Source organism: Streptomyces sp. NPDC028910 (assembly GCF_055564955.1).
Map to the genome: position 1 here is coordinate 130,538 of NZ_JBVHVF010000002.1, position 112,347 is coordinate 242,884.

101 protein-coding genes, 1 tRNA gene, 1 pseudogene and 1 riboswitch (2 of these 104 only partly in view) are annotated in these 112,347 nt (G+C 72.2%); of the genes and pseudogenes, 37 read left to right on the forward strand and 66 right to left on the reverse strand.

Features of this window, described 5'->3' with window-relative positions; all coding sequences use genetic code 11:
- Together ACZ4TV_RS03275 and ACZ4TV_RS03280 are read left to right on the forward strand one after the other, a co-directional pair.
- Nucleotides 1-1,424: the 3' portion of a terpene synthase family protein gene (locus ACZ4TV_RS03275; protein WP_468130141.1), read on the forward strand. It extends 838 nt beyond the left edge of the window; only the last 1,424 of its 2,262 coding nucleotides appear in the window; its start codon lies off the left edge, out of view; its stop codon occupies nt 1,422-1,424.
- Between the two features lie 145 nt (nt 1,425-1,569).
- Nucleotides 1,570-2,037, forward strand: coding sequence for a hypothetical protein (locus ACZ4TV_RS03280; protein ID WP_468130143.1), 468 nt, complete (start codon nt 1,570-1,572; stop codon nt 2,035-2,037).
- A gap of 87 nt (nt 2,038-2,124) precedes the next feature.
- Here ACZ4TV_RS03280 and ACZ4TV_RS03285 read toward each other — a convergent pair whose 3' ends face one another.
- The 6 genes from ACZ4TV_RS03285 to ACZ4TV_RS03310 all read right to left on the reverse strand — a co-directional run bounded on the left by ACZ4TV_RS03285 (nt 2,125) and on the right by ACZ4TV_RS03310 (nt 8,725).
- A complete protein-coding gene (locus ACZ4TV_RS03285) occupies nt 2,125-4,344 on the reverse strand; it encodes an NADP-dependent isocitrate dehydrogenase (protein WP_468130145.1) in 2,220 nt (739 codons plus the stop codon).
- Nucleotides 4,345-4,546: 202 nt separating this feature from the next.
- On the reverse strand, nt 4,547-4,900 hold the full coding sequence (locus ACZ4TV_RS03290) for a DUF805 domain-containing protein (protein WP_468130147.1): 354 nt from the start codon (nt 4,898-4,900) through the stop codon (nt 4,547-4,549).
- A 322-nt stretch (nt 4,901-5,222) separates the two neighbouring features.
- Nucleotides 5,223-6,044: a chitosanase gene (locus ACZ4TV_RS03295; protein WP_468130700.1), complete on the reverse strand. Its 822-nt coding sequence runs from the start codon at nt 6,042-6,044 to the stop codon at nt 5,223-5,225.
- A 133-nt stretch (nt 6,045-6,177) separates the two neighbouring features.
- Nucleotides 6,178-7,260: a magnesium/cobalt transporter CorA gene (corA, locus tag ACZ4TV_RS03300; protein WP_468130149.1), complete on the reverse strand. Its 1,083-nt coding sequence runs from the start codon at nt 7,258-7,260 to the stop codon at nt 6,178-6,180.
- Nucleotides 7,261-7,370: 110 nt separating this feature from the next.
- The gene (locus tag ACZ4TV_RS03305; protein ID WP_468130151.1) at nt 7,371-7,763 is read right to left on the reverse strand and encodes a TOBE domain-containing protein; all 393 of its coding nucleotides are present in this window, start codon (nt 7,761-7,763) and stop codon (nt 7,371-7,373) included.
- Between the two features lie 53 nt (nt 7,764-7,816).
- A complete protein-coding gene (locus ACZ4TV_RS03310; RefSeq protein WP_468130153.1) occupies nt 7,817-8,725 on the reverse strand; it encodes a LysR family transcriptional regulator ArgP in 909 nt (302 codons plus the stop codon).
- Nucleotides 8,726-8,794: 69 nt separating this feature from the next.
- Between ACZ4TV_RS03310 and ACZ4TV_RS03315 the strand changes: the two genes are divergently transcribed.
- The 3 genes from ACZ4TV_RS03315 to ACZ4TV_RS03325 all read left to right on the forward strand — a co-directional run bounded on the left by ACZ4TV_RS03315 (nt 8,795) and on the right by ACZ4TV_RS03325 (nt 11,755).
- Nucleotides 8,795-9,430 carry a LysE/ArgO family amino acid transporter gene (locus ACZ4TV_RS03315; protein WP_468130155.1) on the forward strand — a complete coding sequence of 212 codons (636 nt, stop codon included), beginning with the start codon at nt 8,795-8,797 and terminating at the stop codon, nt 9,428-9,430.
- The gene (locus ACZ4TV_RS03320; protein ID WP_468130157.1) at nt 9,423-10,499 is read left to right on the forward strand and encodes an NUDIX domain-containing protein; all 1,077 of its coding nucleotides are present in this window, start codon (nt 9,423-9,425) and stop codon (nt 10,497-10,499) included. Before ACZ4TV_RS03315 ends, ACZ4TV_RS03320 begins: the two co-directional genes overlap by 8 nt.
- A 65-nt stretch (nt 10,500-10,564) precedes the next feature.
- Nucleotides 10,565-11,755: an MFS transporter gene (locus ACZ4TV_RS03325; protein ID WP_468130159.1), complete on the forward strand. Its 1,191-nt coding sequence runs from the start codon at nt 10,565-10,567 to the stop codon at nt 11,753-11,755.
- A 428-nt stretch (nt 11,756-12,183) separates the two neighbouring features.
- Here the strand turns inward: ACZ4TV_RS03325 and ACZ4TV_RS03330 are convergent, their stop codons facing one another.
- The 4 genes and pseudogenes from ACZ4TV_RS03330 to ACZ4TV_RS03345 form a co-directional block, all read right to left on the reverse strand.
- Entirely contained in the window at nt 12,184-13,629 is a 1,446-nt protein-coding gene (locus tag ACZ4TV_RS03330; RefSeq protein ID WP_468130161.1) for a glyceraldehyde-3-phosphate dehydrogenase, read from the reverse strand.
- A gap of 141 nt (nt 13,630-13,770) precedes the next feature.
- Nucleotides 13,771-15,387: a phospholipase D family protein gene (locus ACZ4TV_RS03335; RefSeq protein WP_468130163.1), complete on the reverse strand. Its 1,617-nt coding sequence runs from the start codon at nt 15,385-15,387 to the stop codon at nt 13,771-13,773.
- A 54-nt stretch (nt 15,388-15,441) separates the two neighbouring features.
- Entirely contained in the window at nt 15,442-15,597 is a 156-nt protein-coding gene (locus tag ACZ4TV_RS03340) for a DUF6131 family protein (protein ID WP_468130165.1), read from the reverse strand.
- A 160-nt stretch (nt 15,598-15,757) separates the two neighbouring features.
- Nucleotides 15,758-15,919 (reverse strand): annotated as a pseudogene (locus ACZ4TV_RS03345) (four-helix bundle copper-binding protein); the annotation flags it as partial.
- Between the two features lie 1,616 nt (nt 15,920-17,535).
- Here ACZ4TV_RS03345 and ACZ4TV_RS03350 point away from each other — a divergent pair.
- Nucleotides 17,536-18,669: a PLP-dependent cysteine synthase family protein gene (locus ACZ4TV_RS03350; RefSeq protein ID WP_468130167.1), complete on the forward strand. Its 1,134-nt coding sequence runs from the start codon at nt 17,536-17,538 to the stop codon at nt 18,667-18,669.
- Entirely contained in the window at nt 18,666-19,967 is a 1,302-nt protein-coding gene (locus tag ACZ4TV_RS03355) for an MFS transporter (protein ID WP_468130169.1), read from the forward strand. The genes ACZ4TV_RS03350 and ACZ4TV_RS03355 overlap by 4 nt, the downstream gene beginning before the upstream one ends.
- Nucleotides 19,968-20,037: 70 nt before the next feature.
- Here ACZ4TV_RS03355 and ACZ4TV_RS03360 read toward each other — a convergent pair whose 3' ends face one another.
- Nucleotides 20,038-20,646, reverse strand: coding sequence for a TetR family transcriptional regulator (locus ACZ4TV_RS03360; protein WP_468130171.1), 609 nt, complete (start codon nt 20,644-20,646; stop codon nt 20,038-20,040).
- 116 nt (nt 20,647-20,762) lie between these two features.
- Here ACZ4TV_RS03360 and ACZ4TV_RS03365 point away from each other — a divergent pair, with 116 nt between their 5' ends.
- Together ACZ4TV_RS03365 and ACZ4TV_RS03370 are read left to right on the forward strand one after the other, a co-directional pair.
- Nucleotides 20,763-21,620 carry a class I SAM-dependent methyltransferase gene (locus ACZ4TV_RS03365; protein WP_468130173.1) on the forward strand — a complete coding sequence of 286 codons (858 nt, stop codon included), beginning with the start codon at nt 20,763-20,765 and terminating at the stop codon, nt 21,618-21,620.
- Nucleotides 21,621-22,034: 414 nt separating this feature from the next.
- A complete protein-coding gene (locus ACZ4TV_RS03370; protein ID WP_468130702.1) occupies nt 22,035-23,033 on the forward strand; it encodes a zinc-dependent alcohol dehydrogenase family protein in 999 nt (332 codons plus the stop codon).
- Between the two features lie 47 nt (nt 23,034-23,080).
- Here ACZ4TV_RS03370 and ACZ4TV_RS03375 read toward each other — a convergent pair whose 3' ends face one another.
- Both ACZ4TV_RS03375 and ACZ4TV_RS03380 read right to left on the reverse strand, forming a co-directional pair.
- Nucleotides 23,081-23,902, reverse strand: a complete 822-nt coding sequence (locus ACZ4TV_RS03375) for a Crp/Fnr family transcriptional regulator (protein WP_468130175.1) — start codon at nt 23,900-23,902, stop codon at nt 23,081-23,083.
- An 86-nt stretch (nt 23,903-23,988) separates the two neighbouring features.
- Nucleotides 23,989-24,495: a hypothetical protein gene (locus tag ACZ4TV_RS03380; RefSeq protein WP_468130177.1), complete on the reverse strand. Its 507-nt coding sequence runs from the start codon at nt 24,493-24,495 to the stop codon at nt 23,989-23,991.
- Between the two features lie 555 nt (nt 24,496-25,050).
- Here ACZ4TV_RS03380 and ACZ4TV_RS03385 point away from each other — a divergent pair.
- Nucleotides 25,051-26,604: a fused MFS/spermidine synthase gene (locus tag ACZ4TV_RS03385; RefSeq protein ID WP_468130179.1), complete on the forward strand. Its 1,554-nt coding sequence runs from the start codon at nt 25,051-25,053 to the stop codon at nt 26,602-26,604.
- A 171-nt stretch (nt 26,605-26,775) separates the two neighbouring features.
- On the opposite strand, the gene ACZ4TV_RS03390 is transcribed toward ACZ4TV_RS03385, so the two are convergent.
- From ACZ4TV_RS03390 to ACZ4TV_RS03420, 7 genes are all read right to left on the reverse strand, one after another.
- Nucleotides 26,776-26,849: transfer RNA gene (locus ACZ4TV_RS03390), tRNA-Pro, on the reverse strand.
- A gap of 132 nt (nt 26,850-26,981) precedes the next feature.
- Nucleotides 26,982-27,344, reverse strand: coding sequence for an MmcQ/YjbR family DNA-binding protein (locus ACZ4TV_RS03395; RefSeq protein ID WP_468130181.1), 363 nt, complete (start codon nt 27,342-27,344; stop codon nt 26,982-26,984).
- Between the two features lie 89 nt (nt 27,345-27,433).
- Nucleotides 27,434-27,991, reverse strand: a complete 558-nt coding sequence (locus ACZ4TV_RS03400) for a GAF domain-containing protein (RefSeq protein WP_468130183.1) — start codon at nt 27,989-27,991, stop codon at nt 27,434-27,436.
- Entirely contained in the window at nt 27,988-28,608 is a 621-nt protein-coding gene (locus ACZ4TV_RS03405) for a GTP-binding protein (RefSeq protein ID WP_468130186.1), read from the reverse strand. The genes ACZ4TV_RS03400 and ACZ4TV_RS03405 overlap by 4 nt, the downstream gene beginning before the upstream one ends.
- Complete coding sequence (locus tag ACZ4TV_RS03410; protein ID WP_468130704.1) at nt 28,586-28,948, reverse strand: DUF742 domain-containing protein; 363 nt, start codon at nt 28,946-28,948, stop codon at nt 28,586-28,588. The genes ACZ4TV_RS03405 and ACZ4TV_RS03410 overlap by 23 nt, the downstream gene beginning before the upstream one ends.
- Before the next feature lie 101 nt (nt 28,949-29,049).
- Nucleotides 29,050-29,484 carry a roadblock/LC7 domain-containing protein gene (locus ACZ4TV_RS03415; RefSeq protein WP_374778475.1) on the reverse strand — a complete coding sequence of 145 codons (435 nt, stop codon included), beginning with the start codon at nt 29,482-29,484 and terminating at the stop codon, nt 29,050-29,052.
- A gap of 35 nt (nt 29,485-29,519) precedes the next feature.
- Nucleotides 29,520-32,498 carry an ATP-binding protein gene (locus ACZ4TV_RS03420; RefSeq protein ID WP_468130188.1) on the reverse strand — a complete coding sequence of 993 codons (2,979 nt, stop codon included), beginning with the start codon at nt 32,496-32,498 and terminating at the stop codon, nt 29,520-29,522.
- A gap of 620 nt (nt 32,499-33,118) precedes the next feature.
- Between ACZ4TV_RS03420 and ACZ4TV_RS03425 the strand changes: the two genes are divergently transcribed.
- Together ACZ4TV_RS03425 and ACZ4TV_RS03430 are read left to right on the forward strand one after the other, a co-directional pair.
- On the forward strand, nt 33,119-34,000 hold the full coding sequence (locus tag ACZ4TV_RS03425) for a trypsin-like serine protease (protein ID WP_468130190.1): 882 nt from the start codon (nt 33,119-33,121) through the stop codon (nt 33,998-34,000).
- Nucleotides 34,001-34,301: 301 nt separating this feature from the next.
- Complete coding sequence (locus ACZ4TV_RS03430; protein WP_468130192.1) at nt 34,302-35,180, forward strand: SGNH/GDSL hydrolase family protein; 879 nt, start codon at nt 34,302-34,304, stop codon at nt 35,178-35,180.
- A gap of 72 nt (nt 35,181-35,252) precedes the next feature.
- On the opposite strand, the gene ACZ4TV_RS03435 is transcribed toward ACZ4TV_RS03430, so the two are convergent.
- The 4 genes from ACZ4TV_RS03435 to ACZ4TV_RS03450 all read right to left on the reverse strand — a co-directional run bounded on the left by ACZ4TV_RS03435 (nt 35,253) and on the right by ACZ4TV_RS03450 (nt 40,052).
- Nucleotides 35,253-36,401, reverse strand: coding sequence for an oxygenase MpaB family protein (locus ACZ4TV_RS03435; protein ID WP_468130194.1), 1,149 nt, complete (start codon nt 36,399-36,401; stop codon nt 35,253-35,255).
- A 298-nt stretch (nt 36,402-36,699) separates the two neighbouring features.
- Nucleotides 36,700-37,917 carry an MBL fold metallo-hydrolase gene (locus tag ACZ4TV_RS03440; protein WP_468130196.1) on the reverse strand — a complete coding sequence of 406 codons (1,218 nt, stop codon included), beginning with the start codon at nt 37,915-37,917 and terminating at the stop codon, nt 36,700-36,702.
- A 181-nt stretch (nt 37,918-38,098) separates the two neighbouring features.
- A complete protein-coding gene (locus ACZ4TV_RS03445; RefSeq protein ID WP_468130198.1) occupies nt 38,099-38,884 on the reverse strand; it encodes an SGNH/GDSL hydrolase family protein in 786 nt (261 codons plus the stop codon).
- A gap of 163 nt (nt 38,885-39,047) precedes the next feature.
- Nucleotides 39,048-40,052: a M23 family metallopeptidase gene (locus ACZ4TV_RS03450; RefSeq protein WP_468130200.1), complete on the reverse strand. Its 1,005-nt coding sequence runs from the start codon at nt 40,050-40,052 to the stop codon at nt 39,048-39,050.
- A 2-nt stretch (nt 40,053-40,054) separates the two neighbouring features.
- Nucleotides 40,055-40,230, reverse strand: a riboswitch (cyclic di-AMP (ydaO/yuaA leader).
- Nucleotides 40,231-40,545: 315 nt separating this feature from the next.
- Here ACZ4TV_RS03450 and ACZ4TV_RS03455 point away from each other — a divergent pair.
- Complete coding sequence (locus ACZ4TV_RS03455; RefSeq protein ID WP_468130202.1) at nt 40,546-41,337, forward strand: tyrosine-protein phosphatase; 792 nt, start codon at nt 40,546-40,548, stop codon at nt 41,335-41,337.
- Nucleotides 41,338-41,359: 22 nt separating this feature from the next.
- Here the strand turns inward: ACZ4TV_RS03455 and ACZ4TV_RS03460 are convergent, their stop codons facing one another.
- The 16 genes from ACZ4TV_RS03460 to ACZ4TV_RS03535 form a co-directional block, all read right to left on the reverse strand.
- Nucleotides 41,360-42,820 (reverse strand): aspartate aminotransferase family protein, encoded by a 1,461-nt coding sequence (locus tag ACZ4TV_RS03460; protein WP_468130204.1) that lies wholly within the window; start codon nt 42,818-42,820, stop codon nt 41,360-41,362.
- Nucleotides 42,817-43,848, reverse strand: a complete 1,032-nt coding sequence (gene hpnH, locus ACZ4TV_RS03465) for an adenosyl-hopene transferase HpnH (RefSeq protein ID WP_468130206.1) — start codon at nt 43,846-43,848, stop codon at nt 42,817-42,819. The genes ACZ4TV_RS03460 and hpnH overlap by 4 nt, the downstream gene beginning before the upstream one ends.
- A gap of 5 nt (nt 43,849-43,853) precedes the next feature.
- Entirely contained in the window at nt 43,854-44,528 is a 675-nt protein-coding gene (locus ACZ4TV_RS03470; protein ID WP_468130208.1) for a phosphorylase family protein, read from the reverse strand.
- Nucleotides 44,528-46,963, reverse strand: coding sequence for a squalene--hopene cyclase (shc, locus tag ACZ4TV_RS03475; protein ID WP_468130210.1), 2,436 nt, complete (start codon nt 46,961-46,963; stop codon nt 44,528-44,530). Before shc ends, ACZ4TV_RS03470 begins: the two co-directional genes overlap by 1 nt.
- A 120-nt stretch (nt 46,964-47,083) precedes the next feature.
- Nucleotides 47,084-48,268 carry a polyprenyl synthetase family protein gene (locus ACZ4TV_RS03480; RefSeq protein WP_468130212.1) on the reverse strand — a complete coding sequence of 395 codons (1,185 nt, stop codon included), beginning with the start codon at nt 48,266-48,268 and terminating at the stop codon, nt 47,084-47,086.
- Nucleotides 48,265-49,644 (reverse strand): hydroxysqualene dehydroxylase HpnE, encoded by a 1,380-nt coding sequence (gene hpnE, locus ACZ4TV_RS03485; RefSeq protein WP_468130214.1) that lies wholly within the window; start codon nt 49,642-49,644, stop codon nt 48,265-48,267. The genes ACZ4TV_RS03480 and hpnE overlap by 4 nt, the downstream gene beginning before the upstream one ends.
- Nucleotides 49,641-49,979, reverse strand: a complete 339-nt coding sequence (locus tag ACZ4TV_RS03490) for a hypothetical protein (protein WP_468130216.1) — start codon at nt 49,977-49,979, stop codon at nt 49,641-49,643. The genes hpnE and ACZ4TV_RS03490 overlap by 4 nt, the downstream gene beginning before the upstream one ends.
- Nucleotides 49,979-50,947 carry a presqualene diphosphate synthase HpnD gene (gene hpnD / locus ACZ4TV_RS03495; RefSeq protein ID WP_468130218.1) on the reverse strand — a complete coding sequence of 323 codons (969 nt, stop codon included), beginning with the start codon at nt 50,945-50,947 and terminating at the stop codon, nt 49,979-49,981. Before hpnD ends, ACZ4TV_RS03490 begins: the two co-directional genes overlap by 1 nt.
- On the reverse strand, nt 50,944-51,837 hold the full coding sequence (gene hpnC, locus ACZ4TV_RS03500) for a squalene synthase HpnC (protein ID WP_468130220.1): 894 nt from the start codon (nt 51,835-51,837) through the stop codon (nt 50,944-50,946). The genes hpnD and hpnC overlap by 4 nt, the downstream gene beginning before the upstream one ends.
- A gap of 407 nt (nt 51,838-52,244) precedes the next feature.
- Nucleotides 52,245-53,027, reverse strand: coding sequence for an ABC transporter ATP-binding protein (locus ACZ4TV_RS03505; RefSeq protein ID WP_468130222.1), 783 nt, complete (start codon nt 53,025-53,027; stop codon nt 52,245-52,247).
- Complete coding sequence (locus tag ACZ4TV_RS03510; protein WP_468130224.1) at nt 53,020-53,949, reverse strand: ABC transporter permease; 930 nt, start codon at nt 53,947-53,949, stop codon at nt 53,020-53,022. Before ACZ4TV_RS03510 ends, ACZ4TV_RS03505 begins: the two co-directional genes overlap by 8 nt.
- Nucleotides 53,950-54,043: 94 nt before the next feature.
- A complete protein-coding gene (locus ACZ4TV_RS03515; RefSeq protein ID WP_468130706.1) occupies nt 54,044-54,928 on the reverse strand; it encodes a glycosyltransferase family 2 protein in 885 nt (294 codons plus the stop codon).
- Between the two features lie 23 nt (nt 54,929-54,951).
- Nucleotides 54,952-55,731, reverse strand: a complete 780-nt coding sequence (locus ACZ4TV_RS03520) for a CDP-alcohol phosphatidyltransferase family protein (protein ID WP_468130226.1) — start codon at nt 55,729-55,731, stop codon at nt 54,952-54,954.
- Complete coding sequence (locus ACZ4TV_RS03525) at nt 55,709-56,770, reverse strand: iron-containing alcohol dehydrogenase family protein (RefSeq protein ID WP_468130228.1); 1,062 nt, start codon at nt 56,768-56,770, stop codon at nt 55,709-55,711. Before ACZ4TV_RS03525 ends, ACZ4TV_RS03520 begins: the two co-directional genes overlap by 23 nt.
- Nucleotides 56,758-57,522: a phosphocholine cytidylyltransferase family protein gene (locus tag ACZ4TV_RS03530; RefSeq protein WP_468130230.1), complete on the reverse strand. Its 765-nt coding sequence runs from the start codon at nt 57,520-57,522 to the stop codon at nt 56,758-56,760. Before ACZ4TV_RS03530 ends, ACZ4TV_RS03525 begins: the two co-directional genes overlap by 13 nt.
- Nucleotides 57,519-59,156: a DUF5941 domain-containing protein gene (locus tag ACZ4TV_RS03535; protein ID WP_468130232.1), complete on the reverse strand. Its 1,638-nt coding sequence runs from the start codon at nt 59,154-59,156 to the stop codon at nt 57,519-57,521. Before ACZ4TV_RS03535 ends, ACZ4TV_RS03530 begins: the two co-directional genes overlap by 4 nt.
- Between ACZ4TV_RS03535 and ACZ4TV_RS03540 the strand changes: the two genes are divergently transcribed.
- From ACZ4TV_RS03540 to idi, 3 genes are all read left to right on the forward strand, one after another.
- Nucleotides 59,133-59,270, forward strand: a complete 138-nt coding sequence (locus ACZ4TV_RS03540; protein ID WP_468130234.1) for a hypothetical protein — start codon at nt 59,133-59,135, stop codon at nt 59,268-59,270. The two genes, ACZ4TV_RS03535 and ACZ4TV_RS03540, sit on opposite strands and share 24 nt — an antisense overlap.
- Before the next feature lie 500 nt (nt 59,271-59,770).
- Nucleotides 59,771-61,009, forward strand: coding sequence for a GNAT family N-acetyltransferase (locus ACZ4TV_RS03545; protein ID WP_468130708.1), 1,239 nt, complete (start codon nt 59,771-59,773; stop codon nt 61,007-61,009).
- Between the two features lie 141 nt (nt 61,010-61,150).
- Entirely contained in the window at nt 61,151-61,750 is a 600-nt protein-coding gene (gene idi / locus ACZ4TV_RS03550) for an isopentenyl-diphosphate Delta-isomerase (protein WP_468130236.1), read from the forward strand.
- Nucleotides 61,751-61,821: 71 nt separating this feature from the next.
- On the opposite strand, the gene ACZ4TV_RS03555 is transcribed toward idi, so the two are convergent.
- Nucleotides 61,822-62,361: an ATP-binding protein gene (locus ACZ4TV_RS03555; RefSeq protein WP_468130238.1), complete on the reverse strand. Its 540-nt coding sequence runs from the start codon at nt 62,359-62,361 to the stop codon at nt 61,822-61,824.
- A 130-nt stretch (nt 62,362-62,491) separates the two neighbouring features.
- The gene (locus ACZ4TV_RS03560; RefSeq protein WP_468130240.1) at nt 62,492-63,196 is read right to left on the reverse strand and encodes an HdeD family acid-resistance protein; all 705 of its coding nucleotides are present in this window, start codon (nt 63,194-63,196) and stop codon (nt 62,492-62,494) included.
- Nucleotides 63,197-63,284: 88 nt separating this feature from the next.
- Here ACZ4TV_RS03560 and ACZ4TV_RS03565 point away from each other — a divergent pair, with 88 nt between their 5' ends.
- The 3 genes from ACZ4TV_RS03565 (at nt 63,285) to ACZ4TV_RS03575 (ending at nt 66,514) form a co-directional block, all read left to right on the forward strand.
- A complete protein-coding gene (locus ACZ4TV_RS03565) occupies nt 63,285-64,031 on the forward strand; it encodes an enoyl-CoA hydratase/isomerase family protein (protein ID WP_468130710.1) in 747 nt (248 codons plus the stop codon).
- Between the two features lie 130 nt (nt 64,032-64,161).
- Nucleotides 64,162-65,799: an ABC-F family ATP-binding cassette domain-containing protein gene (locus ACZ4TV_RS03570; RefSeq protein WP_468130242.1), complete on the forward strand. Its 1,638-nt coding sequence runs from the start codon at nt 64,162-64,164 to the stop codon at nt 65,797-65,799.
- A 379-nt stretch (nt 65,800-66,178) separates the two neighbouring features.
- Nucleotides 66,179-66,514: a hypothetical protein gene (locus tag ACZ4TV_RS03575; protein WP_468130244.1), complete on the forward strand. Its 336-nt coding sequence runs from the start codon at nt 66,179-66,181 to the stop codon at nt 66,512-66,514.
- Between the two features lie 79 nt (nt 66,515-66,593).
- Here the strand turns inward: ACZ4TV_RS03575 and ACZ4TV_RS03580 are convergent, their stop codons facing one another.
- From ACZ4TV_RS03580 to ACZ4TV_RS03600, 5 genes are all read right to left on the reverse strand, one after another.
- Complete coding sequence (locus tag ACZ4TV_RS03580; RefSeq protein WP_468130246.1) at nt 66,594-67,391, reverse strand: SDR family NAD(P)-dependent oxidoreductase; 798 nt, start codon at nt 67,389-67,391, stop codon at nt 66,594-66,596.
- Nucleotides 67,392-67,398: 7 nt separating this feature from the next.
- Nucleotides 67,399-68,574 (reverse strand): MAB_1171c family putative transporter, encoded by a 1,176-nt coding sequence (locus ACZ4TV_RS03585; protein WP_468130248.1) that lies wholly within the window; start codon nt 68,572-68,574, stop codon nt 67,399-67,401.
- A complete protein-coding gene (locus ACZ4TV_RS03590) occupies nt 68,564-69,064 on the reverse strand; it encodes a M78 family metallopeptidase domain-containing protein (protein WP_468130250.1) in 501 nt (166 codons plus the stop codon). The genes ACZ4TV_RS03585 and ACZ4TV_RS03590 overlap by 11 nt, the downstream gene beginning before the upstream one ends.
- Nucleotides 69,065-69,349: 285 nt before the next feature.
- Nucleotides 69,350-71,833: a Tex family protein gene (locus ACZ4TV_RS03595; RefSeq protein WP_468130252.1), complete on the reverse strand. Its 2,484-nt coding sequence runs from the start codon at nt 71,831-71,833 to the stop codon at nt 69,350-69,352.
- An 83-nt stretch (nt 71,834-71,916) separates the two neighbouring features.
- Nucleotides 71,917-72,780: an SCO6745 family protein gene (locus ACZ4TV_RS03600; protein ID WP_468130254.1), complete on the reverse strand. Its 864-nt coding sequence runs from the start codon at nt 72,778-72,780 to the stop codon at nt 71,917-71,919.
- Between the two features lie 670 nt (nt 72,781-73,450).
- Here ACZ4TV_RS03600 and ACZ4TV_RS03605 point away from each other — a divergent pair.
- A complete protein-coding gene (locus ACZ4TV_RS03605; protein ID WP_468130256.1) occupies nt 73,451-74,989 on the forward strand; it encodes a M1 family metallopeptidase in 1,539 nt (512 codons plus the stop codon).
- Nucleotides 74,990-74,995: 6 nt separating this feature from the next.
- Here ACZ4TV_RS03605 and ACZ4TV_RS03610 read toward each other — a convergent pair whose 3' ends face one another.
- A complete protein-coding gene (locus ACZ4TV_RS03610; RefSeq protein ID WP_468130258.1) occupies nt 74,996-75,892 on the reverse strand; it encodes an oxygenase MpaB family protein in 897 nt (298 codons plus the stop codon).
- A 129-nt stretch (nt 75,893-76,021) separates the two neighbouring features.
- On the opposite strand from ACZ4TV_RS03610, the gene sph reads away from it, so the two are divergent.
- Nucleotides 76,022-77,011 carry a sphingomyelin phosphodiesterase gene (sph, locus tag ACZ4TV_RS03615; protein WP_468130260.1) on the forward strand — a complete coding sequence of 330 codons (990 nt, stop codon included), beginning with the start codon at nt 76,022-76,024 and terminating at the stop codon, nt 77,009-77,011.
- A 78-nt stretch (nt 77,012-77,089) separates the two neighbouring features.
- Here sph and ACZ4TV_RS03620 read toward each other — a convergent pair whose 3' ends face one another.
- Nucleotides 77,090-78,931, reverse strand: a complete 1,842-nt coding sequence (locus ACZ4TV_RS03620) for an AMP-dependent synthetase/ligase (protein ID WP_468130262.1) — start codon at nt 78,929-78,931, stop codon at nt 77,090-77,092.
- An 85-nt stretch (nt 78,932-79,016) separates the two neighbouring features.
- Here ACZ4TV_RS03620 and ACZ4TV_RS03625 point away from each other — a divergent pair, with 85 nt between their 5' ends.
- Both ACZ4TV_RS03625 and ACZ4TV_RS03630 read left to right on the forward strand, forming a co-directional pair.
- Nucleotides 79,017-79,745 carry a MerR family transcriptional regulator gene (locus tag ACZ4TV_RS03625; protein WP_468130264.1) on the forward strand — a complete coding sequence of 243 codons (729 nt, stop codon included), beginning with the start codon at nt 79,017-79,019 and terminating at the stop codon, nt 79,743-79,745.
- Between the two features lie 11 nt (nt 79,746-79,756).
- On the forward strand, nt 79,757-80,428 hold the full coding sequence (locus ACZ4TV_RS03630) for a maltokinase N-terminal cap-like domain-containing protein (RefSeq protein WP_468130266.1): 672 nt from the start codon (nt 79,757-79,759) through the stop codon (nt 80,426-80,428).
- Between the two features lie 49 nt (nt 80,429-80,477).
- Here ACZ4TV_RS03630 and ACZ4TV_RS03635 read toward each other — a convergent pair whose 3' ends face one another.
- The 6 genes from ACZ4TV_RS03635 to ACZ4TV_RS03660 form a co-directional block, all read right to left on the reverse strand.
- Nucleotides 80,478-82,649, reverse strand: coding sequence for a 3-hydroxyacyl-CoA dehydrogenase NAD-binding domain-containing protein (locus tag ACZ4TV_RS03635; RefSeq protein WP_468130268.1), 2,172 nt, complete (start codon nt 82,647-82,649; stop codon nt 80,478-80,480).
- Between the two features lie 53 nt (nt 82,650-82,702).
- Nucleotides 82,703-83,917, reverse strand: a complete 1,215-nt coding sequence (locus ACZ4TV_RS03640; protein ID WP_468130270.1) for an acetyl-CoA C-acetyltransferase — start codon at nt 83,915-83,917, stop codon at nt 82,703-82,705.
- Between the two features lie 47 nt (nt 83,918-83,964).
- Complete coding sequence (locus tag ACZ4TV_RS03645) at nt 83,965-85,107, reverse strand: acyl-CoA dehydrogenase family protein (protein ID WP_468130272.1); 1,143 nt, start codon at nt 85,105-85,107, stop codon at nt 83,965-83,967.
- Between the two features lie 11 nt (nt 85,108-85,118).
- Nucleotides 85,119-86,144 (reverse strand): LLM class F420-dependent oxidoreductase, encoded by a 1,026-nt coding sequence (locus tag ACZ4TV_RS03650; RefSeq protein WP_468130274.1) that lies wholly within the window; start codon nt 86,142-86,144, stop codon nt 85,119-85,121.
- Nucleotides 86,144-87,322 (reverse strand): CaiB/BaiF CoA transferase family protein, encoded by a 1,179-nt coding sequence (locus tag ACZ4TV_RS03655; protein ID WP_468130276.1) that lies wholly within the window; start codon nt 87,320-87,322, stop codon nt 86,144-86,146. Before ACZ4TV_RS03655 ends, ACZ4TV_RS03650 begins: the two co-directional genes overlap by 1 nt.
- A 167-nt stretch (nt 87,323-87,489) precedes the next feature.
- A complete protein-coding gene (locus tag ACZ4TV_RS03660) occupies nt 87,490-87,891 on the reverse strand; it encodes an MmcQ/YjbR family DNA-binding protein (protein ID WP_468130278.1) in 402 nt (133 codons plus the stop codon).
- Between the two features lie 93 nt (nt 87,892-87,984).
- Here ACZ4TV_RS03660 and ACZ4TV_RS03665 point away from each other — a divergent pair, with 93 nt between their 5' ends.
- Nucleotides 87,985-89,229: a saccharopine dehydrogenase family protein gene (locus ACZ4TV_RS03665; RefSeq protein WP_468130280.1), complete on the forward strand. Its 1,245-nt coding sequence runs from the start codon at nt 87,985-87,987 to the stop codon at nt 89,227-89,229.
- A 1-nt stretch (nt 89,230) separates the two neighbouring features.
- On the opposite strand, the gene ACZ4TV_RS03670 is transcribed toward ACZ4TV_RS03665, so the two are convergent.
- Complete coding sequence (locus ACZ4TV_RS03670) at nt 89,231-89,911, reverse strand: endonuclease V (protein WP_468130282.1); 681 nt, start codon at nt 89,909-89,911, stop codon at nt 89,231-89,233.
- Nucleotides 89,912-89,937: 26 nt separating this feature from the next.
- Between ACZ4TV_RS03670 and ACZ4TV_RS03675 the strand changes: the two genes are divergently transcribed.
- A complete protein-coding gene (locus ACZ4TV_RS03675) occupies nt 89,938-90,237 on the forward strand; it encodes a YciI family protein (RefSeq protein ID WP_468130284.1) in 300 nt (99 codons plus the stop codon).
- Nucleotides 90,238-90,347: 110 nt separating this feature from the next.
- Here the strand turns inward: ACZ4TV_RS03675 and ACZ4TV_RS03680 are convergent, their stop codons facing one another.
- Nucleotides 90,348-91,439: a WD40/YVTN/BNR-like repeat-containing protein gene (locus ACZ4TV_RS03680; protein ID WP_468130286.1), complete on the reverse strand. Its 1,092-nt coding sequence runs from the start codon at nt 91,437-91,439 to the stop codon at nt 90,348-90,350.
- A gap of 388 nt (nt 91,440-91,827) precedes the next feature.
- Between ACZ4TV_RS03680 and ssgD the strand changes: the two genes are divergently transcribed.
- From ssgD to ACZ4TV_RS03715, 7 genes are all read left to right on the forward strand, one after another.
- On the forward strand, nt 91,828-92,244 hold the full coding sequence (gene ssgD / locus ACZ4TV_RS03685) for a spore wall synthesis regulator SsgD (protein WP_468130288.1): 417 nt from the start codon (nt 91,828-91,830) through the stop codon (nt 92,242-92,244).
- A 214-nt stretch (nt 92,245-92,458) separates the two neighbouring features.
- The gene (locus ACZ4TV_RS03690) at nt 92,459-94,099 is read left to right on the forward strand and encodes an ABC-F family ATP-binding cassette domain-containing protein (protein ID WP_468130290.1); all 1,641 of its coding nucleotides are present in this window, start codon (nt 92,459-92,461) and stop codon (nt 94,097-94,099) included.
- A gap of 377 nt (nt 94,100-94,476) precedes the next feature.
- The gene (locus tag ACZ4TV_RS03695) at nt 94,477-95,448 is read left to right on the forward strand and encodes an acyl-ACP desaturase (RefSeq protein ID WP_468130292.1); all 972 of its coding nucleotides are present in this window, start codon (nt 94,477-94,479) and stop codon (nt 95,446-95,448) included.
- A gap of 116 nt (nt 95,449-95,564) precedes the next feature.
- Nucleotides 95,565-95,870 carry a hypothetical protein gene (locus tag ACZ4TV_RS03700; RefSeq protein WP_468130294.1) on the forward strand — a complete coding sequence of 102 codons (306 nt, stop codon included), beginning with the start codon at nt 95,565-95,567 and terminating at the stop codon, nt 95,868-95,870.
- Complete coding sequence (locus tag ACZ4TV_RS03705; RefSeq protein ID WP_468130296.1) at nt 95,863-96,996, forward strand: hypothetical protein; 1,134 nt, start codon at nt 95,863-95,865, stop codon at nt 96,994-96,996. Before ACZ4TV_RS03700 ends, ACZ4TV_RS03705 begins: the two co-directional genes overlap by 8 nt.
- Nucleotides 96,993-97,613, forward strand: coding sequence for a hypothetical protein (locus tag ACZ4TV_RS03710; RefSeq protein ID WP_468130298.1), 621 nt, complete (start codon nt 96,993-96,995; stop codon nt 97,611-97,613). Before ACZ4TV_RS03705 ends, ACZ4TV_RS03710 begins: the two co-directional genes overlap by 4 nt.
- A complete protein-coding gene (locus tag ACZ4TV_RS03715; RefSeq protein ID WP_468130300.1) occupies nt 97,610-98,191 on the forward strand; it encodes a hypothetical protein in 582 nt (193 codons plus the stop codon). Before ACZ4TV_RS03710 ends, ACZ4TV_RS03715 begins: the two co-directional genes overlap by 4 nt.
- On the opposite strand, the gene ACZ4TV_RS03720 is transcribed toward ACZ4TV_RS03715, so the two are convergent.
- Entirely contained in the window at nt 98,192-98,443 is a 252-nt protein-coding gene (locus ACZ4TV_RS03720; protein WP_468130302.1) for a WhiB family transcriptional regulator, read from the reverse strand. It lies immediately after the preceding gene.
- A 57-nt stretch (nt 98,444-98,500) separates the two neighbouring features.
- Nucleotides 98,501-99,295 (reverse strand): VOC family protein, encoded by a 795-nt coding sequence (locus tag ACZ4TV_RS03725; RefSeq protein ID WP_468130304.1) that lies wholly within the window; start codon nt 99,293-99,295, stop codon nt 98,501-98,503.
- A 128-nt stretch (nt 99,296-99,423) separates the two neighbouring features.
- Here ACZ4TV_RS03725 and ACZ4TV_RS03730 point away from each other — a divergent pair, with 128 nt between their 5' ends.
- On the forward strand, nt 99,424-100,086 hold the full coding sequence (locus tag ACZ4TV_RS03730) for a TetR/AcrR family transcriptional regulator (protein WP_468130306.1): 663 nt from the start codon (nt 99,424-99,426) through the stop codon (nt 100,084-100,086).
- A 6-nt stretch (nt 100,087-100,092) separates the two neighbouring features.
- Here ACZ4TV_RS03730 and ACZ4TV_RS03735 read toward each other — a convergent pair whose 3' ends face one another.
- Together ACZ4TV_RS03735 and ligD are read right to left on the reverse strand one after the other, a co-directional pair.
- A complete protein-coding gene (locus ACZ4TV_RS03735) occupies nt 100,093-100,977 on the reverse strand; it encodes an alpha/beta fold hydrolase (RefSeq protein WP_468130308.1) in 885 nt (294 codons plus the stop codon).
- Between the two features lie 140 nt (nt 100,978-101,117).
- A complete protein-coding gene (gene ligD, locus ACZ4TV_RS03740; protein WP_468130310.1) occupies nt 101,118-102,137 on the reverse strand; it encodes a non-homologous end-joining DNA ligase in 1,020 nt (339 codons plus the stop codon).
- Nucleotides 102,138-102,212: 75 nt separating this feature from the next.
- Here ligD and ACZ4TV_RS03745 point away from each other — a divergent pair, with 75 nt between their 5' ends.
- Nucleotides 102,213-103,292 (forward strand): ATP-dependent DNA ligase, encoded by a 1,080-nt coding sequence (locus tag ACZ4TV_RS03745; protein WP_468130312.1) that lies wholly within the window; start codon nt 102,213-102,215, stop codon nt 103,290-103,292.
- 89 nt (nt 103,293-103,381) lie between these two features.
- Here the strand turns inward: ACZ4TV_RS03745 and ACZ4TV_RS03750 are convergent, their stop codons facing one another.
- Together ACZ4TV_RS03750 and ACZ4TV_RS03755 are read right to left on the reverse strand one after the other, a co-directional pair.
- The gene (locus tag ACZ4TV_RS03750; protein WP_468130314.1) at nt 103,382-104,764 is read right to left on the reverse strand and encodes an NAD(P)/FAD-dependent oxidoreductase; all 1,383 of its coding nucleotides are present in this window, start codon (nt 104,762-104,764) and stop codon (nt 103,382-103,384) included.
- Between the two features lie 116 nt (nt 104,765-104,880).
- On the reverse strand, nt 104,881-105,873 hold the full coding sequence (locus ACZ4TV_RS03755) for an NAD(P)/FAD-dependent oxidoreductase (protein WP_468130712.1): 993 nt from the start codon (nt 105,871-105,873) through the stop codon (nt 104,881-104,883).
- Between the two features lie 108 nt (nt 105,874-105,981).
- On the opposite strand from ACZ4TV_RS03755, the gene ACZ4TV_RS03760 reads away from it, so the two are divergent.
- Nucleotides 105,982-106,599: a helix-turn-helix domain-containing protein gene (locus tag ACZ4TV_RS03760; protein ID WP_468130316.1), complete on the forward strand. Its 618-nt coding sequence runs from the start codon at nt 105,982-105,984 to the stop codon at nt 106,597-106,599.
- Entirely contained in the window at nt 106,596-107,105 is a 510-nt protein-coding gene (locus tag ACZ4TV_RS03765) for a nucleotide triphosphate diphosphatase NUDT15 (protein WP_468130318.1), read from the forward strand. Before ACZ4TV_RS03760 ends, ACZ4TV_RS03765 begins: the two co-directional genes overlap by 4 nt.
- A 100-nt stretch (nt 107,106-107,205) precedes the next feature.
- Here ACZ4TV_RS03765 and ACZ4TV_RS03770 read toward each other — a convergent pair whose 3' ends face one another.
- From ACZ4TV_RS03770 to ACZ4TV_RS03780, 3 genes are all read right to left on the reverse strand, one after another.
- Nucleotides 107,206-109,302, reverse strand: coding sequence for an MDR family MFS transporter (locus ACZ4TV_RS03770; protein ID WP_468130320.1), 2,097 nt, complete (start codon nt 109,300-109,302; stop codon nt 107,206-107,208).
- A 36-nt stretch (nt 109,303-109,338) separates the two neighbouring features.
- Nucleotides 109,339-110,712 (reverse strand): 6-phospho-beta-glucosidase, encoded by a 1,374-nt coding sequence (locus tag ACZ4TV_RS03775; RefSeq protein WP_468130322.1) that lies wholly within the window; start codon nt 110,710-110,712, stop codon nt 109,339-109,341.
- Nucleotides 110,713-110,878: 166 nt separating this feature from the next.
- Nucleotides 110,879-111,871 carry a helix-turn-helix domain-containing protein gene (locus ACZ4TV_RS03780; protein ID WP_468130324.1) on the reverse strand — a complete coding sequence of 331 codons (993 nt, stop codon included), beginning with the start codon at nt 111,869-111,871 and terminating at the stop codon, nt 110,879-110,881.
- 217 nt (nt 111,872-112,088) lie between these two features.
- Here ACZ4TV_RS03780 and ACZ4TV_RS03785 point away from each other — a divergent pair, with 217 nt between their 5' ends.
- Nucleotides 112,089-112,347: the 5' portion of a helix-turn-helix domain-containing protein gene (locus ACZ4TV_RS03785; protein ID WP_468130326.1), read on the forward strand. Its footprint extends 410 nt past the window's final position; the window shows 259 of its 669 coding nt (coding positions 1-259); the start codon lies at nt 112,089-112,091; the stop codon falls past the right edge of the window.

Genomic DNA, 112,347 nt, shown 5'->3' on the forward strand with positions numbered 1-112,347 from the left:
CGCGGCTCCAGCAGTTCGAGAGCACCTTCTTCACCGAACTGCCCGTGCTGTTCGCGGAGAAGGGCCTCGGCCCGGACGGGATCCTCGCGGTCCTCACCTACGCCCGCGGGCTCCAGGACTGGCAGTCCGGCGGCCACGAGTGGCACATGCGGTCCGGCCGGTACATGAACGCCCGGCCGGGCCGCACGGACGCGGGGCTGCCCGGGTGGCTGCGCGGCCCCTCGGGCCTGGGCACCACCGGTGCCAACGTCAAGGCGCTGCTGGGCCTGACGGGCGGTGCGCGGCGGGTGCGCCGGCACGGCAACACCCCGCGTCCGGTGGGCCCTTCGGTGATCCCGCAGTTCTACCTTCCGTACGAGAACGTGCTCAGCCCGCATCTGCCGGGCGCCCGGGAGCGGCTCATCGAGTGGAACCGGCGGATGGGCTTCTTCGACGAGGGCCTGTGGTGGGAGGAGAAGGCACGGGACTACGACTTCGCGCTGTGCTCGGCGGGCATCGACCCGGGGTGCTCGGCCGAGGCACTGGACATCAGCGCGGGCTGGCTGAGCTGGGGCACGTACGCCGACGACCTGTATCCGCTGGTCTTCGGCGCCTGCCGCGGCCTGGCCGCCGCCAAGGCGCAGACGGCCCGGCTGCGCACCTGCATGCCGCTCGACCTGTCCGCGCCGCCGGCGCCGCCACCGGCCCCGCTCAACGCGATGGAACGGGGGCTGGCCGACCTGTGGCGGCGCACGGCCGGGCCGATGCCGCCGCGCGGCCGGGAGCTCTTCAAGGCGGCCGTGGAGCAGGTGCTGGACAGCTGGCTGTGGGAGCTGGACAACCAGGCGGCCAACCGGGTGCCGGACCCGGTGGACTACCTGGAGATGCGCCGGGTGACCTTCGGGTCGCCGATGACGATCTCGCTCGCGCGGATGGCGCACATGGACGTCGTTCCGGAGGAGGTCTACGGGAGTTCGGCCATGCAGTCCCTGCAGGCCGCGGCCTTCGACTACTCGGCCGTCATGAACGACGTGTTCTCCTACCAGAAGGAGGCCCAGTACGAGGGCGAGCTGCACAACCTCCTGATCGTCGTGGAGAACTTCTTCGACTGCGACTATCCGACGGCGCTGCGGGTCGTGAACGACCTGATGACCTCGCGGATGAAGCAGTTCGAGCACGTGGTGGCGAAGGAACTGCCCGTCATGTACGAGGACTACGGGCTGGACGCGGCGGCCCGTGCGGCCCTGGACCGCCACGTGCAGGAGCTGAAGCAGTGGATGGCGGCCATCGCCGTCTGGCACGCGGAGACCCGGCGTTACCGGGAGGAGGACCTGAAGCGCCACCACGCACACCGCCCGGCCGTGGTGGCGGGCGCCGTCACGCCGGCTCGGCCGGGCAGGGGCCGTCTGCTGCCGCCGGCTCCCCATCACGCCGCGTGGGCCTGACCTGCGGGGCGGCGGAGGCCGGCGAAGCCCTCCACCGGAATGCGACATTCCCCTGGTCTCCCGGCGCAAATGGCGCATAATCGTCGTCACGCGGCTTGAACGAACCCTCTTGCCGCCCTTGGTCACGCATGCAATGGGGGGCATCGTGCCGATGAGGGAATCCGGGGCGACCGGAACACTGCCCGCGACGTCCGCCGAGATGTCCCGACTGCTCACCGCCGTCCGCCGGGGCCGGGTGCTGACCGTGGCAGGAGGGTTCCGCGAGCCGCGGAGCCTGCTGGTACGGGAGATCGCACGGCGGCTCGCGTCCAACTTCTACGACGGGGTGGCCCTCGTCGCCCTGCACCCGCTCCACGGCGGCTACGGCGTCCGCGAACTGACGGCCGAGCTGGACTGCGTACCCGGCAGGCCCTTACCGCCCCGCGGCACGGCGCATGCCGCCTCGTGGCTGGCCGAACGGGACATGCTGCTCGTCCTGGACGGCGCCGAGCAGCTCGGCCCGGACGCCCTGGCCTGGCTGCGCGACCTGCTGGCCGTGGCCCCCGGGCTGCGCATCCTGGCCGCCGGGCGGTCCCCGCTGGCCTTCGAGCACGAACGGATCCACCGGCTGTGACCCGGGGCCGCCGGGGTACCCGTGCCCGGATACGGGTCCGCCCCGGCCGGGCACGTGGCCGGCCGGGGCGGAGCGCGTCAACAGGTGTCAGCCGAGGAGGGCGAGCGCCTGGTTGAAGGTCGCGGACGGGCGCATGATCGCCGCGGCCTTGGTGGGGTCGGGCTGGTAGTAGCCGCCGATGTCGGCCGGGGAGCCCTGCACCGCGATGAGCTCGGCGACGATGGTCTTCTCCTGCTCGCCCAGCGTCTTGGCGAGCGCCTCGAAGGCCGTGGCCAGCTCGGCGTCGTCGGTCTGCTTGGCCAGCTCCTGCGCCCAGTACAGGGCGAGGTAGAAGTGGCTGCCGCGGTTGTCGATGCCGCCCAGCTTGCGGCTCGGCGACTTGTCCTCGTTGAGGAAGGTGCCGGTCGCGCGGTCCAGCGTGTCGGCCAGCACCTGGGCGCGGGCGTTGCCGGTGGTGGTGGCGAGGTGCTCGAAGCTGGCCGCCAGCGCGAAGAACTCACCCAGGCTGTCCCAGCGCAGGTAGTTCTCCTTGACCAGCTGCTGGACGTGCTTCGGGGCGGAGCCGCCGGCGCCCGTCTCGAAGAGGCCGCCGCCGTTCATCAGGGGGACGACCGACAGCATCTTGGCGCTGGTGCCCAGCTCCAGGATCGGGAAGAGGTCGGTCAGGTAGTCGCGCAGCACGTTGCCGGTCACCGAGATGGTGTCCTCGCCGCGGCGGATGCGCTCCAGGGAGAAGGCGGTGGCCTCGACCGGGGACAGGATCTTGATGTCCAGACCCTCGGTGTCGTGCTCGGCCAGGTACGTCTTGACCTTGGCGATCAGCTGCGCGTCGTGCGCGCGGCCCTCGTCCAGCCAGAAGACGGCCGGGACGCCGGTGGCGCGGGCGCGGGTGACGGCGAGCTTGACCCAGTCCTGGATCGGCAGGTCCTTGGTCTGGCAGGCGCGGAAGATGTCACCGGCGGCGACCTCCTGCTCCAGGACCGTGTTGCCCGCGGCGTCGACGAGGCGGACGGTGCCCGCAGCGGCGATCTCGAAGGTCTTGTCGTGGCTGCCGTACTCCTCGGCCTTCTGGGCCATGAGGCCGACGTTCGGCACCGAGCCCATCGTGGACGGGTCGAAGGCGCCGTGGGCGCGGCAGTCGTCGACGACGACCTGGTAGACGCCCGCGTAGCTGCTGTCCGGGAGGACCGCGAGGGTGTCGGCCTCCTGGCCGTCCGGGCCCCACATGTGGCCGGAGGTGCGGATCATGGCCGGCATCGAGGCGTCGACGATGACGTCGGACGGCACGTGCAGGTTGGTGATGCCCTTGTCGGAGTCGACCATCGCGAGGGCCGGGCCCTCGGCGATCTCGGCGTCGATGGAGGCCTTGATCTCGTCGCCCTCGGGCAGCGCGCCCAGGCCGTTCAGGATGGCGCCGAGACCGTCGTTGGGCGACAGGCCGGCGGCGGCGAGGGTCTCGCCGTAGCGGGCGAAGGTCTTCGGGAGGAAGGCGCGGACCACGTGGCCGAAGATGATCGGGTCGGAGACCTTCATCATCGTGGCCTTGAGGTGCACGGAGAACAGCACGTCCTCGGCCTTGGCACGCTCGATCTGGTCGTTGAGGAAGGTGCGCAGCGCGTCGACGTGCAGGACGGACGCGTCCACGACCTCACCGGCGAGGACCGGTACGGACTCGCGCAGCACGGTGGTGGCGCCGTCGGCGGCGACGTGCTCGATGCGCAGCGTGCCGGCCTCGGAGATGACGGTGGACTTCTCGGTGGAGCGGAAGTCGTTCTCGCCCATGGTGGCGACGTTCGTCTTCGACTCGGAGGTCCAGGCGCCCATGCGGTGCGGGTGCGTCTTGGCGTAGTTCTTGACCGAGGCGGGCGCGCGACGGTCGGAGTTGCCCTCGCGCAGGACCGGGTTGACGGCGCTGCCCTTGACCTTGTCGTAGCGGGCGCGGATCTCGCGCTCCTCGTCGGTCTTCGGGTCGTCCGGGTAGTCCGGAAGGGCGTAGCCCTGGCCCTGGAGCTCGGCGACCGCGGCCTTCAGCTGCGGGATCGAGGCCGAGATGTTGGGAAGCTTGATGATGTTGGCTTCCGGCGTCTTCGCCAGCTGTCCGAGCTCGGCCAGGGCGTCGGCGATCCGCTGGCTCTCCTGGAGGTACTCCGGGAAGCTGGAGATGATCCGACCGGCCAGGGAGATGTCACGGGTCTCGACATTCACACCGGCCGTCGACGCGTACGCCTGGATCACAGGCAGGAACGAATACGTCGCGAGGGCCGGGGCCTCGTCAGTGTGCGTGTAGATGATGGTCGAGTCAGTCACCGGATGCTCCGCTCCACAGTCTGCGTCTCTCGTCTGCAACATTGCTCGACATCAAGATATCTCGTGATCGGGCCTGCATGGACAGCCCCCTGCCGCGAGCTCGGGGAGACGCGTGTCACGCCGGCCCCGGAAACGGCGAAAGCGCCGCCCGCGGCTGTTTCCAGCCGGGGCGGCGCTCAGGCAGTGCGACCTACGAGGCGGATCAGGCCTGGACGGCCTTGGGGTTCACGCCGTACTGGTTCGGCTGGTCGTTGCCCGCGGTGGCCATCAGGACGATGAACCAGATGAAGCCGACGAACGGCACGAGGTTGACCAGGATCCACCAGCCGGACTTGCCGGTGTCGTGCAGGCGGCGCACGCTCACGGCGAGGTTCGGGAGGAAGGTGGCCAGGGCGTAGAGCACGTACAGCCACGGAGAGGTGCCGAGCACGGCGTCCAGGACCGCGACGATGACCAGGGCGGCGAAGTTGAACAGGAAGAACATCCAGTACTCCTGGCGGCGTGCGCGGCCGGAGAACACGGTGTACTTCTTCAGAACGTCGATGTAGTGGTTCATGAGTCCCCCCAGAGGACGGTTGTTCGGGCCCGTCCTGCTGGAGCAAGCCGGGGCAGAACTTATGCCCGCCTTACGTCGCGGTCAAGCCAGTTGCCGGGAGGCCAAATCGGCCGCACCGCACGATTTCCGGCACCGCATACGCGCCTACCGAACACAGGGATGACACCGTGTCCCGGGAAGTCCGAAACGTCCATGCAACCGGGCCACTTGTGGCCCCGATCGCTGCCCCGATCGTTACCCACATCGTTACCGCACCGCGACACCGCGGCCCCGGGTCCCGGAGGGGGCTCGGGTCCCGGACCGCGGCTCGGCGCCGCGCCCGTCAGCCGATGTGGAAGGAGTCGCCGTAGACCTTCCAGTCGAGCGGCGTGTCGAGGTTCAGGTTGCCCTTCTTGAGGAAGACCCGCTGCGCGGTGTCGACCCGGCTGGTGTCGCTGTGCGCCTCCTCCTGCTTCATCGCCCAGACCCGGGCGTCGAGGAAGGCGTGGAGGTACGCGGTCTCGTTGCCGCCCTGGGACGGGGGCTTGGCCTTGGACAGGGCGCGCTTGCGGATGTTGCGGAAGCTGGCGGAGTCGGTGCCGTTGCCGTGCATGACGATGGCGTCGTAGTAGATGAACTGGCCCAGCACGCCGAGCCCGTCGGACTTGGCCTGCTTCACGGACGGGTTGAAGTAGACCCGGTCGCGCTCGCGGTCCTGGGCCTTGCGGAACGCGGCGTCCTGGGCCGCCTTCGCCCAGTCCCTGGTGAAGTTCGGGTCGAGTCCGGCGTGCGAGTCGCTGCCGTCGACCTTCCGCAGGGCGGGGAGGTACTTGGCCAGCACGTTGCCCGGCTTGACCTGGGTGTAGTACTCGACGAGGTCGAGCATATCGCCGGTACCGGAACAGAAGCCGATGATGCCGGCCGTGTAGCCACGGCCGTCGCCTATGTCCTCGATGTACTTGTACTGCGCCTTCCAGTCCAGCGAGGAGTTCTCCGCACTGGAGACGATCTTCATGGCGATCTCCTTCTTCGCCGGATCGTCGAGTCCTACGGCCGCTGCCGCCGCGGTGTCCGCCATGGGGGCAGGGGCGGGGTTGGCGGTGGCGTGCGCGGCGACGGGCACGGCGAGGAGCGCGCTGCCGAGCAGGGCGCCGATCGCCAGCATCTTGCGGTGGGGGGTGAACACAAGGCCTCCGTGGGGTAGTTGAGGCATCCCGATTTCGTTAGGAAACTTTACTACCAGAACTGACGCCGACTCAAGACCCGTGCGCGCGAAGCCTGATGCGCGAGGTGCGGGGTCAGAGCCAGCCGTTGCGCCGGAACCCGCGGTGGATGACGAAGCAGGCGACCGCCATCACGCCGAGGACGAGCGGGTAGCCGTAGGTCCAGTGCAGTTCGGGCATGTGGTCGAAGTTCATGCCGTAGACCCCGCAGACCATGGTCGGGACGGCGACGATCGCCGCCCACGCCGTGATCTTGCGCATGTCCTCGTTCTGGGCGACGGTCACCTGCGCGAGGTGGGCCTGGAGGATGGAGTCGAGGAGGTTGTCGTAGGCGCCGATCTGCTCGGTGGCCCGGGTCAAGTGGTCGGCCACGTCCCGGAAGTACGCGCGGGTCTCCGGCGGGATGACCGGTATCGGCTGCGTGGCCAGTTGCTGGAGCGGGCGGCCGAGCGGCGCCACCGCCCGCCGCAGTTCGAGGAGTTCGCGCTTGAGCTGGTAGATCCGGCCGGCGTCGCCGCGCCCGCCGTCCGCGCTGAACACCGCGGTCTCGACGGCGTCTATGTCGTTCTGCACGGCGTCCGTCACGGCCATGTAGTCGTCGACCACGTGGTCGGCCATGGCATGCAGAACCGCCGCGGGGCCCTTGGCCAGTTGGTCCGGGACTGCTTCCAGCTCCTCGCGGACCGGGCCGAGGGTGCCGCGGCCGCCGTGCCGGATGGTGATGACGAAGTCCTCACCGGTGAAGGCCATCAGCTCGCCGGTCTCGACCACCTCGCTGGTCGCGGTCAGCTCCTCGTGCTCCACGTAGCGCACGGTCTTGAAGACGGAGAACAGCGTGTCGTCGTAGCGCTCCACCTTGGGACGCTGGTGCGCGTTCACGGCGTCCTCGACGGCGAGCGGGTGCAGGCCGAACAGCTCGGCGAGCCCGGCGAGCTCCGACTGCGCCGGCTCGTGCAGGCCGATCCACACGAAGCCTTCGCCCGCCTTGCGGACCCGGCGCAGCGCCTCAGCGACCTCCGCGCAGTCGTCCTGCCGTACGCCCTCCCGGTAGATCACACAGTTGACCACCGCGCTGCCGAGCGGGGAACGGGCCGGGTGGCTGAGATCGACGGCCCGCCGGTAGCCGCGCCGCACGGCCCGGCGCAGGTTGCTGAACATGGACAACGGTGTACTCCCCTTCGGCGGAACACCGGCCAGTCTGCCATCGCCGCCGGGACGCCCCCGCGCGGGCCCGGCGGCGCCTGCCCGCGGCGTCCGCGCCCCGGGTTTCAGGCCCGGTCGATGAACACGCTCGTCGACTTCACCCGCGCCGTGGCCCGCGCGCCCACCTCCAGCCCGAGCTCCTCCACCGCTTCCCGCGTCAGCAGCGACACGATCCGGTGCGGCCCCGCCTGGATCTCCACCTGGGCGTCGACCGTGCCCAGCTTCACCCCGGTGACGATTCCCGGGAAGGCGTTGCGCGCCGAGGTGTACGGGGCGTCCTCCCCCTCGGCGCCCTCCCGCGCGGCCTCGACGCAGAACGCGGCCAGGTCGGGCCCGTCCACCATCCGCCGCGTGCCCTCCCGGCGGGTCGGGAACCGTTCGGCGTCCGCCCAGCGCCGGGCCGTGTCGACGCTGACGCCGAGCAGCCGCGCCGCCTGGCCGATCGTGTAGGACTCCATGGCCCGCAGCTTAGGCCGTCTCTTCCGGATCTTGCCCGCGCAGGCCCGGCCGATCACGCCGAAGGGCTGCGCAGTGCCTCCCCGGCCGCCGCCGCGATCACCTCCGCCACCATCGAGAGGGCCGGCGAGTCGAGTTTCCACTGCTGCCAGTACAGGGGCACGTCCAGCGGCCGCCGCGGCGCCAGCAGCACCAGCTCCCCCGTCCGTACCAGCGGTCTCGCCTGCTGCTCCGGCACCAGCCCCCATCCCAGCCCCGCGACCACCGCGTCACGGAACCCCTCCGAGGTGGGAACGTAGTGCCGCACCGGCCCCGCCCCCGCCACCGCGTCCCGCGTCAGCGACCGCACGAACGCGTCCTGGAGGTCGTCCTTCCGGTCGAACACGATCGTCGGTGCCTCCCGCAGATCCCGTTCCAGCGCCCCCGTCAGGTACCGGGCCGCGAAACCGGGGCTCGCCGTCGGCAGGTACCGCGCCAGGCCCAGCATCCGTACGCTGCACCCCGCCACCGGGTCCGGCGAGGAGGTCACCGCCGCCATCACCTGGCCCTCCCGCAGCAGCGCCGTCGTGTGAGACTCGTCCTCGCGGTGCAGTTCGACGCAGACCGGCGGATCCTGCGGCACCCTCGTCAGCGCGGGCAGGAACCAGGTGGCGAGGGAATCCGCGTTCACCGCGATCGGCAGCCGCATCGGGCCCATCCCCTCGGCCATCCCCAGCTCGGCCCGGGCGTCCCGCTCCAGCCGGGCCAGCTGCCGGGCGAAGCGGATCACCACCTCCCCCGACTCCGTCGCCCGCACCGGCTTGGTCCGCATCAGCAGCACCCGCCCGGTCCGCTGCTCCAGTGCCTTGACCCGCTGGCTGACCGCCGAGGGGGTCACGTGCAGGGCGGCCGCCGCCGCGTCGAAGGTGCCCTCGTCCACCACCGCGAGCAGCGTGCGTACCTGGTCCAGAGGAAGCTCGTCCATCACAAGTGCTAATGGTACGTAAAAATCTTTAGCTGTACTGAAAGACGGCCGCTGCCTACGGTCGACGTCATGAACCACGGCATCATCACCGCGTCCCTCGCCGGCTTCGGCACCGGACTCTCCCTCATCGTCGCCATCGGCGCCCAGAACGCCTTCGTCCTCCGCCAGGGCGCGCGCCGCCACGCGGTCCTCGCCGTGGTCGCCATCTGCGCCCTCTCCGACGCGCTCCTCATCGCCCTCGGCGTCGCCGGTGTCGGCGCCTTCGTCACCGCCTGGCCGGCCGCCCTGACCGTGGTCGGGGTGGCCGGGGGCGGGTTCCTGATCTGCTACGGGGTCCTGGCCGCCCGCCGGGTGCTGCGGCCCGCTCCGGGCGCCGCCCTCACCGCCGGGGGAGCGGCGCAGGAGGCCGCCCCCGGCTCCGCCCGCCGGGCCGTACTGACCTGTCTGGCCATGACCTGGCTCAACCCGCACGTGTACCTGGACACCGTCCTGCTCGTCGGTTCCCTCGCCGCCGACCGCGGCGACCTGCGCTGGGCCTTCGGCATCGGGGCCGGTCTGGCCAGCCTGACCTGGTTCGCCAGCCTGGGCTACGGGGCACGGCTGTTGAGCGGCCTCCTCGCCCGCCCCTCGGCCTGGCGGGTGCTGGACGGGCTCGTCGCGGCGACGATGGTCACGATGGGCGGCATGCTGCTGGCCCGTGCCTGACGAACCGGACCGCACCTCCTGGGAGCCCGCCGTGCCCGACCGCCGCCCCTCCCCCGACGCGGTCCGCGCGTACTACGCCGCCCAGCCGTCGCCGCTCGTGGCGGCCACCGGGATCGTGCTGGACACGCGCGGGCGGGTCCTCGTACTCACCACCTCGTACAAGGAGGACCTTGAGCTTCCGGGCGGCACGGTCGAGGACACCGAGACCCCTGAGGAGGGGCTGGCGCGCGAGCTGAAGGAGGAGCTCGACCTCGGCCTGCCGGTCGGCCGACTGCTGGCGGTGGACTCCCGGCCGCCCGGCCCGCTCGGCCGCTCCCTGATCGTGCACGTCCACCTCGTCGGCCCGCTGACACCGCGGCAGGCCGCGGCGATCTCCTTCCCGGACGGCGAGATCACCGAGGCGCGCTGGCTGCGGCCGGACGAGGCATGCGAAGTCCTGCCCGACCGCATCGCGCCCCGGCTGCGCGCCGCGCTGGCCGCCCTGCACACCGGCTCCTTCGCCCACCTCGTCGACGGTGTGCCCCAGCCAGGCTCCCCGGCCGGACTGGACCCGGCCCGGCGCGCCGCCCTGGCGCACGCGGGCGCCCTCGACGCGGCCAGCCACCGGGCCAACCGCCCCAAGGCCGTGACGGCGGCGAGCGTGGTGTTCACCGCCGCCGACGGCCGGGTCCTGCTGGTGCAGCCCGCGTACGGCAGGACCGACCGCTGGCACCTGCCCGGCGGCGGCATCGACAGCGACCTCGGTGAGACCCCGCGCGCCGCCGCCCGGCGGGAGGTCCGCGAGGAACTGGGCCTCGACCTCGCCCCCGGCCGCCTGCTCGCCGTGAACTGGTCCCACAAGCCGGGCCGTCCGGCCCGCATCCGCTTCCTCTACGACGGCGGCTTCCTCGACGCTCCCGCCCTCGCCCGGATCCGGCTGGACCGGACCGAGCTCCTCCAGTGGCGCACCGTCACCCCCGCGGAGCTCCCCGCCCTGGTCAAACCCGCCCTGCGCCGCCAGATCACCGCCTGCCTCAGGGCCCGCGCCACGGGTGCGGGGCCCCTGGAACTCCACGCGGGTCGCCCCTGACGGCGCGCGCCCCGCCCGCCCCGTCCGCCGCGCCGGTGCCGGACGCGGGGGTTACCGTCGGCGGCATGGACGGTGATCGCCGGGGGTGGCGCCAGTGTTCGCTCAGCGGGGCGGTGTTCGCCGTGTGCATGGCCGGCACCACCCTGCCGACCCCCCTCTACGGCCTCTACCAGGAGAAGTTCGGTTTCTCCGAGCTGGTGGTGACCGTCGTCTACGCCGTGTACGCCTTCGGGGTCATCGGTGTGCTGCTGCTGGCGGGCAACGCCTCGGACGCGGTGGGCAGGCGGCCGGTGCTGCTCGCGGGCCTGGGCTTCGCGGCGGCCAGCGCCGTCTGCTTCCTGTGCGCCACCGGACTCGGCTGGCTGTACGCGGGGCGGCTGCTGTCGGGGCTGTCCGCCGGCCTGTTCACCGGGGCCGCCACGGCCTACGTGATGGAGCTGGCCCCGTACGGCGGCGCCTCCCGTGCCACGTTCGTGGCGACGGCCGCCAACATGGGCGGGCTGGGCTGCGGTCCGCTGCTCGCAGGGGTGCTCGCGCAGTACGCCGTCTGGCCGCTGTACCTGCCCTTCGCCGTGCACCTCGCGCTGGTGGCCGTTTCGGCCGCCGTGCTGCTGGCGCTCGCCGAGACCGTACGGGAGCGGCGGCCGCTGAGCACCGTACGGCCCCAGCGGCCCGGCCTGCCCCCACAGGTGCGGGCGGTGTTCGGGCCCGCGGCGACCGCCTCGTTCGTGGGGTTCGCGCTCTTCGGCGTGTTCACCTCGGTCAGCCCGGCGTTCCTCGCGCAGTCCCTGGACGTGCACAACCACGCCGTGAGCGGGCTGGTCGTCGCGCTGGCCTTCTTCGCCTCGACCGCCGGGCAGCTGGCGGTCGGCCGGGTCGGCGTGGGGCGGTCGCTGCCGCTGGGCTGCGCCGGGCTCTTCGCCGGGCTGGCGCTGCTCGCGGGGGCGCTGCGGTGGGACCTGCTGTCGCTGGTGGTGGCGAGCGCGCTCGTCGGCGGGGCCGGGCAGGGGCTCTCGTTTCGCGGGGCGCTGTCGGCGGTGGCCGCGGCGTCCCCGGTGGACCGGCGCGCGGCGGTGATTTCGACGCTGTTCGTGGTGGCGTACGCGGGCATCTCGGTGCCGGTGATCGGTGTGGGGGTCCTGTCGGGCCCGATCGGCCTGGAGGGGGCGGGGCTGGTGTTCATCGCCTGCATGGCCGTCCTGGTCTCGACCGCGGCCGTCTACCTCCTGCGGCGGCCGGTACGGGAGAGCGCGTGAACGCGTGGCCGGCCCCTCGCAGGGCGGGCGCCGCACGTCATGCCGCCCGGCCCCGGCCGGTCAGCTCGTCTCCGAGAGGGCTGCCCTGGCGCTGCTCCTCACGGGCCCGGTGTACGGGCTGGGGGCGCACGCGGTGGGAATGCTCGCGCTGGTGGGCGCGGCGACGATGCTCTGCACGCCGTTCGCCGGACGCCTGGTGGACCGCAGGGGAGCCGACCGGGTGAACCTGGTCTGCGTGCTCGGGGTCCTCGTCTCGGCCGCGGTCCTCGCGGCGGGCGCCCGGGGCGGCGCACCGGGTCTGGCGGCACCTCGCGGCGATGTACGGCGGGGGGCCGGGCACGACGCGGCCGGCGGGGGGTGGTGGGGTGCGACGTGGCACCTCACCGCCCCCCGCCGGCCGGAACAGCGGATCGGACGGTCTGCCGGGATCAGACCGCCGGGACCGGGTAGGTCGGGTACTCCACCCCGGACACGTGCTGGACGACACGGATGACCTGGCAGGAGTAGCCGAACTCGTTGTCGTACCAGAGGTAGAGGATCGCGTTGTCGCCGTCGACCTTCGTGGCTCCGGCGTCGATGATCGAGGAGTGGCGCGAGCCGACGAAGTCCATGGAGACGGCGTCGGGTGCGGTGGTGAAGTCGATCTGGCGCTTGAGCGGCGAGTTCAGCGACACGTTGCGGAGGTGGTCGAGGACCTCCTCGCGGGTGGTCTCGCGACCGAGACGCAGGCTGAGGATCGCGATCGAGACGTCCGGCACCGGCACGCGGATCGAGCTGCCGGTGATCGGCGCCTTGAGGTCGGGCAGCGCCTTGGCGACGGCCGAGGCGGCACCGGTCTCGGTGATGACCATGTTGAGCGGCGCGGAGCGGCCGCGGCGGTCGGCCTTGTGGTAGTTGTCCAGAAGGTTCTGGTCGTTGGTGAACGAGTGGACGGTCTCCACGTGGCCGCGCAGCACACCGTACTCGTCGTCCATCGCCTTCAGCGGCGGGACGATCGCGTTGGTGGTGCAGGACGCGCAGGACAGGATCTGCTCGTCGGGCTTGATCGTGTCGTGGTTGACGCCGTGGACGATGTTCGGGACGTCGCCCTTGCCCGGTGCGGTCAGGACGACCTTGTCGATACCGGGGCGCAGGTGCTTGGAGAGACCCTCGCGGTCGCGCCACTTGCCGGTGTTGTCGATGAGGATGGCGTCCTTGATGCCGTACGCCGTGTAGTCGACCTCGGACGGGTCGTTGGCGTAGATCACCTTGATCTCGTTGCCGTTGGCGACGATCGTGCCGTTCGCCTCGTCGACGGTGATCGTGCCCTGGAACTGGCCGTGGATCGAGTCGCGGCGCAGCAGCGAAGCGCGCTTGACGATGTCCTGGTCGCCGCCCTTGCGGACGACGATGGCGCGCAGCCGCAGACCGTTGCCGGAGCCGGCCTTCTCGATGAGCAGGCGGGCGACGAGGCGGCCGATGCGGCCGAAGCCGTAGAGGACGACGTCGCGCCCCTCGCGCCGCTCGATCTTGTTGGCGCCCGTGGCACCGACGACGGCCTCGGCGGTGAACTCCTCGACGGAGAGGCCGCGGTCGTCGGTCTTGTACGTCGCGGCGAGCATGCCGATGTCGATCTGGGACGGGCCGAGATCGAGCGTGGTGAGAACCTGCAGGAACGGCAGCGTCTCGGTGACCGAGAGCTCCTCACCGTCGATCTGCCGGGCGAATCGGTGGGTCTTGAGGATGCTGACCACCGACTTGTTCACCAAGGAACGACTGTGGAGCAGGATCGTGACGTCCCGCTCCCGGTGCAGCTTCCCGATGATCGGGATCATCGACTCCGCGATCTCTTCGCGGTTCTTCCAGCTGGTGAACGAGTCCTCATTGACAGTCACAGGATTATCTTTCGAGCTAGGCGGTGCTCATATGCTAACCCCCCGCCTCTTGGGCCACTTAAGCGGCCCCACCGGGAGGGGGATCGGGCGATATGCGACGCGAGAGTGTCCCGTTCTATGGCGATTTGCCCTGAGAACTCGTCAGAATTCGTTGCGGAGCCGCAACCGCAGCGGGCGGCCGTCCGGATCCACCAGGATGTGGTGCAGAGGTGTCGCGAGCACCCGCTGCGTCACGGGGAGGTCCGGCGGAACGTAGCGCCGCAGACGACCCGGGGGCCGTGGCCCGCGGCGGCCGCCCTCGTGCCAGGCGTCGAGGGCGGCCGCCGTCCGCGCGAAGGCCTCGAAAGCGGCCACGGGGTCGCACAGCGCGTCGGCCGCCCGCTGCCCCGCCGCACCCTGCGCGTCCAGGTGCTCGCGCATGAGGTCCAGGCGCAGCTCCCGGGCGAAGGCCCGCGCGCCGTCGCCGAGTCCTCCCGGGTCGCGCGGCGGCCGCGGGTCCGGACTCTCGTCGTACACGGCGCAGCTGAGTTCGGAGTCGTGGGTCCATGAACGCAGGTTGATGTTGTCGGAGCCGACGGAGGCCCACACGTCGTCGATGACGCACACCTTGGCGTGCACGTAGACGGGGGTTCCGGCATGGTTCTCCAGGCCGTACACCGCGACGCGGTCGCCGCCGGCGCGGCGCAGCTCGTCCAGCGCCGTGATCCGCCCGATCAGGTTCATGGGCAGGGTGAGCCGGCCGGCCTCCTCCGGGACGGAGGGGACGACGGCGATCAGCCGCAGCCCCGGATGCCTGCGCAGGGCCAGGGCGAAGCAGGTCACCACGCGGGGCGACCACAGGTACTGGTCCTCCAGGTAGATCAGCGCCCGGGCCCGCCGTAGCGCTTTGCGGTACCCCCGGGCGATGCTGCGCTCGCCGTCGGGGGCGAAGGGGTAGCCGCGCAGCAGTCGGTTCGGATAGGTCCGCAGCAGCTGGACGGTGTGCGTGCCGCGGGGCGCGGGATCGGGCGCCTGCGGTGGCAGGCCGGCCGCGCTGGTGTCGTCGTGGTGGATCAGCGCCCGCATGCGGGCGAGGGGGCTGCGGCTGAGCGGCGAGGGATCATCCCACCGTTCGCGGAAGACGGCTTCGACGTCGCCGACGGCCGGTCCGCGAAGGGCGAGCTGAAGGTCGTGCCACGGCGGGTGCGGCCCGTAGGCCGGGGCCAGGGGCATCGACCGTCGGTCGCCGCGATGCTCGGCGTCGTCGTTGCGGTTGTGGCAGAGGTCGATGCCGCCGACGTAGGCGACGTCCAGCTCCGGGCGGCCCGGGTGGCGCAGCACCAGCAGCTTCTGGTGGTGGGATCCGCCGGGCCGCACCCGCATGTCGAGCAGGCACTCGCCCCCCGCCTCCTCGATCTCCTCGCCGAGGTGGCGGTTCTCCTCTTCGCTGTAGTGGAAGCGGTCCAGGTGGGAGCGCCACAGCAACCCCTTGACGATGACTCCGCGCTCGGCCGCCCGGCACAGCACCGTGCCGATCTCCGTGCCGGGCCCGCCGAGCCGCTCGTCAGGGTCGCCGCGCCAGTCCGTGAACAGGAGCAGGTCGCCCGCGCGCATCGCGCGGATGGCAGCGAGGAGTTCCGCGAAGTACGTGGCGCCGTGGACCAGGGGCCGTACGAGATTGCCCTGGGACCACGCCGTCCCGTCCGGGCGGCGCTCGTCCAGGCGCGTCGCGGTGTTGCCGCGCTCGCCGGCCACCAGCAGCCAGTCGGCGCGCGTCACCGCACCGGCCCTCCAGCCGTGCGCCTACCCACCGCACACGTCGGCGTCCGCGCGCTACCAGTAGTGACGACGCCCGCCGACCTCACGGCCGAGCGATCCCAGGATCCACAGAATGGCGCCGATCACGACGAGGATGATCCCGATGGTCCACAAGATGTTGATGCCGACCACGTAGCCGATGACGAGCAGAATGATGCCGAGGACGATCATTTGGTCCTCCGATCGTGCTTGTTACTGCAATCTCAGGCTAGCCGCATCCGGGGAATGCGGCCCGCTCGGGACACCGGCGCGGCCCTTCGCGGGGCCTGACGAATCCGGGATGTGCCTGGCCCCCGATGCCCGCGGTCGCGTCGCCGACGGCGTCAGCCGACGAGGCCATCAGGTCGTTGCACGCCTCCCCACAGGAACGGCAGGCTTCCGCGCAGAGGCGGCAGTGTTCGTGCACGTCGGCGTGGGTGGCGCATGCGTCGCCGCAGGCCTTGCAGGCGACCGCGCAGGCGGTGAGCAGGGCTCGGGTGACGTCCGCGTCGTAGCATCGCGGCCATCGCCCACGTGGTCCCGCCGCCGGCGTGAGAGTGCTCCGCGTGGTGCTCGTGTCCGGGATGGTGCTGGTCTCCAGCGTGGCCGGCATGTCCCGCGTGGCCGCCGTGCCCGGCGTGCCCGGCGGCGTGGCCCGCGTGGTCGTGCGCGGACGCTTCCGTGCGGTGAGCGTGAGCGGAGTGGTCCATGTCTCGCCTCTTCCTCGCTTCGTGCCAGAGCGGGCCCCGTGGCCCCACGAGCTCGAACCATATACCCCCCGGGGGTATTTCGCCAGAGTTTTCCTCGGTCGCACGCCGCACCGGATCGGTGCACCCTTGCCGACTCATCGCTTCCTACAGCCCTTGCGGAGACGGCCAGTTGGATCGCACGCTCTTTCGCAAAGTGCCCCCGGACCGGTAGGACGCTGGCTACGATCACGGCGTGATGACAGCTCGGTCGCGCTCCAGCGGCCAGTCGACTCCTTCCGAGGGACGTCGGCTGCTCACTGCCGGGCTGACCCTCCTCCTTCTCGCCCTCGTGGGCGTGTGCTGCTCGTTGCCGGCCCACGCGGTGGGAGCCACCGCGCCGGTCGTCACCGCCTCCCTGGCGGATGCGGCAGACCGGACGACTGCGTCCGCCGCGGGCTGTTCCCGGGGCGAGGGCCACGCCACGACCGAGGGTGTGCGCCGCTCGAGCGCGCCGTCGTGCACGGCGGGCAGGCCCACCCCCACCGAGGCGCTGGACGAGGGACGGACCTCCGCGGCCACCCCCTGGCGTGCGCGACCGGCCCAACAGGTCGAGCGATCCCCCGCCGCGCCCTCGGCGCACCTCAGATCCCCGGCCGTCCTTCAGGTGTAGGCGTCGACGCCGCCCGTCGACCGTCGACCGTCGACACCCCACGCGCTGCGGAATTCCCGGATGTGCCCACAAGACGGCGATATGTTCAACCGTCTCGGCCTCTGGCGCTCGAATCCCCCGGCCCCGCGCGTGCCCGCCCACGTCACTTCTCCGTCCATCGGCCGAGGAAGTGACTGCCGCACGGAGGACCTGTGCCACCACGCCTGCTGCCCCCGCCACGCTTCTGCGCTCGCCGGGTTCCGTCCTGGCCGAGCGCCCTGCTCGCATGTGCGTTGAGCGTGTTGCTGCTGGCTGCCGTCCACTGTTCGTCGTACCTCGCCAACGACGGTCACCAGCACCTTTCCCTGTCCGCTCAGGACTCGCCGGCCGGGTACGAGGACCCCTCCGACGAGCCGGGGCCTGCGGACCCTCCTCGGCACGATCACGGCTCCGCCTGCGTTTCGCCCTGTCTCCTGGTCCCCTGGGTCTCAAACACGGCGCAGCGACCGGCGGAAGCGACCGCGGCCGTGCTCGCCCCGGAGCCCGGGGCGCTGCGGGTCGAGCCGGCGGGCTCGGTCGTGCCCGGATCCGGATCCGGTCGATCGTCCATAGCCCGTACCGGTCGCTCGACGCTGGCCTGCGTGTGCCGGTGGCGGATCTAGACCGCTCGTCCCGCAGCCGCACGCGGCTGCCGCATGCCGTCCTCCGGGCCTGAACCCCCGTTCCGTGCCCGCCGGCCACGGCATGCCTTCCCAGCGAGTCGTCGACGCCACCACGAACGAAGGCACAGCCATGCATTCTTCGAGCACCGACACGTCCGCCACCGGCCGCACCGCCCTGTCAGAGCTGGTGGGCAACACCCCGCTGCTGCGCATCTCCGAACCGCTCGCGCCGGCGGGACGCGGCTTCTGGGCGAAGCTGGAGGGCTTCAACCCCGGCGGCATCAAGGACCGTCCCGGCCTGCACATGGTCGAACGGGCGCGCGCCCGCGGCGACCTCAAGCCGGGCGCCCGGATCATCGAGTCCACGAGCGGAACCCTGGGCCTGGGCCTCGCGCTGGCGGGCATGGTCTACGGGCATCCGGTCACCCTCGTCACCGACCCGGGCCTCGAACCGTCCATGACCAGGCTGCTGGTCGCGTACGGCGCCCGGGTCAACGTGGTCTCCGAGCCGCACCCGACCGGCGGCTGGCAGCAGGCGCGCCGCGAGCGCGTGCAGCAGCTCATGACCCGGCATCCGGACTCCTGGTGCCCGGACCAGTACAACAACCCCGACAACACCAGCGCCTACACACCGCTCGCCCTCGAACTGGCCACCGCGCTGCGGCACATCGACGTACTCGTGTGCAGCGTCGGTACGGGCGGTCACTCCGCCGGAATCTCGCGGGTGCTGCGCCAGCTCTACCCGGACCTGACACTCGTGGGAGTGGACACCATCGGCTCGACGATCTTCGGGCAACCCGCCCGGCCGAGGCTGATGCGCGGGCTGGGGTCGAGCATCTACCCCCGCAACGTGGCCTACGACCATTTCAGCGAAGTGCACTGGGTCTCCCCCGCCGAAGCCGTGTGGACCTGCCGCCTGCTGGCCGGCTCCCACTACGCCACGGGCGGATGGAGCGTCGGAGCGGTCGCGCTGGTCGCCGGCTGGCTCGCCCGGTCGCTTCCCGAGGACGCGCGCATCGCGGCCGTCTTCCCCGACGGCCCCCAGCGGTACCTCGGCACGGTCTACGACGACGGCTACTGCGCGGCCCACGGCCTGCTCGACTCGCCGCCGGCGCCGGAGCCGGACCTGATCGGCAGCCTGGACGAGAAGGAGGTCACCCGCTGGACCCGGTGCACCACCGTCGTCGACCCCCTCACCCTCCTAGGGGACGCCACGGACGACGACGCCTCCGGCGCGACCGACGCACCGGGGCGGGCCCGGTGAAGGACACGATCCAGCAGGTCCGCTCGTACGAGAGCAGCGTCCAGCTGCTGATGGTCAACCAGTTCACCATCAACCTGGGCTTCTACATGCTGATGCCCTACCTGGCCGCACACCTGGCCGGGCCGCTCGGCCTCGCGGGCTGGCTCGTCGGGCTGATCCTCGGTGTGCGCAACTTCAGTCAGCAGGGCATGTTCCTCATCGGGGGGACCCTGGGTGACCGCCTCGGCTACAAGCCGATGATCATCGCGGGGCTGGTGCTGCGCGTCATCGGGTTCGCCACGCTCGGTCTGGTCGAGTCGGTGCCCGCGCTGCTGGCCGCGTCGGCGGCCACGGGCCTGGCGGGGGCCCTGTTCAACCCGGCCACCCGGGCGTACCTGGCGGCTGACGCGGGCGAGCGCCGCGTCGAGGCGTTCGCCCTGTTCAACGTCTTCTACCAGGCGGGCATCCTGCTTGGGCCGCTGGTCGGCATGGTGCTGACCGGCGTGGACTTCGGCCTCACCTGCCTGGTGGCGGCGGGGATCTTCGCGATCCTGAGCATCGTCCAGATCCGGGTCCTGCCCGCCCGTCACGCCGAACGCACCGACACGGCGGGAGGGGAACCCGAGGGCGTCCTGCGGCAGTGGCGGGGGATGTTCAGGAACCGTCCGTTCCTGCTGTTCTCCCTGGCCATGATCGGCTCGTACGTCATGTCCTTCCAGGTCTACCTGTCCCTCCCGCTGGAGGTCAGGCGGTTGGGCGGCGAAGGAACGTTCGCTGCCGCCGCGGTGGCCGTCCTGTTCGCCGTCTCCGGGCTGAGCACGATCGTCTTGCAGACCAAGGTCACGGCCTGGTGCAGGGACCGGATGGCACCGGGCCGTGCGCTCACCTGGGGACTGCTGACGATGGGGGCGGCCTTCGTCCCCCTCCTCGCGGCCTCGGCGGTGCCGGTGCCGGACAGCGGGGTGGGTCTGTGGCTCCTGGCCGGACTCCCACCGGCCCTGGCGGCGCTGCTGCTGGCGGTCGGCACGATGATCGCCTACCCCTTCGAGATGGACACGATCGTGCGCCTTGCCGGCAACCGTCTCGTGGCGACGCATTACGGCCTCTACAACACCATCTGCGGAATCGGCATCACGGTCGGCAATCTCCTGACGGGCATGGCGCTGGACGCGGCCCGGAAGGCAGGAGTGCCGGCGTTGCCCTGGGTGGCGCTCTTCCTGCTCGGCCTCACCTGCGCGGCCGCGCTCCACGCGTTGCACCGCACCGGCCGGCTGTCGCCCGGGCAGGTCGAGGGGGAACGTCGGGCAGTGGCCGCCTGACCGGCGCCGATCCCGCGCACAGCCGGCTGCGCGACCCGCGGACACCGCGGGCCGCGCAGCCGGCCACCCCCTACGCGACCGGCGACCGCTCGGGGCTGCCCAGCAGCACGGCCAGCAGCCGCCCCGTGATCGCCGCCGGCTCCTCGCTCCGGCCGGGAACGCGCGTCATCAGCAGGTGATGGACGGTCCCGACGAGCGCGAGCGCGATGGTCGCGCTATCGGCGTTCGCCGCCAGCCGGCCGTCCCGCTGCTCCGCCCGCAGGTAGACCGTGAAGGCCTGCTGGATCGCGTCGAACGCGGGCGCGCCGGCCTGGAAGCCCTCCCTGGTGTGCAGCGCGGCTGCCGGGCGGGTCATCGCCAGCCCCACCACCGCCGGGGGCAGGGCCTCCAGCAGGGCGAGGACGACGTCCTGGAGATTGGCCGCCACCGTGGCCCGCCCCACCCGCGCCTCCAGCCCCTCGGCCTGGCGGGCGCTGCGCGCGAACCGGTCCAGGACCAGCTCGGCGACGAACTCGTCCAGACCGGCGAAGTGCGCGTGCAGGACCCCCTTGCCGCAGTCCGCCTCCGCGGTGATCGCGCGGCTGGTCAGGGCCGCCGCGCCGTCGCGGGCCACCACCCGCTCGGCGGCCGCGAACAGCCGTTCGCGCAAGTCGGGAATCGCCACTCCACGAGGTGACACAACAGCCCCTTTCCTCAAGCCTGTTGCAAGTACGGGCACTCGCCCATACTGTTTGGGCACTTGCCCATACTAGGGCCGGGGCGCCCTACTGCGCCCCGGTGGGAGGGAGTTCACCCATGGATCAACTCGCCAACACCGCACAGGCCGAGGCGTGGAACGGCTACGAGGGCGAGCAGTGGGCCCGTAACCAGGAACGCTGGGACGCCATCAACGACGGCTTCAACCAGCCCCTCCTGGAGGCCGCGGCCGTCTCGGAAGCCAATCACGTGCTGGACATCGGCTGCGGCGCGGGCCGCACCACCCGCCTCGCGGCCCGGCGCACGGCCCGGGGCCGGGCACTCGGCCTGGACCTGTCGGGCCCCATGCTGGAAAGGGCCCGCCACAGCGCCCTGCGCGAAGGCGTGGAGAACGTCTCCTTCGTCCAGGGCGACGCCCAGGTCCACCCCTTCGAGGCCGAGGCCTTCGACGCGGTCATCAGCCGCTACGGCATCACCTTCTTCACCGACCCCACCGCCGCGTTCACCAACTTCCACCGCGCGCTGCGCCCCGGCGGCCGGCTGGCCTTCATCTGCGCGGCCGAAGCCGAGGCCAACGAATGGCTCCGGGCGCTGGCCTCCCTCGACGGCATCCTGCCGCTCGGCGGCTTCGGCAAGCCCGGCGCGCCCGGCATGTTCTCGCTCACCGACCCCGCCCGCATCCGCGCCCTGCTCACGGCGAGCGGGTTCACCGATGTGGACGTGCGGCGCGTCGAGGTCCCCGGAAACTGGGGACCGGACGCGCAGGACGCTGCCGCGTTCCTGCTGGATTCCGGCCCCGGACGCCACCTGCTCGACCAGGTGAGCCCGGAGACCCGGGCCGAGGCACGCCTGGCACTGACCAACGCCCTGCGCGCCTACGAAACGACCGGAGCGGTGTGGCTGCGCAGCAGCTCCTGGCTGATCACCGCCACCCGGAACGAGCCCGTCCGCAACTGACGGCCGGCCGCCCGCGGGCGGGCGGGTGAGCGGGTGAGCGGGCGGACCCCAGCGGTGGCTGCGGCGCATGCGCTGCGCAGTGTTCCTGCATGCTTTTGCGCGGTCCGGGAACGCGCCCACCAGGGAGCTAGTGCTGTGGCCGGAAAGGTTTGCCGGGTCGCGGCGTCCGGTGCATGGGGTCTCCCCAGGCCCGCAGGGCCTAGGGGAAGCATCGCAAGGCGGAGGACCGCGGCTCGTACTGGACGTACTTGCGCGGTCCGACAACGCCGCGAGGTGCCGTGCCGGGGGCCGTGACCCGGTGAACCTTTCCGGTCACAGCACTAGGCGCAGCGCCGGCTCCTGGAGGCACGCTGGATCCGAGGTCGACGGCGGAGGTAGGGAGGACCGAAGGTGGATGCCCGGATTCCGAAGACCATGCGGGCCTGGATCGCCTCGTCGGCCCACCCGGGTACGACGGAGATGGCGGAGCTTCCCGTCCCGGTGCCGGCGCCGGACGAGCTGCTGGTGCGGGTGCGCGCGTGCGGGGTGTGCCGTACCGATCTCCACGTCCGCGACGGCGACCTGTCTCCGCACCGGGAACAGGTCGTGCCCGGCCATGAGGCCGTCGGCGACGTCGTCGCGACCGGCGGCGAGGTCACAGGGCCGGCCCTCGGCTCGCGGGTCGGCATCCCCTGGCTGCGCGGCACGTGTGGTGGGTGCCGGTACTGCGAGCGAGGCCAGGAGAACCTCTGCCCTTCGTCCCTCTACACCGGCTGGGACGCGCACGGCGGCTACGCCGAATACGCGACCGTGCCCGCGCCGTACGCCTACGAGGCGCCGAGCGGATACGAAGCCGAGGCGCTGGCTCCGCTGCTGTGCGCGGGCATCATCGGATACCGGGCCCTGCGCCGCGCCGACCTGCCCGAGCGCGGCCGGCTCGGCATCTACGGGTTCGGCGCCTCAGCCCACCTCACCGCCCAGCTCGCCATCGCGCAGGGCGCGACCGTGCACGTACTCACCCGCTCCCCGGCCGCCCAGGCGCTCGCCCTGGAGCTCGGCGCCGCCTCGGCGGGCGACGCCCGCACGGGCCCGCCCGAACCGCTGGACTCCGCCATCCTCTTCGCCCCCGACGGCGCCCTCGTCCCCCTGGCTCTGGAAGCACTGGACAGTGGGGGAACGCTGAGCATCGCCGGCATCCACCTCACCGACGTCCCGCCGCTGAACTACCAGAAGCACCTCTTCCGCGAACGCACCGTCCGCAGCACCACCGCCAACACCCGCAGGGACGGGCGCGCATTCCTCACGGCAGCCGCCGAACACCGCCTTCAGCCGACGCTTACGGTGTACGACTTCACCCACGCCGACACCGCGCTGGACGACCTCGCGGCCGGCAGGGTCCGTGGAGCGGCGGTGCTGCGGATGCCCGGCCCGTGACCATGCGGATCTTGCTCAGTGGGTTGTGGTCCTGCGGTTCGGTGACGTCAGCCTGCGGCGTCTTTGAGCCGTTCGGGGTCGAGGACGGTGATGCGTCCGCGGGCGAGCCGGAGCAGGCCGTGGTCGGCGTAGTCGCGCAGCACCTTGGTGCACGTCTCGCGGGAGGTACCGGCGAGGGCGGCGAGCTGTTCGTGCGTGAGGGCGATCTGCGGGTGGCGTCCGACCGGCCGCAGCGGGCTCGCCGGGGGCTGGGCGCTGGTGAGGGTGGTCAGGGTGGTGGCGATGCGCTGGGCGACGGTCTTGAAGACGCTGTCGGACAGGCGTTGTTCGAGGTCTGCGAGGCGGCGGCCGAGGATCGCGGTGATCCGGGCGGCGATGCGGGCATCGGTCAGCAGGAACCGGTTGACGTCGGAGCGGCTCATCACACAGACGACGGTGTCGTCGAGGGCTTCGGCGTAGTTGTCGTACATGTGCTGGCCGAGCAGGACCATCTCGCCGAAGATGGTGCCCGGGGAGACGATGGCGGTGGTGAGGGCCCGGCCGTCGGCGGAGACCCGGAAGACGCGGACCCGGCCCTTTTTGAGGATGAACAGCACCTCGGACGGCTGGGTGGGCGAGTAGAGGATCTCGCCCGCGTGGTAGCTCTTCATCGGCGCCGCGGCGGCGATGGCTTCCATCTCCTGCTCGGACAGGTCGCAGAAGATGTCGACCTCGGCCAGGCACCAGGTCCGTTCCGCTTCCTCGTCGCCTGCTGGGGCGTCGGTCATGGTGTGCGTCTCCTCGCGTCGTCCCGGGGCCCACGGCGGCGGTGCGGCGCCCCATGCCGGGCTGGCCAGCGCTGCGGCGCCCTCGGCCAGACAGTAGGACATCGCGCCACCGTCGCCGCCTGTCCGGCGTGGCGCCGCCCCCGGCTGTGGAGTGCCGGGGCCGGGTGTCGACGCGGGCGGTGCAGGGCTCATCCTCGGGCCTGGTCGGGGTGCTTGCCCATCGCCCGGGCGATGCAGGCGAAGGTCAGTCCGGCGAGCAGGCCGAAGACGAGGTGGGCGCCGAGGCTGGAGGAGGTGACGTCGTTCCATTCGAAGACGGGCATGCCCATGTTGGCGGGCATGATCCACAATGCGCCGACGGTCCACCACACGGCGCCGTACGCCAGGCCGAGGACGACGGCGGGGGCGGGGGCGGGGCGCTGGGCGAAGGACCCGAGGAGCACGCCGAAGGTGACGCCGGCGAAGAGCGCGATCGCGAGGTGGATCAGCCATCCGGCGAAGGCGCTGGTGGAGCCGAGGAGACCGGCGACCATGGTGATCATCGCGGTGTCCGTCATCGGCTTTGACACCGACATCCAGATGCCCATCCCGATGCCGCCGACCAGTCCGGCCGCGGCGCCCCACACCGCGTGGAGCGGGATCGCGCCGGTTTTCATCGCGCCGGTTCTCGGGGATGCCTGCTCGGTGGTGGCCATGGTGAACGTCCTTCCTGATTCGTTCGCTTTCCGCTCTCGTCGCTGACGGTAGGACGCCGGGCAGGTGCGGGTATGTGAGCGCGCTTACGTACCGGGGAGTAGATCGCTCGGCTGTCAGGGGGACTTCACCGCGGTCAGCAGGGGTCGGCGTATTCGTCCAGGGGCCGGGCGTCGGCGATGCAGGCGATGCGGGCGGTGAGCCCGCGAAGCTCGGGCGGGAGCCGGTCGGGGTCGGCGGTGACGTCGGACGTGGCTCACCCTGCGCCACGAAACCAGCCGCACCGTACGGACGGCGGCCCTCACCGCCTGGGCACTCCCCGTCGTCACCGTCACCGGCCTCGCACTGCGCCGGGGCACCATGCCCGAGCGGCCCCGCCCCGTCGTACTGCGCCCGGCCGCCGCCCTGCAGGCCGTCGTCGCCGTCCGGCACCTCACCCGCCGCTGACCGCCGCGGGTGCCCCCGTCTGGCCCGGAACACATTCCCGCGCCGGAATCGCCGTTTCCTGAGCAAGGAATGAGAATTCCCGCAATGCTGCCGATGGGTCGCATGCAAGGATGTCGCCCGTGACCGGATCGTCCTCCTCGCCCGTCGCCGAAGGCACGCCTCGCGACCACGGCCTGGGTCCCCGTGCCGCTGCCGCGCTCGTCTTCGGGTCCTCGGCCGCGGTCCTGGTGGTGGAGATCGTCGCCTTGCGACTGCTGGCTCCCTACCTCGGCCTCACCCTCGAGACCAGCACCATGGTGATCGGTATCGCCCTCACCGCGATCGCCGTCGGCTCCTGGCTGGGTGGGCGCATCGCCGACCAGGTCAATCCACGCCGGCTCCTGGGCCCCTCGCTGGGGCTCTCGGGAGCGGTCGTGGCGCTCACCCCCGCCGTGCTGCGCACCACCGCGGAGTGGGCACCGGCGATGCTCTTGTTGATCGCGTCGCTGACCATCCTCGTGCCGGGCGCGCTGCTCTCCGCGGTGACGCCGATCGTGACCAAGCTGCGTCTGACCAGCCTCGCCGAGACCGGAACGGTGGTCGGCCGGCTGTCCGGCGTCGGCACCGTCGGCGCCATCGTCGGCACGGTCCTCACCGGCTTCGTCCTCGTCTCGCGGCTGCCGGTCAGCGGCATCCTGATCGGCCTCGGCACCCTGCTGGTGGTCGGCTCGGCGCTGGTCGAGTGGCGAACGCGCGGATGGAGCAGCGCCCCTGCCCTCGCACTCGCGGTCATCGCCGGCGGCCTCGCCACCACGGTCGCGCCCGGTGCCTGCGACACGGAGACCAGGTACCACTGCGCACGGGTCGTCGCGGACCCCGACCGGGGTAGCGGTCGCACACTCGTTCTCGACGGCGTGCGGCACTCCTACGTCGACATCGACGACCCGACCTTCCTCCGGTTCGAGTATGTGCGGGCCATCGCGTCGGTGGTCGATGCCGCCTTTCCCCAAGGTGAGCCACTGGCTGCCCACCACCTGGGCGGCGGCGGGCTCACCTTCCCCCGTTACCTCGCCGCAACGCGGCCCGGGACGCGCAGCCTTGTGTCCGAGATCGACAGCGGGGTCGTGCGCATCGACCGCGACCAACTGGGCCTGAGGGCACAAGGCGGACAAGGCGGTATCGGCGTACGCGTCGAGGACGGCAGGCTCGGCCTGCGGCGACTGGACGCCGGCAGTCGTGACCTCGTCGTCGGTGACGCCTTCGGGGGCGTCAGCGTGCCGTGGCACCTCACCACGGTGGAAGCGATGACGGACGTACGGCGGGTGCTCAACGAAGACGGCCTGTACGTCGCCAACCTCATCGATCACGGTGGTCTGGCCTTCGCACGTGCTGAAGTAGCCACGCTCAGCGAAACCTTCGAGCACGTCGCCCTCGTCGGCAAACCCACCGATATCGGCCTCGATCCGACCGCCACCTCCGAGGGCGGCAATCTGGTGGTGCTCGCCTCCGACCGACCGGTCGACCTCCGCGCGACCCAGGAAGCGCTGGACGCCCGGCAAACCGGCTGGAAGATCGCCACCGGCGACGGCCTCACCTCATGGATCGGCCATGCCAAACCGCTCACCGACGACCACGCGCCCGTCGACCAGCTCCTCCAGCCCTACAGCCCACGGAGCGGCCAGTAACGGGGCACCTGATGCGCGGACGCCGGCGTCGAGGTGCATCTGCTGCGGAAAGATCGCCGGGCACGGCCCGCTCACGACCACGCAGCGTTACCAGCACTCTACGTGCACAAAATGATCAAGGGGCCGTTTCGGATTGCTCCGAAACGGCCCCTGACCTGCGACTCTTTCGAGTCGGGACGACAGGATTTGAACCTGCGACCCCTTGACCCCCAGTCAAGTGCGCTACCAAGCTGCGCCACGTCCCGATGCCCGCTGACCTGGGGTTTCCCCTGGGTGAACGCGCAGGAGAACGATACCGCATTTCACGGGGTGGTCGCGCGCACCTTTCCGCTACCGGTGTCCCCCGGTGCCGGCGTGCGGTGCCGGGGAGCCTGGTCTCAGCCCGCGTCGCCGGTCAGCTCCGGATGGGCCGCGACCAGGCGTTTCGGTGCCGCCTGGAGCCAGGAGTCGGTCAGGATCGAGCGCAGTTCGTCGTCGTCGCGCACCGCCGCCAGACGGACCCGGATCCAGGCGTAGTTGTCGTCGTGCCCCGCGCGTACGAAGAACTTCTCGGGCTCCGCCGCGATCAGCTCGGCCCGTTCCTCCTTGGGACACTTCACCCCGATCGAGGTGTCGTCGTCGGCGAGCGAGACGAAGATCTTCCCGCTCACCCGGAAGGTCGGCATGCCCCAGGCGAGCTTCTCGCTGCTCTCCGGGAGCGACAGTGCGATCAGGCGGACGTCCTGCGCGGTCGCGGCCATCCCCGAGACTCCTCTCCAGCCACCGGTGAACCCTTGTCCCCCGACGACCGTAGCCCCGGCCACCGGGCACCGGCCACCCGCCACCGGGCTCACCCCCGCCGGTCCGCTCCCCGGTCCTCCCGCTCGTGCACCAGCGCCACCAGCTCCGCCGCCAGCGCCTTGACCGTGGCGAGCCCGTCCGTCCCCCACCGCCGCGGCACCACGTCCACCGCGCACACCGTGCCCAGGACGATCCCGCGCCGGTCCGTCAGCGGCGCGCCCACGTACGACCGCACCCCGCTCTCGTCCACCACCGCGTTGCCCGCGAAGCGCGCGAAGTCCCGTACGTCCTCCAGTACCAACGCCCGCCGCCGCACCACCACGTGCGGGCAGTAGCCGTGGTCGCGGGCCAGGACCCGCGCCGGGTAACCGCTCGGCGGGGCCTCGGCCGCGTGGTGCAGCCCGGCGAAGAACTGCCGTTCCTCGCCGATGAAGTTGACCCCGGCGTACGGCGCGTCGAGCGCGTGCGCGACCCGCCTCGCGAAGGCGTCCAGCTCGGCGTCCGTCCGCTCGCCCAGGCCCAGTTCGCGCAGCCGGACGACGCGCGCGGGCGCCTCCCGGTCCACCGGCGTGAGCAGCAGGTGTCCGGTCGATTCGTAGTACGTCATGGCGGTTCCCCCGACTCCGAAGACGAAGAGCTGACGGTGAAGGCTTTTTCCTTGAACGTGCACAACAGATGGCGGACGAGGGCGGCCAGCGTCCCCGTCCCGGAGCTCGTCAGGCGCGCGTCGCACCGTACGACGGGCACCTCGGGCCCGAGCCCCACCGCCTCGCGGACCTCGTCGGGCGCGTAGCGGTGACCGTCGTCGAATTCGTTGACGGCGACGATGAAGCCGATCCCGCGCCGCTCGAAGAAGTCCACGGCGGGGAAGCAGTCGGCGAGGCGGCGGGTGTCGGCGAGCACCACCGCCCCGAGTGCGCCCGCGCACAGCTCCTCCCACAGGAACCAGAAGCGGTGCTGTCCGGGCGTGCCGAAGAGGTAGAGCACGTGGCGCTCGTCCAGGGTGATCCGGCCGAAGTCGAGCGCGACGGTCGTGGTCGACTTCGCCTCGACGCCGTGCAGCGGGTCGGCGGCCGTGCTGAGGTCGCTGAGCAGTTCCTCCGTGCTCAGCGGCTCGATCTCGCTCACCGCGCCCACGAAGGTGGTCTTGCCCGCGCCGAAGCCCCCGGCCACCAGGATCTTCAGCGTCGCCGGGGCGGCGTCACAGTCGTTTGCGTAGGCCATCGAGCACCGCCAGGAGCAGGGACTGGTCTGCGGCCGCGAACCCGTCGCCGTCGCCGCCGATGCCGATGCCGATGGCGGGGAACCGGGGCGCCTGCGCCATGACGGCCCCGTATTCCATCAGATCGGACAGCAGCACCTTCACGACGACGGCCGGCAGCCGCAGCTGCCCGGCGACCTCGGCGACGGTGACGGCCGCGGCTCCGGCGCACAGCCGCAGTGCGAGGGTGTGCTCGGCGCCGAGCGGGGCGCGCGGCCGCACCCCGGTCGCGGTCACCAACGAGAGCAGGTCGAGGGCGACGCCCGGCCTGGTGCGGCCGCCGCTGGCGGTGTACGGGCGCATCACCCGGCCCGCCGAGTCGTCGATCCACGGCGTGTCCCGCCCCTTCGCGTACGCCCCGTTCGCGTACGGGCCCTTCGCGTACGCCCCCGTCGCGCGGGCCCTCATCGCTCCGGGTCGGCGACGGGCCGCCGCGGCGGGGCCGCCAGGTACGGTCGTACGCTCTTGACCAGCATCGCCATCTCGTAGCCGAGCACCCCCGCGTCGGCTTCGCGGTCGGCGAGGACGGCCAGGCAGGTGCCGGAGCCGGCCGCGGAGACGAAGACAAGCGCGGTGTCGAGCTCGACCACGACCTGCCTCACCTCCGCGCCGTCCCCGAAGCGGGAGCCGGCGCTGCGGCCCAGCGAGTACAGCCCGGACGCGAGGGCCGCCAGGTGGTCGGCGCTGTCGGCGTCCAGACCGTGCACGCACGTCACGAGCCCGTCGGCGGTGAGCAGTACGGCGCTGCGCGTGTACGGCACGCGCTGCACCAGGCCGCTGAGCAGCCAGTCGAGGTCCGAGAGCCGGCTGCCGGTCTTCGTCGCCACTTCGCCGCCCATGGGGGTGCGCTCCTTGCTGAGGTGAGGGGTGGGGGTCATGCCTGGTTCTCCGACTGGGCGAGGCCGAAGCCCCGTTGGAAGGCGGCCATCAGGCCCGGGTCGTGCAGGGGTTGCTCGGGGTCCGCGGCCCGCCGCGGGGCGGGTGCGTCGCGCAGCTGGGGCGCGAGGTGCTGCTGGGCGCGGCGCCGGGGCAGCGCGGGCCGCGCATCGCCTGCGGCGCGCGCGGCAGGCACGGACACCGCCTCGGCCGCCTCCCCGACCCGAGGCGAGGGCAACGCCCGGCCCGCCCCCTCGAACCAAGGCCCGGCCGAAGGCGGGGGCGAACCCGACGCCAACGCACCTGCGCCAGCCCCGGCCCCGCCCCCGGAAACAGGCCCGCCCCAGGCCTCGACCGCAGGCCCCGGCATGGGACCGGCCGAAACCGGCGCGCCCGCCCGACGGGAGGGCAGCGGCCGAGCCGCATCCTCGGGCCGAGCCTCGGCCGAAGGCCCGGCCGAAACCGGCCCGCCGGCCTGAGGCGAGGGCAGCGGCCGGGCCCCACCGTCGCGCCGGGCCTCGGCCGAAGGCCCGGTCACGGCCTCGGGGGAGGCCATCGCCCCGGCCGGGGGCGAGGACAGCGGAGCTGCGCCAGGCCCGGGCGAGACCACGGGCCCGGGGACAAGTTCGGCCCAGCCCTCGGCCGCGGCCTCTGGCGGAGGCGCGGCCTCAGCCCGGGACTCGGCCGAAGGCCCCGGCGAGGCCACGGGCCCGGAGGCAGGTTCGGCCCAGCCCTCGGCCGCAGGCCCCGCCGAGGGCGCGTCGGGGGCCGCGGCCTCAGTCCAAGGCCCGGGTGTCCGCCCGGTCGCAACCGGCGGCGTCGCCCGACGCGAGGGCAGCGACCGGGCCGCACCCTCGGGGCGAGGCTCGGCCGAAGGCCCGGTCACCGACTCGGGCGTGGCCGTCGCCCCGGCCCAGGGCGAGGACGGCGGAGCTGCGCCAGGCCCCGGCGAAACCACAGGCCCTGCGGGGAGCGCGGCTGAGGCCTCGGCCTCAGCCAAGGGCTCGGCCGCTGGCCCCGGCGTGGGGCCGTCCGAAACCGGCGGCCCCGCCCCGCGCGAGGGCAGCGGCCGGGCCTCGGGCCGGGGCTTGGCCTCCGGGTCCGGCACGGGCCCTGCCGAAACCCGGGCGCCCGCCCGCCGCGAGGGCGGCGGAGCAGCCGCGGGGACGGGCGGGACCACGGGCGCGGCCTCGGCCCAGGACCCGGCAGCAGGCTCCGGCCGGGGCGCGGCCTCGGCTCGCGGGTCGGTCGCAGGCTCCGACAGAGGCGCGGCCTCGGCCCACCGGTCGGTCGCAGGCTCCGACAGAGGCACGGCTTCGGCCCGGGACCCGGCCACAGGCTCCGACAGCGGCGCGGCTTCGGCCCAGGGTCCGGCCGCAGGCTCCGGCAGCGGCGCGGCTTCGGCCCGGGACCCGGCCGCAGGCTCCGACAGAGGCGCGGCTTCCACAGCCCAGGGCCCGGCCGCAGGCTCTGGCCGGGGCGCGGCCTCGGCCCGCGGGTCGGCCGTCGGCTTCGGTGGGGGCGCGGCTTCGGCCCGCGGGTCGGGCGTCGGCTTCGGTGGGGGCGCGGGTTCGGCCCGCGGGTCGGTTGCAGGGGCCGGGTGGGGCGTGGGGGTGGGCCGGGCGGTGGGCTGTGGGGCCGCGCAGCCGGGGCCGGGGCCGCCGCGCCAAGCCTCCGGCACGGGGAGCCGTACGGGCTCCAGCGGCGGCATCGCCGTCCCCGCCCCGGTCCCCCACGACGTGGCCCGCGAGCCACCCGCCGCGTCGGCCGCGGTCGGCGCCTCCGCGCCCAGCAGCTCCTGCGGCAGCACCAGGACCGCCAGCACCCCGCCGTAGATGTTGGACTTGAGCTCCACGGCGATGCCGTGCCGGCGGGCCAGCGCCGATACGACGTACAGGCCGATCCGTCCGTCCGCCAGCAGGTGCCGGACGCTGATCTGGTCGGGGTCGTCGAGCAGGGCGTTCATCCGGTGCTGTTCCTCGACCGGCATGCCGAGCCCCCGGTCCTCCACCTCGACCGCGATCCCGGCGGTGACCCGCTCCGCGCGCAGCACCACATCGGTGTCGGGGGCGGAGAACACCGTGGCGTTCTCGACGAGTTCGGCGAGCAGGTGCACCACGTCGGCGACGGCGTGTCCGCGGACGCTGCCGCCGGCCGGGGGCACCACCTTGACCCGGGTGTACTGCTCGACCTCCGCGACCGACGAGCGGAGCACCTCGCTCAGGTCGATGGGCCGGGTCCACTGGCGGCGCGAGGCGGCGCCGCCCAGCACGGCGAGGTTCTCGGCGTGGCGGCGGATGCGGGTGGCGAGGTGGTCGACGTGGAAGAGCTCCTTGAGCAGGTCCGGGTCCTCGACCGTGTCCTCCAGGTCGTCCAGCAGCGAGATCTCGCGGTGCACGAGGGACTGAAGCCGGCGCGCGAGGTTGACGAAGACCTCGACCTTGCGCTCGCTGTCGGACGGGGCTGCCGGGCCGGCCAGCCGTAGGAGAGTGGCGTGGGCCTGTTCCCGGGCGCCGCGCAACTCCTGCGAGAGCAGCCAGAACTCGTCCACGCCGGCCGGGTCGGCGCCCGCCGGCGGCGACGTCGGGCCGCCCCGCACCGGACGGGGCGGGGTCTCGCCGCGCTCCAGCCGGTCGGCGGCCGTACGCAGCTCCTGGCGGCCGCGCACACTGGAGCGGCGCAGCGCCTCGCACCGATCCCGTACGGCCTTGGCGGCGCGCTGGGCTCCGAGCAGGGCCGCGGCGAGTGCTCCGACCACGAGCAGGGCGCAGCCGGTGAGCACCGGCCACAGCCGGGCGTCGCGGTCGCCGGCTCCCCCGCCGAGCTGGAGGGTGAAGATCACCGCGGCGGCGCCGCTGAGCCCCGCGGCGAGCGTGGGCAGTACGGCGGCGCGTACCAGCTGGGGGCGTATCTGCCGGCTGGGACCGGTGACGGCGTGTCTCGACGGGGCGTGGCGGGCGGCGCGGGGTCCGGACATCGGCGTCCTCGGTACGTGGGGCCCGGCCCCCAGCGTTCCCGGGGTCCGGTGTTGATCACCGAATACCCACGCTAGACCCCACCGTCCCGCCGTCGACTGCCAGTTGGTGAACTTCGCGGGCGTGCTTCCCGCTCCCGGTGGAGCGCTCGCACAGCAGCCCGATTGTGCTGGGTCGCCTCCGGCTCGCGGAACGCGGCAGCCGGGACGGCTCGTACGCCCGGGGGCGCAGTCCGCGGTCCGCCGCACGTACGCGCGCTCCTCGGAAGGACGGCCCGGCAGCAGCGGTGAGCTCCTCGACCGGGCCGCGTCACGAGGGATCGTCCGTGGGTGCCGTCCATCGAAACAGCGGCAAACACCGATAAACAGCGGCAAATAGCGGGAAATGGCGGCCCGCAACCTTCAGGACAGTGCCGCGCTCCGGAGCATTGGCGAGGGCGCGACCGACATCGTCGACGCTGCCTGTGACGCTGACGCACTCCGCCTCCCCAAGGGGGGTGTCGAGCGCAGCCCCCGTGAACAACCGCCAAAGAATCCCGGGCTCTTGCCGCGCGCCCCCGCGCACGCTTCACTGTCGATCACCCCACAGGAGAACCCCGCCCCACGACATCGAAGGGCTTCCCTTGACTGCCGTACCCGTACGCCGCCTGAGTGCCGTCACCGCAGCGGCCTGCGCCCTCGTCCTCGGCGCGGCCCTGCCGTCCTCCGCGATCAACTCGTACAACGCGACGCCGGCGCCCGAACGCACCGAGGTGGGCGCCCTCGTCGCCACCTGGGATAACGACGGCGACCCGGCCACCCCCGACCGCGTCGACTGGGTCTGCTCCGGCACCATGATCGACGCGGACACCTTCCTGACCGCCGCGCACTGCACCACCGACTGGCCGGCGAACGTGAAGTTCTACGTCTCCCTCGACCAGGATGTGCAGGCCGGCCTGGACGCGGCCGCGGCCCAACACCCTGGTGACCCGGCGGCCGTGGCACGGGCCGTCGCCGTACAGGGCGCCGCCCACAACCACCCCGAGTACCCGGGCCCAGCCTCCGATAATCACGACATCTCGGTCATCGAGCTCCCCGCCGCCGAGGTCGGGGCCCGCTGGACCTTCACCCCCGCCACCCTCCCCGAGGCCGGAGCGCTCAGCGCACTGGGCCCGCAGGGACTGCACGACACCCCCTTCTCCGTCGCGGGATACGGAACCCAGGAGGCCGCACGCGGCCCCGGCGGCCACACCCACCCCGGCGGCGGCGTCCGCATGAAGGCCCCCGTCGGCTTCGACGCCCTCAACAACGCCTGGGTGCGCCTGGCCATGACCGCGCCCCAGGGCAACGGCGGTGCCTGCTACGGCGATTCCGGCGGCCCGAACTTCGCCACCCTGGGCGGCAAGCTCACCCTGGTCGCCACCACCATCACGGGTGACGGCCCCTGCTACGCCACGAACGTCTCGTACCGCCTGGACACTCCCGGCGCCCGCGCGTTCCTGTCCCCCTTCGCCAAGCTGCCCTAGTGCTGTGACCTCCACTCACCCGGTGCCGCCGGACCCCGCGTCCGGCGGCACCGGTACGTCGGGCGTCCCTCACGCCCGTCAGACGGTGTCCAACCGAGGTGCGTCGGGCCGAGAAACATTCCTGCGCGACCTCTTGACGCTCTGTCACATGAGCCACATATTACGAGCCAGTAAAACTGACCAGTAACTGCGCGCAGCCTCACGGCAGGCGGACGGGACCGCCTTGCCGTCGGCCCCGTGCGTCCTTCGGCCTCCGCCGGCCGGATGGCGCCCGCCCTCCCCCACCACGAGAGGCACCGCCATGCGATCAGTTCCATCGAGCCGCCGTGCCCGCGCCACCGTCGCCGCCGTCACGGCAGCGGCGGCCCTGGCCACCGTTTCCGGCCTCGGCGCCAACTCCGCCTCCGCCGCCGAGACCGCCCTCAACCGCTATGTGGCGCTGGGGGATTCGTATGCCTCGGCGGCCGGGGTTCCGGACCAGGTCGACTCCGCCTGCACGCGCTCCCACCGGAACTACCCCGCACTGGTGAGTTCGGCGCTGGCGCCCGCCGCCCACACGGACGTCACCTGTGGCGGCGCCACCACCGTGCACATGAGCACGGCCCAGAACCCGTCCGCACCACCCCAGTTCGACGCGCTGAGCGCCGACACCGATCTCGTCACGCTCACGATCGGCGGCAACGACGTCGGCTTCGCGAGCATCATCGTCCGCTGCGTGACCCTGGGCCTGTTCAACCCGGGTGGTTCGCCCTGCAAGAACAGCTACACCTGGACCGGCTCCGACAAGCTCGCCGCCGCGGTCGACTCCACCGCTCCCAAGATCGCCGCCACCATAGACGGCATACGTCAGCGCGCCCCCCGGGCCAGGATCATGATCACCGGCTACCCCGCGATCCTTCCCGACGACGGCACCAACTGCCCCTCGGTCGTCTCGATCGCCCGGGGCGACGCCCCCTGGCTGCGGGACACCCAGAAGCGCCTCAACACGGTGATCGCCGCGCAAGCCGCGGCGCACGGTGCGACGTACGTGGACACGTACACCAAGTCCATCGGCCACGACATCTGCAAGCCGGCCGGGACCCGCTGGATGGAACCCCTCGTCACCAGCGCCGCAGCGCCGTTCCACCCCAACGCGGCCGGTGAGCGGGCGATGGCCGACGCCGTTCTCGCCACGCGCTGAACCGGCCGGCGCGCTCTCCGCTGGCTCGGTCCACCCGTGCCTGTCCGGCGCCGGGCGCCGGACAGGACCCGGTCAGCGGTTGTCGTCGAGTTCCTGGTGCATCTGCGGTTGGTCGTCCTGGTCGTGCGTGAGGGCGAACTTCTGGATCTCGTTGTATCCCTTGGACGCGATCCCGACGATCTCCTTGTAAGGGTTGACGCCGGTGGTCTTCTTTGCGGCGCCGCCGAGGAGGCCGCCGCCTACGCCGCTGACCAGGCCGTGGCCGGCGGACAGGGGGCCCGCGGCCGCGCCGAGCACGCTCTTGGGCAGGCCGGCCATGTCGGCGTACTTGTCACCCAGGGCGTGGCGGACCATCGCGATGAACGCGTCGTGGACGCCCGGCGGGTAGAACTTCTTGTAGAAGTCGACCGCCTGCTTGGTCATGAAGACACCGTGCTCGGTCTTCTGCCACTCCTTGTCCCGCTGGGAGTTCCACAGCCGCTCGACTTCGTCGGCGTCCTTGGGCAGCAGCCACTTCTCCGGGGTGCCGAGGTAGTGGTTGACGTAGTGCCAGGCACAGATGAAACCGTGCGCGTCGTCCTTGGACACCTCGATCCCGAGCCGCTTCATGGCCTGCAGGATCTGCGTGGAGAACACGCAGGCCGCGCCGGTGGTGTACTTCTGGGAGACGGGCTCCCCGTACGTGGCGTAGTCCCACTGCCCGCTCTTCTTGTGGAGCTGGCGCACCGAGGCGTGGACCAGGCGGACCTTGGTGACGTTCGCGGCGAGGGTGCCGTCGCGCATGGCGTTCTTGTTGCCCATGTCGATGAACAGGCGCGAGGACTGCGACAGGCGCCGGCCGGGTCCGTCGACGCCGCCGAGCCGGCCGGTGGAGCGCAGCGTGAACGCCCCGGTCGGGGAGAGGTAGGTGCCGATCAGGCCGACGGTGCCCTGGAGCATGGACACCTCGCCGTGGTGGTGGGCGAAGAAGCCCTCGGCGGCCTTGACGTCGGCCTCGGACCAGTCCGGCGGGGCAGCGGTGGCCGCCTTGAGGAACTCGGCCAGGCGCGGCGGGAGTCCGGAGAGGTCCGGGCCGGGCTTGAGGGTACCGATGGTCCGGAACAGGGCGTTGACCCCGTCGATCTCCTTGTTGTCGATCAGGTCGGACACGAGCTGGTCGGCCGCCGGGTCACCGACCTTGCTCGCCGCTTCTAGTTCTTGCGCCACATACTGGGCCGTCAACGCCACAACGGGACTCCGTCCTCGGAGATGGGTGGGGGGAAGCGCGTGCCGGGCCCTGGCGCGGGATCGCCGGGCGGCGGCCTGCGCGGGCCGGTCCACCAGCATGCTGGCGGGGACCCGCGGGCGACCGGAACACCCCCGAGGGAACGGATCGTTTCGCCCTCACCCGAACGGACGCGCGAGCCTCCGAGGCCGGCGGCGGTCTGCGGATGCCCTGCTCGGGGGCGGCCGGACGGTTCGCCGCCCTGGAAGCGAGAGCCCGCCCTCGCTTCCAGGTGCACGGCACACCCCACCTCGGTCAGGTGGTCGAGGGCGTCCTCGGTCCCGGGCCGCCCGCCAGGTCGAGATCGCTCCGGGAAGGCTCGACCGCCGACACGTCCAGGAGCTTCGGGCCGCGCCACGGGCGGGCGAACTGCCGGGCGACCGGGAGCCACCAGCGGTCCGTCGGGAGCTGGCCGGCCGGTTCGAAGGGCTGGCCCGGCACGGGGAGGGCGACCTTCTGCCCGGCATCCTCGGCCGCGTCCGCGGTCCACTCCCCCGGCTCCGCCCACGCGTGGAGAGCCAGATTGAAGGTGCCCCAGTGGATCGGCAGCAGCGTGCCGTGCGGGGTGCCGCCCTGCAGGTCGAGGTGGGCGCGCATGCCCTCCTCGGGGGTCATGTGGATGTCGGGCCAGTACTCCGAATACGCCCCGATCTGGATCATCGTGGCGTCGAAGGGCCCGTGCTCGGCTCCGATCTGCTCGAAGCCGGGGAAATAGCCGGTGTCCCCGCTGTGGTAGATCCGGTGCTCGTCGCCCGCGACGACCCAGGAGGCCCACAGGGTGTGCTGCTGGTTGCGCAGGCCGCGTCCGCAGAAGTGCCGGGCCGGGGTCGCCGTGAGGGAGAGCCCGGCGACCTTGGTGCTCTCGTTCCAGTCCAGCTCGCGCAGCCGGTCGGCCGGTACGCCCCAGCGCTCCAGGTGTGCGCCGACGCCCAGCGGGACGGCGAAGACCGTGTCCGTACCGGCGAGGTCCTTGATCGTCGGCAGGTCGAGGTGGTCGTAGTGGTCGTGCGAGATGACCACGACGTCGACCTTCCCCAGCGAGGCCAGCGGGACCGGCACCGGGTGCAGCCGCTTGGGGCCGGCGAAGGGGAAGGGGGAGCACCGCTCGCCCCACACCGGGTCGAACAGCACCCGGCGCCCGTCGATCTCCGCGAGCACGCTGGAGTGGCCCATCCAGGTCAGGCGCAGACCGCTCGCGGGCGGCTTCGCCAGCTCCGCGAGGGTCGTCGGGTACACCGGGACCGACGCGGCGGGGCTGCGCCGCGCCCGCTGCTCCCGGTGGAAGTAGACCTTGGCGAACTCCGCCATCGACCCCGAGGGCCTGGTCCGGGCCCCGACCGGATTCTGGAAGACGCCGTCGGCGAAGTTCGGCGAGCGGCGGATGCGCTCCAGCCGGGCACCGGACGGATCAGCGCCGAAGGCTTCGGGCCGCAGGGCACGCAGCCGCGGACGCAGGGGACGGGAGCCGGTCAAAGCGCCTCCAGGCAGGATGGGGGTCGGGACGGTCGTCGGTCTACGACCATCCCAACGCGCACCGGCCCCGAAGGATTCCGCTCGCGGCCCCCGCCCGCTCCGCCGCCCCCGGTCACGCCCCGCCCCCCGCCCCAGCTCCCCCGTCCGCTCCCGGCCCGGGTCCTACAGCGGCGGCCAGGTCCTACAGCGGCAGCAGGTCCGGCCGCTTCGCCTCGACGTGGTCCCCGGAGGATTCCCCGCGCAGCCGTCGGCCGATCCACGGCACGAGGTGGTCGCGCGCCCACTGGATGTTGTCCCGGGTCACGTCCACCGAACCGCGCGGCCGCTGCGGCGGCCACGGCTGGTCGGGGTCGGTCGGCACGTCGAGCCCGAGCACCTGCGCGGCGCGCAGCGCGACCCGCGTGTGCCCCTCGGGCGAGAGGTGCAGGCGGTCCGCGTCCCAGGCCCGCCGGTCCTGTACGGACTTCAGCGACCAGAGGTCGAGCACCGGGCAGTCGTAGCGGTCGGCGATGGCGCGGACGTGTGCGCTGTACGTCGCCACCTTGCCCCGCAGGTGCTTGAGGACCGGCACGCCCCGGGTGTCGAAGCCAGTGGTGATCATGACCTGGCCGACGGACCCGGCGAGGTCCGCGACGGCCGCCTCGAACCGCTCCGCCACGTCGTCCGGGTCGCTGCCGGGCCGGATGATGTCATTGCCCCCCGCGCAGAAGCTGACCAGGTCCGGCGCGAGGGCCTTGGCTCTCGGAAGCTGGTCGGCCACGATCTGGTCGAGGAGCTTCCCGCGCACCGCCAGGTTCGCGTACCGGAAGTCGTGCTCTTCGCGCTGATCGGCCAGGAGCACGGCGAGCCGGTCCGCCCAGCCGAGATACGAATCCCCGGGTCCCGGGTCCCCCACGCCTTCGGTGAAGCTGTCCCCGATCGCCGCGTACGAGCCGATGGTCTTGAGTTTCGTCGTCGTCGCTGCCACGGGACACCATCTTTCCTTCCCGTGAGCAACCTACGCCAACGTAATGAGGGGTTGACGGACCGTGATCTGTACCACGCGGGGGATAAGGAATAAGTACGCGTGAGGCCGGGACCCCCCTCGGGTCCCGGCCTCACGCGTGTCCGTGCCCCGACGGCGGGTGCCGTCAGATGCTCACGCCCTTCGAGCGGAGGTAGTTCACGGGGTCGATGTCCGAGCCGTACGACGGGCCCGTGCGGATCTCGAAGTGCAGGTGCGGGCCGGTCGAGTTGCCGGTGGAGCCGGAGAGGCCGATGCGCTGGCCGCCGGTGACGCTCTGGCCGGACGAGACGGACAGCGAGGAGAGGTGGGCGTACTGCGAGTAGGTGCCGTCCGTGTGCCGGATGACGACCTCGTTGCCATACGCGCCGGCCCAGCCGGCGGAGACCACGGTGCCCGCGCCGACCGCCTTGACGGTGGTGCCGGAGCTCGCGATGAAGTCGACGCCGGTGTGGTAGCCGGAGGACCACATGCTGCCCGCGACCTTGTACTGGGTGGAGATGCCGCCGCTGAGCGGGGCCACGAAGCCGGAGGCCGACTGCTGCTCGGCCGGAGCCTCTGCGGCGGAGTCCCGCTCCACCGGAGCGGGCTTCTCGACCGGCTTCGAAGCAGCCTTCGGGGCCGTCTTCGGGGCGGCCTTGGGAGCGGCCTCAGGAGCGGGCTTCGGGGCGGCCTTCGGAGCCGCCTCCGGAGCGGGGGCGGGGTCGGCCGGAGCCGCCTCACCCGACCCGCCGAGCGTCAGCTTCAGGCCCGGGTGGATCAGCGACGGGTTGGCACCGACGGCCTCGCGGTTGTCGGCGTACAGCTGCTGCCAGCCACCGGCCAGGTGGCGCTCCGCCGCGATCTTGGAGAGGTAGTCGCCCGGGACGACCGTGTAGACGGTCGGCGCGGCCTGCACGGCGGCGACGGGCGCGGCCTGCACGGCGGCGAGGGACGCGGCCTGCAGCGAGACGGGGACCTGCGGGGCCACTGCGGGGGCCACCGCGGTCGCGGCGGCCGGGGCACCGGCCGCGTGGGCGCCGGCGGCACCCATCAGCGGCAGCGCGAGGGCCGCGCCACCGGTGCCGGCGACGGCGAAACCGCGGGATATCGAGAGGGACTTGGGACGGCGGTGCTTACCCTTTGCAGGCATGTCGAATTCCTCTCCGGCGCCTGCGAGGTGAGCTGTCGGGTTCGGACTGGAGATGTCCGGCCGTTCATGTGCGGGACATGTACGGCTTCACCCCGAGCCGTACCGGCGAAAAGATCTCCGGCACAGCGGCTTACCTGGTTCCCCCGCTCCTGCCGCGCGAAATAGTCGGGTGCGGTTCCCGGGCGGCGGCAGGATTCGGCGGTCCACCCGGATCGATCGCGAAGGTAATCCCTGACGACCGCGCGGAACAAGCCATGAATTCCCTGACGGATTCGCAGGAATGAGGGATCGACGGAATTCCCGTCACCCTCCGTCCATTCCGCACCCTCAACAGCCGCTCCGACCGGGCGATTCGGCTTTCGCGATCAGGCACTCACGGTCACCGTATGATCTGGCTCACGGGGACGTGCCCGATCTCGCCTCCGGATATGGCAAGTTGGCGCCAAGTAGCTCAATTCGGACAGTTTTCCCACCATGAAGCGGAGGAGTTCCTTTGACCCAGCAGATACAGGAGCCGGAGCTGACCGGGGTGCGCAATTTCCGCGATGTAGGCGGATTGCCGACTTCTGATGGACGAAGGGTCGGGACGGGACGACTGTTCCGAAGCGGACATCTCGCACATGCCACCGAAACCGACGCAGAGTTCCTCACTTCGCTCGGCCTCCACACCATCTTCGACTTCCGCAATGGCGCCGACCACGCGCTGGAGGGGCCGGACGTCGAGCTTCCGGGCGTACGGAACGTCAACATCCCGCTCTCGGATCCGGCCGACGGCCGGGAGTTCTGGAGACTCGTCCGCGACGGCGACCTCGACCAGCTGCGCTCGATCCTGGGCGACGGCAAGGCCGCGGCCCGGATGTCGGACTCCTACCGCCGGATCATCGTGCAGCGCACCGCCGAGCACAGCCGGGTGGTCCACGCCCTCGCCGAGGACAGCGTCCCCGCCCTCATGCACTGCGCGGCCGGCAAGGACCGGGCCGGCCTGTCGATCGCGGTCACCCTGCTCGCGCTGGGCGTGGAGCGCGAGGCGATCGTGGCGGACTACCTGGAGTCGAACGCCCCGCACCGCCGCTACCGCGTGCGCCGCACCGACGCGACGGCCGAGGCCCGCTCCCCCGAGGTGATGGAGCTGCTCGCGCCGCTCTTCGACGCCCGCGCCGAGTACCTGACCGCCGCCTTCGACACCATCGACGAGACGTGGGGCGGGGTGGACCGCTACCTGGCGGAGGGCCTCGGGCTGCTGCCCGAGACCCTCGACCGGCTGCGGGAGAGACTGCTGGTCTGACCCGCCCGCACGGGGCCGTCGGTCACCTGTTGCCGACGGCCTGCTTCACCAGCGTCCTGCCGAAGTCCCACATCAGCCCGGACCCGCCGTGCGCCTCGTCCATGACTTCGCGGAAGGCGCCGACGAACCGGTCGACGTCCCGCTCGTCCACGACCAGCGGCGGAATCAGCTTGATCACCTCCAGGTGGTCTCCGGAGACCTGGGTGAGGATCCGGTGCTTCTGCAGCAGCGGCGCCACGACCATCTGCGCGAAGAGCCCCTTGCGGGCCGCCTGCAGCATCGTCCACCGGCTGCGCAGCCCCAGCGAGGACGGCCGGCCGAATTCGATGCCGATCATCAGGCCGCGTCCGCGCACCTCGTGCAGCAGCTCGTACGCGTCCACGAGGGCCGCGAGCCGCCCCCGCAGCAGGTCGCCCATCGCGCGGGCCCGCGCGACGAGCCCCTCGTCCTCCATGACCGACAGCACCGCCAGCCCGGCCGCCATCGCCTGCGCGTTGGACCCGAAGCTCGCGGAGTGCACGAGCACCCGGTCCATGGACGAGTAGACCTTCTTGAAGATCCAGTCCTTGCCCAGGGTCGCGCCGACCGGCACGTAGCCGCCCGAGAGCGCCTTGGCCACGCACACCAGGTCCGGCTCCACGCCCGGCTCGTGCTGGTACGCGTAGAAGTCCCCGGTACGTCCGAGGCCGGTCTGCACCTCGTCCACGATCAGCAGCGCCCCCCGCCGGTGCAGCATGTCCTGCGCGGCGAGCAGGAATCCGGGCGGGGCGCACAGCACCCCCTTGCCCTGGATGGGCTCGACGACGAAGGCGGCGACGTCGCCGCGCCCCAGCTCGCGCTCCAGGGCGTCCAGGTCCCCCAGCGCGATCCTCGTGTCGGGGAGCAGCGGGGCGAAGCCGTCCCGGAAGCCGCTCTCTCCGTTCACCGAGAGCGAGCCGGCGGTGAGCCCGTGGAAGGCGTGGTCGCAGTAGACGATCCTGGGCCGCCCGGTGGCGTACCGGGCGAATTTCAGGGCCGTCTCCACCGCCTCCGTACCGCTGTTGCCGAAGAAGACCCGGTCCAGGTGCGGGCTGTACGAGAGCAGTTTCTCGGCCAGCAGCCCGGGCAGCGGCTGGCAGTCGAAGCGGGTGAGGTCGGCGAGCTGGGCGTCCAGGACGTCGTGCAGGGCCCGGCGGACGACCGGGTGGTGCCGGCCCACGCCCATCACCCCGAAGCCGGCGAGCATGTCGAGGTAGTCGTTGCCCTCCGCGTCCCAGAAGTGGGCGCCCTCGGCGCGCTCGTAGACCTTGTCGAAGCCGATGGTGTGGAGCATCCGGGGCAGTTGGTGGTTGAGGTGCCGCGCGTGCAGCTCGTACCGCTCCGCTCCGCGCGCGGCCAGCAGGGACCCGAGGTCGAACCCCGCGCCCGGGCCTCGCTCGCCCTGTTCGCCCGGGCCCCTTTCGCCCGGGCCCCTTTCGCCCGTGCCCTGTTCCGCCGGGCTCATGCCGGCTTCTCCCGGTTGCCGCCGATCGTCTCCCGGGCCGCGCGCAGGGATTCCTTGAGGGAGCCCATGGTGGCGAGGACGGCGGTGGGCTCGTATCCGCAGTGCGCCATGCAGTTCGCGCAGCGCGGGTCCTTTCCGCGGCCGTACTTGCTCCAGTCGGTGTCGTTGATGAGCTCCCGGTACGTCGGCACGTAGCCGTCGCTCATCAGATAGCAGGGGCGCTGCCAGCCGAAGAGGGAGTAATTCGGAATGGCCCAGGCCGTGCAGGGAAAATCGGCCTTCCCTTCCAGGAAGTCCAGGAAGAGGGGGGAGTGGTTGAGCCGCCAGCGCCGCCGGTTGCCGCCCGCGAAGGCCTTCCTGAAGAGTTCCCGGGTCTGTTCGACGCCAAGGAAGTGTTCCTGGTCGGGGGCCTTTTCGTAGGCGTAGGCGGGCGAGATCATCATCTCGTCCACCTGTAGGTCGTCATTGAGGTAGTTGAGCACCTCGATGATCGTCTGCGGCGTGTCGGTATTGAAGAAGGTGGAGTTGGTGGTCACCCGGAAGCCGCGCTTCTTCGCCTCCTTGATGGCCGCGACCGCCTCGTCGAAGACGCCTTCCTTGGCCACCGACTCGTCGTGGCGCTCGCGCAGGCCGTCGATGTGCACGGCGAAGGCGAAGTACGGGGAGGGGGTGAACTTCTCGATCTTCTTGCGCAGCAGCATCGCGTTGGTGCAGAGGAATACGTACTTCCGCTTCGCCACCAACTGCCGGACGATCTCGTCGATCTGCGGGTGCATCAAGGGCTCGCCGCCCGCGATGGACACCATGGGCGCGCCGGACTCCAGCACGGCGCCGACCGCCTGGGCGACCGGCATGCGCTGCTTGAGCACCCCGGCCGGGTGCTGGATCTTCCCGCACCCCTCACAGGCCAGGTTGCAGGCGTAGAGCGGTTCCAGCTCGACGATCAGCGGGAACTTCTCACGCTTGCGGAGCTTTTGTTCGAGAAGATAGGTCCCGACCCTGATGGTCTGGCGCAGCGGCATGGCCATCTGGCTCACCTCCTGGGGAGCAGCAAAGAACGGTGCCATTCATAAAACGCGGGCAGTACGGCACGCAGAACACGGAAGGCCGATATTCCCCCGCGAACCGTGCCGATACGGACGAGCTCATGCTCCGGAGCGTCCACGATCACCCGGACGGCCGCAACCGGGCGTCCTCCCTCTGACGGACGACGTCCGCCCCGGGTGGCGGTCCACAGGGTCGCCGCGGACTCCATGTCGACCGCGATGGCGCCGGTGGCGCGCAGGTGCGCGCGCTCCTGGCCGCGGACGACGTGGTCGGATCCGGTCAGTGCGCCGGTGTGCACGGTCCGGCCGGGGGCGGCCCGGGCCAGCGCCTCGGCGAGCAGGGCGGTACCGGTGCAGGTGACGGCCCCCTGCGGGTCCCGGGTCTCCTCCGCGACGACCAGGTCACCGGGGTGCATGCCCGGGACCAGCCCGGCGCAGAATCCCGTCGCGAGGACGGCGGCCCGGTCCATCCCCGGCCGGTCCAGTGCCCGGGCGACGGCCCGCTCGGCCGCGCGCGGGCCCATCCCGGTGCGCAGGAGATCGCAGGCGGCCGGCGGTGCCCCGCGGACCGCGCTGCGCAGCGCCACCTGCTCGATGCGCAGCGCGCAGGCGACCAGCAGCGGGCCGGGGTCCCCGCCCCGGTCCCCTCTGGCGGCGCACATCAGGCTTCTCCGGCCGCGGCCGTGTGCGCTCCGGCCGGGGCGAGCGGTTCCCCGTACAGGTAGCGGCCGAGCGCGGTGAGCGGGAACACCTGCCGGTACAGGTGGTAGTTGATGGAGAAGTCCCAGGGGAATCCGGTGCCGGTGAAGTAGGGCTCGTCCCAGGAGCCGTCCTCCTGCTGGGTGTCCACCAGGTAGGCGATCCCCCGTTCGACGGCCTTGCCGTCCCGCTCGCCGGCCGACAGCAGGGCCATCAGCGCCCACGCGGTCTGCGAGGCGGTGGAGGCGCCCTTCCCGGCCCAGGAGGGGTCCTTGTAGGAGCGCTGGTCCTCGCCCCACCCGCCGTCCTCGTTCTGTACGGATTCCAGCCAGCGCACGGCCCGCCGGATCGCGGGGTGCCCCGGGGCGAAGCCCGCCGCGGTGAGGGCCGGGACCACCGATCCGGTCCCGTAGACGTAGTTGGTGCCCCAGCGGCCGAACCAGCTGCCGTTCGGCTCCTGTTCGGCGAGCAGCCAGGCGATGCCGCGCCGGGTCCGGGCGTCGCCCGCCCGGCCCTCGAAGGCGAGCATCTCCACCACGTGGGCGGTGACATCGGCCGAGGGCGGGTCGATGACCTCGCCGAAGTCACAGAAGGGCAGCTTGTTCGGCAGGGGGCTGGTGTTGTCGGCGTCGAAGGCGCCCCACGCGCCGTTCTTCGACTGCATGCCGAGGTTCCAGGACACCCCGCGGGCGATGGCCGCCTCGACCCGGGCCGGGTCGGGGTGCTTGATGCGGCGCAGTGCGAGGACCACCTCGGCGGTGTCGTCGATGTCGGGGTAGGTGTCGTTGTGGAACTCGAACGCCCAGCCGCCGGGGGCGAGCCCGGGCCGCCGGACCGCCCAGTCCCCGCTGCGGACGATCTCCTCGCCGAGCATCCAGTCGGCGGCCTTGACCAGCGCCGGATGGTCGGGGCGCACCCCGGCGTCGGCGAGCGCGATCGCGGCGAGGCAGGTGTCCCACACCGGGGACTGGCAGGCCTCGATCATCCGAGCGCCGTCCTCGCGCCACACCGCGAACCGGTCCAGGGATTCCAGCCCGGCGCGCATCACCGGGTGTCCGAGGTCGTAGCCGAGCAGGTGCAGGGCGATGATGGAATAGACGGCGGGCGGCTGGATCCCGCCCCAGCAGCCGTCGTTCTCCTGGCGCTCGACGATCCAGCGGGCGGCGGTGTCCATGGCCGCCTTGCGCAGCCGGCGGGGGGCGAACCGCCGGTAGACGTGCAGGGCCTTGTCCATCCGCTGGAAGGCGCCGTCCCAACTCGCCAGCGGGGCCAGGGGCTTGGCGGGATTCGCCACCCGCGCGTCGGCGTGCAGCTCGTCCAGGGCGAAGGGGGCCGGGCGGACGGGACGCAGTGCGGAGACCACGGTGAGCGGGACGATGGTCTGGCGGGCCCAGCAGCCGAAGTCATAGATGTTCAGGGGCACCCAGGGGGGCAGGAACACCAGCTCGGGCGGGAGTTCGGGCAGGTGTTCCCACTTCCACCAGCCGAAGAGCGCCAGCCAGATCCGGGTGAAGACGCGGGCGGCGGCGATCCCGCCGTGGGCGCGGATCCAGGCCGAGGCGCGGGTCATGTGCGGGGCGTCCGGCGGGTCCCCGGCGAGGCGCAGGGCGACGTAGGCCTCGATGGTGGCGGAGAGTTCGGGCGGCCCGCCGTGGAAGGTGGCCCAGGTGCCGTCCTCGCGCTGCTCGCCGCGGATGAAGAGCGCGGCGGCGTGTGTGGTGGCCTCGTCCCGGATGCCGAGGAACTGCCGCAGCAGCAGGTCCTCCGCGTCCATGGTGACGTTGGTCTCCAGGTCGCCCTTCCACCAGCCCTCGGGGGCTTGGCGCTCCAGCAGGTGCCGGGCCGCTCGCGCGGCGGCCTCGTACGCCCCCTGCCGGTCGCCGTCCGGCGGTTCGGGCAGCTCCGCGGTGGCCCGGTCCGTGTCCGGCGCACCCGACTGGCCCGCTCCGGCCTGGCCTACGGGCTTCGCCCGGGGGGGCGCTGCGACGGCTGCGGGCGGGGTGGGCGCGGTGGGCGGGGTGGGCGGCTGCGACCGGCCCGGCCGCGGGCCGGTGGGCGGGTCCGCGAGCGTGCCCTCGCGGGCGCGGGCGCCGCCCTCTTCGGCGGCGCCCCGACGAGGCGGGACCAGGTCAGGTCCACCCGGTACGGGTCCCGCTCCGGCGGCTGGGCCACCGGGGGCGCCCACCAGGCCGTACTCGGCCGGCCGACCGATTCGGCCGGACCCGTACGGGGCCTGTGGGGCCAGCGGGGTCCGCAAGGCCGAAGGCCCCGGTTCGGCGGCCGCGCCAGGGCGGTACGGGACGCCCGGGGGTCCCCCCTGGCCGGGCGGCGGGACGCCCGGAGTGGATTCGCTGCCAGCGCCAGCGCTCTCCGCGCTGCCGTCGGTCGTCGCTGTCATGGCTTCCCCTTAGAACAGTGTCCTCTGCTGTGCTGGGGTCTGCCGTCGGCCGGCGCACGCCACGCTCAGGTGGCGGCGCCGGCCGGCGACTCGCGATTCATATCCGCTGTCGGGTGGCGATCACCTCTTGCGCACGACGACGAAGTCGGCGAGGGCCACGAGCTGGTCGCGCACGCGCCCCGGCATGTCGACGTCGTCCAGGGCCCGGATCGCGACGGCGTGCTGGCGGCGTGCTTCGTCGGCGGTCCACTGACGGCCGCCGGCCGCCTCGATGAGCGCCGCGCGCGCCGCGAACTCCTCCTCCGAGAAGTTCTCGAAGTCGCTGCTCTTGGCGTCGGCGGCGAGCAGTTCGGCGAGCTCCTCGGAGGCCGGCCCACCGGCCGCGAGGGCGGCGACCACCGGCAGGGACTTCTTGCGCTGGCGCAGGTCGCTCCAGGTCTGCTTGCCGGTGGCCTCCGGGTCGCCCCAGATGCCGAGCAGGTCGTCGACGGCCTGGAAGGCGAGGCCCAGGTGGTAGCCGTACTCCTCCAGCTTGTCGGCCGTACGGTCGTCGGCGCCGCCGAGCACCGCGCCGATGGAGACGGCGCAGGCGAGCAGGGCGCCGGTCTTGTTGCCCTCCATCTCCAGGCACTCCTCGACGCTGACGCGCTCGCGGTGCTCGTAGGAGATGTCCTGCGCCTGGCCGTCGATGAGCTTGCGGCTGGCGGTGGTGAGCCGGCGGGTCGCACGGCCCGCCTCGACGGTGCCGAGCTCCAGCAGCACCTCGTTGGCGAGGGCGAAGAGGGCGTCGCCGACCAGGATCGCGAGGGCCGGTCCGTGTACCTTCCACACCGTGTCGCGGTGGCGGCGCTGCTCGTCGCCGTCCATCAGGTCGTCGTGCAGCAGCGAGAAGTTGTGCACGAGCTCGACCGCGACGGCGCCCGGGATGCCGACCTCGGCCGCGGCGCCCGCGGCCTCGGCGGAGAGCAGCGCGAGGGCCGGACGTACGGCCTTGCCCTGGTCGCCGTCCGCCGGGTTGCCCTGGGCGTCGATCCAGCCGAAGTGGTAGGCGGCGACGGTGTCCATGGGCGCCGCGAGCCGGTCGACGGCGGCGCGGAGCACGGGGGTCGACAGCGTGCGGCCGCGTTCCAGGAGGGCGATCGTGTCGGCCTTCTCGACGCCCCCTCCAGCTGTGCCCACACTGGCATCCGTGTTCTCGACAGCCGGATTCCCCGGGTTCACTGGCTCTCCTCTTGTTCCTGTACGTGCTGTGCCGGTGGTGCTGGTGGTGCCGGTCGTGCCGGTGGTGCTCGTGGTGGTCGTCATGCCGCCTCCTGCAGAGGGTGTTCGCGGTGGCGGCCGAGCGCGGCGAGTGCGGCGTGCGCCGCGCTCAGTCCGCTCCGGACGGCGCCCTCCATGGTCGCGGGCCAACCGGTGGCAGTCCACGCACCGGCCAGGTAGAGCCCCGGCGTGTCGGTGCGTGCCCCGGGGCGCAGCCGGCCGACGCCGGGGGTGGGGGCGAAGGTGGCCGTCCGCTCCCGGGTGACGAAGAAGTCCCGTACCTTGGCGCCCCGCGCGGCCGGCAGCAGCCGCTCCAGCTCGGGCAGGTACTTGGCGCGCAGGACCGGGACGGGCTCGTCGATGTCGTTCTGGGCGACGGACTGGGACAGCGCCAGGTACTGGCCTCCGTCGGGGAGCCCCGAGGAGTCGGTACGGTCGAAGACCCACTGCACCGGGGAGCCGAGTGCGGCGAAGAAGGGCTGCTTGAGCACCTTGCGGTCGTAGACCACGTGGACGTTGAGGATCGGCGCGGTGCCGATGTCCAGGAGCTTGTCGGGGTCGGCGAGGGCGCCGGCCGGCAGCAGTCCGTGCGCCTCGCGCTGCGGGACGGCGAGGACGACGGTGCCCGCGTCGAGGGACTCCTCCTCGGTGTCGATCCGCCATGCGCCTTCGGCGGTACGGGAGATGGCCGTGACCCGGCTGCGCAGCTCGGTCCGTACGCCGGCCGCGTCGAGCGCCTTGCGGGCGAGGGTGTCGTGCAGTTCGCCGAGCGGTACGCGGGCCCAGCCGATGTCGGCGGCGCCGTTCTCGGAGAGCAGGCCGGTCTTGAAGACCATGGCGGCCAGGCCCAGCGAGGACTGCTCGGCGGTGGCGTTGAGGGTGGCGATGCCGACGAGGTCCCACAGGGCCTCGATCGTACGGGCGGACTGGCCGTAGCGGCCGAGCCAGGTCGCGAAGTCCAGGCCGTCCAGCGCCGGGTCGGCGGGGTCGAGGCGGCGCAGCGCGAGGGCGGCCCGGCCGACGCTCAGCCGCTCGGCGAGCGAGAGGTGCGGGTAGCGCGCCAGGGAGCCGGCCAGGTGCAGGGGCACGGGCAGGGCGCTGCGCCGCAGCCGTCCGAGGCGCGGGCCGCCGGGGTGGGCGACGTCGAGGACGGGTACGTCGAGGCGGTCCTGCAGGGGTGCGAGGCCGCCGCCCCCGAGGCGGTCGAGGAACCACCGGTAGGCGGTGCAGCAGCGCAGGTACACGTGCTGGCCGTTGTCGACGTTGAGGTCGCCGCGCTTGAAGGAGAAGGCGAGCCCGCCGAGCCGGGGGCGGCCTTCCAGCAGGGTCACGCGGAGCCCCGCGTCGGCGAGTTCGAGGGCGGTCGTGACCCCGGCGAGCCCGCCGCCCACGACGACGGCGTGGTGGTCGAAGCCGGTCATGCGCCCTCCCCGGTGGTGCGGTGGCCCTGCGGGCCGGTCGGTCGGTGCTGCGCGGGCGAGGCGGCGCCGCGCGCGGCGGCCCGCCCGGCCCGGCCGGGGCCCGCCGGAAGAGACGCGCCCGCCGCCGTGATGGTTGCCCGGGCGCCGTCCCGGCCGGGCCGGCCCGCCGCGGCGACCGCGCACGGGGCCGTCCCCGGGGCACCGGACATGTCTTCGGTCGCGCGGCCCGCGGTGGCGGACGCACCCGTGCGGTTGGCCTGCGCGGCCCGGTGGGGCGTGGCGGCCGGGGGTGGACCGGCCGGGGCGGGCGCCGGGGGCCGGGTGGTCGGCGGCATCAGGCTCGCCTCCGGTTGCTCTGGCGGGAGATGGTCCGCGCGTCGAGGCCGGACAGGCCGCGCACGGCGACGTACGCCTTCTCGTGCGTCGGCAGCGACACGCGGCCGCGCAGCACCGCTTCCGGCTCCCGCTCGATGCGGTCCAGGAGCCGGCGGTAGATGCCGGCCATGGCGGCCACGCAGGCGCCGCTGCGCCGGTCGAGCATGGGCAGCAGCCGGTAGCCCTCGACGAACAGGGCCCGGGCGCGCCGTACTTCGTGGTGCACCAGCCCGGCGAAGTCGGAGCCGGCGGGAGCCCGGTCGCTGTGGAAGCCTTCCGAACAGCCGAACTTGGCGAGGTCCTCGGCGGGCAGGTAGGTGCGGCCGTTGCCCGCGTCCTCGCGAACGTCCCGGAGGATGTTGGTGAGTTGCAGGGCGAGGCCGAGCGTGTCGGCGTACTCCCCGGCGCGCGCGGCGTCGGGCGCGCCGGGTGTGGTGCCGAACACGCCGAGCGAGAGCCGCCCGATGGCTCCGGCCACGCAGCGGCAGTAGGCCTTGAGGTCGTCCCAGGTCTCGTAGGTCTCGCCGCGGACGTCCATCAGGACGCCGTCGATGAGTTCGTCGAGGCCGCCGAGCGGGATCGGGAAGCGGCGCGCGGCGTGCGCGAGGGCGACGGCGACCGGGTCGGTGTCGTCCTCGTCGATCTCCTCGGCCCGGATCCGCCCGAGCAGGGCGCGGGTCTCCTCCAGCCGGGCGAACTTCGCCTCGGCGGGCAGCGTGCCGTCGCCGATGTCGTCGACCCGCCGGGAGAAGGCGTACAGCGCGGACATCGCCTGCCGCTTGTCGGTCGGCAGCAGCCGGATGCCGTACGCGAAGTTGCGCGCCTGCGCACCGGTGACGGCCTCGCAGTAGCTGTAGGCCGCCGAAACCGGCGCGGACAGCGCGGTCGGTGCGGACGCGTGTGTGGGGCCCTCCACGGTCGGGCTCACCCCTTTCTCGGCGCTGTGCGCAGGACGGCGGCAACCTCGCGGAGCAGGCCGCTCTTGGTGGGCTTGGGCGGGCCGGGAAGTACGTCGAAGCCGGCGGCGGTGACGGCTCGCAGGGCTGCTCGCCCCCCTCCCACGAAGCCCGCGAGCAACAGCCGGAGTCTGCCGTGCACGCTACCCACGAGCGGGGTGCCTTCATTCAGCAGCTCGCGTGCGCGCGCAGTTTCGAATGCGACCAGGGCGCGTACGGACGCGCCGGCGGACGGGGCCGCCAGGTCGGCCTCGGTCACGTGGAAGCGCCGCATGTCCTCGGCGGGCAGGTAGATCCGGTCGCGGCCGAGGTCCTCGGCGACGTCCTGGATGTGCTCGACGATCTGCAGGGCGGTGCAGACGGCGTCGGAACGACGGATCCGTTCGGGCGTGCTGGTGCCCGTGAGGGAGAGCACGAGGCGGCCGACCGGGTTCGCGGAGAGCTCGCAGTAGCCCACCAGGTCCGCGTACGTCTCGTAACGCGCGACCCGCTGGTCCTGGCGGTTGGCCTCGATGAGCCCGAGGAACGGCTCGGGGGTCAGGCCGTGGGCGCGGACGACGGGCCGCAGGGCGAGCAGCAGCGGATGGCGCGGGGCGCTGTCCGTGCCGCTGGAACCGTTGAAGACGCGGTGCAGGTCGGCCTCGAAGGCGTCGAGCATGGCGAGCCGGTCGTCCACGGCGGCGGGGTCGAGGCCGAGGAGTACGGCGTCGCGTCCGCCGGGTGCGAGGTCGCCGTCGCCGATGTCGTCGACGAGGCGGGCGTAGCCGTAGACGGCCATCAGTCCGTCGCGCCAGGCGCGGGGAAGGAAGGCGGGGGCGACGGGGAAGTTCTCCGCCGTCGCCTTGTCGAGGGTGGCGCTCACGTGGACCGTGTCGGACAGGGGTCGGATGCCGTGCCCCGGGGTCACCGCCCGCCGCCCGGGGCGGGGACGGCCGTAGTGCCTGGGGGCCGGAGAATTCCCGTAGCCATTGCCGTCACAACTCCCGTTCTACACTGCTGACCCAATACATCCTATTTCGGACACGCCGCCAGGGGTTTTCCCGGGCGGCGCCAGGGCCGTTCACCTGCGGGGAATCGTCCCCTCTTGCCGCGATTCAGGACCGCTTCAGCTTACGCTGTAGAACGCCGCGAAGGCCTCTGGGGTATTCGCTCCGCCACCGAATGTCGCGTGAAATGCGAGAGCACGCTTAAGGCCCCCGCCGCGCTGAGCGGCGGGGGCCTTCGGGAGAAGCGGAGATACGCCGCGAAGGGCGCCGCGCGACCCGGAGGTCAGCCGTTGGAGGCCTTCTCGTATGCCGAGACGACTTCCTCCGTGGGCCCGTCCATCAGGAGCTCGCCCTTCTCCAGCCACAGCACCCGGTCGCAGGTGTCGCGGATGGACTTGTTGTTGTGGCTCACCAGGAAGACCGTGCCGGCCTTCTGCCGCAGTTCGCGGATGCGGTTCTCCGAACGCACCTGGAAGCTGCGGTCGCCGGTGGCCAGGGCCTCGTCGATCATCAGGACGTCGTGGTCCTTGGCCGCCGCGATGGAGAAGCGCAGTCGCGCCGCCATGCCGGAGGAGTAGGTGCGCATCGGCAGGGAGATGAAGTCGCCCTTCTCGTTGATGCCCGAGAAGTCGACGATGCCCTGGTAGCGCTCCTTGATCTGCTCGCGGCTCATGCCCATCGCGAGACCGCCGAGGACGATGTTGCGCTCACCGGTGAGGTCGTTCATCAGCGCCGCGTTGACGCCCAGCAGCGAGGGCTGGCCGTCGGTGTAGACCTTGCCGGCCTCGCAGGGCAGCAGCCCCGCGATGGCGCGCAGCAGGGTCGACTTGCCGGAGCCGTTGGAGCCGATGAGGCCGATCGCCTCGCCGCGGTACGCCGTGAAGGAGACCCCGCGCACGGCGTGGACCCGCCGGACGCCGGGTGCGTCGCCCTTGCCCCGGCGGACCATCTTGCTCAGGGCGGCGGTGGCGGCGCCCTTGCCGGCGCTTCCGGTGTTGACCCGGTAGACGATGTGCACGTCGTCCGCGATCACGGTGGGGACGCGCCCCTGGGTTGTCTCAGCCACGGCCGTAACGCTCCTCAGCCTTCCAGAAGTACACGAAGCCGCCGAGGCCTATCACGGCGGCCCAGCCCACGGCGAAGAGCCAGACGTGCGGAGGCAGATTGCTGCTGCCGTAGTCGTCGATCAGCGCGAAGCGGATGAGGTCCATGTAGATCGCCACCGGGTTCCACAGCAGCACGTCGCTGATCCACTGGGGCTGGTCCTTGAGGTAGATCCCGATCGGGAACATGACCCCGGAGGCGTACATCCACGTACGCATCACGAACGGCATCAGCTGCGCCAGGTCGGGGGTCTTGGAACCCATCCGCGCGAAGATCATGGCGAGGCCGGTGTTGAAGACGAACTGCAGCGCCAGCGTCGGGATCACCAGCAGCCAGGAGAGCCGCGGGTAGTTGCCGAAGCCGACGGCGATCACGAAGACGACGATCATCGAGTACAGCAGCTGCTGGAGCTGCTGCAGCGAGAAGGACACCGGGAGGGCGGCTCGAGGGAAGTGCAGCGCCCGTACCAGCCCGAGGTTCCCGGAGATCGCCCGGACGCCCGCCATCACCGAGCTCTGGGTGAAGGTGAAGACGAAGATGCCCATCATCAGGAAGGGGACGTAGACACCCTTCGGCATCTCCCGGCCCGCGCCGAGGATCAGGCCGAAGATCAGCCAGTAGACGGCCGCGTTCAGCAGTGGGGTCGCCACCTGCCAGACCTGTCCGAGCTTGGCCTGGCTGTACTGAGCGAGCAGCTTGGCCCGCGAGAAGGCCATGATGAAGTGGCGCCGGCCCCAGAGCTGGCGCACGTACTCGCCCAGACGGGGCCGGGCACCGCTGACGGAGAGGCCGTACTTCCTGGCGAGCTCCGCGGAGCTCAGCCCCGCGTCTGCGGACGGCGGCTTGCTCGTGGCGAGGGCGCCGTCGTGGGTTGTGTCACTCACAAGTTGAAACTTTCGTCTTCAAGATGCGGCCAGGTGGGCATCAGGCTGGTGGCTCGAGGCCCGTGATCGCGCCATGTTCCCAGACGCGGGCTTGTCAGATGACAGGTGGTCGGCCCAGCCGGGTCAACCGCCAGACCGTACGCCATCTCATCGGGCGGCGGGGGCCGCAGGGAGTGGTCCACCCCTCCCTGAAACCGCCGAACCACGCCTTCAGCGCGGGTACCGACGGCCTGCGTACGAGCGTCAGCAGGAGCCAGACGCCCAGGTAGACCGGGACCAGCGGAGCGGGCAGGTTGCGGCGGGCGAGCCACACCCGGTTACGGGCCACCATACGGTGGTAGACCGCGTGCCGGGAGGGGGCGGTCGTCGGGTGCAGCAGCACCATGTCCGCCCGGTAGTCGATCAGCCACCCGGCGTCGAGCGCCCGCCAGGCCAGATCGGTCTCCTCGTGGGCGTAGAAGAACTCCCCCGGCAACGCTCCGACCTGCTCGAACACCGTGGTGCGGACGGCGTTGGCGCCGCCCAGGAAGGTGGTCACGCGCGAGGAGCGCATCGGGTCCGAGGCGCGCAGCCGCGGCACGTGCCGGCGCTGGGTCTCGCCGGTCTCCGGATCGGCGATCCGGAAGCTGATGATGCCCAGCCCGGGATCCTCGGTGAAGGCCTGCCGGCACAGCTCGGCGGTGTCGGTGCGCTCCAGCAGGCCGTCGTCGTCCAGGAAGAGCAGTACGTCAACGTCATAGCCGTCGCTGCCACCGGGGCGGCCGAAGGCCTCGATGCCGACGTTGCGCCCGCCGGGGATGCCCAGGTTCTCGGGGAGGTCGACCGTACGGACGCCCTCGGGCAGCCCGGTGACCTTCACGCCCTGGCCCACGACGACCACCTCGACGGGGGCGCCGTCCTGCCGGGCCACCGAGTCGAGGAGCGCCTTGAGCTCGTCGGGCCGGTTGCCCATGGTGATGATCACGGCGCCCAGCCGCATCGCGTCGGTCCCGCGGTTCACTGTCATCGCAGCCTGCTGGAGGCGAGTACGGAGACCAGGTGCAGCACCATCTGAAGCATCGCGATGCCGGCGAGCACGGCGACGCCGAGCCGGGAGAAGTACAGGTCGCCGCGGACCTGGTCCAGGACGGCCAGCACCAGGATGAGCAGCGAGGCCTCGATGCCGAGGACGAGACGGTGGAACTTCAGCGCGGCGGCGGCCCGGCGCGCGAGCGCCATGCCGGACGAGCGCGGCTCGGACGCCGCTTCCTTGACCGGCTCCTTCCCGACCTGGTGCCGGGCGACGCCCACCAGGTCGGTCTCGGCCTTGATCAGGATCGCGCCGAGCGCCGCGAGGGTGCCCAGGAAGGCCCACAGCCAGTCGATCCGCCCGCTGCCCCACAGGTCCGCCGCGCGCAGGCCGAAACCTACGAGGACGGCCGCGTCGCACAGGTAGGCGCCGACCCGGTCCAGGTAGACCCCGGAGAGCGAGAACTGCTTCTTCCAGCGGGCGACCTCGCCGTCGACGCAGTCGAGCAGCAGGTACAGCTGGACGGCCACCACACCGAGGACGGCGCCCCAGACGCCCGGCACGAGCAAGGCGGGGGCGGCGAGGACACCGGCCAGGGTCATCACATAGGTCAGCTGGTTCGGCGTGACCTTGGTGGTGACCAGGAAGCGGGTGATGCGCAGGGAGATCTCGCGCATGTAGAGGCGCCCGCCCCAGTGCTCGCCGCTGCGCCGGTCCTTCACGCCCGCCGGGTGCACGACGGGCCGGAGTTCAGCTACGGATGGTCTTGGCATAGTCGGCGTAAGCGTCCCTGATCTCGGCTGCGGACAGGTTGAGGTGCTCCAGGATCGTGAAACGTCCCGGACGGGTCTGGGGGGCGTACTCGACGGCCGTGACGAACTCGTCGATGCTGAAGCCGATCTCCTCGGGCGCCACCGGAAGGCCGTGCCGGCGCAGCACCTCGACGAACAGGCCGGAGACCTCGGCGGCCCCGCGCAGGTGCATCGCGAAGGCTGCCCCGAGGCCGACCTGCTCGCCGTGGAGCGCGGAGCGCCCCGGGTGCAGCAGGTCGAAGGCGTGGCTGATCTCGTGGCAGGCGCCGGAGGAGGGACGGGAGTCCCCGCTGATCGACATGGCGATGCCGGAGAGGACCAGCGCCTCGGAGAGCACCGTGAGGAACGCGTCGTCGCCGCATCCGCCGGGGTGGCGCAGCACGGACTCGCCGGCGGTACGGGCCATGGCGGCGGCCAGGCCGTCGACGGGCTCGCCGGTGACCTCGTGGGAGAGCTCCCAGTCGGCGATCGCCGAGATGTTGGAGATCGCGTCGCCGATGCCGGCGCGGATGAACCGCTCCGGGGCTTCCTTGATCACATCGAGGTCGATCACCATGGCGATCGGGGTGGGGACGCCGTAGGAGCCGCGGCCGTTGTCGTTGTCCAGGATGGACACCGGCGAGCAGATGCCGTCGTGCGAGAGGTTGGTGGCGACGGCCACCATGGGCAGCCCGACCCGCGCCGCGGCGTACTTCGCCACGTCGATGATCTTGCCGCCGCCCAGGCCCACGACGGCGTCGTAGCGGCGGCCCTTTATGTCGTCGGCCAGCTTGACCGCGGAGTCGATGGTGCCATCGACGACCGCGTACCAGTCGGCGTGCGGCAGTACGGGCTCCAGCTTGGTGCGCAGCGCCACACCGGAGCCTCCGCTGATCGCGATGGCCAGCTTGCCGGAGGCGGAGATCCGCTGGTCGGCCAGGAGGCCGGCCAGATCGTCCATCGCCCCGCGACTGATGTCGACGACGACGGGCGAGGGGATGAGCCTCGTCAGTACTGGCATGCGATCGTCCGGCCCTTGGCGAGGTCGTCGTGGTTGTCGATCTCGACCCACTTGACGTCGCCGATGGGGGCCACGTCGATGGTGAAGCCGTCGTTGACGAGCTGCTGGTACCCGTCCTCGTAGTAGAGGTCGGGGTCGCGCTCGAAGGTGGTCTTCAGGGCGTCGGCCAGCTGCTCGGCGGCCTCGGCCTCGATGAGGGTGACACCGATGTACTCACCGGTGGCGTCGGCCGGGTCCATCAGCTTGGTGATCTTCTGCACGCCCGCCCCGGCGGCGCCGCCGTCGGCGGTGACGACCTTCATCTCCTCGTCGGCCAGGTTCTTGACCGTGTCCAGGGCGAGGATGATCTTCTGGCCGTTGCCGCGGGCGGCGAGCAGGGTGCGCTCCACCGAGACCGGGTGGACGGTGTCGCCGTTGGCGAGGATCACGCCCTGCTTGAGGACGTCACGGGCGCACCACAGGGAGTAGGCGTTGTTCCACTCCTCGGCCTTGTCGTTGTCGATCAGCGTGATCTTGACGCCGTACTTGGCCTCCAGGGCCTCCCGGCGCGCGTACACGGCTTCCTTGCGGTAGCCGACGACGATGGCGACCTCGGTGAGACCGACCTCGGCGAAGTTGCCGAGGGTCAGGTCGAGAACCGTGAGGCTCTCCTCGTCTCCCTCGGGACCGACGGGCACGAGGGCCTTGGGCAGGGTGTCGGTGTAGGGACGCAGACGGCGTCCGGCACCGGCAGCGAGTACAAGGCCGATCATGCTGGTTCTCCTTCGTCATGTACGGCGGGTGCTCCGGAGGAGACCCAGAATCGGATGCTCTCCACGAGCACCACGAGTGCCACGAACACGGCCATGGCCGTGAGCGCGACGGGGAACGCGTCCCGGGGCAGGGCGGCCGCCAGAACCACGGTCAGCAGGACCCGGCCGTCATGGCCGCCGATCGTCCGCACCAGCCAGTGCGGGGGCGCGCCCGAGCCACCGCGGATGCGGTAGACCGTGTCGTAGTGATGGTAGGCGACCGCCGCGATCAGGCCGAATGCCGCCGGAAGGGCCCCGGGGACGTCCGCCTTGGCGGCCAGCGCGAGGACGGTCACGTACTCGGCGGCCCGGAACAGCGGCGGGACGAGCCAGTCGAGCGGGCCCTTGAGGGGGCTCGCGAGAGCCACGCCCGCGGCGATGACGTACACCACGGCGGACCCGATCAGCCAGGGGCTGCCGAAGTCGCGGGTCACGGCGGCGCCCACCATCAGCACGGATCCGAGCGCGGCCAGCCCCAGCGAGGCGGGGGTCGGGCGGCCTTTCACCAGCCGGCCGGCGGTCCAGGCGAGCACGCCCGAGTCGGCGAGCTCGGCCAGCGCCCGCGCGGCGCGGTCGGTGCGGGTGGCCTTGCGGGTCAGGGAGCGCAGGACCCGGCCGGCGGTGGTGTAGAGCGCGCCGAAGGCGCAGCCGACGAGCAGGGCGTAGAAGACGATCCGGGGGGTGGTGACGGCGGTCAGGACCGCGATCATCGCCCAGCGCTCACCGATCGGAAGGATGATCATCCGCCGGACCCATACCGTCCAGCCGACGCTGTCCAGCTTGTCGGAGAGGGCCGCGGTCGGGCTCGTGTTGGCCGTCGCGTCGTGGTTGGCCTCGTTGAAGGAGAAGTCCACGACGTGCCGGCAGGTCATGAGGATCATCGCGCCGAGCGCGAGCGCCCACACGTCGTCGCCGTTCCTGGCCGCACCGAGCGCGAGGCCCGCGTAGAAGGAGTACTCCTTCGCGCGGTCGAAGGTGGCGTCGAGCCAGGCGCCCATCGTCGAGTACTGGAGCGAGTAGCGGGCGAGCTGCCCGTCGGTGCAGTCCAGGACGAAGGAGACGATGAGCAGCACACCGGCCGCGACGTAGCCCCAGCGCTCGCCGGTGGCGGCGCAGCCGGCCGCGATCAGCGCGGTGATCAGCGAGGCGGTGGTGACCTGGTTCGGGGTCAGGCCCCGGCGGGCGCACCAGCGGGCGATGTAGCGCGAGTAGGGGCTGATGAAGAAGGTGGTGAAGAAGCCGTCGCGGGACTTCACGGCGGTCCGCAGGCGTACGGCCTCGTCGTCGACGGCGGCGACGGCGGCGCTCGCCGCGTCCCGGTCGGCCGGGCCGGCGGGGACGGCGGCGACGAGTGTGCCCAGCTCGGGGCGCTGAACGGTGGTACCGGCGGCCTCGACCGCGGCGGCGAGCCGGTCGGCGTAGGGGCCGGCGGCGGCGTCGCCCTCGGTGGCGACGGCCTCGGCGGCGGCCTTGTCGAGTGCGTCACGGGCGCCCGGCTGGACGGCGAGGGCACCGGTGACGGCGCAGGCGTCGAAGCGCGGGTCGGTCAGCGCGAGGCGCAGTGCGTGCAGGTGTCCGACGAAGGCGCTGTCCACGACGGCCACCCGCTGGTCGGCGGGTACGCCGGCCAGTGCGGCGGCGGCGTCCTGGGGACCGGTGGCCGGGCGGACGTCGAAGCCGAGGGAGCGCAGCTCGTCCGCGAGCGGTGATCCGGGGACCGGCAGGCCGGTGAGGATGACGGTCGGCAGGCGAACTCACTCCTTGTAACGGATTGCGGACGGGCGCCCGAGGGGGCGGCGGCACGTCGGCAGAGGCTATCGGATGAATGGAAGCAGGGGTTCACCACCCGTTTACGCCCCGATAAGCCGAATATTCCGGCCCCGGGCGGGGTCTGATCATCATTGTCGATCACGGCGCGATACCACAAACGGGCCTGATGTTACGGTGGACACGCCCCTGAAGGTGCCGAGCGGGAAGAGGTGGGTTGATGACCGTCGTAGTGGTCGCGGCCGTGCGCAGCGAACTCCGGTGCATCCCCCGTTCCTCCCGGGCATCCGGCCGGGCCTGATCACACAGCCGGGCCTCGTCGGCCGGAGCCCCCGTTCAAGGGTTCACGTTGACCGACAACACCTTCGACACCTTCGACGCATCCAGCGCCTCCAGCGCCTCCGACGCCTTCACGCAGGCCTTCTTCGCCCTTCACCACGGCCTGCCCCGGCAGGCTCCGGGCTCCGACGCGAGCACCCGCCACCTGCTGTCCCTGTGCGGACCGCTGCCCGCGCGACCGCGCGTCCTCGACCTCGGCTGCGGTCCGGGCCGCAGCGCCCTGCTGCTCGCCGCCGAGGCGGGCGGCCCGGGCGGGGGCGGCGCCGAGGTCACCGCCGTCGACCTGCACGCCCCCTTCCTCGACGAGCTCCGTACGGCCGCCGCGGCCCGCGGGCTCGCCGACCGCGTCCGTACCGTCGGGGCGGACATGGGGGCGCTCCCCCGCGAAGACTTCGAGGACGGTTCCTTCGACCTCGTGTGGGCGGAGGGGTCCGCCTACGTCCTCGGCTTCGACGCCGCGCTGGAGCGGTGGAAGCGGCTGCTCGCCCCGGGCGGCACGCTCGTCCTCACCGAGTGCGAGTGGACCGTCGGGGAACCGTCCGCCGGGGCGCGCGCCTTCTGGGACCCGCAGGGCCCGCTGCGCTCCACCGCCCGCAACCTCGCCGCCGCCCAGGCCGCCGGCTACCAGGTGCTCGGCGTGCACCACCTTCCCGACTCGGACTGGGCCGAGTACTACGGCCCGCTCGCCGAGCGGGTCCGTACCCATGGCGAAGCCGGGACCCCGGCGATGGAGCGCGCGCTGGCCGTCACCCGCGAGGAGCTCGGCGTACGGGCCCGCCACGGGCACGAGTACGGCTACACGGGCTACGTCCTGCGCCCGGTGACCGCCGGGGACGGCGCCGCCTGGCCGGCCCGCCCGGAGACCGCGGCCGACACGGCCGCCGTACGGGAGGTCAACCTGGCGGCGTTCGGGACGCCGCTCGAGGCGGACCTCGTGGACGCGCTGCGCACGGACGAGTCCTGGCTGCCCGGGCTGTCGTACGTGGCCGAGGCCCCGGACGGGTCGGTGGCGGCGCACGCCCTGCTCACCGTGTGCCGGGTCGACGGGGTACGGGCGCTCGCGCTCGCCCCGGTGGCCGTCGACCCCGCGCACCAGCGCTCGGGCGCGGGCAGCTCGGTCGTACGGGCGCTGCTCGCGGCGGCCAAGGAGCGCGGGGAGTCGCTGGTGCTCGTGCTGGGGCATCCGGCGTACTACCCGCGCTTCGGTTTCGTACCGGCGTCGCACTTCGGGATCCGGGCGCCCTTCGAGGTCCCGGACGGGGCCATGATGGCGCTGGTGCTGGACGATTCCGTTCCGGTCCCGGCGGGCACGATCGGATATGCCGCCCCGTTCGGAGTGTGACGCGCGGGCGAAGCAGGTGAGGTGATCCGCCCCTCGTCGCCTACCACGCGGCGCGGGGCGGACATGCGCGGATCTCCGAAGTAGGGACAAGCCCCTTTTGTACGGCAGACTGAAGGCCGGAGTCCGAAGCGAAGGATGGGTATGCCGACCACACCAGCCACCGCCGCGAAGAGCGCGTCCAACGGCACCGGAACTCAAGAACCGATCATGCTCGAACTGGTCGACGAGTCCGGCAACACCATCGGCACGGCGGAGAAACTCTCCGCCCATCAGGCGCCCGGGCAGTTGCACCGGGCGTTCTCCGTGTTCCTCTTCGACGAGCAGGGCCGTCTGCTGCTCCAGCAGCGGGCCCTCGGGAAGTACCACTCCCCCGGCGTCTGGTCGAACACCTGTTGCGGTCACCCCTATCCCGGGGAGTCCCCGTTCGCGGCCGCGGCCCGGCGGACCCACGAGGAACTGGGGCTGTCGCCCTCGCTGCTCGCGCAGGCGGGGACGGTGCGCTACAACCATCCGGACCCCGCGTCGGGTCTGGTGGAGCAGGAGTTCAATCACCTGTTCGTGGGACTCGCGCAGGCGGCCGTGCGGCCGGATCCGGAGGAGGTCGAGGACACCGCCTTCGTCACCGCGGAGGAGCTGGCGAAGCGGCATGCCGAAGTGCCGTTCTCGGCCTGGTTCATGACCGTACTGGACGCGGCGCGGCCCGCGATCCGCGAGCTGACCGGGGACGCGGCGGGCTGGTAGCCCGTACGCCGTCCCGCAGTCCGCCTCGCCGTCTGTCCCGCCGTCCGCCTCGCCGAGCCGCCGTCCGCCGCTCAGCCGGAGGTCGGCGGGGCGGCGAGCGGCGGGGCGACGGTCGGCGGGGTGGCGAGCGGCCGGGCGGTGAGCGGCAGGGCCGCCCAGATGACCTTGCCGCCGGTCGAGGTGTGCTCGACGTCGCAGACCCCGCCGGCCTCCCGCGTGATCTCCCGTACCAGGAGCAGACCCCGGCCGCCGGTCTGGCCGAAGTCGGCCTCCAGCGCCTTGGGGCGGTAGGGGTGGTTGTCCTCGACGGCCACCCGTACCCACTCACGGCCGATCGCGACCTCGACCGCGACCTCCGGCGAGAGCAGGGCGGCGTGCCGGACCGAGTTCGTCACCAGTTCGGAGACGATCAGGAGCAGGGAGTACACGAGGTCCTGGGGCGCCGGCACCCCCTGGCGCCCGAGCAGGTCCCGGACCGCCCGGCGGGCCTGCGGAACGGATTCTTCTACTGCGGGCGCGGTGAACCTCCACACTCCCTCGTAGGCGAGGGGGTCGGCCGGAGCCTCCGGCTCCCCCTCCCGGGCTGGCGGGACGCTCCCGCTGACATCCATCTTCCGTCCCCCGTCTTCACGCTCGATCGTCTCCACGCGTCAAGAGTGGGGAACGGGCCCGTCCGGGCCGGACTGCTGACCAGAAGTCAGCGTCAATCGGACACTTTCTGACCACTGGCGTATGACAGAGTCAGTTGTTCGACTGTTCCTGATCTTCTGTCGGACGCTTCTCGGCCGCCTCGCGCGTCCCGTCCGCCGCGGCCGCCTCCATCGGCAGCTCGTCCTCCCTGACCAACCCCAGGATGCGCCGGGCCCCCATGCCCAGGGCGACCAGGCTCAGGCCGTCGAACAGGAGGGCGAGGGAGAAGAAGGTTCCGATCACGTACAGACTGTTGCCGGGCCAGTTGGACAGGATCAAGATCCCCAGCAGGACCCCGAAGGCGCCCTGGACGAGCGCGAGCCCGAAGTTGCCGCCGCGCACCACCAGCGCTCCGGCCAGCCGGAACACCCCGCCGGTGAGGAAGAGCAGCGCGGCGAACATGGTCAGCGCCTCGGCGCTCGCCTCGGGGCGGCGCAGGATCACGAACCCCGCCGCGAGGTTGATCGCGGCGACGATGACGGCGAGCCAGAAGTAGTTGCTCCCGCGCGACTGCACGGCCTGCAGCAGACCCACCACACCGCCGATCAGCAGCAGCCAGCCGAAGAGGAACATCGAGGTGAGCGTGGCCACGCCGGTGTAGACCAGGCCGACCAGACCGGCCAGCACGAGGATCACGCCGAGCAGCGCCAGCAACCCGAAACTACGGCTGAGCTTCTTCTTCTCCCGCTGCGGCTCCCGGCTCCTCGCCTTGGCCCCGGCCTTGGCCTCGGTACGGGCTGCACGGTCTGTGCCCATGGACGCGCCACCTCCTCGCACCCCCGGACGGACTCCCTCGATCATAGGTTTGAGCGCCCGGGATAGCATCCGGCGCATGGACGCAGCCCTGGAAGCAACCCTCCTGCACACGGTCGCCGACGGGGTGGCCACGGTCGTCATCTCGCATCCCGCCAAGCGCAACGCCATGACCGCCTCGATGTGGCGGGCGCTCCCGGAGCTGCTGACGGGCCTGGCGGGCGACCCGGCCGTACGGGCGCTCGTACTGACCGGGGCCGGACCGACCTTCTGCGCGGGTGCGGACATCTCCTCGCTGACCGGGGACGAGGACCCTCGGGCCCTCGCCGTGACGGCGGAGGAGGCCCTGGCGGCCTTCCCGAAGCCGACGCTGGCGGCGATCCGCGGGTTCTGCGTGGGCGGCGGCAGCCAGCTGGCGGCCGCCTGCGATCTGCGCTTCGCGGAGGAGGGCGCGTCGTTCGGGGTGACCCCGGCGAAGCTGGGCATCGTCTACCCGGCCTCCTCCACCCGCAGGCTGGCGGCTCTGGTCGGCCCGGCGTGGGCCAAGTACCTCCTCTTCTCGGCGGAATTGATCGGCGCGGACCAGGCGCTGCGGGCCGGCTTCCTGAACGAGCTGCTACCGGCCGGCCAACTGGACAAGCGCGTCGCCGGATTCACCCGGATCCTGGCCTCGCGCTCGCAGCTGACCCAGGCGGCGGCCAAGGAGTTCACGGACGGCCGGACGGACCGGGACGGGCACTGGGAGGAGCAGGCCGCCGCAAGCGCGGACACCGCCGAGGGGGTCGCCGCGTTCCTGGAGCGCCGGGCGCCCCGCTTCACGTGGACCACCGCGGGCTGAAGCGGATCACCCCAGGCTGAAGCGGCTCCCTCCGGCGACGAACACGTTTCGCGATGGTCCGACCACACGGGGTGACGGGCCGCCTCCGTCATCCGGGGCCCGGTCCCCGCGCGGATAGGATCGGCCCATCATGACTGCAACCCTCGTCGCCAAGAAGCTCACCGCCGCGCACGGTGAGCGCACGCTCTTCGCCGATCTCGACCTCGTCGTCGCCCCCGGCGACGTCATCGGCCTCGTCGGCGTGAACGGCGCCGGGAAGTCCACCCTGCTGCGCCTGCTCGCCGGGCTGGACACCCCCGAGACCGGGGAGCTGCGACTCTCCCCGCCCACCGCCGCCGTCGGCCACCTGCCGCAGGAGCCCGAGCGCCGGCCCGCCGAGTCGGTACGGGACTTCCTGGCCCGCCGTACGGGCGTGGCCGCCGCTCAGGCGGAGCTCGACGCGGCGACGCAGGGCCTGGTGGACGGGACCCCGGGCGCGGACGACGCGTACGCGACGGCCCTGGACAGGTGGCTGGACCTCGGCGGCGCCGACCTCGACGAGCGGGCCGAGGAGGTCGCCGCCGAGCTCGGCCTCACGGTGGGCCTCGACCTGCCCATGACCGCGCTCTCCGGTGGCCAGGCGGCCCGCGCGGGCCTCGCCTCGCTGCTGCTATCCCGCTATGACGTCTTCCTGCTCGACGAGCCCACCAACGACCTGGACCTGGAGGGTCTGGAACGGCTGGAGCGGTTCGTCAAGGGGCTGCGCGCCGGCACGGTCGTGATCAGCCACGACCGCGAGTTCCTGACGCGGACCGTCACGAAGGTCCTCGAACTGGACCTGGCGCAGCAGCAGATCAACCTCTTCGGCGGAGGCTACGAGTCCTACCTGGAGGAGCGCGAGCGCGCCCGCGACCACGCCCGCGAGGAGTTCGAGGAGTACGCGGGCAAGAAGTCCGCCCTTGAGGGCCGGGCCCAGATGCAGCGCAACTGGATGGACAAGGGCGTGCGCAACGCCCGTCGCAAGGCGTCCGACAACGACAAGATCGGCAAGAACCTGCGGGGCGAGTCGAGCGAGAAGCAGGCCGCCAAGGCCCGCCAGACGCAGCGGGCGATCGAGCGGCTCGAGGTCGTCGAGGAGCCACGCAAGGAGTGGGAGCTGCGCATGGAGATCGCGGCGGCCCCGCGCTCCGGCTCGGTGGTGGCCACCCTGCGCGAAGCGGCCGTCCGGCGCGGGGAGTTCGACTTCGGCCCGGCCAGCCTCCAGATCGACTGGGCGGACCGGGTGGCGATCACCGGGGCCAACGGCGCAGGCAAGTCCACCCTCCTCGCCGTCCTGCTGGGCCGGCTGACCCCGGACTCCGGCTCCGCCGCCCTCGGTTCCGGCGTCCTGGTCGGCGAGGTGGACCAGGCGCGCGGCCTGTTCCTCGGCGACGAACCGCTGCTGGAGGCCTTCTGCGCGGCGGTCCCGGAGACGGAGCCGGCCGAAGTCCGCACGCTGCTGGCGAAGTTCGGCCTCAAGGCGGCTCACGTCCTGCGCCCGGCGGCCACCCTGTCCCCGGGCGAGCGCACCCGTGCCGCCCTGGCGCTGCTGCAGGGCCGCGGGGTGAACCTGCTGGTCCTGGACGAGCCCACCAACCACCTCGACCTCCCGGCGATCGAGCAGCTGGAATCCGCCCTCGAGTCATACGAGGGCACGCTCCTCCTGGTCACGCACGACCGCCGCATGCTGGACGCCGTGCACGTGACCCGCCGCCTCGAGGTCTCGGGCGGCAAGGTCGTCGAGCTCTAGCAGGGTCCGTACCGCAGGCACCTGCGGACGTTGCGGACGGCGAGCGGACGTGCACGGACGGGCAGTTGGCGGCCCCGCTCACGCGGGTGGGTCGGCGTCCCGAGGTGCCGACCGGCCCGGGCGCGACTAGCCTTGGTTAGTGAGAGCCGCAACAGCGGAGCACGCTCCCGTGCCCGGAGCCGTGCGTCACCAGGGTTTGGACCTCTGACGCGTGCCCCGTTCCGGGACCCATGGGGCGCCCCAGGCCTCGTGGCCGGACATGTCTCCGCACTTCCGGCGGCCCCGTACCGATCCGCGCCGCACATCTTCCTCGCGGTTGCGGTTCCGCCCCCTTGTGCCTCCCACGAGGTGCGAGAGGGTGGAAGGAAAGGGAACTCCCATGCATGCACAGAGAGCGAAGCGCCTTTTCGTGGCCTCCGCGGCCGGTCTCCTGATGGCCGGTGGGGCCGCGCTCGGCACGGCAGGCACCGCATCGGCGGCGGCCCCGGCCCAACCCGTCTCCTACGTGGCCGGCGGCGGCTGCGACGACGACGGCAAGGGCTACGGCGGGCACAACCGCGGCTGGAACGACGATGACGACAAGGGCTACGCCGGGCACCACCGCGGCGGGGACCACGATGACGACGACAACGGTTATGGAGGACACCGCCACGGCCATGGTCACGGCGATGGTTACGGCCACGGCCACGGCCACGGCTACGGCCACGGCCATTGATCAGGGGCATCCCCTCTCGGAGCACACCGTGCGCGGACCGGTCACCGGTCCGCGCACCGTGCTGCCGCGTGCGTCGGCTTCAGCGCTCGGCCGGCCGCTCCCCGGGAGCGCGCCGGGTGCGGGCCATCCTGCGGGCCACGAAGCCGCGCGGGAGATGGCGGGCGGCCAGGGCGTACGCCCGGTAGCGGCGGCCGGTGATGCTGACCGGTCGGCGCAGGGCCAGGTCCTTCAGCGCCTGGGCGACCACGGCCTCCGGTTCCAGCCACACCGCGTCGCGCAGCGCGCTGACGTCCATCCCGGCGCGCGCCTGGAACTCGGTGCGGGTGAACCCGGGGACCACCGCCAGGACCCGGATCCCGTACGGCTCCATGTCCACCCGGAGCGACTCGCTGAACGCGGTGACCCAGGCCTTGGCGGCCCCGTACGTCCCGGTCGGCAGGAGCCCCGCCACCGAGGAGACGTTGAGGATCGCGCCCCGGCGGCGTTCGCGCAGGCCCGGCAGCACGGCGTGGGTGAGCCGGAGGGGGACCTTGACCAGCAGGTCGAGCATCCGCTCCTCGTCCTCGACCGGGCTGTACGGGAAGGGCGCGGGCAGCCCGAAGCCCGCGTTGTTGACCAGCATGTCCACGGGCCGGGTCCGGTCGGCGAGCCGCTCGGCGACCGCCGCGCGGTCCCCCGCGTCCAGCAGGTCGGCGGCCAGCACCTCTGAGGCGGTGCCGTACTCCCGGGCCAGCTCGTCGGCGACGGCTTCGAGCCGGTCCTTGTCGCGGGCGACGAGGACCAGGTCGCAGCCCTTGGCCGCGAAGCCCCGGGCGAAGGCCGCGCCCAGTCCGGCGCTGGCTCCGGTGATCAGTACGGTGGTCGGTACGGTCGTCACGACGGCTTCACTTCCTTGTGGTGGCGGGCGCGGCGTACGCCTGGGCGACATCGACGAGGAACCGGGCCTCGTCCGCCAGGTCGCCGCCCTCCTGCGAGGTGTGGATGGCGGCGGGCAGCTCCAGCGCGGCCGCCTCGCCCGCCTGCCCGGGCAGTCCGTCGAGCTTGGCCTGCCGCGCCTCCTTCAGTACGCGGGCCAGCGCGGCCGCGGTGCGGCGCTGCTCGGGCACCCCGTTTCCGGCGACCTGGCCGCGGGCGCGCTCCAGGGCGCCCGGGGGCACGTACTCACCCAGGATCAGGATCGCGTCGCGGGTCTCGATGACCTTGCGGTACACCAGCAGGTTGCGCGGGACGGGCGGCCACAGCAGCTCCACCACCCGGCCGGCCCGGGGCTTGTTGAGGGCGACGTGCGGGACCGCCTCGACCAGGTCGCGCCACAGCGGCCACAGCCGCCAGGCGGTGGTGGTGTCGGCGGCGGTGCGGCGCAGGGTGAACAGGGTCGGCACGAGGATCGCGGCGGCCCGCAACAGGCCGTGCAGGTTCATCAGCAGCGGCAGGGCGGGCATCGCCCAGGTGCTGCCGAAGAGGGCCTTGAGCAGGTACGCCAGCCAGAACAGCCCGGCGAGGGCGGTACCGAGGCCGAACAGCCGCAGTCCGGCGGCCAGGCCCCGGCTCTCGGTGCGGCGGCTGTAGCGCCAGCACAGGGCGACGCACAGGACGTTGGCGATCACGTGCGCGGAGATCAGCACCAGCCAGTACGCGAGGGAGGGCACCGGATCGCCGACCGGCGGCATGGTGTGCGTGCCGTGCGAGGGCGCGGCCGCGTCCAGGGCCAGCAGTGTGCCCAGCCAGGCCATCGTGGCGATCCAGGAGGCGAGTTGGAGCCGGCGGCCGCGGGTGGCCGCGGCCACGAAGTAGAGCACGGCTCCCGCTGACAGCACGCCGATGAAGTTGCGGTAGAGCCCGATCGCGTGGGCGTATTCGGCGCCGCGCCTCATCGCGTACGAGACGACGTCGGGGAGGTTGAGCGTCATCGCGGCGGCGGCGGTGGCGACGGCCAGCCACAGCCCGCGCTGCTGCGGGGAGCGCAGGGCACCGGGGGCGCGGAGGAGGACCGCGATCCACAGGCACACGACGCTCGGCACGGCGAGCCAGTTGCCGAAGTCGGTCAGGTCAGTTGCCATCGTTGCCCCGCTCGTATCCCATGGCGGACTCCAGGCGGGCCAGGGTGCCCCGGGCCGGGGCGGCCGAGCGGGGGCCGGCGTTCGCCGTGCGGATGCGGATCATACTGGCGAGCATCTCCGCCTCCTGCTCCTGGCGGGTGGTGTAGTTGGTGCGCCCGAGCACGGTGGGGGCGTTTCCGTCGTTCTCCTCGCCCTCCAGCGAGTGGTGGCCGAAGAGGATGTGGCCGAGCTCGTGGAGGACGATGTGCTCCCGGTGCAGCGGCGTGGTCTGCGCCTCGTAGAAGACGTAGTCGACGCTGGCGGTGCCCACCCACAGTCCGCAGACTCCGGACTCCGCCGCCTCTTTGGGCAGCGGGTGCAGCTGGATGGGGCGGCCGCGCTGCTCGGCTATCCGATGGCACAGGACATCGAGGGAGAACGGGTGGGTGAGATCCAGATGGCCGAGAATGTTCTCGCACCTTTTGCGAATGCTGAGTTGCCGGTGGGGCATGTGATCCCTCTTCGGACCCTTTCCGGGGCAGCGTCGGTAGGCGTGTGTGGGCATGGGCATGGCGTCCTGTGCCTTCAAGGCGGCCTCGGGGAGTGCGGTCCTGAGGGGGAAATGCGGAAGCCCGTCCGCCGGGTGACGAACGGGCGTTCCACCATGCCTACAGATCTTGTACGCGAGTTGGCAAGGCAAGTCCCCAGGTGAGGGACCTATTCAGCCATCCTGTACGAAGATCTTCACGCGTCGGGTGGCTGCAAGCCGCCCTTGCAAGACACCCCCCAGCGCTTGCTAGCGCTTGCGGCGCTCCTCGGGGACGGTGAGGCCCGCCCGGCGCAGGGCGTCCGCCATCGCGCTGTTCGCGGGGGCGGGCGCGCTGCCGCCTCCCTGACGCCGGCCCTGACCGCTTTGGCCCTGGCCGCCTTGGCCCTGACCGCGCTGGCCCTGACCACGCTCGCCCTGGCCCTGGTTCCGGCCGCCGCCGCCCTCGCGGGCCCCCGCCCCGCCGCGCTGCTGCGGAGGACGGGCACCACCGCCGCGCCGCTCCTGCCGGTCCTCGCGCTGCCTGGGGGCGCCGGCGCCGCGCTCCGCCCCGGCCTCGTCCTCCAGTCGCAGGGTCAGCGAGATGCGCTTGCGCGCGATGTCCACGTCCATGACCTTCACGCGGACGATGTCGCCCGGCTTGACCACGTCCCGCGGGTCCTTGACGAAGGTCTTCGACAGTGCCGAGACGTGCGCCAGCCCGTCCTGGTGGACGCCGATGTCGATGAAGGCGCCGAAGGCGGCCACGTTGGTGACCACTCCCTCCAGGATCATCCCGGGGGCCAGGTCGCCGATCTTCTCCACGCCCTCCTTGAAGGTCGCCGTCTTGAAGGCGGGGCGCGGGTCGCGGCCCGGCTTCTCCAGCTCGCGCAGGATGTCCGTGACCGTGGGCAGGCCGAAGGCCTCGGTGACGAACTGCTCCGGCCGCAGCGAGCGCAGGACGCCGGTGTTGCCGATCAGGGCCGCCACCTCGCCGCCCGCCGTCTTGCCCATCGCCCGCACGACCGGGTAGGCCTCGGGGTGTACGGCCGAGGAGTCCAGCGGGTCGTCCCCGCCGCGGATCCGCAGGAAGCCCGCGCACTGTTCGTACGCCTTCGGGCCCAGCCGGGCCACGTCCTTGAGCCCCTTGCGGCTGCGGAAGGGGCCGTTGGCGTCGCGGTGGGCCACGATGTTCTCGGCGAGTCCGCCGCTGATGCCCGACACGCGCGAAAGCAGCGGCGCGGAGGCGGTGTTGACGTCCACGCCGACGCCGTTCACACAGTCCTCGACGACCGCGTCGAGCGAGCGCGAAAGCTTCACCTCGGACAGGTCGTGCTGGTACTGGCCGACGCCGATCGACTTCGGATCGATCTTGACCAGCTCGGCGAGCGGGTCCTGGAGCCGGCGGGCGATCGACACCGCGCCGCGCAGCGACACGTCCATGTCCGGCAGTTCCTGCGAGGCGAACGCCGAGGCCGAGTACACCGAGGCGCCCGCCTCCGAGACCATCACCTTGGTGAGCTTCAGCTCGGGATGGCGCGTGATGAGGTCCCCGGCCAGCTTGTCGGTCTCGCGGGACGCCGTGCCGTTGCCGATGGCGACCAGCTCGACGGCGTGCTGCTCGGCGAGGCGGGCGAGCTTGGCGAGGGACTCGTCCCACTTGTTGGCGGGCACGTGCGGGTAGATCACGTCCGTGGCCACGACCTTGCCGGTCGCGTCCACGACGGCGACCTTCACACCGGTACGGAAGCCCGGGTCCAGGCCGAGCGTGGCCCGGGTGCCGGCGGGCGCCGCGAGCAGCAGATCGCGCAGGTTCGACGCGAAGACCCGTACGGCCTCGTCCTCGGCGGCCTGGCGCAGCCTCATCCGCAGGTCGATGCCGAGGTGCACCTGGATCTTCGTGCGCCAGGCCCACCGGACCGTGTCGGCCAGCCACTTGTCGCCGGGGCGGCCGCGGTCGTTCACCCCGAAGCGGCGGGCGATCAGGCCCTCGTACGTGGACGGGCCGGGGCTCACCGCGTCTTCGGGGGCCTCGGGCTCCAGCGTGAGGTCGAGCACGTCCTCCTTTTCGCCGCGCAGCATCGCGAGGACGCGGTGCGAGGGCAGCGCGGTGAACGGCTCGGCGAAGTCGAAGTAGTCGGCGAACTTGGCGCCCGCCTCCTCCTTGCCCTCGCGGACCTTCGCCGCGAGCCGGCCGCGGCCCCACATGCGCTCGCGCAGTTCGCCGATCAGGTCCGCGTCCTCGCCGAACCGCTCGGTGAGGATGGCCCGGGCGCCCTCCAGGGCGGCTGCCGGGTCGGCGACGCCCTTGTCGGCGTCGACGAACGCGGCCGCCGCGGCGGCCGGTTCCACCGACGGGTCGGCCAGCAGGCCCTCGGCGAGCGGCTCCAGACCGGCCTCCCGGGCGATCTGCGCCTTCGTGCGCCGCTTGGGCTTGAAGGGCAGGTAGATGTCCTCCAGCCGGGCCTTGGTGTCGGCCGCGTTGATCCGCGCCTCCAGCTCGGCGTCGAGCTTGCCCTGCTCCCGGACGGAGTCCAGGATCGCCGCGCGCCGGTCCTCCAGCTCGCGCAGATAGCGCAGCCGCTCTTCGAGGGTGCGCAGCTGGGCGTCGTCGAGCATCTCGGTCGCTTCCTTGCGGTAGCGCGCGATGAACGGCACGGTGGAGCCGCCGTCGAGCAGCTCGACGGCGGCCTTGACCTGCTGCTCCCGTACGCCGAGCTCCTCGGCGATCCTGCCTTCGATGGACGTCGTCACGATCGGGTCCCGCCTGCCTTCGTTTGCACTGGAAGGCTGCCAATTGTGGCAGGTGGCGGTGACGGAGCGCGGGAGCCCTTCCGTCAGGCCTTGCCCATGAGGTCCGCGGGGAAGGCCCCCGCGGTCACGGCCCGGACCACGAAGCCGCCCCCGAGCTCGGTGAGGCGGGCCAGAGCGGCCGCGCCGAGGTGCTCGTAGGGGGCGGCGTCGAGGCGGTCGGTGTCGGTCTCCAGCCGCTCGCGCAGGGCGACGCCTTCCTCGGTCAGCTCACCGGCGGCGTCGAGCACGCCGCGCTCGCGCAGCCTGTCGGTGGCGGCGTCGAGGTCCGCCTGGTCCCAGCCGCGCATGCCCTTGAGCCACTTCGGGGTCATGCCCTTGCCGGTGGCGGTGTGGCTGATCAGCGCCTCGACCGGGTCCAGGCCCGCCAGGAGCAGCGCGGCGAGGTGGCCGTCGCCGCGGTGCTCGCGCAGCAGGGTGGTGGCGTGCCACAGCCGCAGGTGCGGCTCCTCGGGCACGGGGAGGTCGGCGTGGGCCGCGTAGAGGGTGCGGGCGTGCCGGGTGCAGGCCTCGGTGGCGCGCATCGCCAGGTCGGCGGCCTCGGACAGCTCGGGGGACTCGATGGTGTCGGCGCCGAGGAGCCGGCGCAGGGTGGCGTCCACGCCCCGCAGCCGGGCGGCGAGGACCTGCTCGGGAGTGGCGGTGTCCCAGACGGCGGGCAGGTGCCGGGCGATGAGGTCGTGGCGGTAGTTGTAGAAGGTGGAGGTGACGGCGCCGGCCCCGACGGCTCCCATCGCGGCGGAGCGGGCGGAGAGGTTGACGGCGACGGGGTGGGTGATCCCGAGGGCGGCGAACTCCTTGGCGGTGTCCGGCGAGAAGTAGGCGGTGGCGTGCAGCGGGTTGATCGCGGCGTGCCAGCAGCGACGGGCGGCGAGCGGGGGAAGCGTCATGCGCCGCAGGTTACCGACTGCTTGGTATGCCGGGTAGGGGCGGGGCCCGTGTTGCGGGTCTCACGGCGAAGGCGACCCCGAGCCGTCGGGCCGTGACCGCGCGTCGGCGGCGCGGTTTCGGCGGGCGCGGTTTCGGCGGGCGCGGTTCGGCGAGGGCGGTTTCGGCGAGGCCGGTTTCGGCGAGGGCGGTTTCGGCGAGGGCGGGCGCGCGCCGGGGCGTCTCCTCGGGTGCCGAACGCGGCGAGGGGTCGGGGAGTGCGGCGTGGTTGCGTTCGACGCCCTGCGGGGATCGCCCCGACACACACCCGACCCCACCGAAACCGGCGGTGCGCGGCGCTCGATTCAGCCGATCCTCACGGCCGGATCCGACCCCTGGAACTGGTGTTCCCGTCCCCGGCGCGCCGTTCGGCATCGGCTGCGCGGGCACCGGCGTGCCGTGAGCCGCCGGCTGCGCCGCAGGCCAGGGGCCCCCGGCCCGGCAGCGCCGGTCCGTCGGCGGGGTCTGCCCACCGCTCGGCGCCCCGCCTCATCACCGCGCTGACCGCCGGCCCGTGACGGCCGAATGGCGATCGTGTGACAGCAGGGGCCATGGACATGACGTGAGCGGCCACGGGTGAATACGGTCGACGAACTCGAACCGATCTGTCTCCCCTACCACTTGGAGCCATTCGTGCACCGCAAAGTCATCGCCCCGAGCGTGCTCGCCGCCTCCCTGCTGCTGGTGATCCCGGCGTCGGCGGCGAGTTCCGGTCCGGGTGCCCCGGGTATCGGCGATCCTTACTACCCGGCCAGCGGCAACGGCGGATACGACGTGTCCCACTACGACCTGCGCCTGAAGTACCAGCCGCAGACGGACCTGCTCGAAGGCACCGCCACCCTCCTCGCCACCGCCACGCAGGACCTGTCCCGCTTCAACCTCGACTTCGGCCTCCAGGTCAGCGAGATCCGGGTCAACGGCGTCAAGGCGAGGTTCGCCACGTCCGGTACCCAGGAGCTGGAGGTCACCCCGGCCAAGCCGCTGGCGCGCAACGCCCCGCTGACCGTCGTCGTCAAGTACGCCGGAAAGCCCTCCGAGCTGAAGGTGGACGGCTGGACGGCCTGGCACCGCACGCCCGACGGCGGCGTGGCGGCGCAGGAGCCGGACTCGGCGGTCTGGTGGTTCCCCAGCAACGACCACCCGCTGGACAAGGCCACCTTCGACGTGTCCGTCAACGTCCCCGACGGCACCCAGGCGATCAGCAACGGCGTGCTCCAGTCGCAGACTTCGCGGCTGGGCTGGACCCGGTACAACTGGCGCTCCAACAAGCCGCAGGCCACGTACCTCGCCACCCTCGCCGTCGGCAAGTTCGACATCACCACCGACAAGACGGCGAGCGGGCTGCCGATCCTGAACGCCTACAGCAAGGACCTCGGCGACAACGCGGGCGCGGCGCGGGCGAGCGTGGAGCGGACGGGCGAGGTCACCGAGTGGCTGGAGGGCGTCTTCGGGCCGTATCCCTTCAACGCCCTGGGCGGCTACGTTCCGAACGTGAGCGCCGGCTTCGCCCTGGAGACCCAGACGCGGCCGTTCTACGGCCCGCGCCAGTTCCAGAACGGCGCCAACGTCTCGGTGGTCGTGCACGAGCTGGCCCACCAGTGGTACGGCGACAGCGTGTCCGTCGAGGGCTGGAAGGACATCTGGATCAATGAGGGCTTCGCCCGCTACAGCCAGTGGCTGTGGTCGGAGAAGGAGGGCGAGGGCACCGCGCAGGAGCTCGCCGACTGGGCCTACGCCGTACGCCCGGCCGAGGACGCGTTCTGGCAGGTCAAGCCGGGTGACCCGGGTCCGGAGAACCAGTTCCACGGAGCCGTCTACGACCGTGGCGCCATCGCCCTGCAGGCGCTGCGCAACGAGATCGGCGACGAGAGCTTCTTCCAGATCCTCAAGGGCTGGCCGACCGAGCGGGCCTACGGGAACGCCAAGGTCGGGGACTTCGTCCGCTACGCCGAGAAGGTCTCCGCCAAGCCGCTGGCCCAGCTGTTCGAGACCTGGCTCTACACCCCGGGCAAGCCGGACGCCTCCGCCCTGAACCCCGGGACCGCGCTCCCCGGCGCCCGCTCACTGCGGGCCGCCCCGGTGCCGTCGGCGGAGCCCAAGTCGTGGAAGAAGATCGCGGAGACGAACACGATCCACCAGCACGGCAAGCACGAAGAGCACGACGCGCACTGAGGTCCGTCAGCGGGCGGCGGCGCGCCATCGGGCCCGCGCCGCCCGCGCGATGGGCAGGTACCGCAGCCGCTCCGGCAGCAGCGGTACGAGGAGCCGTACGGCCGTGCTGAACCGCCGGAGCCTGCGCTCCTGGGCCGGGCTCCAGTCGAGCCCGATCGCGGCGCGCGCCTCGGGCGGCATGTACCCGACGGTGACGAAGGCCCGCAGGCGCAGGAACGCCACCCGCAGCACGGGCCAGGTGAGCCGCAGCAGCAGGCGCACGGCGGGCGGGCCGATCTCGGGCCGGGGCAGCGGCACATCGGTGGCGACCAGCTCGCGGGCCACCTCGGTGGGCTCGATCTCCTCGGCCAGCATCCGGGCCCAGTACGTCCAGTACTCCTCGATGCTCTGCGGCATGTCCTGGTCGCGCAGGCCGAGGATCCGGCCCACCTGGAGCCATTCCCGGTAGAGCTGCCGCTCCTGGGCGGGGGTGAAACGGCGCAGCAGGTAGCGCCCGGCGTACAGGTAGACCGGGAAACCGGTGGCGTGCACCCACGCGTAGCAGGCGGGGTCGAGGGAGTGGTAGCGCCGGCCGCGGGTGTCGGTGCCCTGGATGTCCTTGTGCAGGCGGCGTACCCGGCGGCCCTCCTCGGCGGCGCCCTCCCCGCCGTACACCCACAGCTGGACCGAGCGCAGCGAACGCTCGCCGCGGCCCCACGGGTCGGTGCGGAAGACGGAGTACTCGTCGACGCCGGCCGCGATCGCGGGGTGCGCCACCTGCATGGTGAAGGCGGCGGGCAGCATCAGCAGGGCCCGGACGTCGCCGGCGATGGTCCACAGCACCCCGCCGGGCGGCGGTGGCACGGGGTCGGTGCGGCCTCCCGCGGGGCGGCTTTCCGATGGGTGCCGGGCCGTGTTCGTCATATGCCAAGTATGCGAGAGCCAGATGGCCCCGAGCCGGACAGAAAGTCTTGTCACGGGTGTTACCCAGAGGTAACCGCGGCTGCTTGGATGACGGAGCCGATCTTCCCCCGCAGGAATGATGGAGACCTCATGCTGCCCACCTCCCACCGCCGCCACCGCGCCGCCGCCGCGACCGTCGCGGCGATCGCCGCCGGCACCCTGGCCGCCACCACCGCGCCCGCCGCCGCGGCCGCGGAGAGCGCCGCCGCCCCGCGGCTCAGCGTCCTGTCGTACAACGTCTTCCTGATGAGCAAGAACCTCTACCCGAACTGGGGCCAGGACCACCGGGCGGCGCAGATCCCCCAGGCCCCCTTCTACCGGGGCCACGACGTGGTCGTGCTCCAGGAGGCCTTCGACAACGCCGCCTCGGACGCGCTGAAGGCGAACTCCGCCGCGCAGTACCCGTACCAGACCCCGGTCGTCGGCCGCAGCAGGACCGGCTGGGACGCCACGGGCGGCGCGTACTCCTCCACCACCCCGGAGGACGGCGGCGTCACGATCCTCAGCAAGTGGCCGATCGTCCGCAAGGAGCAGGTGGTCTACAAGGACGCCTGCGGCGCCGACTGGTGGTCCAACAAGGGCTTCGCCTACGTCGTGCTGAACGTGAACGGCGCCAGGGTGCACGTGGTCGGCACGCACGCGCAGTCCACCGACCCGGGCTGCGGCGCGGGCGAGGCCGCGGAGATGCGTGCCCGTCAGTTCCGGGCCGTCGACGCCTTCCTGGACGGGAAGAACATCCCGGCGGACGAGCAGGTCATCGTGGCGGGCGACCTCAACGTCGACTCGCGCACGCCCGAGTACGCCACCCTGCTCGCCAACGCCGACCTCGCCGACACCGACACGCGCACGGGTCACCCGTATTCCTTCGACACCGCCCTGAACTCGATAGCGAAGTACCGCTACCCGAGCGACCCGCGCGAGGACCTGGACTACGTCCTCTACCGCAAGGGCAACGCCCGCCCGGCGGGCTGGGAGAACAACGTGGTCCTGGAGCAGTCGGCGCCCTGGACTGTCTCCAGCTGGGGCACCTCCTACACCTACACCAACCTCTCCGACCACTACCCGCTGATCGGCCGCTGATCGGCCGCTGATTCCGGCGGGCCCGCCCGGTCCGGTGAGCGCTGTGCCGCCCACCGGACCGGGCCGTCGGGGTCCGGGTCACACCGCCCGGTACGGTTCCTCGTACAGTCCCTCGATCAGTGCGCCGTACTTCTCGCGGACCACCCGGCGGCGCAGCTTCAGCGAGGGGGTGAGCTCCCCGGTCTCGGGGCCCCACTCCTCGGTCAGCAGCCGGTAGCGCTTGATCTGCTCGGTCCGGTTGAGCCGGGCGTTGGCCGCCTCGACCGCGCGGGCGATCTCCTCCCGGACGACCGGGTGCTCGGCGAGCGCGCTCGGGGAGGCGGTCTCGATGCCCCGGGCGGCGGCCCAGACCGGGGCCAGCTCCGGGTCCAGGACCAGCAGGGCGACCAGGTAGGAGCGGCCGTCGCCGTGGACCAGCGCCTGGCCTATGAGGGGGTGCTCCTTGACCGTGTTCTCCACCAGCGCCGGCGAGACGTTCTTGCCGGTGGAGGTGATGATCAGCTCCTTCTTGCGGTCGGTGAGCCAGAGGAACCCGTCCTCGTCGAGCCGGCCGATGTCCCCGGTGGGGAACCAGCCCTCCGCGTCCGACGCGCTCTCCACCGAACCGTCGGGCCGCAGATAGCCGCCGAAGACGGTCGCGCCCCGGGTGAGGATCTCCCCGTCCTCGGCGAGCCGCAGCTCCAGCCCCTCGATCGGGCGGCCCACCGAGCCGAGCCGGAAGCCGTCCGGGCTGTTGACCGTGCACACGCCGGCGGTCTCGGTGAGCCCCCACGCGTCCATGATGGTGATGCCCCAGCCGGCCCAGAAGCGGACCACGTCGATCGGCATCGGCGCGGTGGCGCTGGCCGTCCAGACCAGCCGGTCCAGGCCCGCGAGGCGCAGCAGCGGGTCGAGCGCCTGCTCCTTCGCCCGGGCGTACGAGGCTTCGAGCGCGGCCGGTACCTCCTCGCCGCGCTCCCGGTGGCCGGCCCGGGCGCGGGCGAGGTCGTTCGCGGCCTCGATGGCGCCGCGCTGCGCTTCGGGCAGCTGCGCGAGGACCGCCCGTACGGAGGCGGCGAGCTTCTCCCAGACCCGGGGTACGCCAAAGAACTGCACCGGGTGCAGCTCGCGGACCGCTGCGGCCACGGCGGTGGGGTCGGCGCACAGCCGCACGTGCGCCGCCCGCAGCAGGGGCAGGTAGATGCCGAGGACCCGCTCGGCGATGTGCGCGAAGGGCAGGTAGCAGATGTGCTCGGCGTGCTCGGGCAGCTCCACGTGCCGGTCGAGGCGGACCGCCTGGAGCATGAGGTTGCGGTGGGTCAGCCGCACGCCCTTGGGGTCGCCGGTGGTGCCCGAGGTGTAGACGACGGTCAGCGGGTCCTCGGGGCGGGCCTCCTGCCAGGCCTTCTCGAAGGCGTCGGCTCGGTGGAGCCGGGCGCCGCTCGCGTACACGGAGGCGTAGGTGGGGTGCCCGCCCGCGTCGGCGGCCTCGGCCACGACGAGGCGCTGGAGGGGCACGTCCTCGTCGGCCAGCAGCGGTTCCCAGCGGACGAGCTCGCGGGCGCCCTCGACGACGGCGACCCTGGCCCGGCTGTGGCGGGCGATGTGGGCGATCTGCCCGGGCGCGGAGGTCCCGTAGACGGTGACGGGCACGGCGCCGAGGTGGACGAGGGCGAGGTCGCTGAGCCAGTGCTCGGGGCGGTTGCCCATCATCAGCAGGACGTGCTCGCCGCGCTCGATGCCGAGGGCGGCGTATCCGGAGGCGAGGACGGCGACCTTGCGGCGCACCTCGCCCCAGGTGAGGGTCGTCCAGTCGGCCGCGTCGGGGCCGGCGCGCCACGAGAGGGCGGGGAGGTCCCCGCACTCGGCGGCGTTGCGGGCCAGCAGGGCGGGGAGGGTGATCTCTTCGGGTCGTCCGGGCAGTCGCAGGTTCGTGGTCATGGGCAGCTCCTGGCCGTTTCACATCGTTGGTGCGACAGCAATACTGTTGAACCCAAGCTGTGGAGCAGAGAGCGAGGCGCAGACGATGGCCGACCAGGCACCCGAGCCGATGCTCACCGTCGACGAGCTGGCGGCCAGGGCGGGCGTCACCGTGCGCACCGTACGGTTCTACAGCACCCGCGGGCTTTTGCCCCCTCCCGTGATCGGCCCTCGTCGGGTGGGGCACTACGGGCCGGAACACCTGTCCCGGCTGGCTCTCATCGAGGAGTTGCAGCACCAGGGCATGACCTTGTCGGCCATCGAGCGCTATCTGGACGCGCTGCCCGACGACCTGAGCGCGCACGACCTCGCGATCCACCGCGCCATGGTGGCCAGTTGGGCGCCGGACGCGGCCCAGGAGGTCTCGCGGGAGGAGCTGGAGAAGCGGGCGGGGCGGAGCCTGTCGGATACCGACCTGCGGCGGCTGACGGCCATGAACGTGGTCGCCGCCTCGGGGGACCGGTTCCGGGTGGACGTGGGGCTGCTGCGGCTGGGGGTCGCTCTGCTCGACGTGCCGATCGCGCACGAGACGATCCTGGCGGCGCGCACGGTGCTGATGGAGCACACCAGGTCGGCGGCGCACGAGCTGACGGCGCTGTTCCGGGACGAAGTGTGGGGGCCGTTCACGCGGGGCGAGAGCGATCCGGAGCGGGTGGAGTCGATGAAGGCGCTGTCGGCGCACATGCAACCGATGGTGGTGCAGGCGCTGGTGACGGCCTTCCAGCGGTCGCTGAGGGAGGAATTGCGGGCGGCGTTCGCCTCGGAGGCCGGGTAGGTTCACGGTACATGGCAGTCATTCACCGCACCACGATGTCACCCGGCAAGCTCGAACTCCTCGCCGCCTGGATGCCGGCCCGGCCCTGGTACCGGGGCGGGCAGGGCGCCGTGCGCCTCACCAGGGCCGGCGGATTCCGGCTCGACGACCCCGAGGGCGAGGTGGGCATCGAGTTCATGGTGGTCACCGACACCTCGGGCGGCTCCCCCGTCACCTACCAGGTCCCGCTGACCTACCGCGGGGCGCCGCTGGAGGGCGCCGAGGCCGGCCTGATCGGCACGTCCGAGCACGGTGTGCTGGGGCGTCGCTGGATCTACGACGGCGTCCACGATCCGGTCCTGGTGGACCGGTTGCTGGCGTTGCTGGCGGGCCGCACCACGGCGCAGGACCAGAACGCGAGCAACGCCCCGGACCCGACCGTCGAGGTGCGCACCGAGGCGGGCGGCGTACCGCAGGACCTGACCGGGCCCGGGGCCGTGACGGACACCGCCGACGCCACCGTCCTCACCGTGGGCCCGGCGGGCCGGGAACGGCCGGTGTCGGCCGTGACCATGTCCCGGGTGCTGCGCCCCGGGCCCGCCGCCGGGGACGGTGTCCGGGGGCAGGTGCTGGCCCGGTGGTCCGCGCCGGACGGTACCGAGGAGCGCGGGGTGTTCGCGCTCCTGCGCGACGGCGACCGGTAAGTGCGAGGCGCCCCGGGCCCGCTCGTGGGCGGGCCCGGGGCGGCCGCGCTCAGTCCGCGTAGGTCTCGCCCCGCTCGGCCTTCGCGACCAGCGACGCCGGCGGGGTGAAGCGGTCGCCGTACCGCGCGGCCAGCGCACGAGCACGGGCGACGAAGCCCGGCAGGCCGCCCTCGTAGCCGTTGATGTACTGGATCACGCCGCCGGTCCAGGCCGGGAAGCCGATGCCCATGATGGAGCCGATGTTGGCGTCGGCGATCGAGGTGAGGACGCCCTCGTCGAGGCAGCGGACGGTGTCCAGGGCCTCGGAGAAGAGCATCCGCTCCTTCATGTCGGCGAAGGGGATCTCGTAGCCGGGCTTGGTGAAGTGCTCGCGCAGGCCCGGCCAGATGCCGGCGCGCTTGCCCGACTCGTCGTACGCGTAGAAGCCGGCCCCGCCGCTGCGGCCGGGGCGGCCGAACTCGTCGACCATCCGGTCGATGACGGTGTCGGCGGGGTGCTCGGCCCACGCCAGGCCCTCGGCCTCGAAGGCCTTGCGGGTCTCGTTGCGGATCTTGCGCGGCAGGGTCAGGGTGAGCTCGTCCATCAGCGAGAGCACCTTGGCCGGGTAGCCCGCCTGGGCGGCGGCCTGCTCGATGGAGGCGGGCTCGATGCCCTCGCCGACCATGGCCACGCCCTCGTTGATGAACTGGCCGATGACGCGCGAGGTGAAGAAGCCGCGCGAGTCGTTGACCACGATCGGGGTCTTGTTGATCTGCCGGACCAGGTCGAAGGCGCGGGCGATGGCCTCGTCGCCGGTCTGCTGGCCCTTGATGATCTCGACCAGCGGCATCTTGTCGACGGGCGAGAAGAAGTGCAGCCCGATGAAGTCGGCGGGCCGTTCCACACCCTCCGCGAGCCCGGAGATCGGCAGGGTGGAGGTGTTGGAGCACAGCAGCGCGTCGGGCGCGATGACGTCCTGGACCTCCTGGAACACCTTGTGCTTGAGGGCGGTGTCCTCGAAGACGGCCTCGATGACGGCGTCACAGCCCGCGAGGTCGGCCGCGTCTGCGGTCGGGGTGATCCGGGCGAGCAGTTCGGCGCGCTTGGCCTCGGTGGTCCGGCCGCGGGCGAGCGCCTTGTCGAGCAGCTTCTCGGAGTACGCCTTGCCCTTGGCCGCGGCCTCGGCGGTGACGTCCTTCAGCACCACCTCGATGCCCGCGCGGGCACAGGAGTAGGCGATGCCCGCGCCCATCATGCCGGCGCCGAGGACGGCGACCTTGCGGACCTCGCGGGGCTCCACGCCCTGCGGACGGCTGCGGCCCGCGTTGACGGCCTGGAGGTCGAAGAAGAACGCCTGGATCATGTTCTTGGCGGTCTGTCCGGTGACGAGCTCGGTGAAGTAGCGGGCCTCGATGGTCAGCGCGGTCTCGAAGTCGACCTGGGAGCCCTCGACGGCGCAGGCCAGGATGTTGCGCGGCGCCGGGTACGGGGCCCCGTTCAGCTGCTTCTTCAAGTTGGCCGGGAAGGCGGGGAGGTTGGCGGCGAACTTCGGGTTCGACGGCGTGCCGCCCGGGATCCGGTAGCCGGGTACGTCCCAGGGCTGCTTGGACTCGGGGTGGGCGTCGATGAAGGCGCGGGCCTTGGCGAGCATCTCCTCCGGGGTCGCGGCCAGTTCGTGGACCAGGCCGTTCTCCAGGGCGCGCTGGGGGTTGTACTGGGTCCCCTGGAGCAGCACCTTGAGCAGCGCGTCGGCGATGCCCATGAGGCGCACGGTACGGGTGACACCGCCGGCGGCCGGGAGCAGGCCGAGGGTGACCTCGGGCAGGCCGATCTTGGAGCCGGGCGCGTCGAGGGCGACACGGTGGTGGGAGGCGAGGCAGATCTCGTAACCGCCGCCCAGGGCGGCGCCGTTGATCGCGGCGACGACGGGCTTGCCGAGGGTCTCGATGCGGCGCAGCGAGCGCTTGATGGCGGTGCCGGTGTCGAAGGCCAGCTGCGCGTGCTCGGGGCGCAGCCGGATCATGTCCTTGAGGTCGCCGCCCGCGAAGAAGGTCTTCTTGGCGGAGGTGTAGATGATGCCGCGGATGGAGTCCTTCTCGGCCTCGGCGCGGTCGGCGACGGCCGCGATGGAGTCCTTGAAGGCCTGGTTCATCGTGTTGGCGGACTGGTCGGGGTCGTCGAGGACCAGGGTGACGACGCCGGTCTCGTCCTGTTCCCAGCGGATCGTGGTGGACTCGCTCATGGTCACTGCTTTCGTGTCGGTCCGTGCGGAGGAGGGTCTGGGGACAGGACGGTTCAGAGTCGCTCGACGATGGTGGCGACGCCCATGCCGCCGCCGACGCAGAGGGTGACGAGCCCGTAGCGCTTGTCCTGGCGCTCCAGTTCGTCCACGACCGTGCCGAGGATCACCGCGCCGGTGGCGCCGAGCGGGTGGCCGAGCGCGATGGCGCCGCCGTTGACGTTGACCTTGTCGAGGGAGACGCCCATGTCCTTGACGAAGCGCAGGACGACGCCCGCGAAGGCCTCGTTGATCTCGATCAGGTCGATGTCGTCGATGGTCAGCCCGGCCTTGGCGAGGGCCTTGCGGGTGGCCGGGGCGGGGCCGGTGAGCATGATGGTGGGCTCGGAGCCGGAGACGGCCGCCGAGACGATGCGGGCGCGGGGCGTGAGACCGCCCCGCTCCCCCGCCTCGCGGGAGCCGATCGCGACGAGCGAGGCGCCGTCGACGATGCCGGAGGAGTTGCCCGCGTGGTGGACGTGGTCGATCTTCTCGATCCAGTGGTACTTCTGCAGCGCGACCGCGTCGAAGCCGCCGAGGTCGCCGATGTCCGCGAAGGACGGCTTCAGCTTGGCCAGGGTGTCTGCGGTGGTGCCGGGGCGGATGAACTCGTCGTGGTCCAGGACGACCAGGCCGTTGCGGTCGGTGACGGGGACCACGGACTTCGCGAAGCGGCCCTCCTTGACGGCCGCGGCGGCGCGCTCCTGGGAGAGGGCGGCGTACTCGTCGACGTCGCGCCGGGAGAAGCCCTCGATGGTGGCGATCAGGTCGGCGCCGATGCCCTGCGGGACGAAGTTGACGTCCCAGTTGGTCATCGGGTCGTTGAACCAGGCGCCGCCGTCGGAGGCCATCGGGACGCGGGACATGGACTCCACGCCCCCGGCGAGGACCAGGTCCTCCCAGCCGGAGCGGACCTTCGCGGCGGCCAGGTTGACGGCCTCCAGGCCGGAGGCGCAGAAGCGGTTCTCCTGTACGCCGGCCACCGTGTCCGGGAGACCGGCGGCGATGGCGGCGATGCGGGCGATGTCGGAGCCCTGGTCGCCGACCGGGCCGACGACGCCGAGCACGATGTCGTCGATGGTGGCGGGGTCCAGGCCGGGGTTGCGCTCGCGCAGGGCGTGGATGAGACCGACGACCAAGTCGATCGGCTTGGTGCCGTGCAGGGCGCCATTGGCCTTGCCGCGGCCGCGCGGGGTGCGGATCGCGTCGTATACGTAAGCTTCGGTGCTCACTGGTCAAGCCTTTCGGAGTGTTCTGGGCGGAGAGGTTCCAGGGAGGTTCAGCCGAGGAGGGAGCGGCCGATGATCTCTTTCATGATCTCGGTCGTACCGCCGTAGATGGTCTGGATGCGGCCGTCGGTGAAGGCCCGCGCGACCCGGTATTCGGTCATGTAGCCGTAGCCGCCGTGCAGTTGCAGGCAGCGGTCGGCGACGCGCTTCTGCAGCTCGGTGGCCCACCACTTGGCCATCGAGGCGTGTACGTGGTCCAGCTCGCCGTTCGCGTGGTCGGTGATGCACCGGTCGAGGAAGGTCCGGGTGACGGCGACCTCGGTGGCCATCTCCGCGATCTCGAAGCGGATGTGCTGGAGCTTGGACAGCGGACGGCCGAAGGCCTCGCGCTCCTTCACGTACTGGGTGGTGATCTCCAGCAGGTACTCGGCGGCGGCGATGCCGGCCATCGCGATGCCCATCCGCTCCTGCGCGAGATTGGTCATCAGGTGGACGAAGGCGCCGTTCAGCTCGCCGAGCAGGTTCTCCTTGGGGACGCGTACGTCGTGGAAGAACAGCTCGGCCGTGTCCTGCGCCTTCTGGCCGATCTTGTCGAGGTTGCGGCCGCGCTCGAAGCCCTCCGTGCCGCGCTCGACGACCAGCAGCGACAGGCCGTGCGCCCCGCCCTCGGGGGTGGTCTTGGCGACCACGATCACCAGGTCGGCGAGGATGCCGTTGGAGATGAAGGTCTTGGAGCCGTTCAGCACCCAGTGGTCGCCGCGGTCCTCGGCGCTGGTCCGGATCCCCTGGAGGTCGGAGCCCGCCCCCGGCTCGGTCATCGCGATGGCGGTGATGGTCTCCCCGGAGCAGAAGCCGGGCAGCCAGCGGCGCTTCTGCTCCTCGGTGGCCAGCGAGGTCAGATAGGGGCCGATGATGTCGTTGTGGAGGCCGATGGCGAGCCCCGGGGCGCCCGCGCGGGTGAACTCCTCGGCGATCACGGCGGCGTAGCGGAAGTCGGTGTTCCCGCCGCCGCCGTACTCCTCCGGGACGGCGAGGCCGAGCAGCCCCTGGCGGCCCGCGGCCCGCCAGGCCTCGCGGCTGACGATGCCGTCCTTCTCCCACTGCTCGTAGTGGGGCAGCACCTCCTTGGTGAGGAAGGTGCGTACGGTCTCGCGGAACGCCTCGTGGTCGGCGTCGAAGATCTGGCGCTTCATCAGTGGGCTCCCTACAGCCAGTTCTTGACGGTTTCGATCAGCCGGGCCGGATCGGGGCCGACGGGTGTGACGTTGAGCATGGTGACGCCCGCCTCGCGGAAGGCCTCGACCCGCTCGCGTACGTAGCCCTCGGGCCCACACAGCGTCATCAGCTCGCAGAACTCGTCCGGGACGGCGGCCGCGGCGTCGCGCGTGCGTCCGGCGAGGTAGAGCTCCTGGATCGTGCGGGCCTGCTCCTCGTAGCCGTAGGCGACGGCGAGGTCGTTGTAGAAGTTCTTGCCGACCGCGCCCATGCCGCCGACGTACAGCGCGATCTGCGGGCGCGCGCGTTCCCGTACGGCGGCCGCGTCCGCACCGATGGCGAGCAGGCCGCCCGCGACGGTCTGCAGCGGGCCGAGCTCCGGCGGCCTCTTGGCCGCGCCCTCGGCGAGGGGGCCGCCCCAGACCGCGCGGGCCTTCTCGGGAATGAAGAGCGTGGGCAGCCAGCCGTCGGCGATCTCTGCGGTCATCCGCACGTTCGCCGGGCCGAGGGAGGCGATGTAGACCGGGATCGCGGAGCGGACCGGCCGGGTGAGGATCTTCAGCGGCTTGCCGTGCCGGCCGCCCTTCGAAGGCGGCAGCGGCATGTCGGTGATGCCGTGGTGGTCGATGGTCTCGCGGCGCCAGATCCGGCGGCACAGCTCGACCGTCTCGCGGGTGCGGCCGAGCGGCTTGTCGTACGGCATCCCGTGCCAGCCCTCGACGACCTGCGGGCCGGAGGCGCCGAGGCCGAGCATGGCCCGGCCGCCGGAGAGCGCGTCCAGTCCGGCGGCGGTCTGGGCGATGAGGCCGGGGGTGCGCGAGTACACGTTGAGGATGGCCGAGCCGATCTTCATCCGCTCGGTGCGGGCGGCGAGATAGCCCATGATCGTCGGGGAGTCGAAACCCCAGGCCTCGGCCACCCACACGGCGTCGAGCCCGGCCGACTCCAGCGCCGCCGCCTCGTCGGCGGCCCGGCGCGGATCTCCGGCGTAGTCGAGCATCATGGACAGTTCCATCAGGAGCCCTCCTTCCCGAGCAGCGCCGGTACGTCCCAGTCGGCGGCCACCGACTCGGCGTGCGCACCCGGCTGGGCCGGGCCGCTGGTCACCGCGACGGGGGTCGCCGAGAACCGCGGCGCGGGCGCGGGCTGGACGATCCCGCCGAAGTCGGTGAAGGTGCCGCGGGCGGCGAGGTGCGGGTGGCCGGGGGCCTCGCGCAGCGAGAGCACGGGCGCCACGCAGGCGTCGCTCCCCTCGAAGACCGCCGTCCACTCCTCGCGCGTACGGGTCTTGAAACGCGCGGCGACGGTCTCGCGCAGCTCGCTCCAGCGGGCGAGGTCCTTGCGGGCCGGAGCCTGGTCCTTGATGCCGAGGAGCTCCACGAAGGTGTCGTAGAACTGCTGCTCCAGCGCGCCGACCGCCATGTACTGGCCGTCGGAGGTCTCGTAGGTGCCGTAGAAGGGGCAGCCGCCGTCGAGGAGGTTGGCCCCGCGGCGGTCCTGCCAGCCGCCCGCCGCCATCATTCCGTGGATCATGGCGGTGAGGTGGGCGGTGCCGTCGACGATGGCGGCGTCGACGACCTGGCCGGTGCCGGTGGCACGGGCGTGCTGGAGGGCGGCGAGGACCCCGATCACCAGGTAGAGGGAGCCGCCCGCGTAGTCCCCGACCAGGTTGGCGGGGACGGCCGGGGGCTCTCCCGGATTGCCGATCATGCCGAGGGCGCCGGTGACGGCGATGTACGCGATGTCGTGTCCGGCGCTCTGCGCGAGCGGGCCCTCCTGGCCCCAGCCGGTCATCCGCCCGTAGACCAGCTTCGGGTTGCGGGCGCGGCACTCGGCCGGGCCGACCCCGAGCCGCTCGGCGACCCCGGGGCGCAACCCCTCGATGAGGACGTCGGCCCGCTCGGCGAGGTCCAGGACGCGGGCGGGCCCGTCGGGCGACTTGAGGTCGACCAGGACGGACCGTTTGTTGCGGTTGGTGATGTCGTAGGCCGGATCGACCGCGAGCCCGCCACCGCCGGGCCGGTCCACCCGTACGACGTCGGCCCCCAGGTCGGCGAGGAGCATGGCGGCGAACGGGCCGGGTCCGATGCCCGCCAGTTCGACGACGCGCACTCCCGCAAGCGGGCCGGTCCCGGTCACGTGCCCGGTCGCATGCCCGGTCCCGCTCGCGGTCCCGTCTCCTGTCACTGCCATCGAGCCCCCAGCGTCTGCGGTGTGCGTGCGGTGCCTGGTGTGCACGTGTGCACGGTGTGCACGGTGTGCACGGTGTGCACGGTGTGCACGGTGTCCGACTGTGTGACACAACTGATGTAACACCAGCGATGCTAGGAACGTGTTCCACTCAGCACAAGAGCAAGCGCTTAGCCGTTTGCCCGGATCCGGTCGTCCAGTTCCTTGACGTGCCGCTTGAGGGCCACGGTCCGGTAGCTCTCCTCCACCCACTCGCACAGCACATCGACGGAGGGCGCCCCCTTCTCTCCCAGGGGAACGGAGACCCAGCCGGACCGGCCCAGGCCGTAGCCGGTGGGCTCCGCGCCGGGCGCCGTCATCGCATGCCCGTGCAGCGCCTCGTCCTTGAGCTTCACGGAGAGGCCGGGCGGCTCGGGGCCGTCCGCGTTGCCCAGGAAGGCGAAGATCTTCTTGTTGACCTTCACCACGCAGTCCTCGGGACCCCATGGGTAGTCCTCCACGGCCTCCGGCAGCCCGAGGGCGAACTCCCGCACCGCCTCCCACTTGCGCACCGCAGCCTTTCCAGCCTTCATCGACGCCTCCACCACCGCAGGTCACACCTGCCCGCACGGACAGTCGATCCTCACGCTAGCCTCAGCCACCGACACCAGCTGGGAGGAGCGGTCATGAACGCAACGGTTCGGCAGGACCATCCGGAACGCGCCTACGACGTCGTGCTGTTCGGCGCCACCGGGTTCGTGGGGGCGCTGACCGCCGAGTACCTCGCCGCGCACGCGCCCGTCGGCTGCCGGTGGGCCCTCGCGGGCCGGGACACCGCGAAGCTGGAGCGGCTGCGCGAGCGGCTGGCCGCGATCGATCCGGCGTGCGCGGGGCTGCCGCTGCTCCGGGCGGACGCCCAGGACGCGGGGGCCCTGCGCGAGCTGGCCGCGTCCACCCGGGTGCTGGCCACGACGGTGGGGCCGTACGTCTGGTACGGGGCGGAGCTCGTGGCCGCCTGCGCCGAGGCGGGCACGGACTACGTCGACCTCACCGGCGAGCCGGAGTTCGTGGACCGGATGTACGTCGAGCACGACGCGCGGGCCCGGGAGACGGGGGCGCGGCTCGTCCACGCCTGCGGCTTCGACTCGATCCCGGCCGACCTCGGGGCGTACTTCACGGTCCGCCAGCTGCCGGAGGGGGTCCCGCTGACGGTCGACGGATTCATGCGGTCCAACGCCCTCTTCTCCGGCGGAACTCTGGCCTCCGCGCTGACCGCCCTGGGCCGCGGCCCCCAGACCCTGGCCGCCGCGCACGCGCGCCGGCTGTACGAGCCCCGGCTGCTGGGGCGTCGGGCGCGCGGGCCGGTGGGGGCGCCGCGGTTCAGCCGGGAGACCGGCACCTGGGCGCTGCCGCTGCCCACGCTGGACCCGCGGATCGTGGCCCGGTCGGCGGCCGCGCTGGAGCGGTACGGCCCGGACTTCCGCTACCGGCACTACGCCTCCGTCAAACACCTGCCCGTCGCGGTGGGCGGTACGGCGGCCCTGGCCGCGACCGTGGCCCTGGCCCAGGTGCCGCCGGCCCGGCGGTGGCTGATGAACCGCTGGGAGCCGGGCCAGGGGCCGGACGCGGAGCGCCGCGCGCGCAGCTGGTTCACCGTGCGGTTCGTGGGCGAGGGCGGCGGCCGGCGCGTGCTCACCGAGGTGTCGGGCGGCGACCCGGGCTACGGGGAGACGGCGAAGATGCTGGCGGAGTCGGCGCTCTGCCTGGCCTACGACGCCCTGCCGGAGGCCGCCGGGCAGCTGACGACGGCCGTGGCGATGGGCGACGCCCTCATCCCCCGCCTCCAGAAGGCGGGCATCTCCTTCCGGGTGGCGGACGCCCGGGCGGCGAAGGCCCGGATGGGGGAGGCCCGGACGACGGAGGCCCGCTGACTCAGCCCGTGGCTTCGCGCAGGGCGCGGCGGCACAGGGAGTCGGCGTGGCGGGTGGTCTCGGGGATCCGGAAGCGGGGGCTCAGGGCCAGGGCGTGCGCGCAGGCGTTGTCGAGGGAGACCCGGTGCCCGACGGACACGTAGACCGGCTTGATCCCGTCCTGCGTCCGCAGCGCCCGCCCGACCTCGGCCCCGTCGGCCGCGAGCAGCGGGGCGGCGTCGCCGCGCCGGGCGCCCGGTTCCTCGTAGGTGAAGGTGAAGGGATTCTTCGCGACGCCGATGGCCGGGAGCCCGCTGACCACGCCGAGGTGGCAGGCGAGGCCGAAGCCGCGGGGGTGGGCGAGGCCGTAGCCGTCGCAGACGACGAGGCCGGGCGCGGTGGTCAGGGCGTCGAGGGCGGCCAGTACGGTCGGCAGCTCGCGGAAGGCGAGCAGCCCGGGCACGTACGGGAAGCTGACGTGCCCGACGGCGGTGGCCTCCTCGACGACCTCTAGGGTGGCGGCATCGAGCACCACGGCCGCGGCGGCGACCAGGTCGCGTGCGTCGTCGTAGGCGACGTCCACTCCCGCGACCAGCCCGCGGCCGGGTGGGGGGCCGGGCTCGGTGAGCACGACCTGATGGCGCAGTTCGTCCTGTATCGCCCGGGCCTCGGCCTCGTCGGCGGGGGTCTTCACACTCGTCATGATGGTGCGAGAGTAGCCTGGCGATCATGTTCGTCATGGAGCTCACCTACATCGCGCCCATCGAAGCCGTCGAAGACGAGATGGACGCCCACATCGCCTGGCTGGACGGCTACTACGCCGCCGGCGTCTTCCTCGCGTCGGGGCGCAAGGTCCCGCGCGACGGGGGCGTGATCCTGGCCGGCGGGGTGTCCCGGACCGAGATCGAGAAGATCGCGGCCGAGGACCCCTTCACGGTGGCGGGCGTCTGCGAGTACCGCATCACCGAGTTCATCGCCACGAAGACCTCGGCGGACCTGGCGACGGTACGGGAGAACCCGGTGGTGTAGGGGGTGCCGGCCAGCGAGCTCCCTGCCAGCCGAAGCCCCGCCGAACGCCCCACCCCCGGCCAGCGAGCCCCCGGCCACCGAAGCCGCCGCCCGCCCCGCCCCCTACCCGATCAGCGCCGCTCCAGCCGGGCCACGCGGCCCTTCTCCCCCGCCGCCCAACACCCCGTGTCCGGCGCGCAGTCGACCGTGTCGAAGGATCCCGGCTCCAGCGACCGCCAGCTGCGGCCGCCGTCCGTGGTCACGTCCGTGCCCGTCGGTCCCACCGCGAGGGCCGTCCTGGAGGAGTACGGGTACCAGGCCGCGCCCGAGCGGTAGGCCGGCGGCGGGGTCGCCGCCTGGTGCCAGGTGCGTCCCCCGTCCACGGAGACCGCGGCGGCCTGCGGGGAGGCCTGGCCGGTGCGATAGTCGCCGCCGACCGCGAGTCCCCTCGTACGGTCCCTGAAGGCGAGGGCGAAGACCCCTCGCGCCGGGTCGCCCGCCGGGACGGTGGATTCGGCGACCCGCCAGGTCAGGCCGCGGTCCGCGGAGTGCAGGACCCGCGCGCTCGCCCCGCCGCCCGTGGCCAGCCAGACGTCGCGTGGGCCCGCGCTGACCAGGCACTGGCCGCTGGCGGCGAAGCCCGCCTCGCCCGGCAGCGCATCGGGCATGCCCTCGCTCGGCAGCACCCGCCAGTTCCGCCCGCCGTCGTCGGTGGACAGGATGCGGAACTTTCCCTCCACCGGGTCGCTCATCGCCAGTCCGTGCCGGGCGTCGAAGAAGGTGAGGCAGTCGTAGAAGGCGCGCGGGTCGGGGTTGCGGAACGTCTCGGTCCAGGTGGCGCCGCCGTCCTCGGTGCGCAGCACCCTGGACGCCTCGCCCTCCCCGATGGACAGGGCCACCGCGCGCCGCGCGTCGAAGGCCTCGATGTCGCGCAGTTCCAGGCCTTCCGCGACCGCGCCGGGCGGCGAGACGTCCTGCCAGCTGCGGCCGCCGTCCAGCGTGCGCAGCACGGTCCCCCGGGAACCGGCCACCCAGGCCGTGGTCCGGCTGACCGCCGCCAGGCCACGGAAGCGCGCGGGTTTTCCGGTCTCCTTCAGGGCCCAGGCGGCGCCCCGTAAATCCTGCGCCGCCGGGGCCGGGCCCGCGGGGTCCGGGGCGCCCGGGCCCGCGTCGGCCCGGGCCGGGCCGGCCAGCACCCCCACCACCAGGGCTGCCGCGCACATGCCAACTCCAACATCCCGAAGTCTCATGGCGCCGGAAGCTAACGCACCCTCGTTCCGCCGTCCAGAGTGCGTCCCCGAGTGCGTCCCCGCCGCCGTCTCCCAGGAGCCGGACCGGCCGGCCACCCTCGTACGCGGGCCGCGCTTTGCGCCTGTGGAGTGATCGGTAACCAGCCCTTCTGCGACCTTCCGAACTCTGCGGAATTCACTGCCCCGCCTTGGCCCGCATCCCTCACTCGGTCACTCTGTGCGATCACACAGACGGGTTCAGGCCAATCGGTGACACAGCTCACGCAACCCTCCATGCACGGAATTGCCGATTCCGGCGTCTATCGGGTTGCCGGGCTCCACCCCACGGCCCGGCAGCAGATCCGCCGCAAGGGAGTGAGCCTTGATCACTGTCATCGAGCAGGCCGCACAGGCCCGTCTGGTCGCCACCGCGCCGAAGGTCGAGACCGTTCCCGTCACCCTCTGCTACGACCGTGCGGATCCTTTCGCCGTGCGCATGGCCTTCCCGGCCCCGGCGACGCTGGAGGGCGTCGAGGTCTCGTGGACCTTCTCGCGCGAACTGCTGGAGTCCGGGCTGGACCGCCCGTCGGGCTGGGGCGACGTGCGCGTACGCCCGTACGACGGCGATCGGACCACGATCGAGTTCCACGCGGCGGAGGGCGTCGCGGTCGTGCTGATGCTGACGGCCGAGCTCCACCGGTTCCTGGAGCGGGCCGCGACCGTGGTCCCACCGGGCTTGGAACACCTCTACCTCGACATGGACCACAGCCTGGCCGAGCTGATGCGCGACACCTGCTGACCGCCGCCCGTTATTCGATTGCGGGCGGCTGCGGCCGCCCGTAGCTTCGTAGACGCCCCACTGCCGTCGAAACGGAGCAGGACATTGCTCGTCTGAGGTTCGAGACACCGACCACGTGACCTTCACCATCGCCGTGACCTTCACCACCGTCACCGCCTGAGCGTCGGCTGTCTCCCCGCGTTGCACGCACCACTCACGCAACCTGGAGGCCTCCATGAGTCACGCCCCTGCTTTCATCACCTGCTCCGACCTCTCCTTCGACTGGCCCGACGGCACTCCCGTCTTCGACGGGTTCCAGCTCGCCGTCGGCCCCGGCCGCACCGGTCTGATCGGGCTCAACGGCTGCGGGAAGTCCACCCTGCTGAAGCTGATCGCCGGCGAACTGACCCCGTCCGAGGGTCACTCGTCCGTCGCCGGCTCGGTCGGTCACCTCCCGCAGAACGTCACCCTCGACACCGCGCTGCGCGTGGACGAGGCGCTCGGCATCCACACCGCCCGCGCCGCCCTGCACGCCATCGAGGCGGGCGAGGCCACCGAGGCGAACTTCACCGCCGTGGGCGACGACTGGGACGTGGAGGAGCGGGCCCTGGCCACGCTCGACCAGCTCGGCCTCGCCCGGATCGGCCTGGACCGCACCGTCGGCGAGCTCTCGGGCGGCGAATCCGTACTGCTGCGGCTGGCCGCCCTGCTCCTCGCGCGCCCCGACGTCCTGCTGCTGGACGAGCCCACCAACAACCTGGACCTGCGGGCCCGGGGCCGCCTGTACGCGGCGGTCGAGTCGTGGTCGGGGGTGATGCTCCTGGTCAGTCACGACCGGGAGCTGCTGGAGCGGGTCGATCAGATCGCCGATCTGCACGATGGTGAAGTCCGCTGGTACGGAGGGAACTTCACGGACTACGAGCAGATGCTGGCCGCCGAGCAGGAGTCGGCCGAGCGGATGGTCCGGGCCGCGGAGGCCGACGTACAACGACAGAAGCGCGAACTGGCCGACGCGCACGTCAAGTTGGCGCGGCGCAAGCGGTACGGCCAGAAGATGTACGAGAACAAGCGCGAGCCGAAGATCGTGATGGGCGCCCGCAAACGGGCGGCGCAGGAGTCGGCCGGCAAGCACCGGATCATGCACACGGAGAAGCTGGCACAGGCGAAGGAGCGCCTGGACCAAGCGGTCGAAGCGGTGCGCGACGACGACGAGATCCGGATCGAGCTGCCCTCCACCCGGGTCCCGCCGGGGCGGCGCGTCCTGACCCTGAGCGATCTGCGCCTGGCGCACGGGGCCACCGTACCGGGCGAGTGGGAGCTGCGCGGCCCCGAGCGGATCGCCCTGGTGGGCCGTAACGGCTCCGGCAAGACCACGCTGCTGCGCACGGTCGCGGGGCAGCTCCCGCCGGTGTCCGGGGCGGCGGTGGCGCACGTGACCACGCGGTTCCTGCCGCAGCGCCTCGACGTCCTGGACGACAGCCGTTCGGTGGTGGAGAACGTGGCGCGGTTCGCCCCACAGGCCACCAACAACCTGATCCGGGCCCGACTCGCGCACTTCCTCTTCCGGGGCGCCCGGGCGGACCGGCCGGCCGGCACGCTGTCGGGCGGCGAGCGGTTCCGGGCGGCACTGGCGGCGCTGCTGCTGGCGGAGCCCGCTCCGCAGCTGCTCATGCTGGACGAGCCGACGAACAATCTGGACCTGTCGAGCGTGCGGCAGTTGACGGACGCGCTGGAGTCGTACGAGGGCGCGCTCGTGGTGGCGAGCCATGACGTGCCGTTCCTGGAGTCGATCGGCATCACGCGGTGGCTACTGCTGGACGGCGAACTGCGGCCGACCACGGCCGAGGAGGTCCGGGAGACGCTGTGGCACGAATGACCGCGGGACGGGGGTGAGCCCCCCGGCCCCGCAGGAGTGGTCAGTGGTCATACGAGGCATCGAGGGCACGCCACGCACGTGAGACATTCACTACGGAGCGTAGCGAGAGGGGGGCCGTGCCACGCCGAGCGCGCGGACCTGCCCGATCGACACCCTCCGTGCACTGGTCTCGGCCGTCAAGGCGGGAGCGGCGGACCACCTGGTGGCGTGATTTTGCCCCCGCGCTTCCCTCTCAGACCCCCTTCAAACTGCACAGATAACTGGATGTAACTGGACATAGGCATGGCTGGGGCTTGGCTGGCCTTGATGTCGCGCTTAACCTACGACTCCGTAGGCTACGGAACCGTAGGTAATTCGCTTTGCACCCAGGAGTACCCGTGACGATCACCTCTCCCCACCTCGGCAGCTCGGAGGCGTGGACGGACGCCAAGCTGCTGTTCGCGCTGGAAGAGGTGGTCGAGAAGGAGCTCAACCGCCATCTGAAGGTCACCAAGGACTGGATGCCCCACGAGTACGTCCCGTGGAGCGACGGCCGGAACTTCCCGGGCTTCTTCGAGGACGGCGAGGCCTGGGACCCGGAGCAGTCCAAGGTCACCGAGATCGGCAAGATCGCTCTGGTCGTCAACCTGCTGACCGAGGACAACCTCCCCAGCTACCACCACGAGATCGCGTCGCTTTTCGGCCGCAACGGCGCCTGGGGCACCTGGGTGCACCGCTGGACGGCCGAGGAGGGCCGCCACGGCATCGTGATGCGCGACTACCTGCTGGCCTCGCGCGCCGTGGACCCGGACAAGCTGGAAGCGTTCCGCATGCAGCACATGTCGGAGGGCTTCGAGTCCGACAACCGCCACTCGATGCTGCACTCGGTGGCGTACGTGGCCTTCCAGGAGCTCGCCACCCGCATCTCGCACCGCAACACCGGCCACCAGTCCGGTGACCCGGTCTGCGACCGGATGCTGGCGCGCATCGCGCAGGACGAGAACCTGCACATGGTCTTCTACCGCAACCTGCTGGGCGCGGCCTTCGAGCTGGCCCCGGACCTGACGATGCAGGCCGTGCGGGACGTCGTGGTCAACTTCCGGATGCCCGGACACGGCATGCCCGGCTTCGAGCGGATGGCCGCGCAGATGGCGATCGGCGGGGTCTACAACCTGCGGATCCACCACGACGACGTGCTGAGCCCCGTGATCCGCTTCCTGAAGATCATGGACATCGACGGCCTGGGCCCGGAGGGCCAGAAGGCCCAGGAAGAGCTCGGCCTGTTCATGAACGGCCTGGACGGCGAGGCCCGCAAGTTCGACGAGCGCCTGGCCGCCCGCGCGGCCCGCATCGCGGCCCGCAAGGCCTGACCTCCCTGGGCTCTGGGCTCCCGGCTCCGGGACTCCCGGTCTGACCGGTTTCAGCCCACTCGGGCGAGTGACGCCGATTGCCCTGGCAGAGCAGTGCTCTGCCAGGGTTTCGCGTCATGACCTCGCTCCAGGTGGACATCGACCAGCTGACCCGTTTGACGCGTGCTCTGGACTCCTCGCTGGTCTCCCTGCGGGAGGCCCGGCGGGCGCTGGACCACGTACGGCCCGACCAGCTGGGCACGGCGGATCTCGACGCGGCGTGTGACGGCTTCCAGGAACGGTGGGCCTACGGCACGCGGGAGCTGACCAAGCGCGTCAAGGCCGTACGGGAGGGCGTGGACCGCAGCGCCGCGGAGTACGCGGAACTGGAGGAGGCCATCCGCGCGGCCTTCCGCCGGGCAGCGGCGGCCGGGCGTGGCTGAGCACGCGGCGCTGGGCTTCGACCCCGCCCCCGGGAATCCCGCGGCGGTCCTGGCCCTGACCAAGAAGCTCGCCGCCTCGGCGAACTCCCTCGGGGAGGCCTCCCGCGTCGTAACGGCCCTGGCAGCCCAGAGCTCGGCGTGGCAGGGCGAGGCCGCGACCGCCTTCCGCGCCTCCCTCTCGCAGGACCTCCCCCGCTACCTCGGCGCGGCCCACACCTCCCTCGCGGAGGCCGCCCGCCGGCTCACGGGGTGGCACGACACCCTGGTCGCCCACCGCGCGCTGGCGGCCCGGTACGAGTCCCAGGCCGCCGCGGCCAAGACGGAGGAGGCCCTCACCGACGCCCGCCGCCTGGCCCGCGAGCTCGCCACCGAGCACGCCGCGGCGGCCCGCCGGGTGGCGCAGACCCTGAACGCCGCGACGGACCGGCTGGCCCCGAAGGAACCGGGCATGCTGGCCTCGATCTGGCGGAAGATCGTCGACGACCCGGCGGATGCGTTGTCGAACGCGTCGGCGCTGCTGGGTTTCGTCGGCGCCCTGGTGGCACTCGCCTGCCCGCCGGCCGGGCTCGCGATCATGCTCGTCGGGAGCGGCCTGTCCCTGGCCGCCCTGGCCATGCATACCTCGGACCCGAAGTTCCGGAAGTCCTTGACGGACGGCTTCACCAAGGGCGAGTTCGACGCGGACTTCTGGAAGAGCGGAGTGACCCTGATCGGCGACGCCGCCGGCACGGTCCCTGGCCTGGCTGCGGTCGCCTCCGGAGCCAAGGCCGGCACGGCGGCTGCCCGCGCCGCGATGGCTGCCGCCCCGGAGGGCAGCGCGCTGACCGCGCTCGCTCCTGGGGCCACCGCCTTCAGACAAACGGCGTGGTCCACCGCCGATGACCTGCGACAGGTGGAGAGCCCGCTCACCGGATGGGCATTACAGACATCGGCTCAGTCCACCAGAAACCGGGTAGGTGTGGCCGTGGCAGGCACAGGAGCTCTGACCGCCGGTCTTGACTACGTCTCGGACGACGAAGCGCTCGAACACAGCTCGACATCGGTGGACGGTGCCCGAGGGGTCCTCGACGACGCTCCCTCAGCCATCAAGAGGTCCGCTCACGTCTGGTCGGTGCTGAGGCCATGACCTATCGGAGCTCCGTCCCGGCGGTCTGGTTCCGCCTGCCTCCGGGCTTCCACAATGTCGGCCCCGGCGACAGGGCGGCATTGAACTCGTTCGCGGAGGCCTTGGGCAGCTCCGACGCCCAACGGGAGCTATCCCAGCTCATGGATGTCCTTGAGGAACTGGCAGGGCACGATGTCGTACACACCGCGCTCGGCTTTCACCCCGAGGAGCCGGCTGGCGTCACCACGTCGTTGTTCTCTCTGACGGTCCGGCCTGTCGAACAGCCCAACCCCCGGCTTACCGTGGCACGTACGGCTCTGGCCATCGCACGTTCGTCTCTGTGGACCGACTCCATCCGCCGGTTCATTGATCTTCCGTCAGCTCTGCCCTGTTGCCTGGTCGCCGGGATCATTTCCGTGCCCAATGTGGACCATCGTTTGTTTCAGGCCAGAGTCGCGACCGTGCATCCGGATGGACTCCACCTGCTCGTCCTGGACCTGACCAGCGCCTCCACTCAGCACGCCGACGCGTACACGGACGTCCTCGAAGCGGTCGCGCACACCCTCAGCTTTTCCGATCCCGACCCGAGTGCGCCGACGGCGGCCGGGACCTCACGCATCCTGGAGGTGCTCCTATGACCCTCGCACTCACCAAGGTGGCCTGGGACCACCCTCCGACCGTTGTCGGCTACAAGCGGTTGGTCATCCGCCGCCTCGGATGGGTACTCAGCCTCGGCGGTCCCCCACTGATCGCCCTGGCCTGCATCGACCTCGTCCCCCACGCAGGAACGGCCTTCGCCCTGATCACCATGCTCGCGGCGCCCCTTCTTCCCTGGGTGATCATCGCCTACTTCAGACGGCGCCGCGTCGCCACCGTGCTGCAGAGTTACCCCTGGCGCGAGTGGCCGTGTCAGCACCCTCGCTACGTGACGGGGAACCCCGCGACCATCGCCATCCCGTTCCGAGAGGACTTCACGGCCACGTTCCGGATCATCCCGTTCCCCGTCGCGCTCGCAGATTTGGAAAACAACGACCCGGACCGGATCTGGTTCGCCGGAGACCCGCGCTTCGGCGGGGTCGTGTCGCCCGTCGGGGGCCATTACCTCGTGCGGGTCGTACCCCACACGCCGCGACGCGAGGAGTGTGGTGGCGAGGGGTTCGACCTTGCCCGGCGCGTGGGGCTGGTCCGGAGCAGCGGCAAGGGCACGCGGACCTGATCAGCTCCGGCGCGGACGCAGCGCGAGGCGTTCGGACTCCGAGAGGCCGCCCCAGACTCCGAAGCGCTCGTCATTGGCCAGGGCGTACTCCAGGCACGCCGCCCGCCCCTCGCACGCCCCGCACAGCCGCTTCGCGTCGCGCAGCGACGAGCCCGGCTCCGGGAAGAAGAAGCCCGGCCCCGTCTGGGCGCACAGGGCGAGGTCGTACCAGGCGGTGGTGTCAGTACCTGCGGTAGTGGTGTTCATCGACATGCCGGAGATACTGACCGCCACGGATGGACGTCCGATCAACGCCTGATCAACGCTCCGTCATGGCCCCGGCCTCGGCGCGCTGGCTATGACCGCGAACCGCGCCCCGAAGGGGTCCGCCAGCTTGGCGAAACGGCCGACTCCCTCCATGAACACCGGGGTGAGACGGACCTTGCCACCCGACTCCTCCGCCTTCGCCGCCGTCACGTCGCAGTCGCTGACCTCGAAGTACGGCGTCCAGTAGGGCCGTTCGGCGTCCTCCACCGGGTCCATGGATATCGGCACGAGGCCACCGAAGGCGGCCTCGTCCGTCGCACCGGCCGGCTTGACCATCGTGTACGTGCCGCCTTCGAAGGACATCTCGCTGATCTCCCAGCCGAGGACCGTGCGGTAGAAGTCGGACGCTCCGGCCACGTCGCCCGTATACAGCTCCGTCCAGCACAGGGTGCCCACGTCCGTGACCGCGCCGAGGCCCCTGTTCTTCTTGGGCTGCCACACCCCGAAGCCCACCCCCGCCGGGTCGGCGAATATCGCCATCCGGCCGAAGTCCTGGACGTCCATCGGCTCGAACACCACCGTGCCGCCCGCTTTGGTCACGGCCGCCGCCGTGGCGTCCGCGTCAGGGGTTTGGAAGTACACCTGCCAGGCAGCCGGGCCCTGTTCCGCCGGGACGGTCATGCCGCCCGCGACCGTCTTGCCGTCCAGGTGGAACATCCCGTATCCGCCGACCTCCTCGCCGCCCGCCTGGAAGTCCCAGCCGAACAGTCCCTCATAGAACCTGGCGGCGCCGTTGATGTCGGGTGCGCCGAGGTCCACCCAGTTCGGGGAGCCGTCCTTGTAGTCCGTGGTGAGCATGGGTCCGCACTCCTTCCGACCGATACCGCCGGGAGCTGTCCTGTCCTCTCTTCGAGCATGGCACCCCCCACTGACAGCGGGCTCGCGCTCCACAGAGTGAACGACCGTGCGTTCGGTAAGATGGCGCCATGGCAGACGGACGCGTGGAACGCGGCAACCAGACGCGGCGAACCGTTCTCGACCGGACGATGGGCATCGCCTCCGTGGACGGCCTGGAAGGCCTGTCCCTGGGGAAGATCGCCGCGGATCTCGGCCTGAGCAAGAGCGGGGTCTTCGCGCTCTTCGGCTCCAAGGAGGACCTGCAGCTCGCCACCGTCCGCGCCGCCGTGGACGTGTTCGTCGATCAGGTGGTGCGGCCCGTGCACGGGGAGCCCGACGGCCTCGCCAAGGTGTGGCGGGTGTGTGAGCGCTGGCTCGATTACTCCGGGCGCCGCGTCTTTCCCGGCGGGTGCTTCTTCTACTCCGTCTCCGCGGAGTTCGACGCGCGGCCCGGCCCCGTACGTGACGAGATCGCCAAGGTGCGGTCCGACTGGACGCGTTACATGGAGCGGGTCCTGGACGAGGCGCGGCTGGCGGGCGGGTTCCGGGACGCGGCCGACGCAGCGGACGTACCGCAGCTCGCCTTCGAGTTGATCGCCCTGATGGAGCTGGCCAACGCGCACTCCGTCCTGCACGGGGACCCGCTGGCGTACGAGCGGGCGGGGCGGGGCATCCTCGGCCGGCTGCGCGCGGTGGCGGCCGCTCCGGACGAGCTCCCGGAACGGCCACCTGAATTCAACTTCCCTTCCTGACCCCGGTCATTGCGACAGGGATACGGAGGCGGAAGCCGAAGCGGACGCGGATGTCGCGAACTCGACCGCCGTCGCTATGACGTCGGGGTCTGCCAGGATGCGGCGGTGGCCCAGACCCGTGGTCTCGATGAGGCGGGCCTGAGGGCCGTAGGCGTCGACGATCGCGCGTGACTGGGTGGGGGCGGCCATGTCGTCGTCCGTGTCGTGGACGAGGAGGACCGGCGCCTTCATGCCGGCGACAGGGCGGCCGGCGTCGAGACGCTGCCAGATGTCCGGTTCGCCGGGGAAGAGGCGGCGCTCGACATGGGTGCGCAGGGCGCGCCTGACGGCTGCGCTCAGGTCCAGCCGGGCACAGAACTGATCGAGGAGGTAGTCGAACTCCGCGACGCCCCCGATGCCGACGACGCGGTCGGCCCGTACTCCCTCCCGCAGCATGAAGAAGGTGGCCAGCACGCCGAAGGAGTGGGCCACGACGGCCGAGAAGTCGCCGTGCTCCGCGTGCAGTCGGCCGATGATGGCGCGGTAGTCGAGGATCGTGGAGGCCCGGCCGCCGGACTCCCCGTAGCCGGGGCCGTCGAAGGTGATCACGGTGCGGCCCTCGGCCCGCAGGGCCTCGATGAGCCCGGCGAACCGCGAGGCGCGCGAGGACCAGCCGTGCACCAGCAGGACGGGCCGGTCCCCGTCGCCCCAGCGGTACGTGGTGACGGCGACGCCGCGCACGACCAGCCGGGCGGTCTCCGCCTGCGCCATCACCTCCGCCTCCTCGGGCCGCAGCCGCACCCGACCGAGCGGCCGGACGAACAGGTCGAAGGCCCGGGGCCCTGCCAGTCCCGGGGCGAGCCGGGCGGTGACGTTGAGGGTGGTGCTCAGGAGCGAAGCGATGGGATGCATGCGCGGTTCTCCGGAATCTCCTCAGAGTGGCCGACCGCCGATGGCGCGGCCGGGCAATGAGGAAATATTAGCACGATCGTTCGTGCAATTTTGGAGAGATCGATGTGCCCGAGAGCAAGCCGGCCAGGGGTCCGCCGGTATCAGTCCTCGTGCTTGGCCCGGCTCGGTTGGACGCGCTTGGGCTCGCCCGGCATCTTCGGATAGTCGGGGGGATACGGCATGTCGCCCAGGCCGTGCTCGTGCTCGTCGCGGGAGGCGAGTTCCAGTACGGCGTCCAGGGCGAAGGCGTGCTCGTCCATGTCCGCGTGCACGTCGCCCAGTTCGGCGAAGCGGGCCGGCATGGTCACGATGTCGAAGTCGCGCGGCTCCACGTCGTCGACCTCGTCCCAGCGCAGCGGGGCCGATACCGGGGCGTGCGGGCGGGGGCGGACGGAGTAGGCGGAGGCGATCGTGCGGTCGCGCGCCGTCTGGTTGTAGTCGACGAAGATCCGCTCGCCGCGCTCCTCCTTCCACCAGGCCGTCGTGACCTTGCCCGGCATCCGGCGCTCCAGTTCCCGGCCGAGGGCGATCGCGCATCGCCGGACCTCGGTGAACGTCCAGCGCGGCTCGATCGGCACGAAGACGTGCAGGCCGCGGCCGCCCGAGGTCTTGGGCCAGCCGCGCAGACCCAACTCGTCCAGCAGCGCGCGCAGTTCATGGGCCGCCGCCACCGCGTGGTGGTAGTCGGTGCCCGGCTGCGGGTCCAGGTCGATGCGTAGTTCGTCGGGCCGGTCGGTGTCCTCGCGCCGCACCGGCCAGGGGTGGAAGGTGAGGCAGCCCAGGTTGGCGGCCCACAGGACGGCCGCCGGCTCGGTGGGGCAGATCTCGTCGGCGGAGCGCCCGCTCGGGAAGGCGATGTGCGCGGTCGGGATCCAGTCGGGGAGGTTCTTCGGCGCCCGCTTCTGGAAGAAGGACTCGCCCTCCACCCCGTCCGGGTACCGCTCCAGGGTCGTGGGGCGGTTGCGCAGGGCGCGCGTGATGCCGTCGGCGACCGCCAGGTAGTACTCGGCCACGTCCCGCTTGGTGAGGCCGCGCTCCGGGAAGTACACCTTGTCCGGGCTGGACAGCCGTACCGTCCGCCCGCCCGCCTCCAGCTCGATCGCATTACCGGCAGCACCCATGTGGGCCACGGTAGGCGGGCCCGGTCATGCGCGCACACCGGGCGGGGCCGGACGTACCACCGCAGAATCGAAGGCATGGATCTGCCAGTGATGCCGCCCGTGAAACCGATGCTCTCCAAGTCCGTGGCGAAGATCCCACCCGGCATGCAGTACGAGGCCAAGTGGGACGGCTTCCGGGCCATCGCGTACCGCGACGGCGACGAGATCGAGCTCGGCAGCCGCACAGGGAAGCCCCTGACCAGGTATTTCCCCGAGCTGGTGGAGGCGCTGAAGAGCAATCTGCCCAGCCGTTGCGTCGTGGACGGCGAGATCGTGATCGTTCATGGCGGGCGCCTCGACTTCGACCGGCTGACCGAGCGGATCCACCCCGCGCAGTCCCGCGTCGCCCTGCTGGCCGAGACGACCCCCGCCAGCTTCGTCGCCTTCGATCTGCTCGCCCTCGGTGACGAGTCGCTCCTCGACACCCCGCTCGCCGACCGCCGTACCGCCCTGGCCCGCTCCCTCTCCACCGCTCGGCCCCCCGTCCATCTCGCGCCCGCGACCACTGATCTCGCCCTCGCGCAGCAGTGGTTCGAGCAATTCGAGGGCGCCGGGCTCGACGGGGTGATCGCCAAACCCCTCGATCTCCCCTACCGGCCCGATGCCCGCCTCATGTTCAAGGTCAAACACGAACGTACTGCCGACGTCGTCGTCGCGGGTTTCCGTTTCCACAAGAGCGGTCCGATTGTCGGATCGCTGCTGCTCGGCCTGTACGACGCACACGGCGCCCTCCAGCACGTGGGCGTGTGCGCCGCCTTCCCCATGAAGCGCCGCGCCGAGCTGGTGGCGGAACTCGAACCCCTGCGCATGCCGGACCCGACCGGGCATCCCTGGGCGGCCTGGGCCGAGGAGTCCGCCCACGAGAGCGCCCGGCTGCCCGGCGCGCAGAGCCGCTGGACCGGGAAGAAGGACCTGTCCTGGGTACCACTGCGCCCCGAACGGGTCGTCGAGGTTGCCTACGACCACATGGAGGGGGACCGCTTCCGGCACACCGCCCAGTTCCGCCGCTGGCGGCCCGACCGGACACCGGAGAGCTGCACCTACGCCCAGCTGGAGGAGGTCGTGGGCTACGACCTCGCCGAGGTGCTCGGCCCGGCCGCCGGTACCGCCGGCTGACGCGCCGGTTCGGGCGCCGGTTCGGGCGCCGGTTCGGGCGCCGGGCGGGCACCCCGCCCCCGGCGAGCAGCCGCCGCCCCCGCCCCGCCTCACCCCGCCGTGAGCTTCTCCCACTCCTCGCGGTCCGGCCCCACCGCGTTGGGCGCGTAATCCGGCCGCGCCGCCAGCCAGCGCGCCACCCGGGCCCGGACCTCCGGGTCCGCGTACGCCCGCTCCGGCGGCTGCGCCAGGTGCCGGACCCTCGCCCGCGCCCGCATCACCACGGGGTCCTCCAGCGCGCAGTCGAACAGCGCGGCCACCTCGCGCGCCGTCCCCGTACGCCCGGCCCTGGTCGCGAAGCGCTCCCCGACGGCCGCGTCGGCGACCACCTGGAAGTCGAACCACGGCTTCAGCGTGCGCACCGCCCAAGCGTGGTGCTCGACGGCGAACCGCGCCGACCCCGGGTCCCGGTGCGCCGTACGGGCCACCCTGCGCGCGGCCCACAGGGCGAGCGACGTGCCCTGCCCGAGGGTCGGATTGGTGTGCGTGATCGAGTCCCCGACCGGTACCAGCCCGGTCACCACCGGACCCAGCTCGTCGACCAGCGCGCTCCATCGGTTGTCCAGGCTCGCCGTGGCCAGTACGTCCGTGAGCGGCTCGGCGCCCAGTGCCAGCCAGGCCGCGCCGGGCGGGAAGGCACGGGCCGCCCCCTCGAAGAGGGCCGGGTCGCGCAGCGCCGAGCGCGTGGTGTCCGCGGTGTGCACGAACACCGTCACGGCGAACACCCGGTTGTCGGCGGGGAAGACCGCGCACCCGGCGAAGGCCCCGCCGGTCACCGCCCAGGGCCGGCGCGGCCCCGCCTCCATGCCCTCGGGCAGCCGGTACCAGCGGCAGAAGTACGCGAGCCCCGTGCGGTGCCGTTCCACGACGGGCGGCCGGCAGCCCGCCTCGGCCAGCCTGCGCTCGATACCCCCGCGCCGCCCGCCCGCGTCCACCACGAGGTCCCCCTCGTAACTCCCGGCGCTGGTGGTCACTCCCGTCACCTGAATGCCCGGGACCGTGGTCAGTCCGGTGACCTGCTCCCCGTACCGGACGACGACCCCGGCTTCCGCGCGCAGCGCCGTGACCAGCGCGCTCTCCAGCACGATGCGCCGGGCCTGGAGCATGACGAGGTCCTCGTCGCCGGGGACCTCGGGGGGACGTACGTCGAACCAGTCCAGCTCGTGCCGTTCGCGGGCGCCGAGCCGGAGCATCTCCTCGTAGACGTCGGGCAGTTCGCCGCGCAGGACGTTGCGGGCGGCCCCGAGCAGCACGTGCGGCTGGGCCGCCTGCGGTACGGTCGGCCGCCGCCAGCCGAAGGAATCACGGTCGAGCGCGGTGCCGGGGGCGCGCGTGTCGCGCTCGAACAGTTCCGCCGTGTGTCCTTGCCGCGCCGCGAGCAGGGCGGTGGCCAGCCCGCCGATACCTCCGCCGATGACCAGCACATGTGCCATGGAGCGTCCCCCCGAACCGTTGGACCGTACGACGATCACACCGCCCAGAGCCTGCGCGGACGGGAGCCGCCCGAAACCCGCACGGTTGTCCGAGGTCGCACCGTACGCCGGCCGACTCAGGCCGTGCCCACGCCCGCACGCGCCCGGTGGGCCTCCACGGCCCGGCGGGTTTCCTCCTGGATCAGGTCGGCGTTGACCGCGACGGCCGCGCGCACCCCCTGCGCGGCCGCGCCCGCGACCTGCTCCATCGGGTTGGTCACGTTGCCCGCCACCCAGACCCCGGGCAGCGCGGTGGCCCCGGTGTCCGGGTCGGATTCGACGCAGGTGCCGATCACGTGGCCGTCCCGCCCGACCGCGGCGGTCGGCAGGCCCAGGCTGGTCAGGACGCCCGCGCGGGCGGTGAACCGCGGGGCCACCACCAGCGCCCGGCACTCCACCACGGCGCCGTCGGCCAGGGTCACCCCGGTCAGCCGGTCGTCCTCGACCGCGAGGCCGGTCACCTCGCCCACGACGACCCGGACACCCAGGGCGGCCAGCAGTTCCCGCTCCTCGGCGGTGAGCCGCCAGGTGTGCGCCAGCAGGGTGGTCCGCTCGCTCCAGTGCCGCCAGAGCTGTGCCTGGTGCACGGCGAGGGGTCCGTCGGCCAGCACCGCGACCGGCTCGTCCCTGACCTCCCAGCCGTGGCAGTACGGGCAGTGCAGCACGTCCCGCCCCCAGCGCGCCCCGAGGCCCCGCACCGCCGGAAGCTCGTCCACGAGACCGGTGGCGACCAGCAGCCGCCCCGCCCGGACGGCCGAGCCGTCCCCGCAGCGGACCAGGAAACCCCCGTCGGGCAGCCGGTCCGCGGCGACGGCCGTGCCCGACCGGACGACCCCGCCGTAGCGAGCCACCTCCGCGCGCCCCCTGGCCAGTAGTCCGGCCGGGCTCTCACCGTCCTGGCCGAGGTATCCGTGCAGGTGCGCGGCGGGGGCGTTGCGCGGGCTACCGGAGTCGAGCACGAGCACGGTCCGGCGGGCCCGGACCAGGGTCAGTGCCCCGGCGAGCCCGGCGGCCCCGCCACCCACGACCACCACGTCGAACGAACTGTCCGTTGCGTTGTCGTCGTCCATGCCGTTGTCGTTGTCCATGCCGTTGTCGTTGTCGTTGTCCATGCCTGCGAGCCTCCGCCCAGCTGCCCCCGCTTGACAAATGTTCTTGCCGAAGTGGCAAATGGAGCCATGACCGCCGAGGAGCAGAACGAGGAACTCGCCGACGTGCTCACCGCCGTGGGCCCGCGGCTGCGCGCCCTGCGCCGGCAGCGCGGCACCACCCTGGCCCAGCTGAGCGAAACCACCGGCATCTCGCTGTCCACCCTCTCCCGGCTGGAGTCCGGGCAGCGCAGGCCGACGCTGGAGCTGCTGCTTCCGCTGGCCAAGGCGCACCGCGTGGCCCTCGACGAGCTGGTCGGCGCTCCGGAGACCGGGGATCCGCGGATCCGCCCGCGCCCCTTCGTCCGGCACGGCAGCACCTACGTGCCCCTGACCCGCAACTTCGGCGGCGTGCACGCCTTCAAGCAGATCCTCCCGCCCCTCGACGATCCGCCGCCCCGGCCCGAACTGAAGGTCCACGAGGGCTACGAGTGGCTGTACGTGCTGTCCGGACGGGTCCGGCTGCTGCTCGGCGAGCACGACCTCGTCCTCGGCGCCGGAGAGGCCGCCGAGTTCGACACGCGCACCCCGCACGCCTTCTTCAACGCCGGTCCCCAGCCGGCGGAGTTCCTGAGCCTCTTCGGCCCCCAGGGCGAACGGATCCACGTCCGCGCCCGGCCCACCACCCGACCGGAAGGACGTCCATGACCACCGCCGACGAGCGCCCCGAGCGGGCCGTGCCGCAGCCCAACGCCGTCGTCGGCGTCGGGCTGGTCGTCGTGGACCGCGACGGCCGGGTGTTGCTCGGCATGGCCCACGACGGCCGCTGGGAACTCCCCGGCGGCAAGGTCGACCCCGGGGAGGGCTTCGAGCAGGCCGCCGCCCGGGAGCTCGCCGAGGAGACGGACCTGCGGGCTGCCCCCGAGGGCATCCGCGTGCTCTCCGTCCAGATCGAAGCGGATTCCGGCGTGACCCGGCTGACCGCGGCCGCCGTCACCACGACGGCGGAGGGCGTCCCCACCGTCACCGAGCCCGACAAGATCGCGCGCTGGCAGTGGTTCGCACCGGCCGAGATCCCCTCGTCCCTCTACGCCCCGTCGGCGGCCGTGCTGCGCGTCTGGCGCCCGGACCTGACCACGCTGCCGCACGTCTCCTCGTACGACTACCCGACGGCGAGCCCGGCCACCATCCACCAGCCGACAGCGAGCAGCTGATTCCGCGTGAGCCGGACAGGCCCCGGGACGGACCAGGCCGGGCCGCAGAGCAGGCCGGCCCGGCAGACCGGACAAGGCGGGCCAGGCCAGACCTTGCTCCCTATCCCCGCAGCGCCACCCCCGGTGCGAAGTTGCCCTCGCCGAGGTCCTCGGCCAGCAGCCGCTTCGCGATCGCGTCCGCCGCCACCCGCAGTTCGGCGCTCCGCGGCCGCCCCCGGTCCTTCTCCAGCTGGTCGCCGAGCCACTCGGCCCACGCCGCCGAGATGACGTCGGCCTCCCGCTGACCGGCGGGGGTGAGGGTGAAGAAGCTGCCCTCCCGGCTGAGGAAGCCCTCCTCCTCCATCCGGTCGAAGACCGGGAGCAGTACCTCCGGCGGCACGGAACGGCGCCCGGCGATCAGTCCGAGGCTGGCGTAGCCGACCGTCCGCGTCATCAGGTCCACCTGCATCACCGCCCACGCGCCCGCCATGTCCAGCCGGGTGTCGGAGGCTTCGACGATCGCGCGCGCCGTCTGCGGACCCATGGTCCGTACGAGTTTGCCGACCGCCAGCTCCAGCAGCTTGGCCGAGTCCCCCGAGGCCGTGGCGGGCGAGGCGAAGCCGTCGCCCATGTCCGTGGACCCGGCCCGGGCGCTGTCGCGCAGGTGCACCTCCTTGAGGAAGAGGGCCACGACGAACCCGATCGCCGCCACCGGCACGGTCCACAGGAACACCGTGTGCAGCGCCTGCGCGTACGCGGCGATGACCGGCCCGGCGGCCGCCGGATCGAGTCCGTGCACGCCCTGCGGGCTCTGGGCGGTCGCGTGCAGCCGCGCCGGATCGGCCCCGGTCGCCCGCGCCGCCCGCGCGACCCCCTTCGCCAGCTCGGGCTCCAGGCTGTTGGCGTAGATCGCGCCGAAGACCGCGGCCCCGAAGGAGCTGCCGAGCGTACGGAAGAAGGTGACGCCGGAGGTGGCGGTGCCCAGGTCGGCGTAGTCCACGGTGTTCTGCACGGCGATCGTCAGCACCTGCATGCACAGGCCGATACCGACACCGAGGACGAACATGTAGAGCGATTCCAGCCAGGCGTTCGTACCCGGCCCCATGCGGGACAGGAGGTAGAGCCCCACGCCCATCACCAGGCAGCCCACGATGGGGAAGATCCGGTACCGCCCGGTCTTGCTGGTGACGTTGCCGCTGCAGACGGACGCGATCAGCAGGCCGATGACCAGCGGCAACGTGCGGACGCCGGACACCGTGGCCGAATCCCCGTCCACGTACTGCAAGTACGTCGGCAGGAACGTCATCGCGCCCAGCATCGCGAAACCGACGACGAAGCTGAGCACCGAACAGACCGCGAAGACGGGATTGCGGAACAGCCGCATCGGCAGCATCGGCTCCGCCGCCCGCGTCTCCACCACGCAGAAGAGCGCCAGGGCCACGGCGCCCGCCAGGAAGAGCCCGATGATCGTCGCGGAGCCCCACGCGTACTCGTTCCCGCCCCAGCTGGTGGCCAGGATCAGCGCGCTGGATCCGACCGCGACCAGGGCGATGCCCAGGTAGTCGATCGCCGGGCGCCCGGCCGCGCGTACCGACGGGATGGTCCGGGCGGCCGCCGCCACCACCAGGATCGCGATCGGGACGTTCACGTAGAAGGCCCAGCGCCAGCTCAGGTGGTCGGTGAAGAGCCCGCCCAGCAGCGGTCCGATCACCGTCGCGACGCCGAAGACCGCGCCGATCGCGCCCTGGTACTTGCCGCGTTCGCGCAGCGGGACCACGTCGGCGATCAGCGCCATCGAGGTGACCATGAGGCCGCCGGCGCCGATGCCCTGCACGCCCCGCCACAGGATGAGCAGGGTCATGTTGCCGGCGAGACCGCACAGGAAGGAGCCGGTAATGAAGATGATCGCGGAGACCTGGAAGATCAGCTTCCGCCCGAAGAGGTCACCGAACTTGCCCACCAGCACCGTCGCCACGGTCTCCGCGAGCAGGTACGAGGTCACCACCCACGCCATGTGGGCCGCGCCGCCGAGATCCGCCACGATCGTGGGCAGGGCGGTGCCGACGATGGTCTGGTCGAGGGCGGCCAGCAGTACACCCAGCATGATCGTGCCGAAGACGACGTTGCGCCGCCGCCGGTCGAGCACGGGTGGCGCCGCTGCGACGGCGGGGGCGGTGGTCACATCTCGCACTCTCACAGCACCCCCGGCGCGCCGCATGCGGCGCGGGGCCGTCGGAGGGACGTCCGCGCGGGATCAGCGCAGGTGGGCCAGGCCCGGATGGGCCGCCGCGTACCCGTCCAGCAGCCGCCGGGCCACCCCTACCGAGTCGACCAGCGGATGGAGTGCGAAGGCCTTCACCGCGTCCGCCCGCGAACCGCTCGTGGCCGCCGCCAGGATCTCCCGCTCGACCGCCTTGACGGCCGTCACCAGTCCCACCGCGTGCAACGGCAACGGCTCGACGGCCATCGGGTGGGCGCCGTTCGCGTCGACCAGGCAGGGCACCTCGATGACCGCCTCGGCGTCGAGGACGGACAGCGTCGAGCGGTTGCGGACGTTCAGGATCAGCGTGGCGCGCTCGTCCCGGGCGATGGCCCGCATCAGCGCGAGCGCGACCTTCTCGTAGCCCCCGGACTCCAGGTCGCCCTCGTCGCGCTCACCGACGCCGGCCGCCTCGCGGTTCTCGGCCATGTACGTGGCCTCGCGCTCGGCCCGGGTACGGTCCCAGGCGGCCAGCGCCGCCCCGGCCGGCTGCCCGGCCCGCCCGGCCTCGGCGTAGAAGGCGCGCTGCTGGTCGCGCAGGAAGGCCCCGCGCGTCTGCTCGGCCTCCTGGTACGCCCGTACGGTGTCACGGTTGAAGTAGTAGTAGTGCAGGTACTCGTTGGGGATCGCGCCGAGCGAACGCAGCCACTCGGCCCCGAAGAGCCTGCCCTCCTCGAAGGACTCCAGGGCCGCGGTGTCGGCCAGCAGCCGGGGCAGTTCGTCGCGGCCGCCGACGCGCAGCCCGCGCACCCAGCCCAGGTGGTTGAGGCCGACGTAGTCGATCCAGGCCTCCTCGGGGCGGGCGCCGAGCAGCCGGGCGATGCGCCGGCCGAGCCCCACGGGGGAATCGCAGATGCCGATCACCCGGTCGCCGAGTTCCTCGGCCATCGCCTCGGTGACCAGCCCGGCCGGGTTGGTGAAGTTGATGACCCACGCCTCGGGGGCGATGCGGGCGGTCCTGCGCGCGATCTCGCGGGCCACCGGCACGGTCCGCAGGCCGTACGCGACCCCGCCCGCGCCCACCGTCTCCTGGCCCAGGACCCCCTCGGCCAGGGCGATCCGCTCGTCCGCGGCGCGCCCTTCCAGGCCGCCGACGCGAAGGGCGGAGAAGATGAAATCGGCCCCGCGCAGGGCTTCGTCGAGGTCCCCGGTGGCCGTGACGGCCGGGGCGTCCGGGGCATCTGGGGCGTTCGACACCGCGGCGGCCGTGGCCTGGTCCTTCAGTACGCGCGCCATGGCGGTCAGCCGTGCCGGGTCCTCGTCGTACAGCGTCACGTGGGACACCCGGCCCTCGGCGTGGTCGCCGAGCAGTGCTCCGTAGACGAGCGGTACCCGGAAGCCGCCCCCACCGAGGATCGTCAGCCGCACGCCCTTACCGCCCTTCGCCAGTGCGGGTGCCGTTCGTCGACGCCCGTGCGAGCGCCGGTGCCCGTGCCCTTGCCAGCACCCGTGCCCTTGCCCTTGCCAGTGCCCGCGCCACGATCGGTGGCACGGGTACCCGGCACCGCCTACGGCACCAGTCTGCCCCGGCCGGTCACTCCCCCAGCGACGGCACGGCGCGCAGCCGGACGCCGCCCTGCCGGTGCGTGGCCGCACCGCCGCCCCGGACGGGCCCCACGGGCGCGCCCTGCGGCGCCGAGAGGATCAGGGTGATCCGCGTCAGCCCCATCTCGTCCAGCATCCGACTGGTTTCGGCCACCATCCGGCAGCGCACCAGCCCCCACCGCGGGTCGGGGTGACGCACGGTCCGCACGGCCCCGTCCAGCTCGGCGGCCTCGGTCCCGCGCTTGCTCAGCCAGTGCGGCACCCCGTACCGGTAGGCCGCCTCCATGAACGGGTCACGGGCCACCTCCTGGCGGATGCTGCGCAGCCCCTCGTCCTCCGGAGCTCCGGCCAGCGCGGCCGCGAACTGGGCCAGCAGCGGTACGCACCAGGCCGGTTCGTGGTCCTCCAGCACGCCCGCGGCGTCCGGGTGGAACAGCACGAAGCGCAGGAAGTTGTCGTCCGGCAGGGCCGTCGGGTGCGGCCGTACGGTCTGGAAGAGCTGGTCGAAGGCCGAATTGGTGAGCGCGACGTCCCAGCGGTGGTCCACCAGGAAGCTCGGGTAGGGAACGGCCTCCATGAGGGCCGCGTAGTCGCACAAGTAGTCGCGCTGCGCCGGGTCCTCGGGCAGCCTGTTCTCCTCGGCGGCCCGCCACGTGGGCGGCGGGTCGCGGTCGACCATGACGCGGAACAGCCAGAAGCACTGCCGCTCGCTCATCTCCAAGGCCTCGGCCAGGGCGAGCAGTTTGCGGTCCGTCCACTCCTTGACCAGGCCGCGTTCCCAGTTGCCGTACGCGCGCACGCTGATGCGCAGCCGGGCGGCGAGGTCCTCCTGGCTCAGGCCCAGCTCCTCGCGGCGCTGGCGCAAAATCTCCTTGCGTCGCTCCGACCGCACGGCGCCGCGTGCGGCCTCCTCGCCCGCCAGGCGCTCCTCACCGGCTCGGGCGAGGCCATCGGACGGGCCCACCGCTGCGAGATGTGGCACCGAGAGCTCCCCCTCCTCCGGTCTGGATCTTCATTTCCGTGTGGCGATCCTGCTACCGACTTCATTCGAGTGTCAACTATTGTGGCAATTCCAGCCTCTTGACAGCTCATTCCCGCCACAGCTGTGGCACGTTCTAGCCCTTCCGGGCGAGAGCGGCTAGATTCCAGAAGCCGACCATGTGCCCGTACCGACTTCGCGCGATCTAGGAGAACCACTGGTGACAGACGGCTTCCCGGCTCCCGTCGCGGTGGCCAACGCACCCCTGGCAGCCACCATCACGCGCGTAGCCGAACTCGCGGGCAAGATGGGCCGAGATCTGAACCAGGTCTTCGACCTGCGGCGCCTCTCGGAGGCCTCGGGCGTGCCCACGGACGTGGTCAGAACCCTGCTCGACGGCAGGCCGGCCGGCGAACCCGATCTGCAGACCCGGTTCCTCCAGCGGCTCGACCTGCTCCGGCGCACCCGCGTCAAACCGA

Coding starts and splice junctions, on each gene's coding strand:
- ACZ4TV_RS03400 (WP_468130183.1), bottom strand. CDS start 27,991: ATGACGTACTACGAATCGACCGGACACCTGCTGCTCACGCCGGTGGAC.
- ACZ4TV_RS03380 (WP_468130177.1), bottom strand. CDS start 24,495: ATGGCCACCACCGAGCAGGCATCCCCGAGAACCGGCGCGATGAAAACC.
- ACZ4TV_RS03395 (WP_468130181.1), bottom strand. CDS start 27,344: ATGGCCGCGACCGCGCAGGACGTCCGCCTGATCGCACTGTCGCTCCCG.
- corA (WP_468130149.1), bottom strand. CDS start 7,260: ATGTTCAGCAACCTGCGCCGGGCCGTGCGGCGCGGCTACCGGCGGGCC.
- ACZ4TV_RS03660 (WP_468130278.1), bottom strand. CDS start 87,891: ATGAAGGCTGGAAAGGCTGCGGTGCGCAAGTGGGAGGCGGTGCGGGAG.
- ACZ4TV_RS03635 (WP_468130268.1), bottom strand. CDS start 82,649: ATGAGCGAGTCCACCACGATCCGCTGGGAACAGGACGAGACCGGCGTC.
- ACZ4TV_RS03770 (WP_468130320.1), bottom strand. CDS start 109,302: ATGCGGCGCGCCGGGGGTGCTGTGAGAGTGCGAGATGTGACCACCGCC.
- ACZ4TV_RS03765 (WP_468130318.1), top strand. CDS start 106,596: ATGACCACCGCCGACGAGCGCCCCGAGCGGGCCGTGCCGCAGCCCAAC.
- ACZ4TV_RS03725 (WP_468130304.1), bottom strand. CDS start 99,295: ATGCTCACCACGGACTACAAGGACGGCTCCCCGAACTGGGTGGACCTC.
- ACZ4TV_RS03575 (WP_468130244.1), top strand. CDS start 66,179: ATGCATGCACAGAGAGCGAAGCGCCTTTTCGTGGCCTCCGCGGCCGGT.
- ACZ4TV_RS03350 (WP_468130167.1), top strand. CDS start 17,536: ATGCATTCTTCGAGCACCGACACGTCCGCCACCGGCCGCACCGCCCTG.
- ACZ4TV_RS03645 (WP_468130272.1), bottom strand. CDS start 85,107: ATGAAGCGCCAGATCTTCGACGCCGACCACGAGGCGTTCCGCGAGACC.
- ACZ4TV_RS03430 (WP_468130192.1), top strand. CDS start 34,302: ATGCGATCAGTTCCATCGAGCCGCCGTGCCCGCGCCACCGTCGCCGCC.
- ACZ4TV_RS03525 (WP_468130228.1), bottom strand. CDS start 56,770: ATGCCAGTACTGACGAGGCTCATCCCCTCGCCCGTCGTCGTCGACATC.
- ACZ4TV_RS03365 (WP_468130173.1), top strand. CDS start 20,763: ATGGATCAACTCGCCAACACCGCACAGGCCGAGGCGTGGAACGGCTAC.
- ACZ4TV_RS03700 (WP_468130294.1), top strand. CDS start 95,565: ATGACCTCGCTCCAGGTGGACATCGACCAGCTGACCCGTTTGACGCGT.
- ACZ4TV_RS03490 (WP_468130216.1), bottom strand. CDS start 49,979: ATGCCGCCGACCACCCGGCCCCCGGCGCCCGCCCCGGCCGGTCCACCC.
- hpnE (WP_468130214.1), bottom strand. CDS start 49,644: ATGACCGGCTTCGACCACCACGCCGTCGTCGTGGGCGGCGGGCTCGCC.
- ACZ4TV_RS03590 (WP_468130250.1), bottom strand. CDS start 69,064: ATGCCCCACCGGCAACTCAGCATTCGCAAAAGGTGCGAGAACATTCTC.
- ACZ4TV_RS03675 (WP_468130284.1), top strand. CDS start 89,938: ATGTTCGTCATGGAGCTCACCTACATCGCGCCCATCGAAGCCGTCGAA.
- ACZ4TV_RS03665 (WP_468130280.1), top strand. CDS start 87,985: ATGAACGCAACGGTTCGGCAGGACCATCCGGAACGCGCCTACGACGTC.
- ACZ4TV_RS03410 (WP_468130704.1), bottom strand. CDS start 28,948: ATGCGCCCGTACACCGCCAGCGGCGGCCGCACCAGGCCGGGCGTCGCC.
- idi (WP_468130236.1), top strand. CDS start 61,151: ATGCCGACCACACCAGCCACCGCCGCGAAGAGCGCGTCCAACGGCACC.
- ACZ4TV_RS03570 (WP_468130242.1), top strand. CDS start 64,162: ATGACTGCAACCCTCGTCGCCAAGAAGCTCACCGCCGCGCACGGTGAG.
- ACZ4TV_RS03650 (WP_468130274.1), bottom strand. CDS start 86,144: ATGGAACTGTCCATGATGCTCGACTACGCCGGAGATCCGCGCCGGGCC.
- ACZ4TV_RS03325 (WP_468130159.1), top strand. CDS start 10,565: ATGGACGGTGATCGCCGGGGGTGGCGCCAGTGTTCGCTCAGCGGGGCG.
- ACZ4TV_RS03340 (WP_468130165.1), bottom strand. CDS start 15,597: ATGATCGTCCTCGGCATCATTCTGCTCGTCATCGGCTACGTGGTCGGC.
- ACZ4TV_RS03290 (WP_468130147.1), bottom strand. CDS start 4,900: ATGAACCACTACATCGACGTTCTGAAGAAGTACACCGTGTTCTCCGGC.
- ACZ4TV_RS03370 (WP_468130702.1), top strand. CDS start 22,035: ATGCGGGCCTGGATCGCCTCGTCGGCCCACCCGGGTACGACGGAGATG.
- ACZ4TV_RS03600 (WP_468130254.1), bottom strand. CDS start 72,780: ATGACGCTTCCCCCGCTCGCCGCCCGTCGCTGCTGGCACGCCGCGATC.
- ACZ4TV_RS03625 (WP_468130264.1), top strand. CDS start 79,017: ATGGCCGACCAGGCACCCGAGCCGATGCTCACCGTCGACGAGCTGGCG.
- ACZ4TV_RS03610 (WP_468130258.1), bottom strand. CDS start 75,892: ATGACGAACACGGCCCGGCACCCATCGGAAAGCCGCCCCGCGGGAGGC.
- ACZ4TV_RS03715 (WP_468130300.1), top strand. CDS start 97,610: ATGACCCTCGCACTCACCAAGGTGGCCTGGGACCACCCTCCGACCGTT.
- ACZ4TV_RS03755 (WP_468130712.1), bottom strand. CDS start 105,873: ATGGACGACGACAACGCAACGGACAGTTCGTTCGACGTGGTGGTCGTG.
- ACZ4TV_RS03750 (WP_468130314.1), bottom strand. CDS start 104,764: ATGGCACATGTGCTGGTCATCGGCGGAGGTATCGGCGGGCTGGCCACC.
- ACZ4TV_RS03460 (WP_468130204.1), bottom strand. CDS start 42,820: ATGAGCCCGGCGGAACAGGGCACGGGCGAAAGGGGCCCGGGCGAAAGG.
- ACZ4TV_RS03680 (WP_468130286.1), bottom strand. CDS start 91,439: ATGTGCGCGGCAGCCCTGGTGGTGGGGGTGCTGGCCGGCCCGGCCCGG.
- ACZ4TV_RS03530 (WP_468130230.1), bottom strand. CDS start 57,522: ATGATCGGCCTTGTACTCGCTGCCGGTGCCGGACGCCGTCTGCGTCCC.
- ACZ4TV_RS03620 (WP_468130262.1), bottom strand. CDS start 78,931: ATGACCACGAACCTGCGACTGCCCGGACGACCCGAAGAGATCACCCTC.
- ACZ4TV_RS03710 (WP_468130298.1), top strand. CDS start 96,993: ATGACCTATCGGAGCTCCGTCCCGGCGGTCTGGTTCCGCCTGCCTCCG.
- ACZ4TV_RS03690 (WP_468130290.1), top strand. CDS start 92,459: ATGAGTCACGCCCCTGCTTTCATCACCTGCTCCGACCTCTCCTTCGAC.
- ACZ4TV_RS03655 (WP_468130276.1), bottom strand. CDS start 87,322: ATGGCAGTGACAGGAGACGGGACCGCGAGCGGGACCGGGCATGCGACC.
- shc (WP_468130210.1), bottom strand. CDS start 46,963: ATGACAGCGACGACCGACGGCAGCGCGGAGAGCGCTGGCGCTGGCAGC.
- ACZ4TV_RS03385 (WP_468130179.1), top strand. CDS start 25,051: ATGTCGCCCGTGACCGGATCGTCCTCCTCGCCCGTCGCCGAAGGCACG.
- ACZ4TV_RS03315 (WP_468130155.1), top strand. CDS start 8,795: ATGAACCACGGCATCATCACCGCGTCCCTCGCCGGCTTCGGCACCGGA.
- ACZ4TV_RS03745 (WP_468130312.1), top strand. CDS start 102,213: ATGGATCTGCCAGTGATGCCGCCCGTGAAACCGATGCTCTCCAAGTCC.
- ACZ4TV_RS03735 (WP_468130308.1), bottom strand. CDS start 100,977: ATGCATCCCATCGCTTCGCTCCTGAGCACCACCCTCAACGTCACCGCC.
- ACZ4TV_RS03405 (WP_468130186.1), bottom strand. CDS start 28,608: ATGGCCTACGCAAACGACTGTGACGCCGCCCCGGCGACGCTGAAGATC.
- ACZ4TV_RS03585 (WP_468130248.1), bottom strand. CDS start 68,574: ATGGCAACTGACCTGACCGACTTCGGCAACTGGCTCGCCGTGCCGAGC.
- hpnH (WP_468130206.1), bottom strand. CDS start 43,848: ATGGCCATGCCGCTGCGCCAGACCATCAGGGTCGGGACCTATCTTCTC.
- sph (WP_468130260.1), top strand. CDS start 76,022: ATGCTGCCCACCTCCCACCGCCGCCACCGCGCCGCCGCCGCGACCGTC.
- ACZ4TV_RS03730 (WP_468130306.1), top strand. CDS start 99,424: ATGGCAGACGGACGCGTGGAACGCGGCAACCAGACGCGGCGAACCGTT.
- ACZ4TV_RS03470 (WP_468130208.1), bottom strand. CDS start 44,528: ATGTGCGCCGCCAGAGGGGACCGGGGCGGGGACCCCGGCCCGCTGCTG.
- ACZ4TV_RS03310 (WP_468130153.1), bottom strand. CDS start 8,725: ATGGACGAGCTTCCTCTGGACCAGGTACGCACGCTGCTCGCGGTGGTG.
- ACZ4TV_RS03515 (WP_468130706.1), bottom strand. CDS start 54,928: ATGCGGCTGGGCGCCGTGATCATCACCATGGGCAACCGGCCCGACGAG.
- ACZ4TV_RS03295 (WP_468130700.1), bottom strand. CDS start 6,044: ATGCTGGCGATCGGCGCCCTGCTCGGCAGCGCGCTCCTCGCCGTGCCC.
- ACZ4TV_RS03555 (WP_468130238.1), bottom strand. CDS start 62,361: ATGGATGTCAGCGGGAGCGTCCCGCCAGCCCGGGAGGGGGAGCCGGAG.
- ACZ4TV_RS03450 (WP_468130200.1), bottom strand. CDS start 40,052: ATGCCTGCAAAGGGTAAGCACCGCCGTCCCAAGTCCCTCTCGATATCC.
- ACZ4TV_RS03420 (WP_468130188.1), bottom strand. CDS start 32,498: ATGTCCGGACCCCGCGCCGCCCGCCACGCCCCGTCGAGACACGCCGTC.
- ACZ4TV_RS03760 (WP_468130316.1), top strand. CDS start 105,982: ATGACCGCCGAGGAGCAGAACGAGGAACTCGCCGACGTGCTCACCGCC.
- ACZ4TV_RS03720 (WP_468130302.1), bottom strand. CDS start 98,443: ATGTCGATGAACACCACTACCGCAGGTACTGACACCACCGCCTGGTAC.
- ACZ4TV_RS03305 (WP_468130151.1), bottom strand. CDS start 7,763: ATGGAGTCCTACACGATCGGCCAGGCGGCGCGGCTGCTCGGCGTCAGC.
- ACZ4TV_RS03560 (WP_468130240.1), bottom strand. CDS start 63,196: ATGGGCACAGACCGTGCAGCCCGTACCGAGGCCAAGGCCGGGGCCAAG.
- ACZ4TV_RS03415 (WP_374778475.1), bottom strand. CDS start 29,484: ATGGGCGGCGAAGTGGCGACGAAGACCGGCAGCCGGCTCTCGGACCTC.
- ACZ4TV_RS03630 (WP_468130266.1), top strand. CDS start 79,757: ATGGCAGTCATTCACCGCACCACGATGTCACCCGGCAAGCTCGAACTC.
- ACZ4TV_RS03520 (WP_468130226.1), bottom strand. CDS start 55,731: ATGCCAAGACCATCCGTAGCTGAACTCCGGCCCGTCGTGCACCCGGCG.
- ligD (WP_468130310.1), bottom strand. CDS start 102,137: ATGGGTGCTGCCGGTAATGCGATCGAGCTGGAGGCGGGCGGGCGGACG.
- ACZ4TV_RS03480 (WP_468130212.1), bottom strand. CDS start 48,268: ATGACGACCACCACGAGCACCACCGGCACGACCGGCACCACCAGCACC.
- ACZ4TV_RS03375 (WP_468130175.1), bottom strand. CDS start 23,902: ATGTCCTACTGTCTGGCCGAGGGCGCCGCAGCGCTGGCCAGCCCGGCA.
- ACZ4TV_RS03670 (WP_468130282.1), bottom strand. CDS start 89,911: ATGACGAGTGTGAAGACCCCCGCCGACGAGGCCGAGGCCCGGGCGATA.